A 99,225-nucleotide genomic window follows, 5' to 3' on the forward strand; every position below is an offset into this window, starting at 1 on the left:
GCGCGGCGGATCCGCTCGCGCATGTTGCCACCCATCTTGCCGAGACCGATGAGACCGAGCTGCATATCAGTTCACTTCCGATGCGTTCTTGAGCGTGCGGTAGGCGGCGACGAGGGCCTTGGTGGACGGGTCGAGACCGGGGACGTCGGCGCCCTCGGTGAGGGCGGGCTCGACGCGCTTGGCGAGGACCTTGCCCAGCTCCACGCCCCACTGGTCGAAGGAGTCGATGTTCCACACCGCGCCCTGCACGAACACCTTGTGCTCGTAGAGGGCGATCAGCTGGCCGAGCACGGACGGGGTCAGCGAGCCTGCGAGGATCGTGGTGGTGGGGTGGTCGCCGCGGAAGGTGCGGTGCGTGACCTGCTCGTCCGGCACGCCCTCCGCGCGGACCTCCTCGGCACTCTTGCCGAAGGCCAGCGCCTGGGTCTGGGCGAAGAAGTTGGCCATCAACAGATCGTGCTGGGCCTTGAGTTCACCGCTCAGCTCGTCGACCGGCCGGGCGAAGCCGATGAAGTCCGCCGGGATCAGCTTGGTGCCCTGGTGGATCAACTGGTAGTAGGCGTGCTGCCCGTTGGTGCCCGGCGTGCCCCACACCACCGGCCCGGTCTGCCACTCCACCGGCCGGCCGTCCCGCTGCACCGACTTGCCGTTGGACTCCATGTCCAGCTGCTGGAGGTAGGCGGTGAACTTCGACAGGTAGTGGCTGTACGGCAGGACGGCGTGCGACTGGGCGTCGTAGAAGTTGCCGTACCAGATGCCCAGCAGACCCAGGATCAGCGGGGCGTTGGCCTCGGCGGGTGCGGTGCGGAAGTGGTCGTCGACCAGCCGGAAGCCGTCGAGCATCTCGCGGAACCGGTCGGGTCCGATCGCGATCATCAGGGACAGGCCGATCGCCGAGTCGTACGAGTAGCGGCCGCCGACCCAGTCCCAGAACTCGAACATGTTGTCCGGGTCGATGCCGAACTCGGTCACCTTCTCGGCGTTAGTGGACAGCGCCACGAAGTGCCGGGCGACGGCCTTCTCGTCGCCGTCGAAGGCGTTCAGCAGCCAGGAGCGCGCCGAGGTGGCGTTGGTGATCGTCTCGATCGTGGTGAACGTCTTGGACGCGACGATGAACAGGGTCTCCGCCGGGTCCAGGTCGCGGGTGGCCTCGTGCAGGTCGGCGCCGTCGACGTTCGAGACGAACCGGAACGTCAACTCCCGTGCGGTGTACGGGCGCAGCACTTCGTACGCCATCGCCGGGCCGAGGTCGGAGCCGCCGATGCCGATGTTGACGACGTTCCTGATGCGCCTGCCGGTGTGGCCGGTCCACTCGCCGGAGCGGACCTTGGCGGCGAAGCCGGCCATCTTGTCGAGGACGGCGTGCACCTTCGGGACGACGTTCTCGCCGTCGACCTCGATCACCGCGTCCCGCGGGGCGCGCAGCGCGGTGTGGAGGACGGCCCGGTTCTCGGTGACGTTGATCTTCTCGCCGCGGAACATGGCGTCCCGCAGCGTGAACACACCGGTGGCGGTGGCGAGTTCCTGGAGGAGGGCCAGGGTCTCGTCGGTGATCAGGTGCTTGCTGTAGTCGATGTACAGGTCGCCGACCCGTACGACGTACCGCTCGGCGCGGCCGGGGTCCGCCGCGAACAGCTCGCGCAGGTGCGGCTGCCCCTCGGCGCGGTGGTCGGCCAGGGCCGTCCACTCGGGCCGGTTGCTGAGCTTCGGAAACTCGGACTCTGCCATCTCAGGCGTTCTCCTTGGCGGCCTCGCCCTTGAGGGCGATGGCGTACATCTCGTCGGCGTCGAGGCGGCGCAGTTCCTCGGCAATGAGTTCGGAGGTGGGGCGGACCTTCAGGGCCAGCGTGCGCGGCGGCTGGCCGGGCAGGGACAGCGTGGCGAGGGGGCCCTCGGGGCGGTCGATGCGGATCTCGCCGTTCTGGGTGCCCAGCCGTACGGCGGTGACGACCGGTCCGGCGGTGACCACGCGGTCCACGGACACCTGTAGGCGGGCCTCCAGCCAGCGGGCCAGCAGCTCGGCGCTGGGGTTGTTGGCCTCCGCCTCGACGGCCGCCGACGTGATCCGCGCGCGGGCCTGGTCCAGGGCGGCGGCCAGCATCGACCGCCACAGGGTGAGGCGGGTCCAGGCGAGGTCGGTGTCGCCGGGGGCGTAGTTGCGGGCGCGGGTGTCCAGGACCTCCATCGGCCGCTCGAACGCGTACAGGTCGGTGATCCGGCGCTGCGCGAGCGCGCCGAGCGGGTCCTCGGACGGGGCGTCGGGGGCGTCCACCGGCCACCACACGACGACGGGCGCGTCCGGCAGCAGCAGCGGCAGCACGACCGAGTCGGCGTGGTCGGACACCTCGCCGTAGGTGCGCAGCACGACCGTCTCACCGGTGCCGGCCTCGGAGCCGACCCGGACCTCGGCGTCCAGCCGCGAGTGGGTGCGGTCGCGCAGGGTGCGGACATGCCGCTTGATGACGACCAGGGTCCGCATGGGGTGCTCGTGCGAGGCGTCCTCCGCGGCCTTGATCGAGTCGTAGGCGTTCTCCTCGTCCGTGACGATGACCATCGTCAGGACCATGCCCACGGCCGGGGTGCCGATGGCGCGGCGGCCCTGCACCAGCGCCTTGTTGATCTTGCTTGCCGTGGTGTCGGTCAGGTCGATCTTCATGGCCTGCGCCAGCTCCGTCCGTCTCGTGCGAGCATCTCGTCCGCTTCCCTCGGTCCCCAGCTGCCCGACGCGTACTGCGCCGGCCGCCCGTGTGCCGCCCAGTACTCCTCGATCGGGTCGAGGATCTTCCAGGACTCTTCCACTTCCTGGTGACGGGGGAACAAATTCGCGTCGCCGAGCAGCACGTCCAGGATGAGCCGCTCGTACGCCTCCGGGCTGGACTCGGTGAACGACTCGCCGTAGGCGAAGTCCATCGACACGTCCCGGATCTCCATCGAGGTGCCCGGCACCTTGGAGCCGAACCGCACGGTCATGCCCTCGTCGGGCTGGACGCGGATGACGATGGCGTTCTGCCCGAGCTCCTCGGTGGCGGTGGAGTCGAAGGGGGAGTGCGGGGCCCGCTTGAAGACCACCGCGATCTCGGTGACCCGGCGGCCCAGCCGCTTGCCGGTGCGCAGGTAGAAGGGGACGCCCGCCCAGCGGCGGTTGTCGATGCCCAGCTTGACCGCGGCGAAGGTGTCGGTCTTCGACTGCGGGTCGATGCCCTCCTCCTCGAGGTAGCCGACGACCTTCTCGCCGCCCTGCCAGCCGCCCGCGTACTGTGCCCGCACGGTGTGCCCGCCGAGGTCGTCGGGCAGCCGCACCGACTTCAGCACCTTCAGCTTCTCGGTGAGCAGCGCCTCCGCGTCGAACGCGATCGGCTCCTCCATGGCGGTCAGCGCCATCAGCTGCAGCAGGTGGTTCTGGATGACGTCACGGGCGGCACCGATGCCGTCGTAGTAGCCGGCCCGGCCGCCGATGCCGATGTCCTCGGCCATCGTGATCTGCACGTGGTCGACGTAGCTGCGGTTCCAGATCGGCTCGTACATCTGGTTGGCGAAGCGCAGCGCCAGGATGTTCTGGACGGTCTCCTTGCCGAGGTAGTGGTCGATGCGGAACACCTGGTCCGGCTCGAACACATCGTGCACGATCGCGTTCAGCTCGCGGGCGCTGGCCAGGTCGTGGCCGAACGGCTTCTCGATGACCGCGCGCCGCCAGGAACCCTTGGTCGGGTTCGCCAGGCCGTGCTTCTTCAGCTGCTGCACGACCTTCGGGAAGAACTTCGGCGGCACCGAGAGGTAGAACGCGAAGTTGCCGCCGGTGCCGCGGGAGGCGTCCAGCTCCTCCACGGCGTCCTTCAGCTGCTTGAAGGCGGTGTCGTCGTCGAAGTCGCCGGGAATGAACCGCATGCCCTCGGCGAGCTGCTGCCACACCTCCTCGCGGAACGGGGTGCGGGCGTGCTCCTTCACGGCGTCGTGCACGAGCTGCGCGAAGTCCTGGTCCTCCCACTCCCGGCGGGCGAACCCGACGAGTGAGAAGCCCGGCGGCAGCAGACCGCGGTTGGCGAGGTCGTACACGGCCGGCATCAGCTTCTTGCGGGACAGGTCACCGGTCACCCCGAAGATGACCAGCCCGGACGGGCCGGCGATGCGGGGGAGCCGGCGGTCGCGGGGGTCCCGCAGCGGGTTCTCCCAGTCGGCGGCCGGGGCCACCGGGACCTGCACCGCCTCGGGTGCGGGCGCCTGCGCTGCTGGCGCCTCGGCGGCGGGGGCTTTCTCGGTCATCGGGCGTCAACTCCCTTGCTGTTCAGGGACGTCGCCACGGCGTCCAGCAGTTCCTGCCAGGCCGCCTCGAACTTGGCGACGCCCTCGTCCTCCAGCTGCTGGACGACCTCGTCGTAGGAGATGCCGAGCCGCTCCACGGCGGCCAGGTCGGCGTGGGCCTGTGCGTAGCCGCCGGTCACCGTGTCGCCGGTGATCTCGCCGTGGTCGGCGACGGCGTTCAAGGTGGCCTCCGGCATGGTGTTGACCGTGCCCGGCGCGACCAGCTCGTCCACGTACAGGGTGTCCTTGTAGGCGGGGTCCTTCACACCCGTGGAGGCCCACAGCGGACGCTGCCTGTTGGCCCTGTCCCCGGCGAGCGCGACCCAGCGGGCGGAGGCGAAGACCTCCTCGTACGCCTCGTAGGCCAGCCGGGCGTTGGCCAGGGCCGCGCGTCCCTTGAGGGCGAGGGCGTCGTCGGTGCCGAGGGCGGTCAGCCGCTTGTCGATCTCGGTGTCCACACGGGAGACGAAGAAGGACGCCACCGAGTGGATCGTGGCCAGCTCGATGCCGCGCTCGCGGGCCTTCTCCAGGCCGGCCAGATAGGCGGCCATGACCTCGCGGTAGCGCTCAAGGGGGAAGATCAGCGTCACGTTGACGCTGATGCCGAGCCCGATGACCTCGGTGATGGCCGGCAGGCCCGCCCTGGTCGCCGGGATCTTGATCATCACGTTGGGGCGGTCGACCAGCCAGAAGAGCTGCTTGGCCTCGGCGACGGTCGCCGCCGTGTCGTGCGCCAGGCGCGGGTCGACCTCGATGGAGACCCGGCCGTCCCGGCCGCCGGAGGCGTCGTACACGTCACGCAGGATGTCGGCGGCGTCGCGCACGTCGGCGGTCGTCATCATCCGCACCGCCTCGTCCACCGTCACACCGCGTACGGCGAGGTCGGTGAGCTGCTCCTCGTAGCCCTCGCCGGAGCCGATGGCGGCCTGGAAGATCGAGGGGTTCGTCGTGACACCGACGGCGCTGCCGCTCGCCACCAGCTCGGCGAGGCTGCCCGAGGTGATCCGCTTCCGCGACAGGTCGTCGAGCCAGATCGACACGCCCTCCTCGGCGAGGCGCTTGAGGGCTCCCGGGGTCGCGATTGCTTCGGTCACAGTGATCATTCTTCTTTCGGGTCGTATCGGGCGTCGGTGTCAGGCGCGCGCGGCGGCGAGCGACTCGCGGGCCGCCGCGGCGACGTTCTCAGGGGTGAAGCCGAACTCGGTGAACAGGGTCTTCGCGTCCGCGGAGGCGCCGAAGTGCTCGAGGGAGACGATCCGTCCCGCGTCGCCCACGTACCGGTACCAGGTCAGACCGATCCCGGCCTCCACGGCGACCCGGGCCTTGACGGCCGGCGGCAGTACCCGCTCGCGGTAGGCGCGCGGCTGCTCCTCGAACCACTCCACGGACGGCATCGACACCACGCGCGTGCCGATGCCCTCGGCCTCCAGCTGCTCACGCGCGGCCACGGCCAGCTGCACCTCGGAGCCCGTCGCGATGATGATCACCTCCGGGACCTGCGTCGAGGACTCGCGCAGCACATAGCCGCCCTTGGCCGCGTCCTCGTTCGGCGCGTACACCGGCACGCCCTGGCGGGTGAGCGCGAGCCCGTGCGGGGCGGGGTTCACGGCGTGCCTCTTCAGGATCTCGGCCCAGGCCACCGCGGTCTCGTTGGCGTCGGCCGGGCGGACGACGTTCAGGCCCGGGATGGCGCGCAGCGAGGCCAGGTGCTCGACCGGCTGGTGGGTCGGGCCGTCCTCGCCCAGGCCGATGGAGTCGTGCGTCCACACGTACGTCACCGGCAGCTGCATCAGCGCCGACATGCGTACGGCGTTGCGCATGTAGTCGGAGAACACCAGGAAGGTGCCGCCGTAGATCCGGGTGTTGCCGTGCAGGGCGATGCCGTTCATCTCCGCGGCCATGGAGAACTCGCGGATGCCGAAGTGGACGGTACGGCCGTACGGGTCGGCCTCGGGCAGCGGGTTGCCCTTCGGCAGGAAGGAGCTGGTCTTGTCGATGGTGGTGTTGTTGGAGCCGGCGAGGTCGGCGGAGCCGCCCCACAGCTCGGGGATCACCGGGCCGAGCGCCTGCAGCACCTTGCCGGAGGCGGCACGGGTGGCGACGGACTTGCCCTCCTCGAAGACCGGGATGCTCTGCTCCCAGCCGTCGGGCAGCTCGCCCTTGGCGATCCGGTCGAAGAGGGCCGCCCGCTCCGGCTGGGCCGCGCGCCACTCGGTGATCCGCTTGTCCCAGGCCGCGTGCGCCTCGGCGCCGCGGTCCAGGGCCCGCCGGGTGTGCTTCAGGACCTCGTCCTCGACCTGGAAGGTCTGCTCCGGGTCGAAGCCGAGCACGCGCTTGGTGGCGGCGATCTCCTCCTCGCCGAGCGCGGAGCCGTGGGAGGCCTCGGTGTTCTGCGCGGTCGGGGCGGGCCAGGCGATGATCGTGCGCATCGCGATGATCGAGGGCCGCTCGGTCTCGGCCTGCGCGGCCTTCAGCGCCGCGTACAGGGCGGGAACGTCGATGTCGCCGTCGGCGGTGGGCGCGACGCGCTGGGTGTGCCAGCCGTAGGCCTCGTACCGCCCCAGCACGTCCTCGGAGAAGGCGGTCGCGGTGTCGCCCTCGATGGAGATGTGGTTGTCGTCGTAGAGGAAGACCAGGTTGCCGAGCTTCTGGTGGCCGGCGAGCGAGGAGGCCTCGGCGGAGACGCCCTCCTCCAGGTCGCCGTCGGAGACGATCGCCCAGATGGTGTGGTCGAAGGGGGAGGTGCCCGCGGGGGCGTCCGCGTCGAACAGGCCGCGCTCGTAGCGGGCCGCCATCGCCATGCCGACCGCGTTGGCGACGCCCTGGCCGAGCGGGCCGGTGGTGGTCTCGACGCCGGCGGTGTGGCCGTACTCGGGGTGACCGGGGGTCTTGGAGCCGTGCGTGCGGAACGCCTTCAGGTCGTCCAGCTCCAGCTCGTACCCGGAGAGGAACAGCTGGGTGTACAGGGTCAGCGAGGTGTGCCCGGGGGACAGGACGAAACGATCCCGGCCGGTCCACTCGGGGTCAGCGGGATCGTGACGCATCACCTTCTGAAAGATCGTGTACGCGGCAGGTGCCAGGCTCATCGCCGTGCCCGGGTGCCCGTTCCCCACCTTCTGCACCGCATCGGCCGCCAGCAGACGGGCGGTGTCCACCGCACGCCGGTCGAGGTCGGTCCACTCGAAGCCGTCGGAAGTCTGCGTGGTCATCTTCAAGAAGTCCTCGTTCAGTGCGGGATTGCTGACCTGACGCGTTCAAACTTAAAAGTCTGACTTTTTCGAGGAAAGGTCGAGGTGTGTCAGCCTGTGGTGAATCTGGGACAGTGATCGCGCGACAGGGACGGCACGAAAAGGACATGGCTGACAGAAGATCCCAAGCCGACGGCGACGGCATCAGAACCTTCCCTTTCCCGGCCGAACTGGCCGTGGGCGGCGTCGGCATGCAGGTCGGCCCCATGGGCACCGACCGCACCTGGCACGCCGACGCCCCCCTGCACCGCGTCCACCGCATCGACTTCCACGTCATCATGCTGTTCACCGCCGGCCCCGTACGGCACATGATCGACTTCGCCGAGTACGAGGCCGGCGCCGGCGACCTGCTGTGGATCCGCCCCGGACAGGTCCACCGCTTCTCCCGCGACGCCGTGTACCGCGGAACCGTCCTGACCATGCAGCCCGGCTTCCTGCCGCGCGCCACCGTCGAGTCCACCGGCCTGTACCGCTACGACCTGCCGCCGCTGCTGCACCCGGACCCGGACCGGCTCGCCGCGCTCCAGGCGTCCCTCGACCAGCTGCGCCGCGAGTACGAGGACACCGCGACGCTCCCGCTGAGCCTGCACACGGCCGTCCTCCGCCACACCCTCACCGCGTTCCTGCTGCGCCTCGCGCACCTCGCGGCCAGCTCCGCCGAGGCCGACCGGCAGCACACGGACAGCACCTTCACCCGCTTCCGGGACGCCGTGGAGCAGGGCTTCGCCACCAATCACAGCGTCAGTGCCTACGCCGACGCCCTCGGCTACTCCCGCCGCACCCTGGTCCGCGCCGTCCGCGCCGCCACCGGTGAGACGCCCAAGGGCTTCATCGACAAACGCGTCGTCCTGGAGGCCAAGCGCCTCCTCGCCCACACCGACCTGCCGATCGGCCGCGTCGGGGCGGCCGTGGGCTTCCCCGACGCGGCGAACTTCACCAAGTTCTTCCATCTGCACACCGGGCAGACGCCGGTCGCGTTCCGGGCGGAACTGCGGTGACGCACGAGTCGTCCGCGAGCTGACCGCCCCCGTACATGACGAGGCGGGGGTTGACCCATGGATGCGGGCCAACCCCCTGTCGCCGACTGATCAGTGCCCGAAGTCGAACCAGTTGACGTTGACGAAGTCGGACGGCTGGCCGCTGGTGAAGGTCAGATAGACATCGTGCGTTCCGGTCACCGAGCTGATGTTGGCCGGAACCGTCCTCCACGTCTGCCAGCCCCCGGTGTTGCCGACGGCGAAGCTGCCGATGGGCGGATTGCCGCGGCTGTCCAGGCGCACCTCGACCAGTCCGCTGACGCCGTCGGCCGCGCCGCTCGCCACCCGGGCGTAGAACTGGGTGGCCGCCGTGGAGCCGAAGTTCACGCCCTTGTACAGCGCCCAGTCGCCGTTCGCGATCCAGCCGATGTCCTGGCCGCCGCCGGTGTCGGTCGTGGTCTCGGTGCTGATGCCGGACTGGCTGTCGTAGGACTCGGCCTGGACGGCGCTGTAGGCGTCGCGGTTGCCGGGCGGCGGGGGAGTGGTGCCGCCGCCGCTGCCCGAGGACTGCAGGACCTGCACGTAGTCGACGACCATCGGGTGGCCCGGCTCCGTGGCGCCGGTCGGGCCGCCGCCGAAGGCCCCGGGGAAGCCGCCGCCCATCGCCACGTTCAGGATGACGAAGAAGCCGTGGTTCGTGGCGTTGGCCCAGGTGGTCGCGTCCATCTGGTTCGCCGTGACCGTCTGGTAGTTGACGCCGTCGACGTAGAAGCGGATCGCCTCCGGGCTCACCGAGCGGTCCCACTCCATGGTGTAGGTGTGGAAGCCCGACTGGCAGGTGGTGTTGGGGCACGCCGTCGAGTTGCCGAGGCCCGTGGTCTCGTTGCAGGGGCCGCCCGGGTTGGTGCCGCAGTGCATGGTGGCCCAGGTCTTGTTCAGGCCCTGGACGTTCTCCATGACGTCCAGCTCGCCGACGCTCGGCCAGTTCTGGTAGTTGCCGCGGTAGGGCGCGCCCAGCATCCAGAAGGCGGGCCAGTAGCCGGCGGCCGCGTCCCCGGTCACATTGGGCATCTGGACGCGGGCCTCCACGCGCAGCTTGCCGCCGGCCGGGGGCTGGAAGTCGGTCCGGGTGGTCTCGATCCGGCCGGAGGTCCAGTTGCCGGAGGCGTCGCGGCGCGGGGTGATGAGCAGGTCGCCGTTGCCGTCCAGTGCCACGTTGTTCGCGCTGGAGGTCATCGTCTCGACCTCGCCGGTGCCCCAGTTCGCGGCACCGCCCGGGTACGAAGTCCCGGTGTCGTATTGCCAGTTGGCCGTGTTGACACCGGAGCCCGCCGCGCCGTTGAAGTCGTCCGCGAAGACCTGGGTCCAGCCGGAGGGCGGGCTGGGGGCGGTGGCGCCGGCGGGGGCGGTGGCGGCCGTGGCGACCGCCACCGCCAGGCCGAGCGTGGCGACGGCTGCGACCAGCGCACGCCGCAGGGGGCGGGGTCTGGGTATGCCGGAGGAATCGCTCATGGGGGGGCCTCTCGGTAGGTACGGGGAGTGTGCGAGGTGTCGTGAGAGCGCTCCCACGCTGAAGCCTGAGAGCGCTCTCAAGGTGTCGCCAATGTGCTCCCCACCCCTGCGGTCGTCAAGATGTGAAGCAAGGAAAGTCGTTGGTACGCAGGGGAGTTCAGGGGGTGAAGCCGCCCGTACCGGCTCAGACCGCGCTGATTCCCGTGAGGAGACAGGCCAGGACGACCACATCGGCAGAGCGGCGTTCTTCGAGCGCTGCTTCCCCACCGCGGACCGGTTCGCCGAGCAGCGCCTGCCGGGTCACCGCTCGCGCCGCCCCGGCCGCCAGCCCAGCGCCCGTGAGATCCCCCGGGCCGCCAGCCGTACCGCAGGAGCCAGGGCCGGCACCTGGGCGCCCGCCCGGGGCACCACCACCGACACCGCCGCCACCACCTCCCCGCCCGGCCCGCGCACCGCCGCCGCCACCGACAGCGCGTCCTCCGTCACCTGACGCTCACTCACCGCCACGCCTGAGCGGCGCACTTCGGCGAGCGTACGGCGCAGCCGCACCGGATCGTTGATCGTGTACGGCGTGAAGGCGGCCAGCGGCCCGGCGCAGTACTCCTCCTGCACGTCCGGGTCCGCGTGGGCGAGGAGGGCGAGCCCGACGCCGGTGGCGTGCAGCGGCCAGCGCGCGCCGACCCGGATGTGCACGCCCACCGCCGAACGGCCCGACAGCCACTCGATGTAGACGACCTCCGCGCCGTCCCGCACGGCCAACTGCACGTTCTCGTGCGTCGCTTCGTACAGGTCCTCCAGGTACGGCAGCGCCAGCTGCCTGAGGCCCAGGCCGCGCGGCGCGAGCGCGGCCACCTCCCACAGCCGCAGCCCCACGTGGTAGACCCCGGACGCGTCGCGCTCCAGTGCGCCCCACGCGGTCAGGGCGCCCGCCAGCCGGTGCGCGGTGGTCAGGCTGAGCCCGGCCCGGCGGCCGATGTCCGTCAGGGACAGGGCGGGGTGCTCGTGGTCGAACGCGGCGAGCACGGCCAGCAGCCGGTCGGCCGCGGACCGCTCGCTCACGGAAACCCCACCCTGTCGCCGTACGTCGTGGCCCGGATCGTAGCCGACGGGTCGGCCCAGGCGGGCAGCGGCTGCTCGGTCCCGCCGGTCACAGGTCCTCCGGCGGGGTCAGCGCGTCATGAAGGAGGTGACGGGCAGCGCCCGGGAGACGATCCGGACGTCACCGAGGCGTCCGTGCAGGATCTGGTCGATCCTGTCCGCGTACTCGTAGCCGCCGAGCAGCCAGGGGCGCCCGGACGAGGCGATGCCGATCGCCGGGGCGTGCGGGTTGCGCGCCACCGGGCAGCCCTGGACGTACATGATCGTGTGCTGACCGTCGTTGACCACGGCCAGGTGCCACCAGGTCTCCCGGGCGGTCTCGTCGCCCCAGTTGGTGGCCAGCTGCCGCTGGTTGAGCGGGTGGACCGCCCACTGCGGGCCAGGGCCGTCGGACAGGGACAGCGTGGCCAGCGGTTCGTCCGGGTCGTCCGTGACCGTGCCCACCGAGCCGTTGCGGCCGGTGCGGCTCACCAGCCCGGACCAGGCGTTGTGCGAGGCGTCCCAGTCGGCGGGCAGCCAGTAGAAGGCCTCGATCGTGTAACCGTTCTCGAAAGTGGCCGAGTTGAGCGGCGCGGAGTCGACGGTGCGCAGATACGCGCCCTTCAGCGGCGACTTGCACCCCTGGAACTCCAGGCTGCCGTGGCCGGGCTGGTCGGGGTGGTGGTCCGCCGACCAGCCCAGTGTGCCGCCGCCCACCGAGACCACGGTGAGGTCGTTGCCCCGGCCGGACAGGTCGCGGACGGTGCCGGAGACGGGCGACTCGAAGCGCCAGTAGGCGGCCGTGCCCGGTATCAGCATCCTCGACACCGGCCGGCCCGGGCGGGCCGGCACCGGGTCGAAGCCGGAGAAGCGGGCGGCGAAGTCGATCTCGACCGAGAAGCGGTCCGCGTCGCCGCTGAGCTCGATCTCCTGCCGCTCCAGCTCGTTGAGCCCCTGCTTCGCCCGGCCGAGGATCCACGGCGAGACCGTCTCCACGTCGATGACGTTGCGGTCCAGGTCGAAGTGGTAGAGGCGGATCATCGCCGCGCCGCCGAAGTAGCGGTTCTGCTAGTTGGTGAGGTGCAGATGCACCTCGTTGCCGGCCGCGTTCTTGCGGGTCGCGCGGCCCGCGGGCCAGTAGTGGCCGTTCAGGGTCAGGAAGATCTGGTCGTGGTCCTCGATCAGCTGGTCCCACAGCTGCTGCCCGTACGCCGACAACTGCTGGTCCCCGACGATCAGTTCATGCGTGGTGAGCACGACCGGCGTCCTCGGGTGCTGGGCGAGCACGTCCTTCGCCCAGGCGTATCCCTGCGCCGACAGCCGCCAGTCCAGCGCGAGCACCATCCACTCGCGGCCGGCGGCCCGGAACAGGTGGAAGGTGTTGTAGCCGTCCGGTGATTCGCCCCCGAACGTCGGCTTGTCCCGGAAGCGCTGCGGCCCGAAGGCGTCCAGGTACGGCGTGGAGCCGCGCTGGTCGTCCGTCGACGACCTGATGTCGTGGTTGCCGGCCAGCACGCTGTAGCCGACCCCCCGACGGTCGAGGACCCCGAACGCCTCCCCGATCGCGGCGAACTCGTCCGCGGCACCGTTCTGGGTCAGGTCCCCGAGGTGGCTCAGGAAGACGATGTTGTCGTCCTTGCCGTGCTCCAGGAGATAGCGCAACGAGGCTTCGAGGGGCGCCGGGTAGATGCTCGGGCCGTCGAACAGGTACTGGGTGTCGGGCATCACCGCGAGCGTGAACCGGCGGCTGTCCGAGTCCGGCCGCCAGCCGCTCCGCTCGGCCGCCTCGGCGCCGGCCGGGACGGCGACCCCGGCCGCGGCGGCGGCGCCGAGCAGCGCGGTGGCCCTGAGAAAACCACGTCTTCCGGCACCGGCCTGCACGGCCTCGCCCTGGTTGTGGTCGTGCGACGTACACATGGGTGCTCCGGGAGGGTGACGGGACGGGAGGGCAGGGGGAACGAGGGGGCGGATGAGGGGGACAGGGGTGGACGAGGGGGAGGGTCAGGTGGCCACGGAACGAAGGGCTCGCGGGGCGCCGGCCGGACCCTCCGTACGAGGACGAGCCGTCAGCACCGCCCGCAGCCGGATGCGTGGCGCGCACACCTCGGTGCCACGCGGCGCCGACGGCTCGTCCTCGGCCGCCACCACCCGCAGCGTCAGCCACGCCTCACCGCCGCCCTTCGGCAGGGTGAAGGGCAGCGGTACGGCCGCGGTCTCGCCGGGCCGTAGATCGGGCAACGGGGCCGGAGCGGTCAGGGTGGGGCCGTCGGCGGGCGCCAGTTCCCAGGTCGCCGTCAGCCCGGCAAGACCCGGGAAGCGCCGGTGGTTGGCGACGATGATCCCCTCGTGCCGGTAGCACCGGATCCGGACCGGTGCCACGAGCTCCCGACGATGGTGCGGGTCAGGCAGCGGAATGCGGTCGCCGCGGCCGGGGAAGACCACCACTTCGGCCCCTTCGGCCTCGTCCACCCCGTCCGCGGTGCCGGGGCTCTCGTGGTCGCCGCCGTACGCCCGGCGGCAGCCGGGTGGGGTGACACCGTTGTCGTAGTGGCCGGCAGCCGCGTGCCCGGCCGGTCTTCCCTCGCTCACGCGCCGAGGATTCCGTGGTCCCAGGACCCCCGGATGAAGCCGTCCTGAAGGCCCGGCGTGGACTCGGTGGCCGCCCAGTGGTCCGCGCGCCCGGAAATGATGGGATGCCGGTGGACCCGGCCACCGCCCGGTCCGCCCACCAGGGGCCGGGGCCGAGGTGGTCGTGGCGCAAGTTCGGGGAAGGACGCAGACGTGAAGCTGACGATTCTGGGCGGCGGCGGGTTCCGGGTGCCGCTCGTCCACGGTGCACTGCTGACCGACCACGCCGAGGGGCGGGTCACCGAGGTCGTCCTGCACGACCTGGACGAGCGCCGGTTGCACGCAGTACGCCGGGTACTGGACGAACAGGCCGCCGGCGTCCCCGACGCGCCCCGGGTGACCGCGACCACCGACCTCGACGAGGCGCTCGCCGGCGCGGACTTCGTCTTCTCCGCGATCCGCGTCGGCGGCCTTCAGGGCCGGGCGGACGACGAGCGGGTGGCGCTCGCCGAGGGCGTGCTCGGCCAGGAGACCGTCGGCGCGGGCGGCATCGCCTACGGCCTGCGGACCGTGCCCGTCGCCGTCGACATCGCCCGGCGCGTGGCCCGCCTCGCCCCGGACGCCTGGGTCATCAACTTCACCAATCCGGCCGGCCTGGTCACCGAGGCGATGTCCCGGTACCTCGGCGACCGTGTCATCGGCATCTGCGACTCGCCCGTCGGTCTCGGCCGCCGTATCGCCCGCGTCCTCGGCGCCGACCCGAAGGAGGCCTTCGTCGACTACGTCGGCCTCAACCACCTCGGCTGGGTGCGCGGCCTGCGCGTCGCCGGACGCGACGAACTGCCGCGCCTGCTCGCCGACCCCGCCCGGCTCGGCTCCTTCGAGGAGGGCAGGCTGTTCGGCGTCGACTGGCTGCAGTCGCTCGGCGCGATCCCCAACGAGTACCTGCACTACTACTACTTCAACCGGGAAGCCGTACGCGCCTACCAGCAGGCCGGGCAGACCCGGGGTGCCTTCCTGCGCGACCAGCAGGCCCGGTTCTACACGGAGGCACTGCACCCGGACCGGTCCGCGCTGGAGGTGTGGGACCGCACGCGCGCCGAGCGCGAGGCCACCTACATGGCCGAGAACCGGGAGAGCGCCGGCGCGGGCGAGCGCGAGGCCGAGGACCTGTCCGGCGGCTACGAGCAGGTCGCGCTCGCCCTGATGCGGGCCATCGCCCGCGATGAGCGGACCACGCTGATCCTCAACGTGCGCAACGGGAACACGCTGTCCGTGCTCGACGGCGACGCCGTGATCGAGGTTCCCTGCCAGGTCGACGCGGGCGGTGCCCATCCGGTCGCCGTCGCCCCGCTGCCCGATCACGCCACGGGACTGGTCTGCTCGGTCAAGGCCGTCGAGCGTGAGGTGCTCGCCGCCGCCGAGTCCGGCTCCCGGCAGACAGCCGTGAAGGCGTTCGCGCTGCATCCGCTGGTCGACTCCGTGAACGTGGCCCGGCGCCTGGTCGAGGGCTACACCGCAGTCCATCCCGGTCTGGCGTACCTTGGTTGATCACCAACCGGTAAGCGCTTTCCAGCCCGCTCGCCCCTCCCTCCCTGGAGGCCCCTGATGCACGACGAACGCCGCCGGATCGAGGAGCGCGCCGAGCGCGTCCACACCCAGCGCATCAAGCCCGCGATCTACGCGGCCACCGTCCCGATGGCGGTCGAGGCCTGGCAGGCGCCGGGCGAGCCGGTCTCTTTCGAAGAGGCCGCGTCCGCGCCCTACGAGCCCTTCGCGATGGACACCCCGTGGGGCCCGCCCTGGGGCACGACCTGGTTCCGGGTGAGCGGCCGGGTCCCCGCCGCGTGGGCGGGCCGGCGCGTCGAGGCGGTCATCGACCTCGGCTTCATCGGCGACTGGCCGGGCAACCAGGCCGAGGCCCTGGTCCACCTGCCCGACGGCCGCCCGCTGAAGGCGGTCAACCCGCTCAACCAGTACGTCCCGATCGCCAACCCGGCGGCCGGCGGCGAGCAGATCGACTACCTGGTCGAGGCGGCCTCCAACCCCGACATCCTCGCGGGCAACTTCGCGGCGCCGACCCCGCTGGGCGATGTCCTGACCGCCGGCCACAAGCCGCTGTACACCTTCCGGCGCGCCGACCTCGCCGTACTCGACGAGGAGGTCTGGCACCTCGACCTCGACCTCCAGGTGCTGCGCGAACTGATGGTCGAACTCGGCGAGCACGACCCGCGCCGGCACGAGATCACGCACGCGCTGGACCGCGCCCTGGACCTGCTGGACCTCGACGACATCTCCGGCTCCGCCGCCGCCGTGCGCGAGGCCCTGCGCCCGGTCCTGTCCAAGCCCGCCCACGCCAGTGCCCACGTCATCTCCGGCGTCGGCCACGCGCACATCGACTCGGCGTGGCTGTGGCCCATCCGCGAGACCAAGCGCAAGACGTCCCGGACGTTCTCGAACGTGACGTCCCTGGCCGACGAGTACGAGGAGTTCGTCTTCGCCTGCTCGCAGGCCCAGCAGTACGAGTGGGTGCGCGACAATCACCCGCACGTCTGGGCCCGCATCAAGGAGTCCGTGAAGAAGGGACAGTGGGCGCCGGTCGGCGGCATGTGGGTCGAGTCCGACGGCAACCTGCCCGGCGGGGAGGCCATCGCCCGGCAGCTCATCCACGGCAAGCGGTTCTTCATCGAGCACTTCGGCATCGAGACCAAGGGCGTCTGGCTGCCGGACTCCTTCGGCTACAACGCCGCCTACCCGCAGCTCGCCAAGCTCGCCGGCAACGAGTGGTTCCTCACTCAGAAGATCTCCTGGAACCAGACCAACACCTTCCCCCACCACACCTTCTGGTGGGAGGGCATCGACGGCACCCGCATCTTCACCCACTTCCCGCCCGTCGACACCTACAACGCCCGCTTCAGCGGCGCGGAGATGGCCCGGGCGGTCCGCAACTACGCCGAGAAGGGCGCGGCTTCGAGGTCTCTCGCTCCCTTCGGCTGGGGCGACGGCGGTGGCGGCCCCACCCGCGAGAACATGGAACGGGCGCGCAGGCTCGCCGACCTGGAGGGTTCGCCCAAGGTCGTCGTCGAACACCCCGACGCGTTCTTCGCCAAGGCCCGCGAGGAGTACCCGGACGCCCCGGTCTGGGTCGGCGAGCTCTACCTGGAGCTGCACCGCGCCACGTACACCTCCCAGGCCCGCACCAAGCAGGGCAACCGCCGCAGCGAACACAAGCTGCGCGAGGCCGAGTTGTGGGCGACGACCGCCGCGCTGCACGCGCCGGGCTACGCCTACCCGTACGAGAAGCTGGACCGGCTGTGGAAGACGGTGCTGCTGCACCAGTTCCACGACATCCTGCCGGGCTCATCCATCGCCTGGGTGCACCGCGAGGCGGAGGCCGAGTACGCCCGTGTCGCACAGGAGTTGGAGGAGCTGACGGCCGAGGCGGTGGCCGCGCTGGGCGCCGGCTCGACCCGGGTCTTCAACACCAGCCCGTTCGACCGCGCCGAGGTGATCCGCACGGCGGCGGGCGCGCCGGCGTACGTGCAGGTGCCCGCGAGCGGCAGTGCACCCCTGACGGAAGCCGAGCCCCCGCACCCGGTGACGGTCGACGAAAGGGTCCTCGACAACGGCCTGGTCCGCGTGGTGGTCGCCGAGGACGGCACCCTGTCCTCCGTGGTCGACCTGCGCGCCGACCGCGAAGTCCTCGCCGGTCAGGGCAACCTGCTGCGCCTGCACACGGACCTCCCGAACTACTGGGACGCCTGGGACGTCGACAAGCACTACAAGAACCGCTACACGGAGCTGCTGGAGGCCTCGCAGATCGAGGTCGTCGACCAGGACCCGCTGCTCGGCTCGATCCGCGTCACCCGCTCCTTCGGCAAGGGCTCGCGGATCACCCAGACGATCACCCTCCGCGCCGGCAGCCCCCGGATCGACTTCGAGACGGACATCGACTGGCACGAGACGGAGAAGTTCCTCAAGGCCGGCTTCCCGTTCGACATCCGCGCCCCGCACTCCTCCGCCGAGATCCAGTTCGGCCACATCCAGCGGCCCACGCACACCAACACCAGCTGGGAGGCGGCCCGTTTCGAGGTCTGCGGCCACCGCTGGGTGCACCTCGGCGAGCCCGGCTACGGCGTCGCGCTCATCAACGACTCGACGTACGGCCACGACGTCTCCCGCACCGTCCGCGAGGACGGCGGTACGACGACCAGGGTCAGCCTCAGCCTGGTGCGCGCCCCGCGCATCCCGGACCCGCGTGCCGACCAGGGCCGCCACCGCCTCACCTACTCGCTCCTGCCCGGCGCCAGCACCGAGGACGCCGTGGCCGAGGGGTACGCCCTCAACCTCCCCCTCCGCGTGGCCGATTCGGCGGGCGAGCCGCAGCCGGTCGTCGCGGTGGACGGCGAGGGCGTGACCGTCGAGGCCGTGAAGCTGGCCGACGACGAGAGCGGCGACGTCGTCGTCCGCCTCTACGAGTCCCGCGGCGGCCGCGCGACGGGTGTCGTACGCACCGGCTTCCCCCTCGCGGGCGCCCAGGTGACCGACCTGCTCGAACGTCCGCTGGAAGACGCGGAGTCGACGGACGGCGGAGTCTCCGTTTCCCTCCGCCCCTTCCAGATCCTGACGCTCCGGCTGCGGAGGGCCTGACCGATGGGCATGCGACCCCGACTACCTCCCGACGGGGCGGCCCGATTCCGACGGTCACTCACAGGTAGCCGTCGTCCCGGTCCTCGCTGCGCTGCTGCCGGGCCTCCCGCCGTCCTCGTACGAGTTCGGTCAGGGGAGCCCGGAGCGCGTAGACGCCGGCCAGGGCGCCCGCGATGCCCGCCGCCGTGTACAACCCGTCCTGCATCGAGGCGAATCGGTGCGACCAGGTGTCGCGCACGCTCAGGTGGACGCTGATCGGCGGGGCTAGGGTGTCCAGCGCACGATCCGAGTCACCCTGGAAGGTGGTGACGGTGAGGGCGAGGTCGTGGTCGCCCGGCTCGCCGGCGGACACACTCCACTGCCACTCCGCGAGGTCCCCGGGCTGTGCGATGACCTGCTTGACGTCGGGGGTCAGCGACACCACCCGCACGTCCGCGTCGCCGGCCGACAGAGCGGCCTCCTCCACCCCGCCCACCTGGAACGCCCGGGTCACCAGCGCGGCCTGCGCGGTGCCGTGCGAGGACTTCTCGCCCCGCGCGGTGAGGCGGACGTCGTAGGTGAGGCTGTCGCCGACGGACACCGAGACGGAGGGGTCGTAAGCGAGGGAACCGTCGAAGAGGTGCTTGCGGTCGTCGACGATCGAGGACTGTAAGTCCGCCTGACCGGGGCGCTGCCCCACGGACTCGGGACCCTTGTTGCTCTCCCCGGGCACCCCGCAGGCGGCGAGGCCGAGCGCGAGGAGGAGCAACAGACACCAGGCGGCCGCGATCCTCTTCTTCACGCCTGCGCCGCCCCCGATTTCCGTCATGCCGAACCACGGGGAGGCCCCCGCGGCGGGACAAGATTCTTCCCGCCGCGGAGGCCCGGGCGCCAGCCCTCCTTCCGGTCGCCGTCAGCCGGTGAAACCGGCCGTGATCGAGGTGAACTGCCAGTTGTTCTGGCTGATGCCGGAGCAGTTGCTCACCACCCCGCCGCCCGGGCACGGCCGGTCACGGTTGACCGACCAGAACGCGAGGCGGGCGATGTGGTGGCTGTTGGCCCAGTCCCTGATCTGGGTCCAGATCGCCGGGGTCGTGTTCTCCTGCTGGTCGGACAGGCCGTTCATGCCGGAGATGCCGATGTGGGAGTACGCGGTGGCGTCGTCCCACCCGAACGTCGACTTGAGCTTGGCCTTCAGCCCTTCCGCCGCGTTCACGGTGTTGCCGTACATGTCCGAGCCGCCGCCGAAGTCGAACGGCATGATGGTGAACACGTCGATGTTCGCGCCGAGCGACTGCGCCTGCTCGATCAGCCGGTTGCCGTAGTAGGTCGGGCCCGTGGTCGAGGTGCCGAAGGTGACGATGGTCTTCAGGCCGGGGTTGTTCGCCTTGACCGTCTTCAGCGCGGTGAGGATCTTCGCCTGCACGGCCTCGTTCTCGAACTCGTCCGTGTTCTCGATGTCCATGTCGACGGCCTTCAGGCCGTAGGCGTCGATCACCTTCTGGATGGCCCCCGCGAGCGCGGCCGCGGAGGAGCAGTTGGCGCCGAGCTTGCTGCCCTGCCAGCCGCCGAAGGACGGCACGATGTCACCGCCGGCGGACCGGACGGCGTTGATCGCGCTCTGGTCGGCGCCACCGGTGAGCGGCCGGCTGCCGTCCCAGGCCGGGGTGCAGCCGCCGGAGTCCAGCACGAACGCCATCGTGAACCACTTGATCCCGGTCGCGCTCATCACCGTCGCCGGGCTCGGCGGATCGCCCCAGCCCTCGTACAGATACGGCGCGGCCTGCGTGAACCCGGTGCCGCCGCCGCTGCCCGCGTCCGTGGTCACGGAGACGGCGTTGGAGGCGGCCGAGACGTTCCCGGCCGCGTCGTGCGCCTTGACCGTGAAGGTGTACGACGTGCTGGGCGACAGCCCGCTGACCGTGGCGGACGTGCCGGAGACGGTCAGCACCTGGTTCGGGCCACGGTAGATGTCGTAACCCGTTACGCCCACATTGTCCGTGGCGGCGTTCCACGACAGCGAAACGCTGGACGAGGTCTTGCCGGTGGAGATCAGGCCCGTCGGCGCGGTCGGCGCCTGGGTGTCCCCGCCGCCCCCGCCGCCCGGGCCGTCCAGACCGATGTCGTCGGCCCAGTAGGTGCCCTGGGCGTACCAGCCGTGGACATAGATGGTGGCGCTGGTCTGCGAGGCACCCGTGGTGAAGGAGACGCTCAACTGGCTGTACGCCGTCGGCGAGGTCGTCCAGGTCGAGGCACCGCCGTTCACGCCCAGGTACACATAGCTGCCGCGTACCCAGCCGCTGAGGGTGTACGTCGTGTTCGGCTGCACGGCGACCGTCTGGCTGCACTGCGCGTCGTCGCTGTCGGTCACCGCGCCCTGCAGCGCCTTGGAGCCGCTGTGCACGGGGGAGGAGACGACCGAGCCGAGATTGCCGGTGCAGGTCCAGGGGGACAGGCCGCCGGACTCGAAGCCGGGGTTGGTGAGGATGTTGGCCGCCTGAGCGGTGCCCGGAAGGGCGATGGCCCCGCCGACCGCGAGGGCGACGGAACCGAGGAGAGCGAGAAGCCGACGTCTGTGACGTCCGAGTGGATTGCGCACGCGATCTCCCTGTGGGGATGGGGTGTTCGGGAGTGCACGGCTGTGCGGAGGTGCGCTGAAGAATTTGGTATGGACCAATGCGGGTGTCAAGGGGCTTGGCTGGATTGGTCCATACCGGCGAGCGAAGGCGCGCCCCTGAGGGGAGCGGGGCTGTATGAGATATGCGGCTCCGCCGCGCGGGCGCGACAAGCCACGATGTACCCGCAGTCGGCATACCGCCTAAATCGGCAGGGCCTCCACCGCCGAACCCGCCTGCACAGGCAACGTCGGAAGGGGCGTCTCCGCCCCCCTCTGCTGCGGAAGCGCCGCAGGCACGGGCAGAAGCGACCGCGGCCCCGCCACCACCGTGTAGTCCTGCCCCAGGAACGGCGGCTCGATCACCCCGGGATCCTCACCCAGAGCCAACTGCACGGCGGCCCAGGGCACGTTCACCCCGCACAGCGACACCTGGTGCAGGCCCCCGGAGGGCCTCGTGTTGACATCCAGCAGCACGGGCCGGTCGCCGAACATACGGAACTGGATGTTGGACAGGTAGTGCAGCCCGAAGCCCTCCGCGATCAGCCGGGCCGGCTCCAGCCACCGCTCGTCCAGCGTGAAACCCCTGCGGCGGCCGTTCTTGGTGCGGCCCACCGCGAGCCGCAGCCGGTTGTCGGGCCCGGTCAGGCAGTCGACCGACACCTCGGGCTGCTCCAGGCGCGGCATCACCAGCCAGTCCACCGGTTCCCCGGACCGCCGCAGCGCCTCGACGACGAGGTCCAGCTGGACGTACGGGCTCGGGAACCCCTCGAGGTGGCCGAGCGAGAACGGGGCGCGGGTGATCACCCGGAAACCGACCCCGCCGGCACCCGCGGCCGGCTTGAAGCAGGGCTTGTGCCCGGCCGCCTCCAACTCCTCGACGGCCAGGAGGAGTTCGTCGGCCGTACGCACCCGCCACCACGGCGGCACCGGGACGCCCACTGAGCGGACCGCCTCGTACGCGGTCGCCTTGTCCTCGAAGACGGCCACCGCCTCGGGCGTCGGCGCCAGCAGCGCCGTACCGGCCGCGGCGAACTCCGCGCGGTGCCGCACGATCGCCGCCTGGTGCAGCCGGGGCACGAACACGTCGATGCCGCGCCGGGCGCACTGGTCGAGCGCGTACTCCACGTAACCGGCCGGGGACAGGCCCTCCGGCTCCAGGTCGGCGGTGTCGGCGGCGGCCAGGACGGGGGAGTCGGGGTCCCCGTGCGTGGCATGGATCTCCACCGCGCGATCGCTGGGATTTCTGCGCAGCTGATCCATGAAAAAGACGTTCTCCGCGTACGTGCGGTTGAGCCAGACGCGTACGCGAGAGAGCATGCAGGCCGCCTTTCACGGTTTTCGGGCAGGGCTCGGCGGCCCGTGCCCGGGCAGGAGGGAGGAAGGGACGCCAAAGGACCCCTGAGAAAAGGGAGATTGGGGTGATGGTGTCGGGGCGATCATACGGCTTTCGAGAGCCCGCGCGTGCAACGCGGATGTTACGGATTTCCGGGACTCGTCCAGTAGGCTCGCCGGAGTCCCCCAGGGCGGCGCCGACCCGCCGCCGCGCCCCGCGACACGGCCGCCGGGGCCCCTTGTCGGGGTGTCCGGGAATGTGTTCTCGTGGTCCCCGGCGGAGGAAGATCGGAAGGGGTGCAGGGTGGAGTCTGCGGCCGGGGCCGGGCAGCTGCTGGCCATCAGCGACCTGCACATCACCTATCCGGAGAACCGCGCCCTGGTCGAGGAGATGCGGCCCGCCGGCGACGAGGACTGGCTGATCGTGGCCGGTGACATCGCCGAGATGGTGGCCGACATCCGCTGGACCCTTCAGAAGCTCGCGGGCCGCTTCCGCAAGGTGCTGTGGGCCCCCGGCAACCACGAGCTGTGGACGCACCCGAAGGATCCGGTCACCCTGCGCGGCGTCGCCCGCTACGAGCACCTGGTCGCGCTGTGCCGCGAGCTGGGCGTCGTCACCCCCGAGGACCCCTATCCGGTGTGGCGCGGCCCCGGCGGCCCGGTCGTCGTCGCCCCGCTGTTCCTGCTGTACGACTACTCGTTCCTGCCGCCCGGCTGCGCCACCAAGGCCGAAGGTCTGGCCTACGCGCAGAGCACCGGCATCGTCTGCAACGACGAGTACCTGCTGCACCCCGATCCCTATCCGACCCGTGACGCCTGGTGCCGGGCACGGGTCGCCGAGACCGAGCGCAGGCTCGCCGAGCTGCCCGCGGACCTGCCGGTCGTACCGGTCAACCACTATCCGCTGCACCGGCATCCCACCGAGGTGCTGCGGTACCCCGAGTTCGCCATGTGGTGCGGCACCCTGCTGACCGCCGACTGGCACCGCCGGTTCCACGTCGCGACCATGGTCTACGGCCATCTGCACATCCCCCGCACCACCTGGCACGACGGAGTCCGCTTCGAGGAGGTCTCCGTAGGCTATCCCCGAGAATGGCGCAAGCGCTCGGAGCCGCCGGGACAGCTGCGCCGCATCCTGCCGATGGAGGTCGAAGCCGGTGATCGAGGAGCTGCTCCCGGAGTCGGTCGTGGCCGTGGAGGCACACCGTGACGACGCGGTGTGGGACGCCCCGCTCTACCCCGGGGAGGCAGCGCTCGTCGAGCGTGCCGTGGCCAAGCGCCGCCGCGAGTTCGCCGCCGTGCGCGGCTGCGCCCGGCGCGCCATGGAGAAACTCGGCGTGCCCGCCCAGCCCGTCCTCAGCGGCGAGCGGGGCGCCCCGCGCTGGCCGGACGGCCTGATCGGCAGCATGACCCACTGCGACGGCTACTGCGCCGCCGCACTGGCCCGGGCCGGCGACCTGGCCTCCCTCGGCATCGACGCCGAACCGCACGGGCCGCTCCCGGACGGCGTCGGCGCCTCCATCCTCCTGCCCGCCGAGGCCGAGCGGCTGGACCGCCTCGCCGCGCGGCGACCCGGTGTGCACTGGGACCGGATCCTGTTCAGCGCCAAGGAGTCCGTCTACAAGGCGTGGTTCCCGCTGACCCGCACCTGGCTGGACTTCTCCGAGGCCGACATCACCCTCGACCCGAGCCCAGGCGACGAGCCGCACGGCACCCTGCGTGCCGAACTCCTCGTCCCCGGGCCCCGGGTCGGCGACCGCCGGCTCCAGGTCTTCGACGGCAGGTGGGCCGTACGCGACCAAGTGGTCACCACCGCCGTGGTCGTCCCGCATCCCTGAATCCCCGGCAGCGGCTCGGAGCACCGGGCGCGGTCAGGCCGGCGGGCACCAGTCGCGCAGCAGCCGGAAGAACTGCTCCTCGTTGCCCGCGAGGCCCGCGCGCGCCAGGGCCTGTTCCGCCTCGGCCAGCACGGCGGGCGGCACCACGGCGGGCCGGCCGGCGTCCGGTGGCCCGTCGAAGGCGGCGCGCACGGTATGCAGCAGCCGCAGATAGGCCTGTACGGCGGTGCGCTCGCGGTCGGTCAGTACGGCGGTGGGCATCGATCGGCTCTCCCCGAATAGGCGTCACGGTCGCGCGCCCTGCGGCGCACCTCTCCAGCTTGCCGCCCACCACTGACAACGCCGTTCGGTCCCGTCCCGGTTCGCCCGCTCAGCCGAGGCCGAATCCTTTCGGTACGGCCTGCAGGGGTGACCGGCGTGTCGTCAGCGGCCCGACCCTGCGCCGTACGGCCGGATCAGCCCTGTGACCCCGGATAGCCCAGGGACGCCTCGATGCGCCCGGCCACGTCGTCCCGCTGCACCGGGCCCCGCAGGGCCGAACCGGCCAGCCAGGTACGGCACTTGCTGGCCAGCAGCAGACCGAAGGCCTCCGCGTCCCGCTCCTCGGCGCGGTCGAAACGGGTCCGGGCCGCGATCCGCTGCACCGTGGCCTGGAGCGCCTCCTGGTCGGTGTCGTCGTGCAGCAGCCGCGTGGCGACCCCGACGCCGTCGACGTGGTGTCCGCGGTGGTCGGCATGCATGTGCCACAGCTCGTGACCGAGAATCACCAACTGGTGGTCGGGCGCGGTGCGTTCCTCCACGACGACGAGGTCGCGGTCGGTCAGGTCCAGCCACAGCCCGCTCGCCGTGCCCGGCGGGAAGGCGGCCGCGCGGAAGTGCACCGGGCGGCCCCGGCGGCGGCTCATCGCCTCGCACAGCGCGCCGTACAGCTCCCGCGGTGGCGCCGGCGCGGGCAGCGCGAGCCCGCCCACCAGCTCGCCGCACAGCCGGCGCATGTCCCTGCCGATGCCCACAGTCCTCCCCCGGCTCACGACTCGGGCCGTTTGACGCTCTCCAGGAGCATGTCGAGCCACTCCGCGACCTTGTCCCGGTGCTGGTCGGTGGGCAACTGCGCGGCCCGCCAGGCTATTCCGCGCACCCCGTGGTCCTGCAGCAGCCGCTCCAGCGGATCCTCCTCGGCCCCGGCGGCGGCCCGCTCCCGGTCGGCGAGCTTCGTCAGCAGCTCCTGCTCGGTGCGCTGCAGGGCGCCCGCCAGCGCCTCGGGGTCCTCCGCGGTCAGGAAACCGGCGTGCACCCGGAAGAAACGCTGCAGCGCGTCGCAGTGCTCCATGGTCGGCCGCCGGTCGCCGTTGATGAGGGCGCCGGCCTGCTGCCGTGACATGCCCGCACCGTCGGCGATCTCCTGCTGGGTGTACTTGCGGCCGTTGGGTTTCAGCCGGGTGCGCCGCAGCAGGCCCAGGCGCTGCAGAAAGCGTGCCTGGACATCCGGTTCTCCGGCGGGCCGGCCGGCGAGCAGGGCCTTGACCACCGGCTCCGGCACCCCGCAGGCCACGGAGAGCCGCCCGACGTCGAAGACCTCGGCATGCGGCACGCCGAGCCGGTCGGCGAGCGCGGTGACGCGGGCGACGACGGCCGGCAGCTGGGCGGTCGCCGTGGCGCCCGGATCCTCGTAGCCATCCGTCACCGACAGAACTCCTACGTCTCTCGAGGGCTTCAGATGTGTCCGTGCTTCTGAGTCCGTGATTCTCACGAGCGATCGCCGTGAACTTCCCGGAGAGTATCGGGTGCCTCGAACTCACATCCAGGTGTCGCCACAACTGTGGCGAATTTCAGCCGTCAATGCGCGCGGAATGCCACGATAGTTGACACGGTCTTGTCGCGGGCCGCAGGATCGCAGGGCCGCGTGAAGGCCGCAGAGGCAAGAGGGGTGACCTCCCGATGGCACATCAGGCAGGAGGGCAGCGGCCGGCACCGCGGCCCGTCCCCGAGACTTGCGAGACCCAGGCGTATCTCCAGGACTACGCCGCACTGCTGGAGTCCCTCGGCTGCCCGTCCCTGGTCGTCGACCACCGCTGGGACGTGGTCATGGCCAACGGCGCGTTCGAGACACTTTTCCGGGGGGTGCGCCCGCACGCGACGGCCATGCCCGGTGACAACTTCCTGCGGTTCGTCCTGTTCCATCCGGACGCGGGAGAGGTCCTCGGCGAGCATGAGCAGGGCTGGTGCCTGCCGATGCTGGCCCACCTCAGGACCGCCCTGGAGACGTACGGTCACGACCAGGAACTCCAGGCGATCCGCCGGGACATCGCCCAGGACCCGCTGATGGAGGCCGCCTACCGGCAGGGCCTGCCGCACTGGATCCGTGCCGTCGGCGAGAGCGCGACCCGGCTCGACGGGGCCGTCCGCCTGCTGGTCCACCCCGATCCGCGGCGCGGCCGCGCCGAGTGCCGCCTTGTCGAGGAGACGCCGGAGATCCTGCGCGGTCTCGGCTACCGGCGCCTTTCGATGGTCGCGCGGGAGAACCGCCGGCCCGCGGCGCCCGTACGCCGCCCGCGCCGCCTCCGGGGCACGGCGGCCCATCTGACTGTCGTACCGGCCACCGAGAGCTGACCCGGCACCGCCGGCGTTCAGGTCGCCGGCGGCGCCGGGTCGGAAGAATCCGTCGCCCGGCAAGGAGCGCTCTGAAAGGCGCTCTGCTTCCGCCCTTACGCAAATCGCTTGCATGGCTTGCGCTAGGCTTGCGTACATGACACGACGACTTGCGGAAGTGGCGAAGAAGGTCGGCGTCAGCGAAGCGACCGTCAGCCGGGTGCTCAACGGCAAACCCGGGGTCTCCGACGCCACCCGGCAGGCGGTGCTGACGGCACTCGACGTGCTCGGTTACGAGCGCCCCACCCAGCTGCGCGGCGAACGCGCCCGGCTCGTCGGCCTGGTGCTGCCGGAGCTGCAGAACCCCATCTTCCCGGCGTTCGCCGAGGTCATCGGCGGCGCGCTCGCCCAGCTCGGACTCACCCCGGTGCTGTGCACACAGACCAAGGGCGGGGTCTCGGAGGCGGACTACGTCGAACTGCTGCTGCAGCAGCAGGTCTCCGGCGTCGTGTTCGCCGGCGGCCTGTACGCGCAGGCGGACGCCCCGCACGACCACTACCGGCTGCTCGCCGAGCGCAACATCCCCGTCGTACTGGTCAACGCGGCCATCGAACACCTCGGCTTCCCGGGCGTGTCCTGCGACGACGCGGTCGCCGTCGAGCAGGCCTGGCGGCACCTCGCCTCCCTCGGTCACGAGCGCGTCGGACTGGTCCTCGGCCCCGGCGACCATGTGCCCTCGGCCCGCAAGCTGGCCGCCGCGCGGGCGATCGCCGGCGACCTGCCGGAGGAGTTCGTCGCCCGGGCGATCTTCTCCATCGAGGGCGGTCACGCCGCCGCGTCCCGGCTGATCGACCGCGGTGTCACCGGCATCATCTGCGCCAGCGACCCGCTCGCCCTCGGCGCGATCCGGGCCGCCCGCCGCAAGGGACACGACGTCCCCGGCCGCATCTCCGTCGTCGGCTACGACGACTCGGCCTTCATGAACTGCACCGAGCCCCCGCTCACCACCGTCCGCCAGCCCATCGAGGCCATGGGCCGCGCGGCCGTCGAGCTGCTGAACGCGCAGATCGGCGGCACCGCCGTACCCGCCGAGGAGCTGCTGTTCGAACCCGAGCTGGTGGTGCGGGGGTCCACCGGGCAGGCTCCGCGCGGCTGAGATCGAGAAGATCCGACTGCTTGTCGAACAATTTCATATTCTGCGCGATATCTTGCGCCACGATGTCGGCGGTGCTTGAGTGTGCGGCGCCCACCGGTCCTGCCATGAGTGCCATCAGGGGGTCCACCGATGAGAAGCACCGGGTTCCGCCGTACCTTCGTCGCGATCGGCGTCTGTTCCTCGCTCGCCCTTGCCGCCACCGCCTGCGGCTCCGGCGGCGACGGCTCGGCCGGCGGCAAGACGCGCATCACCGTCAACTGCGAGCCGCCCAAGAGCGCCAAGGTCGACCGGAGGTTCTTCGAGGAGGACCTCGCCTCCTTCGCCAAGCAGAACCCGGACATCGACGTCGTCGCGCACGACGCCTTCCCCTGCCAGGACCCGAAGACCTTCGACGCGAAGCTCGCCGGCGGTCAGATGGAAGACGTTTTCTACACGTATTTCACCGACGCCCGGCATGTCGTGGACATCCACCAGGCGGCCGATCTCACGCCGTACCTGAAGGACCTGAAGTCCTACGGCACCATCCAGAAGCAGCTGCGGGACATCTACACCGTCGACGGAAAGGTCTACGGCATCCCGCGCACCGGATACAGCATGGGGCTGATCTACAACCGCAAGCTGTTCCAGAAGGCCGGCCTCGACCCCGACAAGCCGCCGACGACCTGGGACGAGGTCCGCGCCGACGCCAGGAAGATCGCCGACCTCGGCAACGGCACCGTCGGATACGCCGACTACAGCGCCCAGAACCAGGGCGGCTGGCACTTCACCGCCGAGCTGTACTCCCAGGGAGGGGACGTCGTCGCCGGCGACGGCAAGAAGGCCACCATCGACACCCCCGAGGGCCACGCCGTCCTGCAGAACCTGCACGACATGCGGTGGACCGACAACTCGATGGGCAGCAAGCAGCTCCTCGTCATCAACGACGTGCAGCAGATGATGGGTTCGGGCAAGCTCGGCATGTATCTCGCCGCCCCCGACAACATCCCGATCCTGGTCAAGGAGAAGGGCGCGAACTACGACGACATCGCCATCGGCCCGATGCCGGGCGGCAAGGGCACGCTCATCGGCGGCGACGGCTACATGTTCGACAAGCACGACACGCCCGCCCAGATCCGGGCCGGCCTGAAGTGGCTGGACCACATGTTCCTCACCCCGGGAACGGGCTTCCTCGGTGACTACGCCCGCGCCAGGAAGAACAACGCCCCCGTCGGCCTGCCCGAGCCGCGCCTGTTCACCGGCGCCGCCGACGCCAAGGACCAGCAGGCCAAGAAGGCCAACGCCAACGTCCCGGTGGAGAACTACCAGTCCTTCCTCGACGGCAACCAGCAGCTGCAGATGAAGATCGAGCCGCCGGACGCGCAGCAGATCTACTCCGTCCTCGACTCGACCGTCTCCGCCGTCCTCACCGAGAAGGACGCCGACATCGACCAGCTCCTCAAGGACGCCTCCGGAAAGATCGACGGCATCCTGGCCCGGAGCTGACCGCCATGACGAAGACAGCCGACCGGCGGCCCGCGACCCGGGCCGCCGTCCACCCGGTCCCGGCGCCGCCCCCGGTAGGGGGCCGGAGGCGGCGCCGCCTCCTCGACCAGGCCCGCGCCTACGCCTTCCTCCTCGGCGGCCTCGTCTGCTTCGCCCTGTTCTCCTGGTACCCGGCGATCCGCGCGGTCGTCATCGCCTTCCAGAAGTACACGCCCGGCTCGAAGCCCGAGTGGGTCGGCACCGCCAACTTCACCCGAGTGCTGCACGACCCCGAATTCGGCGCGGCATGGCGCAACACCCTGTACTTCACCCTGCTCGCCTTGCTGATCGGCTTCGCGATCCCCTTCCTCCTCGCCCTCGTCCTCAACGAGCTGCGGCACGCCAAGGCCTTCTTCCGGGTCGTGGTCTATCTGCCGGTGATGATCCCGCCGGTGGTCAGCGCCCTGCTGTGGAAGTGGTTCTACGACCCCGGAGCCGGCCTCGCCAACGAGGCGCTGCGCTTCCTCCACCTGCCGGCGTCCAACTGGTCCAACGGCAGCGACACCGCGCTCGTCTCCCTGGTGATCGTGGCGACGTGGGCCAACATGGGCGGCACCGTCCTCATCTACCTCGCCGCCCTGCAGTCCATCCCGGGCGAGCTGTACGAGGCCGCCGAACTGGACGGCGCGAACCTGCTCCAGCGCGTCCGGCACGTCACCGTCCCGCAGACCAGGTTCGTGATCCTGATGCTGATGCTCCTGCAGATCATCGCCACCATGCAGGTGTTCACCGAGCCGTTCGTCATCACCGGCGGCGGACCGGAGAACGCCACGGTGACCGTTCTCTACCTCATCTACAAGTACGCCTTCCTCTACAACGACTTCGGCGGCGCCTGCGCCCTCAGCGTCATGCTCCTGGTGCTGCTCGGCGCCTTCTCCGCCGGCTATCTGCGGCTCACCCGCACCGAGGGGGACAGCGCATGAGCACCCGCACCCTGATCTCCCCGGCCACCCTCGCCCGCCCGCGCGGCAAGGCCGTCTACTGGACCGTGTTCACGGCCGTCGTCGTCCTCTTCGCGTTGGCGTTCCTCTTCCCGGTCTACTGGATGGTGACCGGCGCGCTGAAGTCGCCGGACGAGGTGGCCCGCACACCGCCGACGCTGATCCCCGAGCACTGGCACCTCGGCGGCTACACCGACGCCTGGGACCTGATGCAGCTGCCGCGGCACCTGTGGAACACGGTGGTGCAGGCGGCCGGCGCCTGGGCGTTCCAGCTGGTGTTCTGCACGGCCGCCGCCTATGCCCTGTCCAAGCTGAAACCGGCCTTCGGCAAGGTGATCCTCGGCGGCATCCTGGCCACCCTCATGGTCCCGGCGCAGGCCCTCGTCGTACCGAAGTACCTCACGGTCGCCGACCTGCCGCTGATCCATACCAGCCTGCTCAACGACCCCCTCGCCATCTGGCTCCCGGCCGTCGCGAACGCCTTCAACCTCTACCTGCTCAAACGGTTCTTCGACCAGTTGCCCCGCGATGTGCTGGAGGCCGCCGAGATCGACGGCGCCGGCAAGACGCGCATCCTGTGGTCGGTGGTGCTGCCCATGTCCCGGCCGGTGCTCGGCGTGGTGTCGATCTTCGCGCTGGTCGCCGTCTGGCAGGACTTCCTGTGGCCGCTGATGGTCTTCTCCGACACCGACAGGCAGCCGATCAGCGTGGCCCTGGTCCAGCTGTCGCAGAACATCCAGCTCACCGTGCTCATCGCCGCCATGGTGATCGCCAGCATCCCGATGGTGGCGCTGTTCCTCGTCTTCCAGCGGCACATCATCGCCGGGATCAGCGCGGGCAGCACCAAGGGCTGACGCCGCCGCCACGTATAGAAAGGGAAGCTCCGTGGGACAGCCCACCCATGCCCGAACGGACCGCGACTGGTGGCGCTCGGCCGTCATCTACCAGGTCTACGTCCGCAGCTTCGCGGACGGCGACGGCGACGGCACCGGCGACCTCGCGGGCGTCCGCGCCAAGCTGCCGTATCTCGCCGAACTCGGCGTGCACGCACTGTGGTTCACCCCCTGGTATCTGTCACCCCTGAAGGACGGTGGCTACGACGTCGCCGACTACCGGACCATCGACCCGGCCTTTGGCACCCTCGCCGAGGCGGAGAAACTCATCGCGGAGGCCCGGGAGCTGGGCATCCGGACCATCGTCGACATCGTGCCCAACCACGTCTCCGACCAGCACCCCTGGTTCCGGGCCGCGCTCGCCGCCGGACCCGGCAGCCCGGAGCGCGAGCTCTTCCACTTCCGGCAAGGGCGCGGACCGCACGGCGAACTCCCGCCGAACGACTGGCCGTCGCAGTTCGTCGGCTCCACCGAGCCGGTGTGGACGCGGCTGCCCGACGGCGACTGGTATCTGCACCTGTTCACGCCCGAGCAGCCGGACCTCAACTGGGCCCACCCGGCCGTCCGCCAGGAGCACGAGGACATCCTGCGGTTCTGGTTCGAGCGAGGCGTCGCCGGTGTCCGCGTCGACTCCGCCGCCCTGCTCGCCAAGGACCCGGCCCTGCCCGACCTCGCCTCCCACCCCGAGCCGCACCCCTTCGTCGACCGCGACGAACTCCACGACGTCTACCGGTCCTGGCGGCGCGTCGCGGACGAGTACGACGGCGTCTTCGTCGGCGAGCTCTGGCTGCCCGACGCCGAGCGCTTCGCCCGCTATCTGCGCCCCGACGAACTCCACACCGCCTTCAACTTCTCCTTTCTCTCCTGCCCCTGGGACCCCGGCCGGCTGCGCGCCTCGATCAACACCACCCTCGCCGAGCACGCCCCCGTCGGTGCCCCGGCCACCTGGGTGCTGTGCAACCACGACGTCACCCGCACGGTCACCCGCTACGGCCGCGAGGACACCGGGTTCGACTTCGCCTCCAAGGCCTTCGGCACCCCGTCCGACCTGGCGCTCGGGACCCGGCGGGCGCGGGCCGCCGCCCTGCTGTCGCTGGCCCTGCCGGGCGCGGTGTACCTCTACCAGGGGGAGGAACTCGGGCTGCCGGAGGCCGAGATCCCCGTCGACCGCATACAGGACCCGATGTACTGTCGCTCGCGGGGAGCCGACCCGGGCCGGGACGGCTGCCGGGTGCCGCTGCCGTGGGTCGCCGGTATGCCGTACGCGGGATTCGGTGCGCGGCAGGAGCCCTGGCTGCCCCAGCCGGCCGACTGGCCGTCGTACGCCGTCGACCGTCAACAGCGGGACCCCGGCTCCATGCTCTCCCTCTACCGCCAGGCCGTCGCCACCCGCCCGGTCTTCGGCGACGGCCCCCTGACCTGGCTGCCCGCCCCCGACGGGGTACTGGCCTTCATCCGTGCCGAGGGGGCGATGTGCGTGGTCAACTTCGCGCCCACACCCGCCGACCTCCCCGCGCACTCCCGACTCCTGCTGAGCAGCGGCCCGCTGGACGACGGCCGGCTGCCCCAGGACACGGCGGCCTGGCTGCGGAGCTGAGCCGCCGACGCACCGCGCTATCCCCGCACCCCCACCTCGAAGGGATCAGCACATGCAGAGAACTGTCAGGAGCATGCCAGCCACGGTGGCTGGGACTCTCGCCGCCGGCATGCTCATCGCCGTCGCGCCCGCCGCCCACGCGGCCGCCGGCGCCGCCCTCCCCTTCACCTCCGTGGAGGCGGAGTCGGCGACCACCTCCGGCACCAGGATCGGCCCGGACTACACCCAGGGCACGCTCGCCTCCGAAGCCTCCGGACGGCAGGCCGTGCGCCTCATCTCCGGACAGCGCGTCGAGTTCACGGCGCCCCAGGCCGCCAACGCCGTCAACGTCTCCTACAGCGTGCCCGACGGCCAGACCGGCACGCTCGACGTCTACGTCAACGGGGTCAAGCTCGCGAGCACCCTGACCGTCACCTCCAAGTACTCCTACATCGACACCGGCTGGATCCCCGGCGCCAAGCAGCATCACTTCTTCGACGACGCGCGCCTGATGCTCGGCCGGAACATCCAGGCGGGCGACAAGGTCACCTTCGAGTCGGCCGGCACCCAGGTCACGGTCGACGTCGCCGACTTCGAGCAGGTCGCGGCGCCCGCCACCCAGCCCGCCGGCTCCGTGTCCGTCGTCTCCAAGGGCGCCGACCCCAGCGGCAACGGTGACTCCACCCAGGCCTTCCGGGACGCCATCGCCGCCGCCCAGGGCGGAACGGTCTGGATCCCACCGGGTGACTACAAGATCACCTCGTCCCTCAACGGCGTGCAGAACGTGACGCTCCAGGGCGCCGGCAGCTGGTACTCGGTGGTGCACACCTCCCGGTTCATCGACCAGTCCAGTTCCTCCGGGAACGTCCACATCAAGGACTTCGCGGTCATCGGGGAGGTCACCGAGCGCGTCGACTCCAGTCCCGACAACTTCGTCAACGGCTCCCTCGGCCCGAACTCCTCCGTCTCCGGCATGTGGATCCAGCACCTGAAGTGCGGCATGTGGCTGACCGGCAGCAACGACAACCTGGTCGTGGAGAACAACCGCTTCCTCGACACCACCGCCGACGGCATCAACCTCAACGGCACCGCCAGGGGCGTCGTCGTCCGCAACAACTTCCTGCGCAACCAGGGCGACGACGCCCTCGCCATGTGGTCGCTGTACTCGCCGGACACGAACTCCAGCTTCGAGAACAACACGATCACGCAGCCCAACCTCGCCAACGGCATCGCCGTCTACGGCGGTACCGACATCTCCGTGAAGAACAACCTGGTCTCCGACACCAACGCCCTCGGCAGCGGTATCGCGATCTCCAACCAGAAGTTCATGGACCCCTTCTCCCCGCTGTCGGGCACCATCACGGTCGACGGCAACACACTCGTGCGCACCGGAGCGATGAACCCCAACTGGAACCACCCGATGGGCGCGCTGCGGGTCGACTCCTACGACAGCGCGATCAACGCGACCGTGAACATCACCGACACGACGATCGCCGACAGCCCGTACAGCGCCTTCGAGTTCGTCTCCGGCGGCGGACAGGGCTACCCGGTGAAGAACGTCGACGTCACCGGAGCGACGGTCAAGAACACCGGAACGGTCGTCGTCCAGGCCGAGGCACAGGGCGCGGCCACCTTCAGGAACGTCACCGCCGCCCAGGTCGGGGCCGCCGGCATCTACAACTGCCCCTACCCGGCGAACTCCGGCTCCTTCACCCTCACCGACGGCGGCGGCAACTCCGGCTGGTCCAGCACCTGGTCGGACTGTTCCACCTGGCCCCAGCCCGGCCAGGGCAACCCCGACCCCGATCCGAACCGCAACCTCGCCAAGGGCAGGCCGGCCACCGCGACCGGCTCCCAGGACGTCTACACGCCCGGCAAGGCGGTCGACGGTGACGCGAACTCCTACTGGGAGTCCGCCAACAACGCCTTCCCGCAGTCCTGGACGGTCGACCTCGGCTCGTCCTACGCCGTGCGCCGCCTGGTGCTGAAGCTGCCGCCGTCTGCGGCCTGGGGCGCCCGCACCCAGGCCATCACCGTGCTCGGCAGCACCGACGGCGCGACCTACTCGACCGTCGTGGGCTCCCAGGGCTACCGCTTCGACCCGGCCACCGGCAACACGGCCACCGTCGCCCTGCCGAGCAGCACGAACCTGCGGTACCTCCGCCTCACCGTCAGCGCCAACACGGGCTGGCCGGCCGGGCAGTTCAGTGAGGTGGAGGCCTACCTGACGTCCTGATCCAGGACCACCCTCACAGATCCAGCACCAGACGGGCGCCCCGGCACCGGGACACACAGATCATCATCGTGTCTCCCGCCGACCGCTCCTCCTCGGTCAGGACCGAGTCCCGGTGATCCGGGGCGCCCTCCAGCACATCGGTCTCGCAGGTGCCGCACGTCCCTTCCGTGCAGGAGTAGAGCACCTGAACCCCGGCGGCGCGTACCGCGTCCAGTACGGACACCTCCGGCGGGACGGTGACGCTCCGGCCGCTGCGGGCGAGCACGACCTCGAACGCCCCGTCCATGCCCGGCTGTTGCTCCTTCGGCTGGAAGCGCTCCACACGCAGCACTCCGGCCGGGCAGCGCTCGTCGACGGCGTCCAGCAGGGGCCCCGGACCGCAGCAGTACACCAGGGTGCCCTCGGGCAGGTCGTCGAGCACCGGGCCCAGGTCCAGCAGGCCGGTCTCGTCCTGCGGGGCGAGGGTGACCCGGTCGCCGTAGCGGGCGAGCTCCGGGGTGAACGCCATGGACGAGCGGGTGCGTCCGCCGTAGAGCAACGTCCAGTCGGCGCCCGCCTGTTCGGCTGCGGCGAGCATTGGCAGGATCGGGGTGATGCCGATGCCGCCCGCGATGAACCGGTAGCGGGGCGCGGGCTCCTGCCGGAAGTGGGTGCGCGGCCCGCGCACCCGGATCTTCCCGCCCTCGCCCACCTGCTCGTGCACATGGGCCGACCCTCCCCGCCCGGCCGGTTCGCGCAGCACCGCGATCCGCCACGCCGACCGGTCCGCCGGATCCCCGCACAGCGAGTACTGCCGCTCCAGCCCCGGCCCGAGCAGCAGGTCCACATGGGCGCCGGGATCCCAGTCGGGCAGCTCACGGCCGAGCGGATCGCGCAGCGTCAGGGCCAGGACTCCCTGGGCGGCGAACTCCCTCGCGGCCACGACGAGTTCGAGTTCGGTCACCGCACGGCCTCTTCGCTGTCGTGTCCTTCGGGATGCGCCAGCATCCACTCCCACATCAGCACCGGGTCATCGGCGGTGTGCTCCGCACCGCAGTGGCAGGTGCCGTGCAGCAGGTCCGTGCCCGGCAGCCAGTCGATGCGGTAGACCTCGCCGGTACCGGGGCTCACCGGACCTCCTCGACGGGCTTGTCGCCCTCCTCGACCAGGCGGGCCAGGATGCGGCGCGCGGCCAGGCCGCCGGTGTCGATGTTGATGCTCAACTCCTGGTAGCCGGTGCGTTCGGTGCCGAGGGTGCGCTGCAGCAGATTGAGCGCGTCCACGTCCTGCATCACCACGGTGTGGTTGTTGGCCCGCAGGAACTCGGTGACCTCGGCGTCCTCGGTCGCCCAGTCCCGGGACACCGCCCAGAAGTCGTACACCTTGCCGTCCGCCGAGGGCGTGATGGCGTAGGTGATCTCGGTGTGGAAGCCGTGCGGGTCGCCGCCGTCCGGCTCCGGCACGACGCCCACCGGCGCGATCCGGCTGTGCAGCAGATACAGACAGGGTGCGTGGTACTCGATGTCCTGCCAGCGGGTGATCCGGCCCTCGATGCCGGTCGAACGGGCGTAGAACGACGGGCACTCGGCGTCGTCCATGTGCCGGCTGACCCGGACCACGCCCGCGCCCTCGTCCACCTCGGTGGTGATGGGCGTCTCGGCGACCTCGGGGGTGCCGATGTATCCGCCGTGCAGATACGTCTCGTGCGACAGGTCGAGGAGGTTGTCGACGAGCAGGCCGTAGTCGGCGTCGATCGGCTCCATGCCGCGCACGGTGGTCCAGCCGGGGGAGTCCAGGTGCCGGGCCCGCGGGATCGTCCGCGGGTCGGCGAGCGCCGGGTCGCCGATCCACACCCAGACCAGCGAGTCCTGCTCCACCACCGGGTAGGAGGCGACGCGCGCGGTGCGCGGGATGCGTTTCTGGCCCGGTACGTAGACGCAGGCGCCGGTGCGGTCGTAGGTGAAACCGTGGTAGCCGCAGACGATCCGGTCGCCGTCCAGGCCGCTGGAGGAGAGCGGGTAGCGGCGGTGGACACACCGGTCGTGCAGGGCGACCGGGCCGCCGTCCTCCTCGGCACGGTAGAGGACGAGCGGTTCCCCGAGGATCGTCCGGCCGAGCAACTCGCGTCCGACCTCCTCGCTGTAGGCGGCGACGTACCACTGATTCCGTGCGAAAGCGGTCATGTGCGGCATGGCTGCGGCTCCCGTCTGTGGGTGGTGGCCACATCGTCGGGACGTGCCGCACACGGCGCAACGCCGACTTCCGTCTGACGGAAGCCCGCGTGCGAACGATTGCCGCACCACACGGACCACCGAGTTTCACATGGGCGCCACCAGACCCTTCCCTGACGTTTGTCGCTCTTGGAACACTCGCTGCGCGCAGATTCCGTCATTTGGGCGGATCACGTACGTCAGGACGAGAGGACCCGCAGACCCATGCCCGAAGTCAATCGGCGCCGATTCCTCCAACTCGCGGGCGCCACCACGGCGTTCACCGCACTGTCCAGCAGCATCCAGCGTGCCGCCGCGCTGCCCGCGAGCCATCGCACCGGAACGGTACGGGACGTCGAGCACATCGTCGTCCTCATGCAGGAGAACCGATCCTTCGACCACTACTTCGGCACGCTCCGAGGCGTCCGCGGCTTCGGTGACCCCCGCTCCGTCACGCAGAACGGCCGCTCGGTCTGGAAGCAGTCGGACGGCACCAAGGACATCCTGCCCTTCCACCCGGACGCCGACGACCTGGGCCTCGCGTTCATCCAGGACCTGCCGCACGGCTGGCAGGACACCCACGCCGCCTTCAACGGGGGCAAGTACGACAAGTGGGTGCCGGCCAAGGGCACCACGACCATGGCGCACCTGACCCGCGAGGACATACCGTTCCACTACGCCCTCGCGGACGCCTTCACCATCTGTGACGCCTACCACTGCTCGTTCATGGGCTCGACCGACCCGAACCGCTACTACATGTGGAGCGGTTACGTCGGCAACGACGGCCAGGGCGGCGGCCCGGTCCTCGGCAACGACGAGAAGGGTTACGGCTGGACGACGTACCCCGAGCGCCTGGAGAAGGCCGGGGTCTCCTGGAAGATCTACCAGGACGTCGGCGACGGCCTCGACGCGAACGGCGGCTGGGGCTGGATCGACGACGCTTACCGCGGCAACTACGGCGACAACGCCCTGCTCTACTTCAACCAGTACCGCGACGCCAAGCCCGGCGACCCGCTGTACGACAAGGCCCGCACCGGCACCGACGCACGCAAGGGCGAGGGCTTCTTCGACCAGCTGAAGGCCGACGTCAAGGCCGGCAAGCTGCCACAGGTCTCCTGGATCGTCGCCCCTGAGGCCTTCACCGAGCACCCCAACTGGCCCGCCAACTACGGCGCCTGGTACGTCTCCCAGGTCCTGGACGCGCTCACCTCCAACCCCGAAGTCTGGGGCAGGACCGCGCTGTTCATCACCTACGACGAGAACGACGGCTTCTTCGACCACGTCATCCCGCCGTACCCGCCGGCCTCCGGCGCCCAGGGCAAGTCGACCGTGGACGCCACCCCCGACCTGTACAAGGGCGACGCGAGCCATGTCGCCGGCCCCTACGGGCTGGGCCAGCGCGTCCCGATGCTGGTCGTCTCCCCGTGGAGCAAGGGCGGCTACGTCTGCTCCGAGACCTTCGACCACACCTCGATCATCCGGTTCATCGAACGCCGCTTCGGCGTGCAGGAGCCGAACATCTCCCCGTGGCGCCGCGCCGTCGTCGGCGACCTGACGGCCGCCTTCGACTTCTCCCGCAAGGACACCAAGCCGGTCGCGCTGCCGTCCACGGCCGCGTACGAGCCGCCGGACCACAACCGGCACCCCGACTACGTGCCGAAGCCGCCCGCCCACCCCGCCCTGCCCAAGCAGGAGCGCGGCAGCCGGCCCACCCGCCCGCTGAAGTACGCCCCGGTGGTGGACGGTTCCGCGGACACCGCGGCCGGCACCCTCACCCTCACGTTCGCCTCGGGGGCGCACGCGGGCGCCGCCTTCCTGGTGACCTCTGGCAACCGCACCGACGGCCCCTGGACCTACACCACCACGGCCGGCAAGTCCCTGACCGACACCTGGAACTCGGCCTACTCCGGCGGTCTGCACGACCTCGCCGTGCACGGCCCCAACGGCTTCCTGCGCGTCTTCAAGGGCAAGGGCAAGGCCGCGGGACCGGAGGCGACCGCGCGGCACAAGGGCGACGACCTGGAACTCACCTTCACCAACAAGGGCTCCGGCACGGTGAAGCTGAAGGTCGTGAGCGGTTACGGCGGCGCCCCGGCGACGGTGACCGTACGGCCCGGCGCGACCGTCAGGCACACCGTGGACCTCACGGCGAGCAAGCGCTGGTACGACGTGACGGTGACCTGTGACGCCGACCCGGCCTTCCTGCGCGGCTTCGCCGGCCACGTCGAGAACGGCCACCCCGGCGTCAGCGACCCGGCGATCGCCTCGGAGTGAACGGGCGATGAAGACCGCTCCGTGCGGACTGGTCAGGTACCGGTCACATCAGGGTAGTGTGCCCCGGTGACCACGCAATCGAACACTCCGGCAGGCTGGTACCCGGATCCGCACGGAGCGCCCCAGACGCTCCGCTACTGGGACGGCGCGCAGTGGACCCAGCACACCAACCCGGCGGGGCAGCCCGCCGGTCAGGTTCCGCAGCAGCAGGCCGGTCCCCAGCAGTACGGCGCCCCGCAGGCGCAGGGCGTCGACGCCAAGGTGCAGCGTCAGGTGCAGCAGCAGGCCGGGGTCGCGGCCGGCGGCCCCGGCGGCGGCACCCTCTTCACCGAGCCCGTCCTGGTGGTGAACCAGAAGGCCAAGCTGATCGAGGTGACCAACGAGTACAAGGTCATGGATCAGAACGGCCGGGACATCGGCTCGGTCACCGAGGTCGGGCAGGGCGTGCTGAAGAAGATCCTGCGCTTCGTCTCCAGCCTCGACCAGTTCATGACCCACAAGCTGGAGATCCGCGACGCCTACGGCCAGCCGCAGCTGCTGCTGACCCGGCCCGCGAAGTTCTTCAAGTCCCGCGTGATCGTGTCGCGTCCGGACGGGTCGCAGGTCGGCGAGATCGTCCAGCAGAACATGATCGGGAAGATCAACTTCGCGATGAACGCGAACGGCCAGCAGGTCGGCGCGATCAAGGCGGAGAACTGGCGGGCGTGGAACTTCGCGATCGTCGACCACGCGGACAACGAGGTCGCCCGGATCACCAAGACCTGGGAGGGCCTCGCCAAGACGCTCTTCACGACCGCGGACAACTACGTCCTGCAGATCCACTACCAGTTGCCCGAGCCGCTGCTGAGCCTCGTGGTGGCGACGGCCCTGACCGTCGACACCGCGCTCAAGCAGGACTCGCGGGGCTGGAACTGAACAGTCCCCGACGGGGGAGCACGCCGACGGCGGCCGGTGCACGCGGAACGCGTGGCACCGGCCGCCGCTGCATGTCGTGACCGAGCCGCCGTGCGGCACTGAGCGGCACTCGTGGCATGCGACGCCGCTCGCCCAGGACGGCGCTTGCGCACGGCGCCGTTCGCTCAGGGCGCCGCTCGCCCAAGGGCGGCCGTACGCCTAGGCCGAGAACGCGTCGACGCCCGTCAGCTGCGCCGACAGCTCCCAGAGCCGGGCCGCCTCCTCGGGGTCGATCGCCCAGTTCTTGACGCCGGCGCGCTCCTCGCCCTCCGGTGCGAGCTCGGCGATGTCGCAGTCCTCCAGATAGACCCCACCGAGCCCGTCCAGCTGTGGCGAGGTCGCCGCCCACACCTGGGTCGCCGCACCCTGCTGCGGGGTCTTGAAGCCCTCGGGGTTGAGCACGTTGCCGTCCTCGTCGATCCAGCCGCGCTCGATCATCTCCTCCTTGGGCAGGTGCCGTTGGAGCGGGGTGATGATGCCGCCGGGGTGCAGGGCGAAGGCGCGGACGCCGGCGTCACGGCCGAGCTTGTCGAGCTGGACGGCGAACAGGACGTTGGCGGTCTTGGCCTGGCCGTACGCCTCCCACTTGTCGTAACCCCGCCGCCAGTGGACGTCGTCCCAGCGGATTCCGGAGAAGTGGTGGCCGCGGGAGGAGACGGAGACGACCCGGGCACCACCCGGTGCGATCGCGGGCCACAGACGGTTGACGAGGGCGAAGTGGCCGAGGTGGTTGGTGGCGAACTGGGCCTCCCAGCCGGGCCCCACCCTGGTCTCCGGGCACGCCATGATCCCGGCGCTGTCGATCACGATGTCGATGGTCCGCCCCGAGGCGAGGAACCGCTCGGCGAAACCGCGCACGCTCTCCAGGTCGCCGAGGTCCAGCTCGTCCAGTTCGACGCCGGGGATGTCGGCCACCGCCTGCTCGGCGGTGACCGGGCGGCGGGCGGGCACGACCACGTGGGCGCCGGCCTTCACGAGCGAGCGGGTGGTCTCCAGGCCGATGCCCGAGTAGCCGCCGGTGACGAGGGCGAGCTTTCCGGTCAGGTCGATGCCCCGCAGGACTTCGTCGGCGGTGCTGGTGGCGCCGAAACCCGATCCGATCTTGTGCTGTGCAGTGCTCATGCCGGGAACGCTACGAGTTCAAGTGCTCTCGAAGTCAAGCGCGACACCGGGCGGCAACCGGGGGCGGCACGCACGCTGACGAGGGCCGACCCTCTGGGAATCCTCAAGTCTCGTGCCAGGCGGCGGGCATGGCGGTCACGATGATCCACATGGCAGCTCTCACAGGATTCAACAGGAAGCACGACGTCGTGCCGGTCATCCGGGACGCGGACATGGTCGCGGTCGCCCTGCGCCAGGCGCTGGCCGAGGCATCGCCTCAGGAACGCCCGGGTCTGGCACGCGCCGCCGCGCTGGTCGAGGCCGCGGCGGCCGCCACCGAGTCCCAGGTGCGCGCGCGTTGGGTCCGCTCCCGGCTGGCCGCTGTCGGCTTCGCCGGGGACATCGCCTCGGTCGCGGCGGTGAAGGCACTGCGACAGGCGGAGCCCAGGCTGAGCCTGCTGGCGGCGGTGCACCTGCAGAAGGAGGCGGTGGCCCATCCGGAGTGATCCGGCCGCCCGCGGCGCGTCACAGCGCCGTGAGGTGTCCGGGCTGGTCCGGCTGCCGCGGAATCAGGGCCGGTTCGGTGGTCGCGCTGCCCGGCTCCAGAGCCAGTACCGCGGCCACGGGGTGGTCGTCGTCCTCGGGCACCGGCTCCGGCGTGACCCGGGTGAGCAGGACCACGCCCCAGGACGCCAGGCCCGCTCCGGCGAGGGCCAGCAGGACGCCGGCCGGGCCACCCCGGAGACCCTGGCCGAGCAGGCTGAGGCCGATGACCGCGGCGGCCACCGGGTTGGCGAGGGTCACCACGGCCAGCGGCGCGCCGAGGCCGCCGCGGTAGGCGGTCTGCGACAGCAGCAGCCCGCCGACGGCGAACCCGGCGACGAGCACGGGGACCACGACGACCTCGGTGCTCAGCGCCGGGCCCGTGCGGTCCGTGGCCGCCACGGTGACCGTCTGGGTCAGTGCCGAGGCGACGCCGGAGGCGAAGCCGGACGCCGTCGCGTGCCGGAGGCCGGGCCGGGCGCCGGGCCAGGACAGCATGCCGATCGCGGCGGCGGTCGTACCCGCGACCGCCAGTGCCTCGGTCAACGACAGCACCCGCGCGGGTGCCGGACCGGAGGCGGTGACGAGCAGCGCGGCGAGCCCGAGCAGCGTCAGCGCCGTACCGCGCCATTCCACCGGGCTGACCCGGCGCCCGGCCGCCCGCGCGCCGAGCGGTACGGCCGCGACCAGGGTGAGCGCGCCCAGCGGCTGGACGAGGGTGAGCGGGCCGTACTTGAGGGCGACGACGTGCAGCAGGGCGGCCGCCGCGTTCAGACCGACCGCCGACCACCAGGCGCCGGTGCCGAGCAGCCGCAGCAGGCCGGTCGCCGTGGTGCGGGCGGCGAGGCGTTCCTGGGCGACGGCGGCCAGCGCGTAGGCGATCGCGGAGACGAGGGAGAGGGCGACGGAGATCAGGGCGGCGGCGCTCATCGGGCCGCTCCCACCAGGACGGGCTCGCGTGGCGCGAGCCGGCCGGCGCCGCGTCCCGCCGTGCCGGCCGTCCGGTGCGGCCGACGGATCACGGCGAGGGTGAGCCCCAGCATGGCCGTCGCGACGATCGCGTCGAGCCAGTAGTGGTTCGCCGTGCCCACGATCACCAGCAGGGTGATCAGCGGGTGCAGCAGCCACAGCCAGCGCCACCGGGACCGGGTGGCCACGATCAGGCCGATCGCCACCATCAGCGCCCAGCCGAAGTGCAGCGACGGCATCGCCGCGAACTGGTTGGACAGATGGTCGCTGGACGGCGGTCCGTACACGGACGGGCCGTAGCGGCGGGCGGTGTCCACCAGTCCGGTGCCGGTCAGCATCCGCGGCGGCGCCAGCGGGAACGTGAACGGCAGCACCAGCGCGGCCGTGGTGACGACCGCGAGGACCCGGCGGGCCCACACGTAGTGGGCGGGCCGCCTCAGATACAGCCAGACCAGGAAGGCCAGCGTCGCCGGGAAGTGGACGGTGGCGTAGTAGGCGTTCGCCAGGTGGACGAGGGTGTCGCCGTGCAGCAGTGCGGACTGCACGGAGTTCTCGTGGGGGAGGTGCAGCGCCCGCTCCAGGTCCCACACGCGGTGGGCGTTGTGGAAGGCGTTGCCGGTGTGCCCGGTGGCCAGCTGCCGGCCCAGCTTGTAGACGAGGAAGAGCCCCGCGACCAGCAGAAGCTCACGTATCAGTGCCGGGCGCGCGGTCGCGTCCGGCGGCTCCGCTGCTGCCTCTGCAGGCTCGGTTCGGGCATTCATCCCCCGGCCCCTTCGCTGACGGTGGTGCGTGTGGTGGTGCGGGCGAGCACCGTCCCCGGGGCGGAGCTCATCGATACGTCCTCGTACCGATACGTCAGTGTACCGATACGGCTGAGTACCGGTACACTTGCGTATCGGTTGATCTGCGACACACTGGAGACAGCCTCGGGAGCCCGGCTTGAGCGGTGCTTCAGCGGGCGTGCAGGAATGACCGCAGTACACGAGTGAGGGGAAACACCGCATGACGTCGCAGGCCGCGGAGGGACCGGAGACGGTCGTCGCCTCGCGCCGCTCCAAGATCACGGCCGAGCGTGAGCGGGAGTTCTTCGACGCCGTGCTGGACCGGATCCGCGAATGCGGTTACGAGTCCGTCACCATGGAGGGCGTCGCCGCCAGCACCCGGTGCAGCAAGTCCACGCTCTACCGGCAGTGGAAGACCAAGCCCCAGTTCGTCGCCGCCGCGCTGCGTGCCAACCGCCAGGTGCGGTTCACCGGCATCGACACCGGATCGCTCGCCGAGGACCTGCGCCAGGCGGCGCGGGCCGCCGGGGACTGGTCCGGCAAGGACACCAGACTGCTGCAGGCGCTCGGGCACGCGGTCACGGCGGACCACGAACTGGCCCAGGCGCTGCGCGAGGCGCTGGTGTATCCCGAGATCGCCGCGCTGCAGGAGATGCTCGCCCGCGGCGTGGCCCGGGGCGAGGTGCGCGCGGACCATCCCGCGCTGGAGTACATCCCCGCCATGATGTTCGGCGTCCTGCGCGTCCGGCCGGTGCTCAGCGGCCAGTACGCCGACAGCGACTATCTCGTCCGGTTCGTGGAGGCCACCGTGCTGCCCGCGCTCGGACTGACGCAAGAACCGACCTGAGACCCAGGCCGCCGTTCACGGGATGACTGAACGGTGACCTGACCGCGCCGCACCGTGGGGACGGGGGCGGCGCGCACCCCCCGGCCGGGTGGGGCTCCTCTTGAGCGGAGGGGAGCCCCACCCGGCCGCATCATGTCCCAGCCGCCGTCGGTCAGACGTCCTGGCCGTTCCCGCCGCCGGACGACACCTTGATCCCCTTGAGGATGTCGTCGATGACCGAGGTCTTCTGCCCGACGTCGATGCCGAAGCGCACCACCACGATCTGCTTGGCGTCGTCGGGCGAGGGGAAGGCGACCGACTCCACATAGCCGTCGGCGCCCTTGCTGGTGACCGCCTTCCAGCGCACCATGTACCCCTTCTGCCCGGCCACCGTCACCGCCCCGGAGCCCAGCACCTGGTGTGAGGTGATGCTGCCGTAGGTGGTGCCGCCGTACGACTCCTTGGCATTGGCCGCGATGTCCGCCTCGGCGACCTTCTCGGCCGTGTCGCCCTTGATGCCCAGCGCCTGGGCCGGAGCCGAGTAGGCGCCGCCCGAGGTGCAGGTCTGGGTGGAGTTGCCCGGGCACTTGTAGGAGTCGTCGGAGGTCACCTGCGCACCGACGCTGATCGTCTGCCCGGTCCAGCCCTCGGGCACCGGCAGGCTGATGCCGTTGACCGGGTCCGGCACCGTGCCGCCGCCCTTGACCTTGGGCGCCTCGGACTGGCCCGGCGACGGCGAGGTCCCGCCGGGACCGCCGGAGCCCCCCGTGCCCCCGGAGCCGCCCTGGCCGCCGAAGCCGCCGCCCGGCCCGCCCTGTCCGCCGTCCTGTCCGCCCGCCGCGCCCTGCCGCGACCCGGCGTGGTCGGAGCTTGCGCCGCCGGGGTCCTTGGTGAGGGCCCACACGCCGACGGCGATGCTCGCCAGGACCGCGGTCGCCACCACGACGGCTATACCCGTTCGCACACCCCGCCGGGGGCCGGCCGGCGGCGCGGCGGGGTAGACCGGATACGCCGGATACGCGGTCTGAGCGCCATAGGCGGGGGGAGCCGCGGGAGCGGCCGGCTGGGGGCCGCCGGCCGGCGGCGGCTGCGTCGGGGGACCCCACGTGGCGGCCGTCCCGGCGGGGCGGGTCTGGTCCGTCCAGGCCTTGCCGTCCCACCAGCGCTCGGTGGGCGGACCGTCGTTCGTCTGCCCGGGGTCGGGGTACCACCCGGGGGGAGTCACCTGCGTCATGACCCCACCGTATGAGGCGACAGTGAAAGTGTGATGAGAGGATCCGCCGCCAATCGGCTAGACCGGACATTTCACCACCGGGATTTTTCCCACATCCCTGTTCTGACTCTCCGTCATCGACGTCCGCGCGCTCGGACGTCGAGCGTCGTGATCGCTTGCGGCGGGGGCCTGAGCAGCTCTGCCGCCGTGAAAGGGGCGTACGCCTTCGCGGTCCGCGGCCTGTCACCGTCCACGGCCTGCTGGGCACGGATCCGCGCAATGCGGGCTCCGTCGCGCCGACGGACCGCACCGCGTCCGCGACCGTCAGGGCCGTCCGGGCCGTCAGCAGGGTGAGCGTCGCCGACGCGTCCTCGGGGCGGACGCCGTCGCGGCAGCGCGAGCGGCGACCAGTGGCAACTGGCCTCGTGCCTCCCATGGTTGACGCCTCGTCCGCTGCTGACCGGCCCTTCGGGCCGGGTGTGCGTCGCCCGCCCGCGCCCGCTTTCACCCGCCGGGGCAAGAGCTGCCCCGACCGGCCACCACACCTCCCAGCGGAGGGCTACGCTCAGGTTCTGTACGTCATTCGGGCGACCTGGGGAGGTAACGGGATGACGGAGGAACGGCCGCCGACGGCCGCCTCGGCTTCCCTGTGGGAGCGGGACGCGGAGATCGCCACCGTCGCACAGGCACTCGACCTCCTGTGCGCCGACCAGTTGTCCGCGGGCAGTCTGCTGGTCTTCCGCGGCGAGGCGGGATTCGGCAAGACCGCGCTGCTGGCCGAGGCACGCCGCATCGCCGAACGCCGCGGCTGCGCCGTGTGGTCCGCGCGCGGCGCGGAGACCCTGAAGTCCGTCCCGTTCAACGTGGTACGGCAGCTCCTGCAGCCGGCCCTGCTGTCGTTACTGCCCGAGGAGGCCCGCGAGTACCTCGGCGACTGGTACGACATCGCCGGACCCGCCCTCGGCATAGCGGACCCGCAGGAGGGCAGCGCCGACCCGCAGTACGTGTGCGACGGACTCGTCGCCGCGGTGCGCCGGCTCGCCCGCCGCGAGTGGCCGCTGGTGCTGCTGATCGACGACGCGCACTGGGCCGACCAGGAGACCCTGCGCTGGCTCGCTGCGTTCTCCGAGCGCCTCGACGACATCTCCGTCCTCGTCGTGGTCGCCCGCCGCCCCGGCGAGGTCAGCGGCGACAGCGCCCGCCACCTCGACGCGGTGGCCGCCGCCGCGGCCCGCCCCGTCAACAACCTCAGCGCCCTCACGCCCGACGCGGCGGCGGGGCTCACCCGTGCCACCCTCGGCCGCCACGCGGACGACGCGTTCTGCCGCGAGGTCTGGGCCGTCACCGCGGGCAACCCCTACGAGACCACCGAACTCCTCGCCAGGGTGCAGGACAGCGAACTGCAGCCGGTCGAGGCCCGGGCCGGTGAACTCCGCGCCCTCAACCGCGCCGCCCGCGGCGGCGGACTGGTCGACCGGCTCAAGGGGCTCGGCCTGGCGGCCACCCAGTTCGCCTGGGCGGCCGCCATCCTCGGTACCGGTATCACCGTCGACATGGTCGCCCGCCTCGCCACCATGGACGAGGCCGTCGCCCGGCACTGCGCCCAACTCCTCTGCACCGCCCGCATCCTCACCGAACCCTCCCCCATGGCCGGCGCCGAACGCGAGGAGGGCGAGCTGGAGTTCGTCCACCCGCTCATCGCCAGCGCCGTCTACAACTCCATCCCGTCCGGGGTGTGCACCGCCATGCACGGCGTCGCCGCCCAGATCATCACCCAGCTGGGACGCGGCGCCGCCCAGGCCGCCCGGCACCTGCTGAAGGTGCACCCGGACGGCGACGAGGAACTCGTCGAGCAACTGCGCGAGGCCGCCCGCGAACACCTCGCCGTCGGCGCGCCCGACGCGGCCCGCACCTGCCTCGAACGCGCCCTGCGGGAGCCGCCGCTCCCCGAGGTCCACGCCCACGTCCTGTACGAACTGGGTTGCGCAAGCCTGCTCACGGCACCCGCCGTCACCATCGACCACCTCCAGTTCGCCCTCGGCCTGCCCGGCCTCGACGGCGAGCGGCGGGTCGACGCGGTGGTCCGGCTCTCCCAGGCGCTGATCCACAACGACCAGCTGGAGGAGGCCGTCCGCACGGTCGAGGCCGAGGCCGCCCGGCACGAACCCGGCCCCGTGCGGATGCGGCTGCAGGCCGTGCAGTTCATGTGGGAGGGCATCCACGGCGAGACCGTCTCCCCGGCCCGCTCCCGGCGCCTCGCGGAACTCGCGAGCACCTGCACCGGACGCGACAACGCCGAACGCGCCCTGCTCATCCTGCGCGGCTTCGACGCCATGACCCACGGCGAGAGCGCCGACGAGGTGCTCCAACTGTGCGACCGCGCCCTCGTCAACGGCCGTCTCGCCCCCGGCCTCGGCTGGACCGACCCCGAGTGGGGCATCGAGCTGCTGATGATGCTCGGCAGCGCGTACGCCTACTCCGACCGGCTCGACCGCGCCGAGAGCCTCTTCGCCGAGGCCCTGCGCGTCTACACGAGTGCCGGCTGGCGCGGCGGCCATCTCTCCCTCGCCAACGCCTTCCTTGGGCTCGCCTACCGCAGGCAGGGCCGGCTGCGCGATGCCGAGTCCACCCTGCGCGAGGCGCTGGTCCTCGCCGAGCGCGTCGGCCGCCGCTTGCCGCTGTACTGGTCGGCGACCTGCGGACTGGTCGACACCCTGCTCGCCCGCGGCCGCGTCGACGAGGCCTGGTCGATCGCCGAACAGTACGGCTTCGCGCCGCCCTACCCCTCCACGATCGTGCTGCCCGACATCCGCTGCGTGCGCGGCCGGCTGCTGCTGGCCGTCGGCCGTACCGAGGAGGGCGTCCACGAGCTGGAGGCCGCCGAGAAGATCGCCGCCTCGCGCGGCGGCCACAACCCGGTCCTCTCGCCCTGGTCCATCGACCTCGCCAAGGCCCTCGCCGACCGGAACCCGGCACGCGCCGCACAGCTCGCCGCCGACGCCCGCCGGCAGGCCGAACGCTTCGGCACGGACACCGCCATCGGCGAGGCCCTGCGCTGCGCCGCCGCCCTGGAGACCGGCGGGCGCGCGGTCCAGCTCGCCGCCCAGGCCGTCACCTACCTGGAGGCCTCGCCCTGCCAGTACGAACACGCGGCGGCCCGCGTCGAGTACGGCATCGCCGCCCGCTCCGTCGCCGAACTGGGCCGGGGCCTGGACCTCGCCCGGGCCTGCGGTGCCGATGGGCTGGCGGCCCAGGCGAGGGCGGCGCTGGCGTCGGGACAGGGGCTGCGCTAGCGCCCCGCGGCGGACCTCACATCGTGAGCAGCTGCTCCGTGACCGCCGCCAGACGCTTGCGTACCTCCGGGTCGTACGTCTCCTCGTGCGCCCGGGCCCGCCGGGTGCCGTCGAAGTAGCAGCCGCTGCCCAACTCCTCGGTGGCCAGGGCCAGTACACCGGGTGCGCCGTCGGCGACCGAGTGCCACGGGGCGATGGCGCTCTCGCGGACCATCGCCGTGTCCATGAAGGTTGCGGGGTGCAGGACGTTCACCGACACCCCGCTGTCCCCGAGTTCCTCCGCGAGCGTGAAGGTGTGCGCGGCGAGGGCGAACTTGCTGCGGCAGTACGCCGACATCCCGCTGTAGCCGCGGCTGAGTTCCGGGTCGGTGAAATCGAAGGGTTCCTGGCCGGCCGAGCCGACGTTCACGATCCGGGCCGGCGCGTTGTTCCGCAGGACCGGCAGCAGGGACCGGGTGAGGACGACCGGCGCGAGATAGTTCACGGCGAGCCGCAGCTCGTGCCCGTCGGCGCTCAGCTCCCGCCCGGAGCCGGGCGTACCGCCGCCCACCCCCGCGTTGTTGATCAGTACATCGAGGTCGGGATGCGCCTCGGCGACCCGTGCGCCCAGCTCGCGGACCTCGGCGAGGCGGGCCAGGTCGGCGACGAAGCCCTCCGCATCGCCCTCGGTGCGCAGCTCCGCGACCAGCCGCTCGGTGCGGTCCCGGTCCCGGCCGTGGGCGAGGACGACATGGCCGGACCGCACCAGTTCGAAGGCCACGTAGCGGCCGAGTCCGGAGGTGGCGCCGGTGATCAGAATGGTGGACATGCTGCCACCCTAGGCACGGCCGGGCGCCGCGAGGGGGGTGCTGTCGAAGCTACGACCGGCAGGGTCACCCTCAGCCCCCGGTGTCCCCCTCCTCCTCGGCGAGGACCCGCTGGGCGGTCGCGAACGCCGAGTTGGCGGCCGGCACCCCGCAGTAGGCGGCGGTCTGCAGCAGCACCGCGCCGATCTCCTGCGGCGTCAGCCCGTTTCGGCGCGCCGCCCGGACGTGCATGGCCAGTTCGTCGTAGTGGCCGTGGGCGACCAGCGCGGTCAGAGTGATCATGCTGCGCTCGCGCCGGGACAGCGTCGGATCGGTCCAGATCTCGCCCCAGGCGTAGCGGGAGATGAAGTCCTGGAACCGAGCGGTGAACGGGGTCTGCCGAGCCTGCGCCCGGTCCACGTGCGCGTCGCCCAGCACTTCGCGCCGCACCGCCATTCCGCTCGCCGGGAATCCGTCCAGCTGGGTGCGCAGCGCGGCCAGCACGGCCCGCGGGCACTGCGCCGGGGCCAGATGGGAGGCGCCGGGCAGCTCCACCAGCGTCGACCGGGGCACGGCGTCGGCGATCTCCCGCAGATGCGCGGGCGGCGTCGCGGGATCCTGCTTGCCCGCCACCAGCAGCGTCGGTACGACGATGCCGGCGAGCCGGTCGCGCAGGTCGAACGCGGCCAGCGCGTCGCAGCAGGCGGCGTACCCCTCCGGATCGGCTTCCCGATGGTCCCGCACCAGCCTCGGCACGGTGAACCCGGGCGTGAACCAGCGCGCGTCCGCGCTCTCCACCAGCCACTCCATGCCTTCCCGGCGCACCCGGTCCGCCCGTTCCCGCCAGGGCGCGGCGCCGCCGAAGTGGGCGGAGGAACAGATGACCGCCAGGGAGGTCAGCCGGTCGGGGTGGTGCACGGCCAGGTGGAGGCCGACGGCGCCGCCGAGGGAGACGCCCGCGCAGGCGAACCGGTCGATGCCGAGCGCGTCGGCGAGGGCCAGCACCAGCGCGGCGAGGTCGCCGACGGTCGCGCCCGGCCCGATCAGCTCCGGCGCCGACCCGCCGTGGCCGGGCAGGTCCCAGCGCACCACGCGGTGGGCCGCCGACAGCTCGGGCGCGAGCGCGTCCCACAGGGCGTACGAGGTGCCGAGCGACGGCCCGAGCAGCAGCGGGGGCGCCGAAGCGGGGCCTTCTACGAGGTGGTTGAGGAGTTTCTCGGTCAACGTCGCTCCAGGGCACGGTCGGTGAGAGTTCCGGCGAAGCCGGTGTAGTGGGCCGGGGCGCACAGGTCGTCCAGGTCGATGTCCTTCAACTCCACCTGTTCGGCCAGGAGTTCGCGTAGCGGGCGGTCCTCGGTGTGGGCGCGGCGGGCCAGTTCGGTCAGCAGCTCCTTGGCACGCGCACGACCGAGGACGGGGCTGAGGGCGGCGGACAGCCGTTCGGACACGATCAGGCCCCGGGTGAGGCCGAGGTTCCGGCGCATCGCGGCGGGGTGCACGCGCAGGGCCTCGGCCAGCTCGGCCGCGTGGGCGGCCGAGCCGCCCACCAGCCGGAGCAGCTCGCGCAGCGGCTCCCACTCGGCGTGCCAGGCGCCGGCCGGCCGCTCGTCCTCGGCGGCGACGGAGCCGTACAGCGTGGCCGCGAGCTGGGGGGCACGCCGGGCGGCGGCCAGGAGGAGCGTGGCGCGCACCGGGTTTGCCTTGTGCGGCATGGCCGACGAGCCGCCGCCGCTGCCCTCGCTCACCTCACCGATCTCGGTGCGCGACAGCGTCAGCACATCCACGGCGAGCTTGCCCAGCGCCCCCGCCGCGAAGGCCAGGCCCCCCGCCAGGTCCGCGATCGGCGTCCGCAGGGTGTGCCAGGGCAACGCCGGTGCGACAAGGCCGACTTCACGGGCGTACGCAGCCGTCAGAGCGGTGGCGTCCTGGGCGCCGTAGGCCCGGAAGGCCGCCAAGGTCCCAGCTGCGCCGCCGAGTTGGGCGGGCAGCGAGTCCCGTACCCGGTTGACGCGGTCGCGCGCGTCCAGGACCAGCGCGCGCCACCCGGCGGCCTTCAGCCCGAACGTGGTCGGTACGGCGTGCTGGGTGAGCGTACGTCCCGGCATCACCGTCTCCCGGTGCTCGGCGGCGAGTCCGGCCAGCGCCCGTTCGGTACGGCCCAGGTCGGCCAGGGCCAGGCCGAGGGTGCGCACGGCGACCAGCATGGTCGCCGTGTCCAGGATGTCCTGGCTGGTGGCGCCCCGGTGGACGTAGGCGCCGTACTCCTCGCCGACCACCTTGGTCAGGTCGGCGACGAGCGGAATGACCGGGTTGCCCCCGGCCGGGGTCCGCGCGGCGAGGTCGCGGAGGTCGAACCGGTCCAAGGCGGCCGCCTCGGTCACCGCCGTCGCGGCCTCGGCCGGGGCGAGGCCCAGCGCGGCCTGCGCCCGGGTCAGCGCGGCCTCGGCGTCCAGCAGCGCCCGCAGATACGCGTGGTCGCTCGTCTCGGACGCGGCGCCCGACCGGGCCCATTCGGGTGCGAGCAGGCCGGACTCGGAGCACGGAGGGGACACAGGTGTCACTGGAACTCCAGGAAGACCGTCTCGCCTTCGCCCTGAAGGCGGATGTCGAAACGGTAGGCGCCCGGGCCCTCCTCGGCGGCGATCAGCGTGTCGCGCCGGTCGCCCACCCGGGTGAGCAGCGGGTCGGCGGCCAGCGAGGTCTCGTCGCCCGGCAGGTAGATACGGGTGAACAGGTGGACGAGCAGGCCGCGCGCGAAGACGCAGACGCTGAGGTACGGCGCGTTGCCGCCGCGCGCGCCGGGACGCAGCGTGCGCGCGTACCAGTGGCCGTTCGCGTCGGTCTGGACGCGGCCCCAGCCGGTGAACTCCACGCCGTTGCGGCCGAGGTACCCGCCGGTGGCCGGGTCGCGCCGGATGGAGCCGTCCACCTGCGGCACCGTGCCGTCGGGGCGCGGCCCCCACAGCTCCACGAGCGCGTCCGGCAGCGGCTCGCCGGCGCCGTCCAGGACGTACCCGTGCACGGTGATCGTCTCCGGGTGGCCGAGCGGGGCGATCTCCTCGCCGCCGCGGAAGGGCAGGGCGTAGCCGTAGAAGGGGCCGACCGTGTGGGACGGGGTGGGCAGCACCTGCTCCGGGCTGCTCGTGTCGATCTTCGTCATGGCGGTCAGCGTCCTTCCTCGGTCCAGGTGGCGGCCGGGCCGTCCAGCACGATGTCCCAGTGGTAGCCGAGCGAGAACTCCGGCACCGACAGGCCGTGGTCGTAGGTGGCGACCAGTCGCTGCCGGGCCGCGTCGTCCGTCACCGACTGCAGGATCGGGTCGTACGGGAACAGCGGGTCGTTCGGGAAGTACATCTGCGTCACCAGCCGCTGGGTGAACGCCGTGCCGAACACCGAGAAGTGGATGTGTGCCGGGCGCCAGGCGTTCACGTGGTTGCGCCACGGATAGGGGCCGGGCTGGATGGTGGTGAAGTGGTAGCGGCCCTCGGCGTCGGTGAGGGTGCGGCCGAATCCGGTGAAGTTCGGGTCGAGCGGGGCGTCGTGCTGTTCGCGCTGGTGGGCGTAGCGCCCGGCCGAGTTGGCCTGCCAGATCTCGATGAGCTGGCCGCGCACCGGGCGCCCGGCGCGGTCCAGCAGCCGCCCGGAGACGGTGATCCGCTCGCCGATCGGCTCGCCGCGGTGGTGCCTGGTGAGGTCGTTGTCGATCCCGGTGATGTCGCGCTCGCCGAAGGCGGGGGAGCGCAGCTCCATCAGCTCCGGGTCCCGGGCGGTGTCGATGGCGACCAGGGGCTGCTTGGGGTGGCGCAGTACGGAGGAGCGGTAGGGCGCGTAGTCGCGGCGCGGATGGTGCTCGACGGCGGCGCCGTCGGCGACGCGCTTCTCGTACGCGGCGTGCTCGGCGGCGATTTCGAGGTCGATGCCGGCTTGGGTGAGAGTCATGGGACGTCCTAGAGGTCAGCGTTCGAGAACGAGGGCGAGGCCCTGGCCCACGCCGATGCAGAGGGTGGCCACGCCGGTGCCGGAGCCGCGGCGGGCGAGCTGGTGGGCGACGGTGCCGGCGAGCCGGGCGCCGGAGGCACCGAGCGGGTGGCCGAGCGCGATGGCGCCGCCCTGGGGGTTGAGGACCGCCGGGTCGAACTCGGGCCATTCGGCGAGGCAGCCGAGGACCTGGGCGGCGAAGGCCTCGTTCAGCTCCAGGACCGACAGATCGTCGAATCCCTTGCCCGCCTTGGCGAGAGCACGGTTGACGGCCTCGACGGGGGCGAGCCCGAAGTAGTGCGGGTCGGTCGCGGACACCCCGGTCGCGGAGATCCGGGCGAGCGGTTCGCGGCCGGTCGCCTTCAGCCCTTCCTCGTCGGTGAGGAGCAGGGCGGCGGCGCCGTCGTTCAGCGGGGAGGCGTTGCCCGCGGTCACGGTGCCGGTGTCCGTACGGAAGGACGGCTTGAGCTCGGCCATCGCGGTGAGCGAGGCGTCCGGCCGTACGCACTCGTCGGCGGCGAAGGAGACCGGCTCGCCCTTGCGCTGCGGGACCTGGACGGGCGCCAACTCGGCGCTGAACAGGCCCTGTTCCTGGGCGGCGGCCGCCTTGCGGTGCGAGGCGAGGGCGAACTCGTCCTGCTGCTCGCGGGTGATCTTGTGCTTGTCGGCGATCAGCTCCGCGCTCTCGCCGAGCGGGACGGTCCACTGCGGGTCCATCCTCGGGTTGACCATGCGCCAGCCGAGCGTCGTGGAGTACAGCTCGGCGTGTCCGGCCGGGAAGGCGCGGTCGGACTTGGGCAGCACATACGGGGCGCGGGTCATGGACTCCACGCCGCCGGCTAGGGCGATGTGCGCGTCGCCGACGGCGATGGCGCGGGCCGCCTGGACGACCGCCTCCAGACCGGAGGCGCACAACCGGTTGACGGTCACGCCGGGCACGGAGGTCGGCAGGCCCGCCAGCAGCGCGGCCATACGGGCCACGTTGCGGTTCTCCTCGCCGGCGCCGTTGGCGTTGCCGAAGTAGACGTCCTCGATCCGGGCCGGGTCCAGAGCCGGTGTGCGGGCGAGGAGTGCGCGGATCGCGTGGGCGGCGAGGTCGTCCGGGCGTACGGAGGCCAGGGCGCCGTTGTAGCGGCCGATGGGGGTGCGGACGGCGTCGACGAGGTAGACCGTGCTGACGGCGTTCACTGCAGGTTCTCCGGGATGGTGAGTGCGGCGTCGGTCCGGGCGACGACGTCGTGGGCGGTCACCCCGGGCGCGGTCTCCACCAGGGCGAGACCCCGCTCGGTGACGTCCACCACCGCAAGATCGGTGATGATGCGGTTCACACAGGCCTTGCCGGTGAGCGGCAGCGTGCATTCCTTGAGGATCTTCGGGGAGCCGTCCTTGGCGGTGTGGGTCATCACCACGATCACCCGACGGGCGCCGTGCACCAGGTCCATCGCGCCGCCGATCCCGGTGACCAGCTTGCCCGGCACGGCCCAGTTGGCCAGGTCGCCGCCGGCGGAGACCTGCATCGCGCCGAGCACGGCCACGTCGATGTGCCCGCCGCGGATCATCGCGAAGGACAGCGCCGAGTCGAAGAAGGACGCGCCCGGCAGGACCGTCACGGTCTCCTTGCCCGCGTTGATCAGATCCGGGTCGACCTGGTCCTCGGTCGGGTAGGGGCCCGTGCCCAGGATGCCGTTCTCCGACTCCAGGACGACCTCGACGCCCGGGGGGAGATGGTTAGGGATCAGCGTCGGCAGGCCGATGCCGAGGTTGACGTACTGGCCGTCGCGCAGCTCCCGTGCCGCGCGGGCGGCGATCTCCTCGCGTGTCCAGGCCATCAGCTGCTCACCGTCCTGCTCACCGTCCGCCGCTCGATCCGCTTGTCCGCCGCCTGCTCCGGGGTCAGGGCCACCACCCGCTGCACGAAGACGCCCGGCAGGTGTACGGCGTCCGGGTCGATCTCGCCGGGCTCGACCAGCTCCTCCACCTCGGCGATCGTGACCTTCCCCGCCATGGCCGCGAGGGGGTTGAAGTTGCGGGAGGACCTGGCGAAGACCAGATTTCCGTGCCGGTCGCCCTTCGTGGCCCTGACCAGCGCGAAGTCGGTGCGGATGGCGCGCTCCAGGACGTATTCCACGCCGTCGAACTCCCGCACCTCCTTCGGCGGCGAGGCCAGCGCGACGCCGCCGGAGCCGTCGTAGCGCCAGGGCAGCCCGCCCTCGGCGACCTGGGTGCCGACCCCGGCCGGGGTGTAGAAGGCGGGGATGCCGGCGCCGCCCGCGCGCAGCCGCTCGGCCAGCGTGCCCTGCGGGATCAGCTCCAGCTCCAGCTCACCGCCGAGGTACTGCCGGGCGAACTCCTTGTTGCCGCCGATGTACGAGCCGGTCACCCGGCCGATCCGCCCCGCGGCCAGCAGTACCGCGAGTCCGGACTCCATGGCTCCGCAGTTGTTGGAGACGACCGAGAGACCGCCGACCCCGCGCTCGTACAACGCCTGGATCAGCACGTTCGGCACACCGCTCAGCCCGAACCCGCCGACCGCGAGGGACGCGCCGTCCGGCACATCGGCCACCGCCTGACGGGCCGTGGCGACCACCTTGTCCATCCGTGAAGCCTCATCTCTCCGCCATTAATCAGCGCACTGAGTATTTCAGCGAGGTGCCTCACACGCTGCCACCGGGCGACGACATCCGTCAAGATACGGGCTATTCGCAGGCCTCATGGGGACAGGCTGACTGATCGGCGGGTATTGTTCAGTGCACCAACGAAATGATCAGGGAGCGCACATGGCCGCGGTGGACCTCACCACCCATCCCGGGCACCTGGCCCGGCGGCTGCAGCAGGCGCACTACCTGCTGTGGAACACGATGGTCTCCGAGGAGATCACCTCGCCGCAGTTCGCGGTCATGAACGCGCTCGTCGCCGAGCCGGGCCTCGACCAGCGGACCGTGGGCGAGCGGGTGGGCCTGGACCGCTCGACCATCGCCGAGGTCATCAGCCGGCTCGGCCGCCGGGAGCTGCTGACCAAGGCGCGCGACCCGGAGGACGGCCGGCGCTTCCTGCTCCGCCTGACCGACGAGGGTCGGCGCGTCCACCGCAAGCTGACCGTGCGCACCGCCCGGATGAACCAGGTCTTCCTCGCGCCGCTGTCCGCCGAGGAACAGACCGTGTTCTTCGATCTGATCCGCCGGGTCGCGGACGCGGCCGAGGGCCTGCGCAACCCGGCCGAACCACTGGCCGCGCGGGGCTGACCGGGCCGGTACGGGCGTTGACCGGTCCCGTGCGGCAGTTCACGGCGCCGGTGCGAACACCACCCACACCTGGCCGGCGGCGAAGTTCATCCGGCTGCCGTCCGCCGCCGTGAACGTCGTACCGTCCGTCGCGGCCGGCCGTGACCAGGAGGCGTCGAAGGACCGGCCGTCGCGCAGCACCTGGGCCTTCCCCGAGCCGACCGTCACGGTGTACGGCGTGTGGTTGCCCAGCACGTCATGGTAGCGGGAGATCCGGATCTTCACGTACTGCACGACGACCGTCGCCGGTGCCACCCGTGTGCCGTCCGTCGTCACCGTGGGCGTGCCGTCCATCGCCACCAGCCAGCGGTGCCGCTCGGCGGACCAGGTGAAGGTGAAGCGGGCGGCCGGGTAGCGGACGGTGCGCGTGGCCGTCGGGGTGCCGCCGGACGGGGCCGGGCCGTAGCTGAAGCCGGTCGTCAGCGCTGCTTTGCCCGGGGCGGACGGCAGCAGCTTGGCGGGGTGCACATACAGGTTGTGCGGGGCGGCCTTGGCGGTGCCCCGGTAGTAGGCGGCGGGGGTCTCGTCGGGGGACTCCGGCCGCAGCGGCGCCCGGTCGATCAGCGGGAGCAGCTTGTGCTGGGCGCCGGAGAAGGCGAGCGTCGGCCGGTGGAACTGGCGCAGCAGCTCCAGATCGGACTCGCGGGCGCTGCGCACCGGTCCCACGGTCTGCGGAAGCCTCGTCGCGTACACCGCCATCAGCCGGCTCAGACCGCCCTCCACCTGCTCGGCGTACACCACGTCCGCCGCGTCGAGCCCGGTCTGCGGGCGGGCCGCGGGCACGTTGTCGATCTTCACGGCGAGTGGTGAGCCCGCCGCCGCGACCGATGGCGCCGGAGTCGGCGGCGCCGTGGATGCCGGGGTGTGCCGCTGGGCGCGGCCGTCGTCCCGGCCGTGATGCGTGCAGGCCGTGAGGGAGGCGGTCAGCGAGACCGCCAGGGCCGCCGCCGTCAGCGCCCCGCGTCGCATGCGCGCTCTGTGTCTCATGCCCACCATGGCCACCCCGTTCATGTGTCCGATTGTGTGCTCATCGGGTCATCGTCGGCCATACCCGAACGCTTACGGACGTGCGCGCTTCGTGGGCGGTTCGGGGTCCGGCAGGAGGGGTTCGGTGCTGGTGGGCGCGGGTACCCGTGCGCCACCGCCAAACGCCCACGCGATCGAGGGAGCGGGACCCATGAAGGCAGTCACCTGGCAGGGGCGGCGGGACGTCCGGGTCGAGGACGTGCCCGACCCGCGGATCGAAGAGCCCACCGACGCCGTCATCCGTATCACGTCCACCGGACTGTGCGGCTCGGACCTGCATCTGTACGAGGTGCTCACCCCGTTCATGACTCCGGGCGACATCCTCGGGCACGAACCGATGGGCATCGTCGAGGAGGTCGGCCCCGGAGTGCCGGACCTCAAGGCCGGGGACCGGGTCGTGGTGCCGTTCCAGATCGCCTGCGGCAATTGCTGGATGTGTCTGACCGGGCTGCCGACCCAGTGCGAGACCACCCAGGTCACCGGCGAGGGAATGGGCGCCGCCCTGTTCGGCTACACCCGCCTGTACGGCGCCGTGGCCGGCGCCCAGGCCGAGTATCTGCGCGTCCCACAGGCTCAGTTCGGGCCGATGAAGGTGCCCGAGGGCCCGCCGGACGACCGTTTCGTCTATCTCTCCGACGTCCTGCCGACCGCCTGGCAGGCCGTCGAGTACGCCGCGGTCCCGCCCGGCGGCACCCTCGCCGTCCTCGGCCTCGGGCCCATCGGCGACATGGCCTGCCGGATCGCCAAGGCACGCGGCGCGGAGCGGGTGTTCGGCATCGACCTGGTGCCGGAACGGCTCGCGCGCGCCGGCCGGGACGGCGTGGAGACCTACGACCTGCGGGCCTTCGACGACGAGAAGGCGCTGGTCCACGCCATCCGCGACGAGACCGGCGGCCGGGGCCCGGACGCCGTGATCGACGCCGTCGGCACCGAAGCCCACGGCAGCGCCGCCGCCAAGCTCGCCCAGACGGCCACCGGGCTGCTGCCCCGCAAGATCAGCGCTCCCCTCGCGGAACGCTTCAGCATCGACCGGCTCAGCGCCCTGTACATGGCGATCGACCTGGTACGCCGCGGCGGCACCATCTCGCTGAGCGGCGTCTACGGCGGCACCGCCGACCCGATGCCGATGCTCACCCTGTTCGACAAGCAGATCCAGCTGCGCATGGGTCAGGCCAACGTCCGGCGCTGGAGCGACGAGATCATGCCCTATCTCACCGACGAGGACCCGCTCGGCGTCGACGACTTCGCCACCCACCGGCTGCCGCTCGCCGAGGCACCGCAGGCCTACGACATGTTCCAGCACAAGCAGGACGGCGCCATCAAGATCCTCATGCAGCCGTAGGACTCCGGCCCGCCGGCCCTGCCTGGCCTGGGCCCGGTCCGCCCGGCTCAGCTCCGGTTCTTCTCGCCCAGGATCTCCGCGAGGTCGTAGCGCACCGGCTCCTCCAACTGGGCGTAGGTGCAGCTCTCCGGTGTGCGGTCCGGGCGCCAGCGGCGGAAGCGGGCGGTGTGCCGGAAGCGCTGCCCGTTCTCCATGTGGTCGTACGCCACCTCGGCGACCCGCTCCGGCCGGAGCGGCACCCAGGACAGGTCCTTCTTTCCGGACCACCGGCTCGGCGCGCCGGGCAGCCGGGCCGTCTCATGGGCGGCCTCCTCCGACCAGGCCGCCCACGGGTGCCCGGTCACGTCCGCCATGCGCAGCGGCTCCAACTCCTCGACCAGTTCGGCCCGCTTCTTCATGGCGAAGGCGGCCGACACCCCCACATGCTGGAGCTGCCCCCGATCGTCGTACAGGCCGAGCAGCAGTGAGCCCACCACCGGGCCGCTCTTGTGGAACCGGTACCCGGCCACGACGACATCCGCCGTCCGCTCGTGCTTGACCTTGAACATGACCCGCTCGTCCTGCCGGTAGCGCAGATCGAGCGGTTTGGCGACGACTCCGTCGAGCCCGGCGCCCTCGTAGTGCTCGAACCACTGCTGCGCCACCTCGATGTCGGTCGTCGCGGGCGCCACATGCACCGGCGGTGTCGCGTCGGCGAGCGCCCGTTCCAGCAGGGCCCTGCGGTCGGTCAGCGGGACGTCGAGCAGGGAGTGGTCGTCCAGGGCGAGCAGGTCGAAGGCGACGAAGGACGCCGGGGTCTTCTCCGCCAGCATCCGCACCCGGGAGTCGGCCGGATGGATCCGCTCGGTCAGCGCGTCGAAGTCCAGATGGCCCTCCCGCGCGATCACGATCTCCCCGTCCAGCACGCACCGCTCGGGCACCCGCTCCTTCAGCGCCGCCACCAGCTCGGGAAAATACCTGGTCAACGGCTTACCGGTACGGCTGCCCAGCTCGACCTCGGCCCCGTCCCGGAACACGATCGAACGGAACCCGTCCCACTTCGCCTCGTAGTGCATCCCCGGCGGGATCTTCGCCACCGACTTGGCGAGCATGGGCTTGACAGGCGGCATGACGGGGAGATCCATGGATTAGATTCTGCTCGCATCCACCGCGTGCCGCCCGGTGTGCGAGCCGTGCGGGGTGCGCCTACCGTGGCCGCATGGGTGATGCGGTGGAACTGGAGGTGGACGGCCGGACCGTACGGCTGTCCAGTCCGGGCAAGGTCTTCTTCCCGGAGCGGGGCTTCACCAAGCTGGACCTCGCGCAGTACTACGTCGCCGTGGGCCCCGGCATCCTGCGCGCGCTGCGCAACCGCCCCACCACGCTGGAGCGCTACCCGGACGGCGTGGGCGGCGAGTGGTTCTTCCAGAAGCGGGCCCCCAAGGGCATGCCCGACTGGATCCCGACCGCCCACATCACCTTCCCCAGCGGCCGCAGTGCCGACGAGATGTGCCCCACCGAACAGGCCGCCGTCGTGTGGGCCGCCCAGTACGGCACGCTCACCTTCCACCCCTGGCCGGTGCGGGCCACGGACGTCGACCGCCCGGACGAACTGCGCATCGACCTCGATCCGCAGCCCGGCACCGACTATCACGACGCGGCCCGCGCCGCCCATGAACTGCGCGCCGTCCTCGACGAGTTCGGCGGGCTGCGCGGCTGGCCGAAGACCTCCGGTGGCCGGGGTCTGCACGTCTTCGTCCCGATCGAACCGCGTTGGACCTTCACCCAGGTGCGCCGCGCCGCGATCGCCGTCGGCCGGGAGATGGAACGCCGGATGCCCGACCATGTGACGATCAAGTGGTGGAAGGAGGAACGGGGCCGCCGCATCTTCCTGGACTACAACCAGACGGCTCGCGACCGCACCATCGCCTCCGCCTACTCCGTACGCCCCCGCCCGAACGCCACCGTCTCGGCACCCCTGCGCTGGGAGGAGGTCGGCGTGGCCCACCCCGCCGACTTCGACCTCGCCACCATGCCGGCCCGCTTCGCCGAACTCGGCGACGTGCACGCCGACATGGACGACCACGCCTACTCCCTGGACGCCCTGCTGGAGCTGGCCCGCCGCGAAGAACACGACCACGGCCTGGGCGATCTGCCGTACCCACCGGAGTACCCGAAGATGCCCGGCGAACCCAAACGCGTCCAGCCGAGCCGGGCCCGGCAGGAGCCGATGCCCTGAGAGCAGTGCGCGGACCATATCTTGTCCTCCCCCCATGGTCCACCGTGGCGCCCGTCCGCCACTGATCACAGCATGCACCACGGCACTGACAACGGCCCCGGACCAGGGGATCATGCCGGGATGACCCTTGTCCTGACCCGAAGTGACCTGGAGGCCGTGCTGGAGCCCGCGGCCTGTCTCGCCGCCCTCCGTGAGGGCTTCCACACGGCCGGCGCCACCGCCGTACCCGGCCAACGGGTCCGTACCGACCTGCCGTTCCCCGGCACCGCCACCGCGCTCATTCCCGGTCTGCTGCCCGGCGTCGAGGCCTACACCGTGAAGGTCAACGCCAAGTTCCCCGGCGCCCGGCCCGCCCTGCGCGGCGTGATCTGCCTGCACGGCGGCACGGACGGCGAACTGCTCGCCCTGCTGGACTCGGCGACCGTCACGGCCTGGCGGACCGGGCTGGCCGCCGCCCTCGGCACCGCGCTCCTGGCCCCGGCCGGCCACGGCGTGCTCGGCGTGATCGGCGCCGGTGCGCAGGCCGAATTGACGCTGCGCGGGCTGGCGATCGAGCGCCCGCCCGGCCGGCTCGTCGTGCACGACACCGACTCCGGCCGGGCCGCCGCCTTCGCCGCCCGGCACGGCGGACGGGTGCTGGACTCGGCCGGCGCGGTGGCCGGGGCCGCGGACACAGTCCTGCTCGCGACCTGGTCCCGGGCCCCGCTGCTCACCCTCGCGGACACCCGTGCCGGACAGCACTTCACGAGCCTCGGCACCGACGAGCCCGGCAAGCGGGAACTCGCCCCGGACCTGCTGGACGCCGCGCTCCTCGTCGTGGACGACATCGAACTCGCCGTGCGCATGGGCGCGCTGGCCGCGCCCGGACTCGCCCGGACCACCGCCGACGCCACCCTCACCGACGTCCTGAGCGGGGCGCACCCCGGCCGCACCGCGGCCCGGCAGCGCACGGTGTACGCCCCTGTCGGGCTGCCCTGGCAGGACCTCGCTCTCGCCTGGCTCGCCTGGCGGGAGGCGGAACGCCGAGGTGTGGGCGCGACGATCGACCTGCTGAAGTGAGCCGCGGCGCGGTTATCCTGACCGGCAACCGCCGATGAGGAGTCCCGAAGTGGCCGAGGCAGCGTCGCGTCCCACGCTGGAGGCCGTGGCCGCGCTCGCCGGCGTGTCCCGGGCCACCGTCTCGCGGGTGGTCAACGGCGGCGACGGGGTGCGCGAACCCTTGGCCGAGCGCGTCCGGCAGGCCGTGGCAGAGCTGGGTTACGTCCCCAACCAGGCGGCGCGCAGCCTCGTCACCAAGCGGCACGACGCCGTCGCGGTCGTCATCGCCGAGCCCGAGACCCGGGTCTTCGCCGATCCCTTCTTCGCCCTGCAGCTGCGCGGCATCAGCAAGGAACTGACCGCACACGACAACCAGTTGGTACTGCTGCTCACCGAGGGCCGCGACGATCACACGCGCGTGGCCCGGTATCTCTCCGGGGGCCATGTCGACGGCGCGCTGGTCTTCTCCCTGCATCTCGACGACCCGTTGCCCGGCCTCATCCACGACGCCGGCGTGCCCACCGTGTTCGGCGGACGGCCCGGCTGGGGAGAGGTGGACCGCGAGGCCGGCCCCACTCGCTCCACGGTGCAGGACCCGGGCGTGGTGTACGTCGACTGCGACAACCGGGGCGGGGCGCGCGCGGCCGTACGGCATCTGGTGGATCTCGGCCGCAGACGCATCGCGCATATCACCGGTGTCCTGGACCAGACGTCGGCGGTGGACCGGCTCGACGGTTACCGGGACGTCATGGCCGAGGTGCCGGGCGGCGACGATCCCCGGCTGGTGGTGGAGAGCGACTTCACCCCGGCCGGCGGCGAACGCGCCATGCGCGAACTCCTCGACCGCTGCCCGGACGTGGACGCCGTGTTCGCCGCCAACGACCTGACCGCGCTGGGCGCCCTGCGCGTGCTGCGCGCGAGCGGCCGGCGGGTGCCGGAGGACGTGGCTGTGATCGGCTTCGACGACATGCTGCCCGTCGCCGAGGAGGCCGACCCGCCGCTGACGACGGTCCGTCAGGACATCGAGGGAATGGGCCGCCTGATGGCCCGCCTGCTGCTGCGCGGTCTGTCGGACGGCCGCGACCGGTCAGACCGTCGTGATGGGTCGGACGCCCGCGACCGGTCGGACGGGCGCGACCGGTCGGACGGCCGCGACCGGTCGGACGGCCGAGACTGGTCGGACGGCCGTGATGGGGCGGACGGCCGCGACCGGATGGATGCCTGCGACCGGACGGACGGCCGTGATGGGGCGGACGGCCGCGACCGGATGGATGCCTGCGACCGGACGGACCGCCGTGATGGGACGGACGGCCGCGACCGGATGGATGCCTGCGACCGGACGGACCGCCGTGATGGGACGGACGGCCGCGACCGGTCGCACGGCCGCGACCGGACGGACCGTCGTGATGGGACGGCAGCCCGCGACCGGACGGAAACCCGCGACCGCACGCATGCCCGTGGCCGGACCGAGGGCCGCGGCCGGACCGAGGGCCGCGGCCGGACCGAGGGCCGCGGCCGGACCGAGGGCCGCGACCGGACCGAGGGCCGCGACCGGGCCGACGGCCGCGACCGGGCCGGAACCACGGCGGGTGACGGCGCGCCCGTCGGTGGCGTGATCCTCCCGACCACGCTGATACGACGGGCGTCCGCCTAGCCACGGCGCGAGGACCTGTCGCCGTGTGTGCGGCTCCGGTCCGGCCGGCCGACCGGATTCAGTCCTGCGGCGCCTGGCTCTTGATCACCGCGAAGCGGGCGCCGTACGGGTCGGCGAACTTGGCCATGCGGCCGACGCCCTCCAGGGTCGTCGCCGGCATGCGCACCTTTCCGCCGAGCCGCTGGACCTTCTCCACGACCGCGTCGGTGTCCTCGACCTCGAAGTACGGCAGCCAGTACGGGCTGCCCTGGGCCTCGGACGGGTCGTCGGCCAGGGGCACGACCCCGCCGAACATCGCGTCCTCGCCGCCGTCGGCCGGATTGACGCACGTGTACGTCCCGCCGGGGAACGGCACGGCGGAGGTTTCGTGGCCCAGCACCTGGTGGTAGAAGGCGGCGGCCGCCGCGATGTCCGGGGTGTACAGCTCGACCCAGCACAGGGAGCCCGGCTCGCTCGCCACGTCCACGCCCTTGGTCCGGCCCGGCTGCCAGATCCCGAAGGGCACACCCGCCTGGTCGGCGAGAACCGCCATGTGCCCCTCGCCCATGACGTCCATCGGCTGGAACAGCACGCTGCCGTGCGCCTGTTCGGCGGCCTTGGCGGTGGCCTGTGCGTCGGCGCTCTGGAAGTACACCGTCCAGGCCGGCGGGCCCTGCTCGGGGCCGGATTGCATGCCGCCCGTGACGGTCCTGCCGCCCAGCTGGAAGAAGCCGTAGCCTCCTGCCTCCGGCCCCGCCGACTGGAACTGCCAGCCGAAGAGACCGCCGTAGAAGGCGACGGCGCCGTCGATGTCGGGGGTGCCGATGTCGATCCAGTTCGGAGCGCCGTTGACGAAACGGGTGGTGAGCATCTCGCCCTCCTCGAAAGGGGTCCCGTCCTCTGCACTGCCGAGTCTGGCACCCCCCACTGACAATCGCTGCCGGAGCGCCGCGACGCGCCGGAGGGATCCGCCTTCGTCCTGGGCGCCCGGGTGCGTTCATCGGGTTTTCGCCGCGCCCCGCGCGCCGCCGTGCGCCCGTGCGGTTCCGGGGAGCATCATCGGGGACGGCCGGAGGCCCTGCCGTCGGCGTTGACCCGGCGTTGATCGAACGTTTTTCGCCGCGCGGCACGATCCTGGGCATGCACTTCGACACGATCACCCCGGCCGACGACGCCTGGCAGGCGCAGGCCCTGTGCGCGCAGACCGGGCCGGACTTCTTCTTCCCCGAGCCGGGCAGCTCGGTGCGCGAGGCGAAGCGCATCTGCGCCATGTGCGAGCTGCGTCCGGCCTGCCTGGACTACGCGCTGGCCAACGACGAGCGCTTCGGCGTCTGGGGCGGTCTGTCCGAGAAGGAGCGCCTCGCCCTGCGCCGCACGTCCCACTGACGTCGTCCGCCGACGCCCGCCTGCCCCCGTCCTCCCGGAAGGGCCGGCCGCGAGCGTCCGGCGCCCGCGTGCGTCAGGCTCCCGCCCGGGCCGCCATCCGGGCCTTGCGGGCGGCCAGCTTCGCGTCGAACTTGGCGGCCTCCTCGTCCAGGCCGTCCATGAACAGGCCGAGTTCCTCCTGCGCCTGGCGTCCCTCGGGGCCGAGGCCGTCGATCTCCATGACCTTCAGGAAGCGCAGTACGGGCTGCAGCACGTCGTCGTGGTGGATGCGCAGGTTGTACACCTCGCCGATGGCCATCTGCGCGGCGGCCCGCTCGAAGCCGGGGATGCCGTGACCGGGCATGCGGAAGTTGACCACGACGTCACGGACGGCCCGCATGGTCAGATCGGGGGCCAGGTCGAAAGCGGCCTTCAGCAGGTTGCGGTAGAAGACCATGTGCAGGTTCTCGTCGGTCGCGATGCGGGCCAGCATGCGGTCGCAGACCGGGTCGCCGGACTGGTGGCCGGTGTTGCGGTGCGAGATCCGGGTGGCCAGCTCCTGGAAGGCGACGTAGGCGATCGAGTGCAGCATCGAGTGCCGGTTGTCGGACTCGAAACCCTCGCTCATGTGCGCCATGCGGAACTGCTCCAGCTTGTCGGGGTCCACCGCGCGCGAGGCGAGCAGATAGTCGCGCATCACGATGCCGTGCCGGCCCTCCTCGGCCGTCCAGCGGTGCACCCAGGTGCCCCAGGCGCCGTCGCGGCCGAAGAGCGTGGCGATCTCGTGGTGGTAGCTCGGCAGGTTGTCCTCGGTGAGCAGGTTGACCACGAGGGCGGTACGGCCGATCTCGGTCACCTTGGACTGGCCCTTTTCCCAGGCCTCCCCGTCCTCGAACAGGCCGGGGAAGTTGCGGCCGTCGCTCCAGGGCACGTACTCGTGCGGCATCCAGTCCTTGGCGATCTTCAGATGCCGGTTCAGCTCCTTCTCGACCACTTCCTCCAGCGCGAACAGCAGCCGGGCGTCGGTCCATGCGGACGGGCTGCCGAGGTGAGGGGAGGTGATCGTCACGGTAACTCCAGGGGGACGCCGAACAGCGGGGGAGAGAAAGGGGCAGTCCGGCGAGCGGTGCCGGAAACCTACGAGATCGTAGGCTACGAATCCGTAGGTTACGAAGCCGTAGGTTAAGGCTGTCGTAAAGATCGCTGATCAGTACCTCCGGATGGGTCCTCCCGCCGTGTTGCCGCGCGCGTTCGCCGGCCGCTTCCGGACGTGCCGACGGCCTCCGGACCATACGGATCCCGAGGCGGTCGCAGGGACGGGACCGTCCGTCAGGCGTACAGCTCCCGCAGTCGCACTGAGAGGCACGTCACACAACCCTCCAGCTTCTCGAACTCGCTGATGTCCACCGTGACCACCTCGTGGCCGAGATCGGTCAGCAGTTCCGCGGTCTTCGGCGCGCTCGCCGCCATCAGCAGCTTGTGCCCGCCGAGCAGCACCACGTGCGAGCCGGACTCCTCCGGCACCGACAGGAACCCGGGGAACAGCGACGGCCGGTCGACCTTCGGTATGTGCCCGATCACCGTGCCGTCGGGCAGAGCGGTCACCGCGGACTTCAGGTGCAGCACCTTGCTCACGGGAACGGCCACCACGCGCGCGCCCAGCGGTTCGAAGGCGGCCCGCACCTGTTGCACACCGGCCGCGTTGGTGCGCCCGCCGCGGCCCACGTACACCGTGTCCCCGACCTTCAGGACGTCACCGCCGTCCAGCGTGCCCGGGTCCCAGATCCAGTTGACCGAGCAGCCGAGGCGGGCCACCGCCTCCTCCACGCCGACGGTCTCAAGGCGCCGGGACTCCGCGCCGGGCCGGGTGATCAACGCCACGTTCTTGTACATGACGACGGTGTCCTCGACGAACACCGAGTCCGGGCAGTCGTCCTCCGGGTCGACCTCGATCGTCTCCCAGTCGTGCGTGCGCAGGGCCTCGACATAGGCCTCCCACTGCTCGACGGCGAGCCCGACATCGACCTTCTCCCGCTCGATGTGCGTCACCAGGCCTTCGGCGAGACGGGGACTTGGGCGGCGGACGAGGGCCTTCTTGCTGGGCACGAGGGGCCTTTCGAATCGATGGTGCGGTTTTCCGGTGCCGGTGAGACGGCACCGGTCCGCCATCATGCAATCCGCCCCGGCCACGACAAAACCCCCGGTGTCAGGCTGTGGCCCTCCTGAGACGTCAGGTCCTACGCCGAGGCCTCGATGTCGTCCGGCGAGATCTCCTTCAGCACCCCCTCCTCCATCAGCAGCCAGCGGGTGATGCCGATCGACTCCAGGAACGGCAGGTCGTGACTGGCCACGAGCAGCGCGCCCTCGTACGACTCCAGGGCCGAGGTCAGCTGCCGCACGCTCGCCATGTCGAGATTGTTGGTCGGCTCGTCGAGCAGCAGCAACTGGGGTGCCGGCTCGGCGAGCATCAACGCGGCCAGGGCCGCCCGGAACCGCTCGCCGCCCGACAGCGTGGCCGCCTGCTGGTCGGCCCGCGCGCCCCGGAACAGGAAGCGGGCCAGCCGCGCCCGGATCCGGTTGTTGGTGGCGTCCGGCGCGAACCGGGCCACGTTCTCGGCGACCGTCAGCGCGTCGTCCAGCACGTCCAGCCGCTGGGGCAGGAAACGCAGCGGGACATGCACCCGCGCCTCGCCGGCCACCGGCGCCAGCTCTCCGGCGACGGTCCGCAGCAGCGTCGTCTTGCCGGCGCCGTTGCGGCCGACCAGCGCGACGCGCTGCGGGCCGCGCAGATCGAGGATGCCCTCCACGCGCGCGTGGTAGGCCATTTCCAGCTTCTCCAGGGTGAGCACCTGCCGGCCGGGCGGTACGGCCGTGTACGGCAGCTCGACGCGGATCTCGTCGTCGTCCCGTACCGCCTCCACCGCCTCGTCCAGGCGCTCCCGGGCCTCGGCGAGCCGCTCCTCGTGCATGATGCGGTGCTTGCCCGCCGACTCCTGGGCAGCGCGTTTGCGGGCACCCATGACGATCTTCGGTTCGCGCTTGGAGTCCCACATCTTCTGCCCGTACCGGTTGCGCCGGGCCAGCTTTACCTGGGCGTCGGACAGTTCGCGTCGCTGCCTGCGCACATCGGCCTCGGCGACGCGCACCATCCGCTCGGCCGCCTCCTGCTCGACGGCCACAGCCTCCTCGTACGCCGAGAAGTTGCCGCCGAACCAGGTGACCTCGCCGGAGCGCAGTTCCGCGATCCGGTCGACCAGGTCGAGCAATTCCCGGTCGTGGCTGACCACGACCAGGACGCCCGGCCACGCGGAGACGGCCTGGTACAGCCGTCGGCGCGCATACAGGTCCAGGTTGTTGGTGGGCTCGTCCAGCAGCAGCACGTCCGGGCGGCGCAGCAGCAGTGCGGCCAGCCGCAGCAGCACCGACTCGCCGCCGGAGACCTCGCCGACCGTGCGGTCCAGGCCGATATGGCCGAGACCGAGCTCGCCGAGCGTGACCAGGGCGCGCTCCTCGACGTCCCAGTCGTCGCCGAGCGTCTCGAAGTGCTCCTCGGCGGCGTCGCCCGCCTCGATGGCGTGCAGCGCGGCCCGCCGTTCGGCGATGCCGAGGACCCGGTCGACGCGGAGCGCGGTGTCCAGGGTGACGTTCTGCGGGAGGTAGCCGACCTCGCCGGAGACCTTGACGATGCCGTCGGCCGGGGTGAGTTCGCCGGCCAGCAGCTTCAACAGGGTTGACTTCCCTGATCCGTTGATACCGACGAGGCCGGTCCGGCCGGGCCCGAAGGCGATGTCGAGGCCGTCGAAGACGACGGTGTCGTCGGCCCAGGTGAAGGACAGGGACGTACAGGTGAGGGAGGATGACATGAGGGCCTCGCGAGGGGTTTCGTGCGGTCGGGTGGACGCATGTCGAGACACCGCGAGGCGGGAACCGAAAGGTCGTGGGGCACGAAGAGGCCATGAAAAGAGGGCCTGTGCCCGAGGACGGCTCGGACGCCGAGGTCGTACGCCGCGCACACACCTCAACCGGTGCGACGCGATGCCTCAGGACCTCAGACGAGCAACGTCCTTCTCCAATCGACGGCAACAGGACCGGTGTAAACCGTAGGAGGGGGCCTGGAGGCTGTCAACGCAATTAACTGCCCGGCGAGCCGCTCGTGCTACCCAACGCCGGGGGCACGCGCGTGGAGCGCTCAGCAGGCGTCCCGCATCAGTTCGGCCAGGTCGTGGTCCAGGTTGAGCTGGAGGTGTTCGAGGCCGACGGGGACGAGCTCGTTGGTGGCCTCCAGGAAGCGCCGGATCTCACCCGAGCGCACGTGCACGATCGCGGTGCCCTCGGGAGCGTGGAACTCCAGCACGGTGCGGTCGTAGCCGTACGGCCGCACCCGGACGTCCCCGTGGCCCTCGGGCTGCTGCAGCCCGGTCGTGAGCAGGTCACGGGAGAAGGTCCAGCACACCTCGACCCCTTCGAGGGTGGCCGGGGCCGGGAAGGCCATGACGACGGCGAACGGATCGCGTCGGTCGTAGCGCAGCGTGGCGGGAATGCTCGGCATGCGCGGTGCTGCGGCGACGAGACGGGCCTCTACGGGCTGCTCGATGACGGTGGACAACGCCTGGCTCCCTCGTGACGGCTGGACTACGCCCGGGTGTGCGACACCCGGCATCGGAAGAGACGACGGATCCGGCCGATCCGTGCACAGGAATCACGAGTGACCTCGGTCACCGCGTTCATGCACGGCGCGGGCGTCTCGTCTCCGCTTGCGGTGGAGGGCAGTTGGCCTCTGGACGGGGCCCGGACGGTGGGCTAGCTTCGCCCGCCATGAGGCGCTTGGGGAGCACGCGACGCAGAGGACGCAGGAGCAGGCTGGTGGCGGCGGGGGTGGCGTGCGGGGCGGCGCTGGCCGCGCTGACCGTGCCCGCCGCCGAGGCAGGACCCCTCGGGCAGGGGAGCCCGCACTGGGCGCCGAAGGACCCGGGCACCCCGCAGGTCCGCTTCCGGGGCCTCGCGGCCGTCGACCGGCACACCGCCTGGCTGGCCGGTACCGGCGGCACGGTGCTGCGCACCACCGACGGCGGAGCGAGCTGGCGGAACGTCTCTCCGCCGGGCGCGGCCGATCTGCAGTTCCGGGACGTCGAGGCGTTCGACGCGCGGCGCGCCGTGGTGCTGGCCATCGGCGAGGGCGAGGCCTCCCGCGTGTACCGCACCGACGACGGCGGGGCGACCTGGACGGAGTCCTTCCGCAACAGCGACCCGAAGGCGTTCTACGACTGCCTGGCGTTCTTCGACCGCCGGCACGGCCTCGCGATGAGCGACCCCGTGGACGGCAGGTTCCGTATCCTGTCCACGAGGGACGGCGGCCGCTCCTGGCGGATGCTGCCCTCGACGGGCATGCCGCCCGCCCTGGACGGTGAGGCGGGCTTCGCCGCGAGCGGCCAGTGCCTGGTCACCTCAGGCCCGAAGGACGTCTGGCTGGCCACCGGCGGCGGCGCCCACGCGCGCGTGCTGCACTCCGCCGACCGCGGACTGACCTGGACGGCCGCCGACACGCCGGTCCCGGCCGGCGACCCCGCCAAGGGCGTCTTCGCGCTCGCCTTCCGCGACCGCGACCACGGTCTCGCCGTCGGCGGTGACTACCGCCCCGACCAGGCCTCGCCGCAAGCCGCCGCGGTCACCGACGACGGCGGCCGCACCTGGACCCCGGCCGCCACGCCCCCGCCCGCCTACCGTTCCGGGGCCGCCTGGCTGCCGCACAGCCGCACCGCCGCGCTCGCCGTCGGCCCCACCGGCACCGACCTCACCACCGACGCCGGCCGCACCTGGCGCACGATCGACACCGGCTCGTACGACACCGTGGACTGCACGCCCGACCTCAGCTGCTGGGCGGCCGGTGAGCAGGGCAGGGTCGCGCGGCTGGAACGCTGAGGGGAGCGGCCGGAACCGGGGGGTACTCGGGTAGCACGGGAACCGAGACGAAGGGAGCCATCATGCCCGCCGGTTCCAGCTCCAAGCGCGAGCGTCAGTACGAGCACATCAAGAAGAGCGCGCAGGACCGGGGCGAGAGCACCAAGCGCGCCAAGGAGATCGCCTCGCGGACGGTCAACAAGGAACGCGCCCGCTCCGGCGAGTCCAAGACCGCGAGCCGCAGCTCGACGCAGGACATGTCGTCCAGCAGGCGTGGCGGCCAGCGGTCGGGCAACCGGGTCGGCTCCCAGGGCCCGACTCGCGACCAGCTGTACAACGAGGCCAAGCAGCGCGGCGTCGAAGGCCGTTCGAACATGAACAAGGACCAGCTGCAGCGCGCGCTGAACGCCAAGAAGGGATGAGCAGCGGCAGTCAGTCCGGCGTCTACCGGTGGCGGGCCAGCTCCGGAGCCGTCTTCGTGGCGACGAACTCGATGATGCGATACGTGCACACGCCGCCGGCGGCGAACGGGTCGCCCGCCACGATCTCCTCGATCCGGGCGCGGTCCTCGGCGACGGCGAGGATCACCCCGCCGTCCCGGGGGTTCTTGCGCCCGGAGGCCAGGAAGAAGCCCTTGTCGTACTGCTCCTCGAGCCACGCCACGTGGTCCGGCAGCAGTGCGTCGACGGCGTTGAGAGGTGCGGTGTAGGTCAGCTCCAGCACGAACATGATCGCGAGCGTACCCCCTGGCTCCGACAACCGGCCGCGGACCGTACAGTTCAGGTCACCATGACGACCGTTGGCGTACCCGCGGGCTGGCCCGCGACCGAGGAAGAGGCCCGCGCGGTGCAGGACGAGCTGCGTGGGCGCGTGGTGCTCGACGAGCGCGGTCCCGAGCCGGGCATGGGCCGGGTGACCGGGGTCGACGTCGCCTACGACGACGAACTCGACCTCGTCGCCGCGGCGGCCGTCGTGCTGGACGCCGCCACCCTGGACGTGGTGGCCGAGGCGACGGCCGTCGGTCGCGTCTCCTTCCCGTATGTGCCGGGTCTTCTCGCCTTCCGCGAGATCCCGACCGTCCGGGCCGCCCTGGACCGGCTGCCGTGCCCGCCCGGCCTGGCCGTGTGCGACGGCTACGGCCTGGCCCATCCGCGCCGCTTCGGCCTCGCGAGCCACCTCGGCGTGCTCACCGGCCTGCCGGTCATCGGCGTCGCCAAGAACCCGTTCACCTTCACCTACGACGACCCGGGGCAGGCGCGCGGCGCCTCCGCTCCGCTGCTCGCGGGGGACGAGGAGGTCGGGCGCGCCCTGCGCACCCGGGACGGCGTCAAACCGGTCTTCGTCTCCGTCGGCCACCGGGTGAGCCTGGACAACGCCGTGGCCCACACGCTGGCCCTGACCCCGCGCTACCGGCTGCCGGAGACCACGCGCCGGGCCGACGCCCTGTGCCGCCGCGCGCTGCGGGAGGCGGCACAGGGCGCCGGAGGCGGCACTCAGGAGGCGACGACGCGCCAGGCGCCGACCTCCTGATACGCCGAGTCGTGGACGGTCGAGCCGTCTCCCGGTTCGAGGGCGTAATGGTGGAGGTTCCCGCCCCAGTAGCGCAGGATGCGCCCCAGCTCACCGGCGCGGTCCTGCGCCGACGCAGCCTCGTCCACGGTCACTTCGAGCACGAACTTCATGCCTCTGACGCCTCCTTCGGCTCCGCGTCCCGGGCCTCCATCGTTTCATTGAAGACCGTTGTGAGACTTTCGCGGCGATGGCCGCAGGCAGCCAGGGGTGTCTGCGGCGAAAGTCTCAAACGGCGGAGGAGGCGCCCGGGCCCGTGGCCGCGACCCGGAAGGTGATCCCCGCGGCGCGCAGCCGCTCGGTCAGGGCGTCACCCATCGCCTGCGCCGTGGTGACCTGCCCGGCCGTCGCCGGGAGGTCGTCGAAGGCCAGGCTGAGGGCCGCTTCGGCGAACATCTTCGCCGTCTCGTCGTAGCCGGGGTCGCCGCCCGAGACCTCCGTGAACACGCGCCGCCCGCCGCCCTCGCCGACGAAGCGCACCGCGAACCGGCTCCGCGCCCGCTTCTCCGCGCTCGGCCCGTCTCCCGGCTGCAGCCGGCCCGACAGCCAGCGCCGCGCGGGCGGCAGTTGGGCGGCCGCCAGGACCGCGCCGACGGCGGCGACCCCGCCGAGGGCGACCGGCAGGTGCCGTACCGCCGCGTAGTGCCTATAGCGGAAGTCGGGGCCGTACCGGTCGAGCGCCTTCGCCGAGCGGCGCACGATCTGCGGGTCGACGGTCGGCAGCGGCAGTGCCCACGCGCCGACCTCCTTGGCGAACCGCGGCGCGCCCGTCGGCGCCGCGACCCGGCGGCCCATCAGCCGCGGCTCGTGCCGGCCCCGTTCCCGCGCCGCGGCCAGCAGCTGCCGGCCTCGGGCGAACTGGTTCAGCGCCGAGGCCAGGGTGCCGCCGGAGAAGGCCGCGTCGGCGGTCACGTATCCGTCCACGGTCAGCGGCACGCCCTCCGGCAGCTGCCGGACCGTGAAGTACACGCCGAGGTCGTGGGGTACGGAGTCGAAGCCGCACGCGTGCACCAGGCGCGCGCCCGTCTCCCGCGCGCGTGTGTCGTGCCGGACGTACATCAGGTCCACGAACTCCGGCTCGCCCGTCAGGTCCAGATAGTCGGTCCCGGTGTCCGCGCAGGCGGCGACCAGCTCCTCGCCGTAGAGCACGTACGGCCCGACGGTCGTGGCGACCACGCGCGCGTGCTCGGCGAGGGCGCGCAGGGTCGCCGGTTCGGTGACATCCGCCCGCAGGACACCGACGTCCGCCCCGCCGGGCAGGCGCTCACGCAGCCGCCGCAGCTTGCGTTCGTCGCGGCCGGCCACCGCCCAGCGCAGGCCCTCGGGCGCGTGCGCGGCGAGATACTCCGCCGTGAGGGAGCCGACGAAGCCGGTGGCTCCGAAGAGCACGAGGTCGTAGGGACGATCCGTCCTGTTCAGCCTGCTCATGACACCCCTTGGTCCCGCAGCTCGCGCCGCTGTCGGTGGCCGAGGCTAGCGTGAGGAGTGCGAGTGTCGACGACCAGCCCGGAGGCAGCGGTGGCCACAGCCAGGAATGCCCTGACGAAGCGGGAGAAAGCGCGCGGGTTCCTCGCTGTGGACGACGGCGGTCACCCACAGAGCCCCACCGTCGGGCTCCGGCGCGAGGCCGTCGGCGCAGCCACCTCTCACCCTCCCGGGTGATCCGCGTGGAGGCGGGCACTTGACTAAGCGCTTGCTCGTTAGGTCTTGTGTCCGGTGGAACGCGTTCCTAGCATCACCGGTGTTACATCAGTTGTGTCACACACGCTTGGGGGCTGCATGACGACGGCAGGGACGCCGGGCGGCGGGCCGCTCTCCGGCGTGCGCGTGGTCGAGCTGGCCGGCATCGGGCCGGGCCCGTTCGCCGCCATGCTCCTCGCGGACCTCGGCGCGGACGTGGTCCGGGTGGACCGGCCGGGCGGTCCCGGCCTCGGCATCGATCCCGGGTACGACGTCACCAACCGCAACAAGCGCTCGGTCGTGGTCGACCTGAAGGCCCCGGACGGCCCCGGGCGCGTCCTGGACCTCGCCGAGCGGGCCGACATCCTCATCGAGGGCTACCGCCCCGGCGTCGCCGAGCGCCTCGGCGTCGGCCCCGGGGAGTGCCACGCCCGCAACCCCCGCCTGGTCTACGGCCGCATGACCGGCTGGGGGCAGGACGGCCCGCTCGCCGACCGCGCGGGCCACGACGTGGCCTACATCGCGCTGACCGGCACCCTCGGCATGACCGGCCGCCCGGACGAGCCCCCGGTCTTTCCGGCCAACCTGCTCGGCGACTACGCGGGCGGCTCCTTGTACCTGGTCGTCGGCGTCCTCGCCGCCCTGCACCACGCGCGCGTGACCGGCACCGGACAGGTCGTCGACGCCGCCATCGTGGACGGCGCGGCCCACCTCTCCGCGATGATCCACGGCATGCTCGCGGCCGGCGGCTGGCAGGACCGGCGCGCCACCAACCTCCTCGACGGCGGCTGCCCCTACTACGGCACCTACGAGACCGCCGACGGCAAGTACATGGCGGTCGGCGCCCTGGAGGGGCAGTTCTACGCGGAGTTCCTGCGGCTGCTCGGCCTGGACGACCTGGCACCGGCCCACAAGGACTGGAGCCGCTGGGACGAACTGCGCGAGCGCGTCGCCGCCCGCTTCAAGTCCCGCACCCGGGACGAGTGGACGGCGCTCTTCGAGGGAACGGACGCCTGTGTGGCGCCCGTGCTGTCCCTGCGCGAGGCCCCGCACCACCCGCACCTGGCCGCCCGCGGCACCTTCACCGACCACGCCGGCATCACCCAGCCGGCCCCCGCCCCCCGCTTCTCCGCGACCCCCACGTCCGTCCGCACCGGCCCCGCCCTGCCGGGCGCCGACACGGAGGCGGTGGCGCGGGACTGGGGGATACCCGCACCCGTGAACGACGACCCGGTCACCGACGCCGACTGACCCGGCCCACCCCGCTCGGCCCACCCTCCCGAAAGGCACACCAGTGAGCACCGAAGCGTACGTGTACGACGCGATCCGCACCCCGCGCGGCCGCGGCAAGGCGAACGGCGCCCTGCACGGCACGAAGCCCATCGACCTGGTCGTCGGCCTCATCCACGAGATCCGCGACCGCTTCCCCGGCCTCGACCCGGCCGCCGTCGACGACATCGTGCTCGGTGTCGTCGGACCGGTCGGCGACCAGGGCTCCGACATCGCCCGGATCGCCGCGATCGCCGCCGGACTGCCCGACACGGTCGCCGGCGTCCAGGAGAACCGCTTCTGTGCCTCCGGCCTGGAGGCCGTCAACCTGGCCGCCGCCAAGGTGCGTTCCGGCTGGGAGGACCTGGTCCTCGCGGGCGGCGTGGAGTCGATGTCCCGGGTGCCGATGGCCTCCGACGGCGGCGCCTGGTTCAACGACCCGATGACCAACCTCGCCGTCAACTTCGTGCCGCAGGGCATCGGCGCCGACCTGATCGCCACCATCGAGGGCTTCTCCCGCCGGGACGTCGACGAGTACGCGGCCCTGTCCCAGGAGCGCGCCGCCACGGCCTGGAAGGAGGGCCGCTTCGACCGCTCGGTCGTCCCCGTCAAGGACCGCAGCGGCCTGGTCGTCCTCGACCACGACGAGCATCTGCGCCCCGGCACCACCGCCGACTCGCTCGCGAAGCTCAAGCCGTCCTTCGCGGACATCGGCGAACTCGGCGGCTTCGACGCCGTCGCGCTGCAGAAGTACCACTGGGTGGAGAAGATCGACCACGTCCACCACGCGGGCAACTCCTCCGGCATCGTGGACGGCGCCTCGCTCGTCGCGATCGGCTCCAAGGAGGTCGGCGAGCGCTACGGTCTCACCCCGCGCGCGCGGATCATCTCCGCCGCCGTCTCCGGCTCCGAGCCGACCATCATGCTCACCGGGCCCGCCCCCGCCACCCGCAAGGCCCTCGCCAAGGCCGGGCTCACCATCGACGACATCGACCTGGTCGAGATCAACGAGGCGTTCGCCGCGGTGGTCCTGCGCTTCGTCAAGGACATGGGTCTGTCGCTGGACAAGGTCAACGTCAACGGCGGCGCCATCGCCCTCGGCCACCCGCTCGGCGCGACCGGCGCGATGATCCTCGGCTCGCTCATCGACGAGCTGGAGCGCCAGGACAAGCGCCACGGCCTCGCCACCCTGTGCGTCGGCGGCGGCATGGGCATCGCCACCATCGTCGAGCGCATCTGAACTCCCCGCGGATCACCAGACTTCAACGGAGACGACTGTCATGACCGAGAGCACCACCATCCGCTGGGAGCAGGACGACACCGGTGTCGTCACCCTCGTCCTGGACGACCCCAACCAGTCCGCGAACACCATGAACCAGGCGTTCCGCGCCTCCATCACGGCGATCGCCGCGCGCGCCGAGGCCGAGAAGGACTCCATCCGCGGCATCATCTACACCTCCGCCAAGAAGACCTTCTTCGCCGGCGGCGACCTCAAGGACATGATCAAGGCCGGTCCCGAGGACGCTCAGCAGGTCTTCGACACCGCCACCGAGATCAAGAACGCGCTGCGCCGCATCGAGACCCTCGGCAAGCCGGTCGTCGCCGCCATCAACGGCGCGGCCCTCGGCGGCGGCTACGAAATCGCGCTCGCCTCCCACCACCGCATCGCCCTGGACGCCCCCGGCTCCAAGATCGGCCTGCCCGAGGTCACGCTCGGCCTGCTGCCGGCGGGCGGCGGCGTCACCCGCACCGTGCGCTTGATGGGCATCACGGACGCGCTGCTGAAGGTGCTGCTCCAGGGCACCCAGTACAACCCCCGCCGCGCCCTGGACAACGGCCTGGTCCACGAGGTGGCCGAGACTCCCGAGGAGATGCTCGCCAAGGCCCGCGCCTTCATCGACGCCCACCCCGAGTCGCACCAGCCCTGGGACGTCCCCGGCTACAGGATCCCGGGCGGCACCCCCGCGAACCCGAAGTTCGCCGCCAACCTGCCCGCGTTCCCGGCCAGTCTGCGCAAGCAGACGAACGGCGCCCCCTACCCGGCCCCGCGCAACATCATGGCCGCGGCCGTCGAGGGCTCCCAGGTCGACTTCGAGACCGCGATCACCATCGAGACCCGCTACTTCACCGAGCTGGTGACCGGGCAGACCGCCAAGAACATGATCCAGGCGTTCTTCTTCGACCTCCAGGCCGTCAACTCCGGCGCCAACCGGCCGAAGGGCATCGAGCCCGGCAAGGTGCGCAAGGTCGCCGTCCTCGGCGCCGGCATGATGGGCGCCGGCATCGCCTACTCCTGCGCCCGCGCCGGCATCGACGTCGTCCTGAAGGACGTCTCCCTGGAGGCGGCGACCAAGGGCAAGGGCTACTCCGAGAAGCTGTGCGCCAAGGCCGTCACCAAGGGCCGTACCAGCCAGGAGAAGGCCGACGCGCTGCTGGCCCGGATCACGCCCACCGCCGAGGTGGCCGATCTCGCGGGCTGCGACGCGGTGATCGAGGCCGTCTTCGAGGACACCGCGCTCAAGCACAAGGTGTTCCAGGAGATCGAGTCCGTCGTCGCGCCCGACGCGCTGCTGTGCTCCAACACCTCCACCCTGCCCATCACCACCCTCGCCGAGGGCGTGGAGCGCCAGGCCGACTTCATCGGGCTGCACTTCTTCTCGCCCGTCGACAAGATGCCGCTGGTGGAGATCATCAAGGGTGAGCGCACCGGTGACGAGGCCCTGGCCCGCGCCTTCGACCTGGTCCGGCAGATCAACAAGACGCCGATCGTCGTCAACGACTCGCGCGGCTTCTTCACCTCCCGAGTGATCGGCCACTTCATCAACGAGGGCGTCGCCATGGTCGGCGAGGGCATCGAGCCCGCCTCCGTGGAGCAGGCCGCCGCCCAGGCCGGCTACCCGGCCAAGGTCCTCTCCCTGATGGACGAGCTGACCCTCACCCTCCCGCGCAAGATCCGGGGCGAGACGAAGCGGGCCGTGGAGGAGGCGGGCGGCACCTGGACCGCGCACCCGGCCGAAGCCGTCATCGACCGCATGGTCGACGAGTTCGGCCGCCCCGGCCGCAGCGGTGGCGCCGGGTTCTACGACTACACCGAGGACGGCAAGCGGGCCGGACTCTGGCCGGGCCTGCGCGAGCACTTCACCCGGCCCGGGTACGAGATCCCGTTCCGGGACATGCAGGAGAGGATGCTCTTCTCCGAGGCGCTCGACACCGTACGCCTCCTGGAGGAGGGCGTCCTGACCTCGGTCGCCGACGCCAACATCGGCTCGATCTTCGGCATCGGCTTCCCCGGCTGGACCGGCGGCGTCCTGCAGTACATCAACGGCTACGAAGGCGGCCTGCCCGGCTTCGTGGCCCGCGCGCGGGAACTCGCCGAGACCTACGGCGAGCGCTTCACCCCGCCCGCGCTGCTCGTCGAGAAGGCGGAGCGCGGGGAGCCCTTCACCGACGGCCACTGACCCGGTCCCGACAAGGCGGCACCCTCCCCTTCGACCGAAGGTGCCGCCTTGGCGGTTTCGCCTGTCAGCCGTCCTGCTTGGGACCGAGATAGATGCCGCCGCCGGCGTCGACGGTGATGCCACGCGGACCGACCTCGTTGGCCAGGCCGTCATCGCCTGCCCCGCCGAGACCGCCCGCTTCTACCCCTGGCCCGGCCTGGCCTACCTCCCCGTCCGCGACGCCCCGCCCTTCCGCTGGGCCCTCGCCTGGCGCACCGGTGACGACAACCCCCTGCCTCCGCGCCCTCGCCGACTTCGCCACCGCGACCGGGGCCCGGCATCGGCCGACCGGACCCACAGTTCCTGCCGCACCCCGCAACCGGTGCCGCTCAGTCGAGCCACTCCCGCAGTTCCTGGTTCAAGGAGCGCTGGAACGTGGTCAGCAGGGCCTGCACCACCAGCGGGTGCATGTGGGCGGACAGGGAGCGCACTTCCTTGGTGTCCCGCTCCGTCACCGCGCCTCGCAGCAGTTGTGACAACGCGTGAGCGGCCGCGCGGGAGTGCTCGATGAGCACCTTGCGCGCCGCGAGGATCACCTCCTGCGACAGCGGTACGTCGAGCAGCTGCACCCCGAGCCGGAGCAACCCGGAGTCGACCCGGAAGGTGTCGCCCTCCGCGCCTTCCGCTGCCATGACGACGTTCATCGCCGCCAGCCGCTCCACGTCCTCGGCGGCGAGCGGCCGGCCGGCCCGCCGCTCCAGCTCCTCCCGCGACACCGTGTCGACCGCGTCCGGCGCCCAGGACGCGACCACGGCGCGGTGGATGGCGAGGTCCTGCGGGGAGAGGTCGGCGGGCAGCTGCCCGAGGTACCGCTCGATCGCCGACAGGGTCATCCCCTGCTGCTGCAACTCCTCGATCAGGGCCAGCCGCGCCAGATGGTCGGGCCCGTAGTGCCCCACCCGGCGGGGCCCGATCATCGGGGGCGGCAGCAGACCCTTGCTGCCGTAGAACCGCACGGTGCGCACGGTGACGCCCGCCCGGGCGGCCAGCTCGTCGATGGTGAGGGGCGTGTCCTCGGCATGGGTCGTCATGTGCAGCAGTATCGCTGTCTCACCAATGGTGTGAAACCCGAGGTGAACGACATGTGGACCCTGCGTTGATCGTGTGAGAAGTAACGCTGTGTGACATGGGCCATCGCGTAGAGGTGATTCTTTCTGGGAAGCTGCTGGCTTGGTCTGTGCCGCGACTCGACACCGGGGTGGTGTGGACCAAGCCCTGCACGTCCCCCGGGCCCACGAGGCCTGGGCGCACCAGGAAGTGAACCACCCGTGAGCAAGGACGCCGTGGAATCGGCACAGGCCCCCGCCCGCATCAAGGCGGCTCAGGCGGACCGGACGCCCGCGGACGCGGGCGACGCCGGTTACAGCAAGGACCTCAAGGCCCGCCACGTCAACATGATCGCCATCGGTGGCGCCATCGGCACCGGACTCCTCCTGGGCGCCGGCGGCCGCCTGCACAACGCGGGACCGGCACTCGCCCTGGCCTACCTGGTCTGCGGCGTCTTCGCCTTCTTCGTGGTCCGGGCCCTGGGCGAACTGGTCCTGTACCGCCCGTCCTCCGGGTCCTTCGTGTCCTACGCGCGTGAGTTCCTCGGCGAGAAGGGCGCCTATGTCGCCGGCTGGATGTACTTCCTGAACTGGTCGACCACCGGCATCGCCGACATCACCGCGATCGCGCTCTACACGCACTACTGGAGCATGTTCACCAGCATTCCCCAGTGGGTGCTCGCCCTGATCGCCCTCGCGGTGGTCCTGGCCGTGAACCTGATCTCGGTGAAGATCTTCGGCGAGATGGAGTTCTGGTTCGCGATCATCAAGGTCGCGACCATCGTCGGCTTCATGCTGATCAGCATTTTCCTGCTCGCCACCCAGCACAAGGTCGGCGGCCACACCCCCGGCCTGAGCGTCATCACCGACCACGGCGGGCTCTTCCCGCACGGCGCGATGCCGGTCGTCCTGGTCATGCAGGGCGTGATCTTCGCCTACGCCGCGCTGGAGCTGGTCGGTGTCGCCGCCGGCGAGACCGCCGAGCCGGAGAAGGTCGTCCCGCGCGCGGTGAACTCGATCATGTGGCGTGTGGGCCTGTTCTACGTCGGCTCGGTCGTGCTGCTCGCCCTGCTGCTGCCCGGCTCGGTGTACTCCGCCGACGAGAGCCCGTTCGTCACGGTCCTGTCGAAGATCGGCGTCCCGGCGGCCGGTGACGTGATGAACCTGGTTGTCCTGACCGCGGCCATGTCCTCGCTGAACTCCGGTCTGTACTCCACCGGCCGCATCCTCCGCTCCATGGCCATGGCGGGCTCCGCGCCGAAGTTCACCGCCCGCATGAACCGCAGCCAGGTCCCGTACGGCGGCATCCTGCTGACCTGCGCGGTCTGTGTGCTCGGCGTCGGCCTGAACTACCTGATGCCCAGCCAGGCCTTCGAGATCGTGCTGAACGTCGCCTCCCTCGGCATCATCAGCACCTGGGTGATCATCATGCTCTGCCACATGATCTTCGTCCGCCGGGCCCGCGCGGGCCTCGCGACCCGGCCGCACTTCCAGCTGAAGTTCAGCCCGGTCACCGAGATCGCCACGATCGCGTTCCTGCTGATCTGCCTCGGCATGATGTGGAACGACCCCGAGGTCGGCCGGAAGACCATCCTGCTGATTCCCGTCATCGCCGTCATGCTGGTCGCCGGCTGGTTCGGCGTGCGCCGCCGGGTCTCGAAGAACACCGACCAGGAGCTCACGGAGCTGTCGCGCTCCACGGATTAGCAGCTCGGCGCCACTGTCAGTGGCATCGCCTAAGGTGGCGTCATGTCGGAGATCATGCATGTCCGGGGTGACGCCACCGTGGCGTCGGTCAAGGGTGCCAAGGTGATCGCGGAACCGCGCGACCAGCCGAGCTCGCGCACCCCTGCGACGGACGTTCTGGTGCTGGGCGGAGCCGGCGTCGACACGATCATCCACGTCCCCGAACTGCCCCTCCCGTACGCCGACAGCTACATGATCGACTCCGGGATCCGCACCCGCGCCGGACAGACCGGCGACTTCGTCGCCCTGGGTCTTGCCGCACTCGGCCTGCGCACCCACCACCTCGACCTGCTCGGCGCCGACCCCGAGGGCGACCTCGTGCGCGTCCTGCACCGCGAGCACGGCATCGGACTGACCGCGCTCCCGCAGCCCGCCGGCACCAAACGGGCGGTCAACCTCGTCGGCCCGGACGGCCGCCGCCTGTCCCTGTACGACACCAGCCGGGCCCGCCCCGGCGACCGCTTCCCGCCGGAGCTGCTGCGCATGCTGGCCGGAGCGAGCCGGCATGTGCACGTGACCATCACCCAGCCCTGCGCCGAGACCCTGCCCGTGCTGACCGCGACCGGCGTACCCCTGTCCACGGATCTGCACGACTGGGACGGGGAGAACCCGTACCACGAGCCCTTCGCGTACGCGGCGGACATCGTCTTCCTGTCGGCCGCCGCCCTGACCGACCCCGAGCGCACCATGCGGCGCATCACCGAGCGGGGGCGTGCCGAGGTGGTCGTCGCCACCGCCGGAGCCGAGGGCGCGTATCTGCTGGCCGACGGCGACCTGACCCGCGTGCCCGCGGCATTGCCGCCCGCGCCGGTGGTGGACTCCAACGGCGCGGGCGACGCCTTCGCCGCCGCCTTCCTCTACGGCCGCCTCGCCGGCGAACCGCCCGAGACCTGCGCCCGCTACGGCGCGGTGGCGGGCGCCTACGCCTGCACCGTCCCGGCCTCCCGAGCGGAGTCGATAGACCGGGACGAACTGCTCGAACGGGCGGCGGAGCCGAGACCCTGACCGGTCCCCGGGTCAGTGTCCGTGCGCGGCGTGGATGTCGTTCGTCGCCTCGATCTTCTGCCACGACTTCGGCCGGGCCACCGCCGTGTCCGCCTTCACCAGGGACGCGGCGCGTGCGGCGGGCGCGGCCGGCTTCGCCGGCTGGAACAGCCAGGTGTCGAACAGTGCCGCGAGGGGCTTGCCAGACACCTGCTCGGCGTACTTCTGGAAGTCGGCCACCGAGGCGTTGCCGTACGCGTGCTCCTGCGGCCAGCCCTTCAGGATGCGGAAGAACGCGTCGTCACCGATCTCGTTGCGCAGTGCCTGGATCGCGAGCGCTCCGCGGTCGTAGACGGCGATGTCGAACTGGTCGTCCGGGCCCGGGTCACCCGGCTTGACCGTCCAGAACGCGTCGTCGGCCGGATGGGAGGCGTACACGTAGTCGGCGAGCTCCTGCGTGGTCCCCTCGCCCTCGTGCTCCGACCACAGCCACTGCGCGTACCGGGCGAAGCCCTCGTTGATCCAGATGTCCTTCCAGCCCTTCAGCGACACGTCGTCGCCGTACCACTGGTGGGCCAGCTCGTGCACCACCACCGAGGTGTTGGAGCCGTTCGCGAACTGCTTCGGGCTGTAGTAGACGCGGGTCTGGGTCTCCAGCGCGTACCCGGTGGTGGTGTTGGGCACGTACCCGCCCGCCGAGCTGAACGGATACGGCCCGAAGTAGCCGCTGAGCCAGTCGACGATCTCCCCGGTGCGCTCCACGCTCGACCGGGCGGCCCCGTCGTTGTCGCCGAGGTCCTTGCTGTAGGCGTTGACGACCGGCACCCCGCCGTCGGAGGTGCTGGTCGTGATGTCGAACTTCCCGATGGCGAGGGTGGCCAGATAGGTCGCCTGCGGCTTGTTCTGCCGCCAGTTGTAGCGGGTCCAGCCCAGCTTCGAACCGGTCGACTGCAGCGTGCCGTTGGAGATGGCCTGGGTGCCGTCCGGCACGGCCACCGACACGTCGTAGGTGGCCTTGTCGCTCGGGTGGTCGTTGCTCGGGAACCACCACCAGGCCGCCTCGGGCTCGTCGGCCGCGACCGCGCCGTCGGGTGTGCGGTGCCAGGTGTTGAAGCCATAGGCGCTCTTCGTCGACGGCACCCCGCTGTAGCGGACCACCACCGTGATCGGCGTGCCCTTGGCCAGCGGCGTCCCCGGCGTGATCACCAGCTCGTGCTGCCCGGAGGTGGTGAACGCGGCCTTGGCGCCGTTGACCCGCACCTCGCTCACGTCCAGCAGGAAGTCCAGGTCGAAGCTGGACAGGTCCTGGGTGGTCCGCGCCAGGATCGTCGCCGTGCCCTGCAACGCGTCCGTCTTCGGCTGGTACTGCAGCCTCAGGTCGTAGTGCGAGACGTCGTAGCCGCCGTTGCCGTAGTCGGGGTAGTAGGGGTCGCCGATGCCCGGCGCGCCGGGGGAGAAGCTCGCGGCCGATGCCGGGATCGCCAGCAGGAGGGAGGCCGCCGCGAGTGCGCCCGGCGCGATGATTCTGCGGTGCACGTCAGCTCCAAGTCGTCGGGACTTCACGTCCGTTCGGAAGGTCCTTCGGGGACAGCTGTCCGGAGCCTATTCAGTCCCTGTGGCCCCTGACCTGTCCATGGCCCCCGCTGTCACACGATCGCCATTCGGCCGTCACGTACCCGCACAGTGCCGTAAAGTCCCCTTCTGTAGCGGGAGTTCACCGGAGTACCGTCCGCGCATGCCGATACGCACCCTCATCCGCACGCGCTTCACGATCTGGAGAGCGCTCGCGACCGCGGTCGCCGCCATCCTGACGGCCGCCTTCCTCACCCCGTCCGCCGCACAGGCCGCCACCGGCGCGAGCCGGGCCCCGCGCGAGAGCCGGCCCGTCTACTCCTACACCCACGCCGTCCGCGAGTCCGTATGGGTGGACACGGGGCTCGACGAAGACGGCGACGGCAGGACCGACCGGGTCGCCGCCGACATCGTCCGGCCGGCCGAACCCGCCCGCCAGGGCCGCAAGGTGCCCGTCATCATGGACGCCAGCCCCTACTACTCCTGCTGCGGACGCGGCAACGAGAGCCAGGTCAAGACGTACGACGCACAGGGCCACGTGGTCCAGATGCCGCTCTTCTACGACAACTACTTCGTTCCCCGCGGCTACGCCTTCGTCGGCGTCGACCTCACCGGCACCAACCGCTCCGACGGCTGCGTCGACGTCGGCGGCCGCTCCGACATCCAGTCCGCGAAGGCCGTCGTCGACTGGCTGAACGGCCGCGCCAAGGCATACACGAGCCGGACCGGGACGAAGACCGTCACAGCCACCTGGACCAACGGCCGGACCGGCATGATCGGCAAGAGCTGGGACGGGACGATCGCCAACGGCGTCGCCGCCACCGGCGTCAAGGGGCTGAAAACCATCGTCCCGATCAGCGCCATCTCCTCCTGGTACGACTACTACTTCGCGCAGGGCGCCCCGCTGTACGACGGCGGCCCCGACCAACTGGCCGGTTACGTCGAGAGCGACACGGCGCACGCCCACTGCGCCGCCGTACAGAGGGAACTCGTCGACGGCAGCCCGCGCAGCGGCGACTGGACGTCGCTGTGGACCGAGCGGGACTACGTCAAGGACGCGGCCAAGGTGCGTGCCAGCGTGTTCCTGGTGCACGGCATGCAGGACCTCAACGTCCGCACCAAGCACTTCGGCCAGTGGTGGGACGCGCTGGCGAAGCACGGTGTGCACCGCAAGATCTGGCTGTCCCAGACCGGCCATGTCGACCCCTTCGACTACCGGCGCGGCGCCTGGGTCGACACCCTGCACCGCTGGTTCGACCACGAACTCCTCGGCTACGACAACGGCATCGACCACGAGCCGATGGCCGATCTCGAACGCCACCCCGACCAGTGGGTCACCTCCCGCGTCTGGCCCCCGCAGACCACCCGCACCACCGTTCTCCACCCGGCTCCCGGCACCCAGGCGGGCGTCGGCACGCTCGGCCTGCACCCGGCCACCGGCACCGAGACCTTCACCGACGACCCGAAGCTGAGCGAGACCGACTGGGCGGCCCACCTGACCACGCCCACCCCGGAGAAGACCGGCTTCCTCACCGCGCCGCTCACCCGCGACCTGCGCCTGTCCGGTTCGACCACGGTGACGGTGACCGCGACACCTTCGACCACCTCGGCCCACCTGTCGGCCGTCCTGGTCGATCTCGGTCCGGACACCATCCGCGACTACGCGGACGCCGCGGAAGGCATCACCACGCTCAGCAACCGCACCTGCTGGGGCGAGAGCACGACCGGGGACAGCGCCTGCTTCAAGGAGACGGCGGCCAAGACGGCCAAGGTCGACTACACGGTGTTCAGCCGCGGCTGGGCCGACCTCGGCCACTACGCCTCGCTCGGCAAGGGCGTCCCGCTCACCCCGGGCAGGGCTTACACGATGACTCTTCGTCTCGCGGCCACCGACCACGTCGTTCCCGAGGGGCACCGGCTGGCCCTGATCATCGCGGGCACGGACAAGGACCTCATCGACCCGCCGTCCACCAAGCCGGCCCTCACGGTGTCCCTGTCGGGTACGACGGCTGCGCTCCCGCTGGTCGGCGGGGCGCCGGCGTTCGCCCGGGCCACCAGCGGTACGCCGGCCATGGCCCCTGCCCCGGCACGGCCGACCGGCGTCCGAGCACCGCACGCCGCGCAGCACGTTCCGGCGAACTGACCTGAGCCGCAGCGCCATCGGCTGCCAGGCACCGGCACCCCGCAGGCGCGGGCAAGCACCCGCCGTCCCGACCGCCGCGCGGGTGCCCGGTCAGGCGGCTGGGAACGCCAGCCCGGCCGCCTCCCGCGCACACCCCCACGCCACCGTGATCCCGGCGCCGCCGTGCCCGTAGTTGTGCACCAGCAGGCGTCCGTCGGGCAGCGGCTGCCGTTCCAGTCGTACCGCGTCCCGGGCCGGCCGCAGCCCCACCCGGTGGTCCAGCACGCGCGCCTGCGCGATCGCCGGGTGGACCGCCGCGCACCGGGCCACGATCGCCGCGGCGGTGGCCGGGTCCGGGTCGAGTGACCAGTCGTCCTCCTCCGCCGTACCGCCGAGCAGCAGCCCGCCCGGCTGCGGGATGACGTACGTGGACGCGGCGGAGGAGTGGTCGACGGAGGTGAACCAGGTCGTGATCCCCGGGTTCTCCACGACCACCAACTGCCCGCGCACCGGACGCACCGCGGGATCCGGCACCAGCGAACGCGCGCCCAGACCCGCGCAGTTGACCACGACCCGCGCGGGCACCGCGGCGAGGTCGGTCACCTCGCGCCCCTCGACCACGCCTCCGGCCTTCGCCAGCCGCTCCCGCAGCCATGCCAGATGCACCGGCATGTCGATCACCGGCAGCCGCGCCGCGAGACCGTCGGCCACCGCCCGCAGTCCCGGCACCCGGCCCGCCCAGGCGCCCAGTTCGTCCAGCCGGATCCCCCGGTGTACGCCGTCGACCAGGCGTACGCCCGTTTCGTCCCGCCGGTCCGCCAGCTCCTCGTACACGGCGAGGGACGCGAGCGCCCACGCGCCGACCAGAGGCTCGGGTTCGATGCGGTACGGCCACCACAGGCCGCCGGCGACCGCCGAGGTCGTACGCTCGGCGGGCTCCCGCGCCCACACCCGTACCCGGCGCCCGGACTCCGCCAGGACCACGGCCGTCGTCAGCCCGGCGATCCCGCTCCCGACCACGATCACTTCGTCACTCGGCTCGCTGTTCACGCCAGGACGATAGGCCCTGTCCGGAAGACCCTGTCATGCTGCGCTCACATCCGTGCCGGTGTGGGGATACTCACAGCATGTCTGCCGCATACGCGACCTTCGGCCTGGCACCGGCGATCCGCGCCGGCGGTGTGCTCGCCGACGGCGGCTACCAGGTCCACCGCGACTTCGTGGACTTCGTCGTGGACGGCCGCCCGCTGCTGTTCCGGCTGTCCGACCTCGACGCGGTCTCCCCGCTCGCCTCGGACATACCGCCCGCCATCTTCACCGAGCAGGTGCGCGCCCTGCTCCTGGAGGCCGAACCGCCGCTCCCGGACGGCCGGTTCGTCATCTACGGCTGCCCCGACTGCGCGGATCTGGCCTGCGGGGCGGTCACCGCCGTCATCGAGCGCGACGGCGAGGACTACGTCTGGCGGGACTTCGCCTGGCAGACGAACGAGCACGCCGACCTGGAGCTGAACGGCTACCACGGCATAGGGCCGTTCCGCTTCCGGGGCGCCGAGTACCGCGCCGCACTCGGCGAGCTGATGGCGGGCTCCTGCGCGCCCCGTCGACGGGTGCTGCTGATCGGCGCCCGGGTCGCGGTCCTGGCCAAGCTGGCCGCCGCGCTGCGCTCCATCGGGATCGGCGCCGACATCACCCAGGACGCCCGGGCCGTCCCCGCCGAGGAACTGCGCGGTTACGGCGCGGTCGCCTTCGGCCGTGCGGTCGGGGTGGCCGACCGGGCCGCCGTACTGGAGGCCTTCGAGCGCGCCGGGATCGACATCGCCCGCGTGGACGGCCTGGCCCCGATCGTGCCGCTGCTGGTCGCCCAGATCGAGTACGCCCTCGACCGAAGCCCGCTGCCGCAGCGCCGGCTCGTGGGGCTGGCCGCCGCGGACGGCGCCGCGGACGTCGAGGTGACCTCGGCCTGTCGTGTACGGATCACCGCCTACCGCCTCGACCGGCTCTACCGCACCCACACCCGTGAGGTGTTCGACGGCGTCCTGGAGCCCGGCCGGCACCGCGTCGCGCTGGACCCGAAGGCGGTCAAGGGGGAGGCGTACGTCGTCGCCCGCACGACGGGAGGCGTGCTCACGGCACCGGTCGGCGGAGGGGCGCGGGGCTGAGGGGCAGGCGGCCCCACCGGGAAACAGGGCTGAGGTGTGGGTGTCCGGCCCATTAGGATCGGCGTCCTGATGACTGCCACCCTCGTCGCCAAGAACCTCGCCGCCGGGCACGGTGACCGTTCCCTCTTCTCCGGGCTGGACCTCGTCGTCGCGCCCGGCGACGTGATCGGTCTCGTCGGTGCCAACGGCGCGGGCAAGTCCACCCTGCTGAAGCTGCTCGCCGGACTCACCCCGCCCGAACAGGGTGAGCTGCGGCTGTCCCCGCCGACCGCGACCGTCGGTCATCTGCCGCAGGAGCCGGAGCGCAGGCCGGGCGAGACCGTCCGGGAGTTCCTCGCCCGTCGTACGGGAGTCGCCGAGGCCCAGCGCGTCATGGACGAGGCCACTCAGGCGCTCGTGGACGGGTCACCCGGTGCCGACGACGCCTACGCGACCGCGCTGGAGCGCTGGCTCGGCCTCGGCGGCGCCGACCTGGAGGAGCGCGCGGAGGAAGTCGCCGACTCGCTCGGTCTCGCCGTCGACCTGGACCAGCCGATGACCGCACTGTCCGGCGGCCAGGCGGCCCGCGCCGGGCTCGCCTCGCTCCTGCTGTCCCGCTACGACGTCTTCCTCCTGGACGAGCCCACCAACGACCTCGACCTCGACGGCCTGGAGCGCCTGGAGCGCTTCGTCACCGGCCTGCGCGCCGGCACGGTCGTCGTCAGCCACGACCGCGAGTTCCTCACCCGCACGGTCACCAAGGTCCTCGAACTCGACCTGGCCCAGCAGCAGATCAACCTCTACGGCGGTGGCTACGCGGCCTATCTGGAGGAGCGCGAGGTCGCCCGCCGGCACGCGCGCGAGGACTACGAGGAGTACGCCGACAAGAGGGCCGCCCTCCAGGACCGTGCGCAGATGCAGCGGGCCTGGATGGACAAGGGCGTGAAGAACGCCCGGCGCAAGGCCGGCAACGACAACGACAAGATCGGCCGCAAGTTCCGCAGCGAGGCGAGCGAGAAGCAGGCGGCCAAGGCGCGGCAGACCCAGCGGATGATCGAGCGCCTGGACGCGGTCGAGGAGCCACGCAAGGAGTGGGAACTGCGCATGGAGATCGCGTGCGCCCCGCGCTCCGGAGCGGTCGTGGCGACCCTGCGGGACGCCGAGGTCCGGCGCGGCGACTTCACCTTCGGGCCGGTGTCCCTGCAGATCGACTGGGCGGACCGGGTCGCGGTCACCGGGGCCAACGGTGCCGGCAAGTCCACCCTGCTCGGCGCGCTGCTCGGCCGTGTCCCGCTCGACTCCGGGCATGCGGCGCTCGGCTCGGGCGTCCTGGTGGGCGAGGTCGACCAGGCCCGCAAGCTCTTCCACGGCACCGAGACCCTGCTGGACGCCTTCTGCGCGGCCGTCCCCGACACCGAGCAGGTGGAGGTCCGCACCTTGCTCGCCAAGTTCGGCCTGAAGTCCGACCATGTGCTGCGCCCGGCCGGGACCCTCTCGCCGGGCGAGCGTACCCGCGCCGCCCTGGCGTTGCTCCAGGGCCGGGGAGTGAACCTCCTCGTCCTGGACGAGCCCACGAACCATCTCGACCTGCCCGCCATCGAACAGCTGGAGTCCGCCCTCGACGCCTACGACGGCACCCTGCTCCTGGTCACCCACGACCGGCGCATGCTGGACGCGGTCCGCGTGACCCGGCGGCTGGAAGTGGCGGACGGGAAGGTCACGGAGCGCTAGCGCCCCGCACCCCGGGTGGGCGGCCAGAGGGCGCAGACCTGCAGGAAAGTAGGCCGGGCATGACGATCGACGAGACGGCGGAGCGGGTCATCGGGCTGCCGCCCGAGCGGGTGGCGGCGTACGCCATGGACTGGCGCCACGACCCGGAGTGGACCCAGGGCATCCGTACGGCGGAACTGACCGGACAGGCGCCCACGGGCGGCTTCGGCGTCGGCGCCGAGGTCACCCGCACCGCCCACTTCCTCGGCAGGCGTATCGACTACGTCCTGCGCGTCGCCGCGTACGACCCGCCACGGCTGCTCGACATGGTGTCCGTGGCGGAGCCCATGCCGATGCACGTCACCTACTCCTTCGACGCGCACCCGCAGGGCACCCTGGCCCGCATCCGGGTCCGGGGCGACGCCGGCCCCCTCTACCGGCTCGCCGCCCCCGTCATGGCCAGAAAGGTCCGCTCGTCCATCGGCAAGGACCTGCGGGACCTGGAGCGCCTCCTGACCGGCCGGCCGGGAGACGCCCCCGCCTGAGGTCGCCCGGCGAGGGCGCGTGCGGGACGCCCTGGACGAAGGCACCCCCGTGAGGAGGGTGCCCTTTCAGCCGGCCGTGACGGATGCGCGGGTGGGAAGACCTGTCCCCGGGGCGGAGCCTGCGGGGATGCGGCCCAAGCCCCGCAGGGTCACCGCTTCTTCGGATCGAGCAGGCCCGCGCGGCGCAGTGCGTCGGCCATGGCGCTGTTCGCGGGCGGCGGGGCCTGGCGGCCGCCCCGGTCGCGGTCGCCACCCCGGTCGCCGCCACGGGCCTCGCGCCGGCCCTGGCCGCCGCCCTGCCGCTGCTGGGGCGGCCGGGCGCCGCCCCCGCGCTGCTGCCGGCCGCCGCCCTGTCCCTGCGGCGCGGCCTCGTCGTCCAGGCGCAGGGTCAGCGCGATCCGCTTGCGCGGGATGTCCACGTCGAGGACCTTCACCTTGACGATGTCACCCGGCTTGGCGACATCGCGCGGGTCCTTGACGAACGTCTTGGACATCGCGGAGACATGCACCAGGCCGTCCTGGTGGACGCCGACGTCCACGAACGCGCCGAACGCGGCCACGTTCGTCACCACGCCCTCCAGGATCATCCCGGCGGACAGGTCGGAGATCTTCTCCACGCCCTCCTTGAAGGTGGCCGTCTTGAACGCGGGACGCGGGTCGCGGCCCGGCTTCTCCAGCTCCTTCAGGATGTCCGTCACGGTCGGCAGACCGAACGTGTCGTCCACGAAGTCGGCGGGCCTCAGCGAGCGCAGCACACCGGTGTTGCCGATCAGGGAGGCGACCTCCTGGCCGGTGGTCTTCACCATGCGGCGGACCACCGGGTAGGCCTCGGGGTGCACGCTGGAGGCGTCCAGCGGGTCGTCGCCGCCCCGGATGCGCAGGAAGCCCGCGCACTGCTCGTACGCCTTCGGGCCGAGCCGCGCCACCTTCTTCAGCTCGGACCGGGACTTGAACGGGCCATTGGCGTCCCGGTGCGCCACGATGTTCTCGGCGAGACCGGAGGAGATGCCCGACACCCGCGACAGGAGCGGCACGGACGCGGTGTTGACGTCCACGCCGACGCCGTTCACACAGTCCTCCACGACCGCGTCCAGCGAGCGGGACAGCTTCACCTCGGACAGGTCGTGCTGGTACTGGCCGACGCCGATCGACTTCGGGTCGATCTTCACCAGCTCGGCCAGCGGGTCCTGCAGCCGACGGGCGATGGAGACCGCGCCGCGCAGCGACACGTCCATGTCCGGCAGCTCCTGCGAGGCGTACTGCGAGGCCGAGTACACCGACGCGCCCGCCTCGGACACCATCACCTTGGTGAGCTTCAACTCCGGGTGCCTGGAGATCAGTTCGGCGGCGAGCTTGTCGGTCTCGCGGGAGGCCGTGCCGTTGCCGATCGCGACCAGCTCGACCGCGTGCTCCTCGGCGAGCCTCGCGAGCTTGGCGATCGCCTCGTCCCACTTGTTGGCCGGGACGTGCGGATAGATCACGTCCGTGGCGACGACCTTGCCGGTCGCGTCGACCACGGCGACCTTCACGCCCGTACGGAAACCGGGGTCCAGGCCCAGCGTCGAGCGGGTGCCGGCCGGGGCGGCCAGCAGCAGATCGCGCAGGTTCGCCGCGAAGACGTTCACCGCCTCGTCCTCGGCGGCCGTCCGCAGCCGCAGCCGCAGATCGATGCCGAGGTGGACCAGGATGCGGGTGCGCCAGGCCCAGCGGACGGTGTCCGTCAGCCACTTGTCGGCGGGGCGGCCCCGGTCGGCGATCCCGAACCGGTTCGCGACGATGCCCTCGTACGACGACGGAACCGATGGGGACTGGGCCGGCTCCTCCGGCTCCAGGGCGAGGTCCAGGACCTCCTCCTTCTCGCCGCGCAGCATCGCCAGGATCCGGTGCGAGGGCAGCTCGGTGAACGGCTCGGCGAAGTCGAAGTAGTCGGCGAACTTCGCGCCCGCCTCCTCCTTGCCCTCGCGCACCTTCGCGGCCAGCCGCCCGCGCACCCACATGCGCTCGCGCAGCTCGCCGATCAGGTCGGCGTCCTCCGAGAACCGCTCGGTGAGGATCGCCCGCGCGCCCTCCAGCGCGGCCTGCGGGTCGGCGACGCCCTTGTCGGCGTCCACGAACGCGGCGGCGGCCGCGAGCGGCTCCACCGTCGGGTCACCCAGCAGGCCCTCCGCCAGCGGCTCCAGGCCCGCCTCGCGCGCGATCTGCGCCTTGGTGCGGCGCTTGGGCTTGTACGGGAGGTAGATGTCCTCCAGCCGCGCCTTGGTCTCGGCGCCGCGGATGCGGGACTCCAGCTCCTCGGTCAGCTTGCCCTGCTCGCGCACCGACTCCAGGATCGCCGTACGCCGCTCCTCCAGCTCCCGCAGATACCGCAGCCGCTCCTCGATCGTGCGCAGCTGCGCATCGTCGAGCATCTCGGTCGCTTCCTTGCGGTAGCGGGCGATGAAGGGCACCGTCGAACCGCCGTCGAGCAGTTCCACCGCGGCCTTCACCTGCCGCTCCCGTACGCCGAGTTCCTCGGCGATCCTGCCTTCGATGGATCCTGCTCCGATGGATCCCGGTGTCGTCACGATCCCGTACCGCCTTCTCGACTGAGGTTGCGCGGCAATTGTGGCAGGTGACACCGACAACCGGGGATCAGGGCGGCACCTCGGCGGGCCGCCGGGCCGGCGGGCCGTATTTCAGGCCCGGCTCCCGCGCGCGGTCGGACGAGGGCCCGCCGAACAGCCGGGCGAGCGCCCGGAACGGCAGCGTGACCACCGTGGTGACGGCCCCGCCGATCTGGCGCAGTACGTCTGCGAGGGCACTGAACACGCAAGTCCTCCGTTCTCACCGGATCGGGTGTTCGTCACCGGGTACCTCGGACGCCGCCCGCCCGTGCGCCGCGGACGGCGCCGGGCATGGCAGAAAAGGTGGGAAACACGTCATTGCGGCCACGCTCCCGCAGGCGAAGAATCGAGGGCATGACGCAGCCAATCGAGGAAACGGCCCACCGGCGGACCCTCCTCTTCGTCGTCTTCGACGGCGTCCAGAGCCTCGACGTCACCGGGCCGCTCGAGGTGTTCGCGGGCGCCGAGAGGCACACGCCGGGCACCTACCGGGTCCGTACGGCCTCGCTGGACGGCGGCCCGGTGCGCACCTCCAGCGGCCTGACCCTCGTACCGGACGAGGCACTCACCGCCGCCGCCGACCCGCACACCCTGCTGGTGCCCGGCGGCGAGGGCACGCGCCACCCCGACCCCCGGGTGATCGACTGGCTGCGTGCCCGCGGACCGCGGGTCCCGCGCCTGGTCTCGGTGTGCACAGGCGCCATCCTGGTCGCCGCCGCCGGACTCCTCGACGGCCGCCGGGCGACGACCCACTGGGCCTACTGCGACAAGCTCGCCCGCGACCACCCGGCGGTCGCCGTGGATCCGGAGCCGATCTATGTCCGGGACGGGCACGTCGCCACCTCGGCCGGGGTGACCTCCGGCATCGACCTGGCCCTCGCCCTGGTCGAGGAGGACCTGGACCGGGACGTCGCGCTCGCCGTCGCCCGGCACCTGGTGGTGTTCCTGCGCCGGCCCGGAAACCAGGCGCAGTTCAGCGCCCAGCTCGCCGCGCAGACCGCGCAGCGCGCACCGCTGCGGGAGGTCCAGCGCTGGATCGCCGAGCATCCGGGCGGCGACCTGACGATCGACGCGCTAGCCGCCCGCGCCCGCCTTTCACCTCGCCACTTCGCCCGAGCCTTCCGCGAGGAGACCGGTATGACCCCGGGCCGCTACGTCGACCGCGTCCGCCTGGAACACGCCCGCCGCCTGCTGGAGGACACCCCCGACAACATCGAGGAGGTCGCCCGCGCCAGCGGTTACGGCACCCCCGAGGCCATGCGCCGCGCCTTCGTCAAGGCTCTCGCCACACCCCCGGCCGAATACCGTCGCCGCTTCCGCCCGGCCGTGGCCCACTGAGCCCGGCCACCGACACCGGCGTTCTGCGCCCGGTGACGGCCCACTGGACCGGCCATCGCCGACGGACGCCCGCATCCGCCCTGGCCCGTCGAGGCCCCCCATCGCCCCTGATACTCCGCCGCGCCCGCGCAACGGCTTCAGCACGGACGTTCGCGGCCGCTCAGCCCACCTGGGCCCCATCGACCCCACGAAGGGACACGCCATGCAGATCGCCATCGTCGTCTATGACCGGTTCACCGCCCTCGACGCCGTCGGCCCCTACGAGATCCTCTCCCGCCTCCCCGGTGCCGAGACCGTGTTCGTCGCCGAGCGCACCGGTCCCGTCCGCACCGACACCCGTGCGCTCGGGGTCGTCGCCGACCGGCCGCTGGCCGAGGTCACCCGGCCGGACCTGGTGATCGTCCCGGGCGGCCCGGGGCAGAGCGACCTCATGGAGCACCGTCCGCTGCTGGACTGGCTGCGCGACGTCGACGCGGCCAGCACCTGGACCACCTCGGTGTGCACGGGCTCGCTGCTGCTGGCCGCCGCGGGCCTGCTGGACGGCCGGCGCGCGACCTCGCACTGGCTGGCGCTCGACCAGCTGAAGCGGTTCGGTGCCGAGCCGGCCGAGGAGCGGGTCGTGGCGGACGGAAAGTACGTCACCGCAGCCGGTGTCTCCGCCGGCATCGACATGGCCCTCACCCTGGCCGGCCGCATCGCCGGCGACGAACACGCCCAGGCTCTCCAGCTCGCCACGGAGTACGACCCGCGGCCGCCCTACGCCACCGGCTCCCCGGACAAGGCCCCCGCCCATCTCGTCGAGCGGTTGCGGGCGCGGAGCCGTTTCATCCTGACGTAGACACGCTCCATGTGAACCGCGGCTGCCGGCGCTCCAGGAACGCGGAGACCCCTTCCGCGGTGTCGGGATTGCCGCGCGCCGTCCGCACCCAGTGGGCGTCCCGGTCGGTACGGCCGCCCGCGAACTCCTTCGCGGCGGCCTGGGTCAGCTGCGAGCGGGAGACCAGGATCCGGGCCAACTCCGCGACCCGCTTGTCCAGTTCGCCCTCCGGCAGCACCTCGTCCACGAGCCCGGTGCCGAGCGCCCGCCCGGCGTCGATCAACTCGGCCGTGAACAACAGGTACTTGGCGGTGGCCGGGCCCACCAGCGACACCAGGCGGCGGGTCGACGAGGCCGGATAGACGATGCCGAGCCGCGCCGGAGTCACTCCGAACAGCGCGCCCTCCTCCGCCAGCCGTAGATCGCAGGCCGCGGCGAGCTGTGCCCCGCCGCCCACGCAGTGCCCGCGCACGGCGGCCAGGGTCGGCTTGGGGAACGCGGCGAGCGCCTCCTCGGCGGCCACGGCGAGTCGCTGTGCCTCCTCGGGGGAGCCCTGGAGCGTGCTGATGTCCGCGCCCGCGCAGAAGGTTCCGCCCTCACCGGTGAGCACCAGCGCCCGTACGCCCGGGTCCCGCGCCAGCTCGTCCAGCAGCGGCGGGAGGGCCCGCCACATCGCGGCGGTCATGGCGTTGCGCTTGGCCGGGTTGCCGATGACGACGGTGGCGACAGCGCCTTCGGTGCGGTGCGACAGCTGGGGCTCCATGCGCGGATCGTATCGGGGGGTCCGATGGGCACGGACAGCGCGGGTTTGGCAGGTGCGGTGCGTTACGAAACCTACCCAATGGGGACAAAGAGGGAGGGAGCGGTAAGCGGCGTGGACCGAGGAGGCGGCGATGGCCAGGGCCGGCACACGCGGAGACAGCGCGACGAAACTCCACCGCGGCTTCAGCCTGCTCACCGTGCTCGGTGTGCTCCTCGTGCTCGCCGGGATCGTCGGACTCGTCTACGCCGGGGTCGCCACGCTCACCTCGATGCTGTTGTTCGGCTGGCTGCTGCTGATCGGCGGGATCGTCGGTCTGGTGCACGCGATCCAGGCCCGTGGCACCAGCTTCTTCTGGCTCGGTGTCATCGTCGCCGCCCTGAACATCGCGGCCGGTGTCGTCGTCATCCGTCTGCCGCACGCCGCGGCGGCCGCGCTCACCATGTTCGCCGCGCTGCTGTTCCTCTCCGCGGGCCTCTTCCGGCTGGTCGGCGGCCTGGTCGTGCGCGGACCGCAGCTGGGCTGGACGCTGTTGCTCGGCGCCTTCGACCTGCTGCTGGGGATCCTGGTCCTCGCCTCCTGGCCGAGCAGCAGCCAGTACGTCATCGGCGCCTTCCTCTCGCTCGCCCTGCTCTTCGACGGCCTCGCCCTCGTGGCCACCGGTTACGGCGGGCGGCGTGTCGTCGGGCTCGTCTCCGAGTAGGGGCAGTCCCAAACCCGTACGACCCGACTAGTTCGCGAACCGGCGTCCGGGCGACAGGAACAGTCCCACACGTGACCGTGTCATACGCACTCGGTCAGAAACCGTTCGATACCCGCTGACTTGTGTTCAGTCCTAGGGGCCTGAGCGGATCGTTACCAACACTCGACGTGTGGTGACAATCGAGCGCGAGGGTGGCGACCGGACGATGGACAACCACGGGCGCGGGGACGGCCCGCGCCCAGCGGGGGGCGCCGAGCGGCTGCCCGATCCACTGCCGTACGAAGGCGTCTGGCGGTTCACTGCCGCCGCGGTGGACGCCTCGGTCCCGCAGGCCCGGCATGCCGTACGGGACCTGCTGCTGCGCCAGGGCGTGCCGGTCTCCGACGAGCTGGTGTACGGCCTGCTGCTGATCGTCTCGGAGCTGGTCACCAACGCGGTCCGGCACGCGGCGCTGCTGTCGCCGATGCTGGCCGTGGAGGTCGCCGTCGGAGCCGAGTGGGTGCGGGTGTCCGTGGAGGACAACCATCCCTACCGTCCGACCGCCCTGGAGGCCGACCACGGCCAGACCGGTGGCCGGGGCCTGCTGCTGGTCCGCGAGGTGGCGCGGGAGGCGGGCGGGACGGTCGACGTGGAGCACACCGCGAGCGGCGGCAAGGTCATCTGGGCCGCCCTACCCCTCAAGCCCGCCACGTTGCCGTAACCCGGCTTCACCCCGCGACTGCCACCCGCAGACGACGAGGTCGCCGTGCCCCCAGGCCGGCGTGGGCGTCGAACCACAGGCCGACGGACCGCCGTGGCCCGAGGCCGGCGAGGGTGTTGACCCGCGGCCGGTGAGACTGCGTGGTCCCACAGGACTGCGGTAGCGCTGCAGGCCGGCGAGACCGCAGGCTGGTGCGCGCGACGACCTCGCAGGCGGCGAGAGCACCGTGGTCCCGAGGCCGCCAAGGGTGCTCAACCGCAGGCCGGCGAGGCTGCGTGGCCCCGCAAGCCGGTGTGCGTGGGGACGCGCAGGCCGGCGAAGCTGCCGTGCCCCCGAGACGGGCGAGGCTGCCGAGCCGCAGGCCGGTGAGCGTGTGTGGCCCCGAGGCCGGTGAGGCTGTGTGGCTTCGCCGGTCGGCGGGGCTGTCGTGGCGCTGCAGGCCGGTGAGGCCGTGAGACCGCAGGCTGGTGCGCGCGACGACCTCGCAGGCGGCGAGAGCACCGTGGTCCCGAGGCCGTCAAGGGTGCTCAACCGCGGGCCGGCGAGGCTGCGTGGCACCCGCAAGCCCGTGTGCGCGGGGACGCGCAGGCCGGCGAAGCTGCCGTGCCCCCGAGACGGGCGAGGCTGCCGAGCCGCAGGCCGGTGAGCGTGCGTGGCCCCGAGGCCGGTGAGGCTGTGTGGCTTCGCCGGTCGGCGGGGCTGTCGTGGC

General features: G+C 71.7%; 82 protein-coding genes and 4 pseudogenes (1 of these 86 running past the window's edge). 39 read left to right on the plus strand and 47 right to left on the minus strand.

Annotated elements, in window-relative coordinates:
* The 6 genes in view from gnd to tkt are tightly spaced (at most 30 nt apart) and all read right to left on the minus strand, a layout consistent with a single transcriptional unit that may run on beyond the window.
* Window positions 1-65, minus strand: the 5' portion of a protein-coding gene (gene gnd / locus ACZ5NH_RS06000) for a phosphogluconate dehydrogenase (NAD(+)-dependent, decarboxylating) (protein ID WP_468773172.1). It extends 814 nt beyond the left edge of the window; only the first 65 of its 879 coding nucleotides appear in the window; it begins with the start codon at window positions 63-65; the stop codon falls past the left edge of the window.
* Window position 66: 1 nt separating this feature from the next.
* Window positions 67-1,728, minus strand: coding sequence for a glucose-6-phosphate isomerase (gene pgi, locus ACZ5NH_RS06005; protein WP_468773173.1), 1,662 nt, complete (start codon window positions 1,726-1,728; stop codon window positions 67-69).
* A 1-nt stretch (window position 1,729) separates the two neighbouring features.
* On the minus strand, window positions 1,730-2,656 hold the full coding sequence (gene opcA, locus ACZ5NH_RS06010) for a glucose-6-phosphate dehydrogenase assembly protein OpcA (protein WP_388627060.1): 927 nt from the start codon (window positions 2,654-2,656) through the stop codon (window positions 1,730-1,732).
* Window positions 2,653-4,260 carry a glucose-6-phosphate dehydrogenase gene (zwf, locus tag ACZ5NH_RS06015; protein WP_468773174.1) on the minus strand — a complete coding sequence of 536 codons (1,608 nt, stop codon included), beginning with the start codon at window positions 4,258-4,260 and terminating at the stop codon, window positions 2,653-2,655. The genes opcA and zwf overlap by 4 nt, the downstream gene beginning before the upstream one ends.
* The gene (gene tal, locus ACZ5NH_RS06020; RefSeq protein ID WP_468773175.1) at window positions 4,257-5,402 is read right to left on the minus strand and encodes a transaldolase; all 1,146 of its coding nucleotides are present in this window, start codon (window positions 5,400-5,402) and stop codon (window positions 4,257-4,259) included. The genes zwf and tal overlap by 4 nt, the downstream gene beginning before the upstream one ends.
* 30 nt (window positions 5,403-5,432) lie before the next feature.
* Complete coding sequence (gene tkt, locus ACZ5NH_RS06025; protein ID WP_468773176.1) at window positions 5,433-7,508, minus strand: transketolase; 2,076 nt, start codon at window positions 7,506-7,508, stop codon at window positions 5,433-5,435.
* Between the two features lie 146 nt (window positions 7,509-7,654).
* Here tkt and ACZ5NH_RS06030 point away from each other — a divergent pair, with 146 nt between their 5' ends.
* Entirely contained in the window at window positions 7,655-8,545 is an 891-nt protein-coding gene (locus tag ACZ5NH_RS06030; protein WP_468773177.1) for a helix-turn-helix domain-containing protein, read from the plus strand.
* 90 nt (window positions 8,546-8,635) lie between these two features.
* Here the strand turns inward: ACZ5NH_RS06030 and ACZ5NH_RS06035 are convergent, their stop codons facing one another.
* The 4 genes and pseudogenes from ACZ5NH_RS06035 to ACZ5NH_RS06050 form a co-directional block, all read right to left on the minus strand.
* Entirely contained in the window at window positions 8,636-10,036 is a 1,401-nt protein-coding gene (locus ACZ5NH_RS06035) for a glycoside hydrolase family 16 protein (RefSeq protein WP_468773178.1), read from the minus strand.
* 300 nt (window positions 10,037-10,336) lie between these two features.
* The gene (locus tag ACZ5NH_RS06040) at window positions 10,337-11,095 is read right to left on the minus strand and encodes an IclR family transcriptional regulator (protein ID WP_468773179.1); all 759 of its coding nucleotides are present in this window, start codon (window positions 11,093-11,095) and stop codon (window positions 10,337-10,339) included.
* Window positions 11,096-11,203: 108 nt separating this feature from the next.
* Window positions 11,204-13,030: pseudogene (locus ACZ5NH_RS06045) on the minus strand (LamG-like jellyroll fold domain-containing protein).
* A 159-nt stretch (window positions 13,031-13,189) separates the two neighbouring features.
* Window positions 13,190-13,788, minus strand: a pseudogene (locus tag ACZ5NH_RS06050) (DUF4981 domain-containing protein); the annotation flags it as partial.
* A 106-nt stretch (window positions 13,789-13,894) separates the two neighbouring features.
* Here ACZ5NH_RS06050 and ACZ5NH_RS06055 point away from each other — a divergent pair.
* Entirely contained in the window at window positions 13,895-15,232 is a 1,338-nt protein-coding gene (locus tag ACZ5NH_RS06055; protein ID WP_468773180.1) for a 6-phospho-beta-glucosidase, read from the plus strand.
* A 57-nt stretch (window positions 15,233-15,289) separates the two neighbouring features.
* Window positions 15,290-18,331 carry an alpha-mannosidase gene (locus tag ACZ5NH_RS06060; RefSeq protein WP_468773181.1) on the plus strand — a complete coding sequence of 1,014 codons (3,042 nt, stop codon included), beginning with the start codon at window positions 15,290-15,292 and terminating at the stop codon, window positions 18,329-18,331.
* Window positions 18,332-18,389: 58 nt separating this feature from the next.
* Here the strand turns inward: ACZ5NH_RS06060 and ACZ5NH_RS06065 are convergent, their stop codons facing one another.
* The 3 genes from ACZ5NH_RS06065 to ACZ5NH_RS06075 all read right to left on the minus strand — a co-directional run bounded on the left by ACZ5NH_RS06065 (window position 18,390) and on the right by ACZ5NH_RS06075 (window position 22,244).
* On the minus strand, window positions 18,390-19,139 hold the full coding sequence (locus tag ACZ5NH_RS06065; protein WP_468773182.1) for a hypothetical protein: 750 nt from the start codon (window positions 19,137-19,139) through the stop codon (window positions 18,390-18,392).
* Between the two features lie 84 nt (window positions 19,140-19,223).
* Window positions 19,224-20,909, minus strand: coding sequence for a carbohydrate binding domain-containing protein (locus ACZ5NH_RS06070; protein WP_468773183.1), 1,686 nt, complete (start codon window positions 20,907-20,909; stop codon window positions 19,224-19,226).
* Between the two features lie 219 nt (window positions 20,910-21,128).
* Window positions 21,129-22,244 carry an ATP-grasp domain-containing protein gene (locus ACZ5NH_RS06075; RefSeq protein ID WP_468773184.1) on the minus strand — a complete coding sequence of 372 codons (1,116 nt, stop codon included), beginning with the start codon at window positions 22,242-22,244 and terminating at the stop codon, window positions 21,129-21,131.
* 319 nt (window positions 22,245-22,563) lie between these two features.
* Between ACZ5NH_RS06075 and ACZ5NH_RS06080 the strand changes: the two genes are divergently transcribed.
* Both ACZ5NH_RS06080 and ACZ5NH_RS06085 read left to right on the plus strand, forming a co-directional pair.
* On the plus strand, window positions 22,564-23,469 hold the full coding sequence (locus ACZ5NH_RS06080) for a metallophosphoesterase family protein (protein ID WP_468773185.1): 906 nt from the start codon (window positions 22,564-22,566) through the stop codon (window positions 23,467-23,469).
* The gene (locus ACZ5NH_RS06085) at window positions 23,417-24,097 is read left to right on the plus strand and encodes a 4'-phosphopantetheinyl transferase family protein (protein ID WP_468773186.1); all 681 of its coding nucleotides are present in this window, start codon (window positions 23,417-23,419) and stop codon (window positions 24,095-24,097) included. The genes ACZ5NH_RS06080 and ACZ5NH_RS06085 overlap by 53 nt, the downstream gene beginning before the upstream one ends.
* A 33-nt stretch (window positions 24,098-24,130) precedes the next feature.
* Here ACZ5NH_RS06085 and ACZ5NH_RS06090 read toward each other — a convergent pair whose 3' ends face one another.
* From ACZ5NH_RS06090 to ACZ5NH_RS06100, 3 genes are all read right to left on the minus strand, one after another.
* On the minus strand, window positions 24,131-24,358 hold the full coding sequence (locus tag ACZ5NH_RS06090; RefSeq protein WP_388627037.1) for a hypothetical protein: 228 nt from the start codon (window positions 24,356-24,358) through the stop codon (window positions 24,131-24,133).
* Between the two features lie 194 nt (window positions 24,359-24,552).
* Window positions 24,553-25,110: a toxin-antitoxin system, toxin component gene (locus ACZ5NH_RS06095; RefSeq protein WP_388627035.1), complete on the minus strand. Its 558-nt coding sequence runs from the start codon at window positions 25,108-25,110 to the stop codon at window positions 24,553-24,555.
* Window positions 25,111-25,124: 14 nt separating this feature from the next.
* Window positions 25,125-25,781, minus strand: coding sequence for a helix-turn-helix domain-containing protein (locus ACZ5NH_RS06100; protein WP_388627033.1), 657 nt, complete (start codon window positions 25,779-25,781; stop codon window positions 25,125-25,127).
* Window positions 25,782-26,035: 254 nt separating this feature from the next.
* Between ACZ5NH_RS06100 and ACZ5NH_RS06105 the strand changes: the two genes are divergently transcribed.
* The 7 genes from ACZ5NH_RS06105 to ACZ5NH_RS06135 all read left to right on the plus strand — a co-directional run bounded on the left by ACZ5NH_RS06105 (window position 26,036) and on the right by ACZ5NH_RS06135 (window position 35,009).
* Entirely contained in the window at window positions 26,036-26,707 is a 672-nt protein-coding gene (locus tag ACZ5NH_RS06105; RefSeq protein WP_468773187.1) for an MmyB family transcriptional regulator, read from the plus strand.
* A 136-nt stretch (window positions 26,708-26,843) separates the two neighbouring features.
* The gene (locus tag ACZ5NH_RS06110) at window positions 26,844-27,842 is read left to right on the plus strand and encodes a LacI family DNA-binding transcriptional regulator (protein WP_451554106.1); all 999 of its coding nucleotides are present in this window, start codon (window positions 26,844-26,846) and stop codon (window positions 27,840-27,842) included.
* A 129-nt stretch (window positions 27,843-27,971) separates the two neighbouring features.
* Window positions 27,972-29,324 (plus strand): ABC transporter substrate-binding protein, encoded by a 1,353-nt coding sequence (locus ACZ5NH_RS06115; protein ID WP_468773188.1) that lies wholly within the window; start codon window positions 27,972-27,974, stop codon window positions 29,322-29,324.
* A gap of 5 nt (window positions 29,325-29,329) precedes the next feature.
* Entirely contained in the window at window positions 29,330-30,286 is a 957-nt protein-coding gene (locus ACZ5NH_RS06120; protein WP_468773189.1) for a carbohydrate ABC transporter permease, read from the plus strand.
* Window positions 30,283-31,158, plus strand: coding sequence for a carbohydrate ABC transporter permease (locus ACZ5NH_RS06125; RefSeq protein ID WP_388627025.1), 876 nt, complete (start codon window positions 30,283-30,285; stop codon window positions 31,156-31,158). The genes ACZ5NH_RS06120 and ACZ5NH_RS06125 overlap by 4 nt, the downstream gene beginning before the upstream one ends.
* Before the next feature lie 31 nt (window positions 31,159-31,189).
* Window positions 31,190-32,794, plus strand: coding sequence for a glycoside hydrolase family 13 protein (locus ACZ5NH_RS06130; protein ID WP_468773190.1), 1,605 nt, complete (start codon window positions 31,190-31,192; stop codon window positions 32,792-32,794).
* Window positions 32,795-32,867: 73 nt separating this feature from the next.
* Complete coding sequence (locus ACZ5NH_RS06135; RefSeq protein WP_468773191.1) at window positions 32,868-35,009, plus strand: discoidin domain-containing protein; 2,142 nt, start codon at window positions 32,868-32,870, stop codon at window positions 35,007-35,009.
* Window positions 35,010-35,022: 13 nt separating this feature from the next.
* On the opposite strand, the gene ACZ5NH_RS06140 is transcribed toward ACZ5NH_RS06135, so the two are convergent.
* The 3 genes from ACZ5NH_RS06140 to ACZ5NH_RS06150 are packed head-to-tail and all read right to left on the minus strand — an operon-like array spanning window position 35,023 to window position 37,180.
* Window positions 35,023-35,952 carry a PDR/VanB family oxidoreductase gene (locus tag ACZ5NH_RS06140; RefSeq protein WP_468773192.1) on the minus strand — a complete coding sequence of 310 codons (930 nt, stop codon included), beginning with the start codon at window positions 35,950-35,952 and terminating at the stop codon, window positions 35,023-35,025.
* Complete coding sequence (locus tag ACZ5NH_RS06145; RefSeq protein WP_388627020.1) at window positions 35,949-36,119, minus strand: hypothetical protein; 171 nt, start codon at window positions 36,117-36,119, stop codon at window positions 35,949-35,951. The genes ACZ5NH_RS06140 and ACZ5NH_RS06145 overlap by 4 nt, the downstream gene beginning before the upstream one ends.
* Window positions 36,116-37,180 carry a Rieske 2Fe-2S domain-containing protein gene (locus tag ACZ5NH_RS06150; RefSeq protein ID WP_468773193.1) on the minus strand — a complete coding sequence of 355 codons (1,065 nt, stop codon included), beginning with the start codon at window positions 37,178-37,180 and terminating at the stop codon, window positions 36,116-36,118. Before ACZ5NH_RS06150 ends, ACZ5NH_RS06145 begins: the two co-directional genes overlap by 4 nt.
* 243 nt (window positions 37,181-37,423) lie before the next feature.
* Here ACZ5NH_RS06150 and ACZ5NH_RS06155 point away from each other — a divergent pair, with 243 nt between their 5' ends.
* Window positions 37,424-39,472, plus strand: a complete 2,049-nt coding sequence (locus ACZ5NH_RS06155) for a phosphocholine-specific phospholipase C (RefSeq protein WP_468773194.1) — start codon at window positions 37,424-37,426, stop codon at window positions 39,470-39,472.
* A 66-nt stretch (window positions 39,473-39,538) separates the two neighbouring features.
* Window positions 39,539-40,387 (plus strand): LURP-one-related family protein, encoded by an 849-nt coding sequence (locus ACZ5NH_RS06160; RefSeq protein WP_468773195.1) that lies wholly within the window; start codon window positions 39,539-39,541, stop codon window positions 40,385-40,387.
* Window positions 40,388-40,585: 198 nt separating this feature from the next.
* On the opposite strand, the gene ACZ5NH_RS06165 is transcribed toward ACZ5NH_RS06160, so the two are convergent.
* Window positions 40,586-41,548 carry an SDR family NAD(P)-dependent oxidoreductase gene (locus ACZ5NH_RS06165; RefSeq protein WP_468773196.1) on the minus strand — a complete coding sequence of 321 codons (963 nt, stop codon included), beginning with the start codon at window positions 41,546-41,548 and terminating at the stop codon, window positions 40,586-40,588.
* Between the two features lie 149 nt (window positions 41,549-41,697).
* Here ACZ5NH_RS06165 and ACZ5NH_RS06170 point away from each other — a divergent pair, with 149 nt between their 5' ends.
* Entirely contained in the window at window positions 41,698-42,033 is a 336-nt protein-coding gene (locus tag ACZ5NH_RS06170) for a hypothetical protein (protein ID WP_388627011.1), read from the plus strand.
* Window positions 42,034-42,052: 19 nt separating this feature from the next.
* Here the strand turns inward: ACZ5NH_RS06170 and ACZ5NH_RS06175 are convergent, their stop codons facing one another.
* Window positions 42,053-43,000 (minus strand): DMT family protein, encoded by a 948-nt coding sequence (locus ACZ5NH_RS06175; RefSeq protein WP_468773197.1) that lies wholly within the window; start codon window positions 42,998-43,000, stop codon window positions 42,053-42,055.
* Window positions 42,997-43,800 (minus strand): phosphatase PAP2 family protein, encoded by an 804-nt coding sequence (locus tag ACZ5NH_RS06180; protein ID WP_468773198.1) that lies wholly within the window; start codon window positions 43,798-43,800, stop codon window positions 42,997-42,999. The genes ACZ5NH_RS06175 and ACZ5NH_RS06180 overlap by 4 nt, the downstream gene beginning before the upstream one ends.
* Before the next feature lie 241 nt (window positions 43,801-44,041).
* Here ACZ5NH_RS06180 and ACZ5NH_RS06185 point away from each other — a divergent pair, with 241 nt between their 5' ends.
* On the plus strand, window positions 44,042-44,668 hold the full coding sequence (locus ACZ5NH_RS06185) for a TetR-like C-terminal domain-containing protein (protein WP_468773199.1): 627 nt from the start codon (window positions 44,042-44,044) through the stop codon (window positions 44,666-44,668).
* A gap of 151 nt (window positions 44,669-44,819) precedes the next feature.
* Here ACZ5NH_RS06185 and ACZ5NH_RS06190 read toward each other — a convergent pair whose 3' ends face one another.
* The gene (locus tag ACZ5NH_RS06190) at window positions 44,820-45,881 is read right to left on the minus strand and encodes a DUF2510 domain-containing protein (RefSeq protein WP_468773200.1); all 1,062 of its coding nucleotides are present in this window, start codon (window positions 45,879-45,881) and stop codon (window positions 44,820-44,822) included.
* 587 nt (window positions 45,882-46,468) lie between these two features.
* Between ACZ5NH_RS06190 and ACZ5NH_RS06195 the strand changes: the two genes are divergently transcribed.
* Window positions 46,469-49,153, plus strand: a complete 2,685-nt coding sequence (locus tag ACZ5NH_RS06195; RefSeq protein ID WP_468773201.1) for an ATP-binding protein — start codon at window positions 46,469-46,471, stop codon at window positions 49,151-49,153.
* A gap of 16 nt (window positions 49,154-49,169) precedes the next feature.
* Here ACZ5NH_RS06195 and ACZ5NH_RS06200 read toward each other — a convergent pair whose 3' ends face one another.
* From ACZ5NH_RS06200 to ACZ5NH_RS06235, 8 genes are all read right to left on the minus strand, one after another.
* Complete coding sequence (locus tag ACZ5NH_RS06200; protein ID WP_468773202.1) at window positions 49,170-49,961, minus strand: SDR family NAD(P)-dependent oxidoreductase; 792 nt, start codon at window positions 49,959-49,961, stop codon at window positions 49,170-49,172.
* A 70-nt stretch (window positions 49,962-50,031) separates the two neighbouring features.
* Window positions 50,032-51,162, minus strand: coding sequence for a bifunctional 3-oxoadipate enol-lactonase/4-carboxymuconolactone decarboxylase PcaDC (gene pcaDC, locus ACZ5NH_RS06205; protein ID WP_468773203.1), 1,131 nt, complete (start codon window positions 51,160-51,162; stop codon window positions 50,032-50,034).
* Window positions 51,159-52,499 (minus strand): 3-carboxy-cis,cis-muconate cycloisomerase, encoded by a 1,341-nt coding sequence (gene pcaB / locus ACZ5NH_RS06210; RefSeq protein WP_468773204.1) that lies wholly within the window; start codon window positions 52,497-52,499, stop codon window positions 51,159-51,161. The genes pcaDC and pcaB overlap by 4 nt, the downstream gene beginning before the upstream one ends.
* Window positions 52,496-53,098, minus strand: a complete 603-nt coding sequence (pcaG, locus tag ACZ5NH_RS06215; protein ID WP_468773205.1) for a protocatechuate 3,4-dioxygenase subunit alpha — start codon at window positions 53,096-53,098, stop codon at window positions 52,496-52,498. Before pcaG ends, pcaB begins: the two co-directional genes overlap by 4 nt.
* Before the next feature lie 5 nt (window positions 53,099-53,103).
* On the minus strand, window positions 53,104-53,877 hold the full coding sequence (gene pcaH / locus ACZ5NH_RS06220; protein ID WP_468773206.1) for a protocatechuate 3,4-dioxygenase subunit beta: 774 nt from the start codon (window positions 53,875-53,877) through the stop codon (window positions 53,104-53,106).
* Between the two features lie 15 nt (window positions 53,878-53,892).
* Entirely contained in the window at window positions 53,893-55,104 is a 1,212-nt protein-coding gene (locus tag ACZ5NH_RS06225) for a thiolase family protein (protein ID WP_468773207.1), read from the minus strand.
* Window positions 55,101-55,745: a CoA transferase subunit B gene (locus ACZ5NH_RS06230; protein WP_388626993.1), complete on the minus strand. Its 645-nt coding sequence runs from the start codon at window positions 55,743-55,745 to the stop codon at window positions 55,101-55,103. Before ACZ5NH_RS06230 ends, ACZ5NH_RS06225 begins: the two co-directional genes overlap by 4 nt.
* The gene (locus ACZ5NH_RS06235; RefSeq protein ID WP_468773208.1) at window positions 55,745-56,512 is read right to left on the minus strand and encodes a CoA transferase subunit A; all 768 of its coding nucleotides are present in this window, start codon (window positions 56,510-56,512) and stop codon (window positions 55,745-55,747) included. The genes ACZ5NH_RS06230 and ACZ5NH_RS06235 overlap by 1 nt, the downstream gene beginning before the upstream one ends.
* Window positions 56,513-56,693: 181 nt before the next feature.
* Between ACZ5NH_RS06235 and ACZ5NH_RS06240 the strand changes: the two genes are divergently transcribed.
* The gene (locus ACZ5NH_RS06240) at window positions 56,694-57,158 is read left to right on the plus strand and encodes a MarR family winged helix-turn-helix transcriptional regulator (protein ID WP_450984557.1); all 465 of its coding nucleotides are present in this window, start codon (window positions 56,694-56,696) and stop codon (window positions 57,156-57,158) included.
* A gap of 39 nt (window positions 57,159-57,197) precedes the next feature.
* Here ACZ5NH_RS06240 and ACZ5NH_RS06245 read toward each other — a convergent pair whose 3' ends face one another.
* Window positions 57,198-58,184: a DUF3048 domain-containing protein gene (locus ACZ5NH_RS06245; protein WP_468773209.1), complete on the minus strand. Its 987-nt coding sequence runs from the start codon at window positions 58,182-58,184 to the stop codon at window positions 57,198-57,200.
* 190 nt (window positions 58,185-58,374) lie between these two features.
* Between ACZ5NH_RS06245 and ACZ5NH_RS06250 the strand changes: the two genes are divergently transcribed.
* A complete protein-coding gene (locus tag ACZ5NH_RS06250) occupies window positions 58,375-59,565 on the plus strand; it encodes a zinc-dependent alcohol dehydrogenase (protein WP_468773210.1) in 1,191 nt (396 codons plus the stop codon).
* A 47-nt stretch (window positions 59,566-59,612) separates the two neighbouring features.
* On the opposite strand, the gene ACZ5NH_RS06255 is transcribed toward ACZ5NH_RS06250, so the two are convergent.
* Window positions 59,613-60,689, minus strand: coding sequence for an ATP-dependent DNA ligase (locus ACZ5NH_RS06255; RefSeq protein ID WP_468773211.1), 1,077 nt, complete (start codon window positions 60,687-60,689; stop codon window positions 59,613-59,615).
* Window positions 60,690-60,763: 74 nt separating this feature from the next.
* Here ACZ5NH_RS06255 and ligD point away from each other — a divergent pair, with 74 nt between their 5' ends.
* The 3 genes and pseudogenes from ligD to ACZ5NH_RS06270 form a co-directional block, all read left to right on the plus strand.
* On the plus strand, window positions 60,764-61,783 hold the full coding sequence (ligD, locus tag ACZ5NH_RS06260) for a non-homologous end-joining DNA ligase (RefSeq protein ID WP_388626984.1): 1,020 nt from the start codon (window positions 60,764-60,766) through the stop codon (window positions 61,781-61,783).
* Window positions 61,784-61,903: 120 nt separating this feature from the next.
* The gene (locus ACZ5NH_RS06265; RefSeq protein WP_468773212.1) at window positions 61,904-62,842 is read left to right on the plus strand and encodes an ornithine cyclodeaminase family protein; all 939 of its coding nucleotides are present in this window, start codon (window positions 61,904-61,906) and stop codon (window positions 62,840-62,842) included.
* 49 nt (window positions 62,843-62,891) lie between these two features.
* A pseudogene (locus ACZ5NH_RS06270) lies at window positions 62,892-63,890 on the plus strand (LacI family DNA-binding transcriptional regulator); the annotation flags it as partial.
* A gap of 643 nt (window positions 63,891-64,533) precedes the next feature.
* On the opposite strand, the gene ACZ5NH_RS06275 reads toward ACZ5NH_RS06270, so the two are convergent.
* Entirely contained in the window at window positions 64,534-65,325 is a 792-nt protein-coding gene (locus tag ACZ5NH_RS06275) for a VOC family protein (RefSeq protein ID WP_468773213.1), read from the minus strand.
* A 269-nt stretch (window positions 65,326-65,594) separates the two neighbouring features.
* Here ACZ5NH_RS06275 and ACZ5NH_RS06280 point away from each other — a divergent pair, with 269 nt between their 5' ends.
* Complete coding sequence (locus ACZ5NH_RS06280; protein ID WP_388626981.1) at window positions 65,595-65,840, plus strand: WhiB family transcriptional regulator; 246 nt, start codon at window positions 65,595-65,597, stop codon at window positions 65,838-65,840.
* Between the two features lie 73 nt (window positions 65,841-65,913).
* Here ACZ5NH_RS06280 and ACZ5NH_RS06285 read toward each other — a convergent pair whose 3' ends face one another.
* The 4 genes from ACZ5NH_RS06285 to ssgD form a co-directional block, all read right to left on the minus strand.
* Window positions 65,914-66,888: an acyl-ACP desaturase gene (locus ACZ5NH_RS06285; protein WP_468773214.1), complete on the minus strand. Its 975-nt coding sequence runs from the start codon at window positions 66,886-66,888 to the stop codon at window positions 65,914-65,916.
* A 260-nt stretch (window positions 66,889-67,148) separates the two neighbouring features.
* A complete protein-coding gene (ddaH, locus tag ACZ5NH_RS06290) occupies window positions 67,149-67,925 on the minus strand; it encodes a dimethylargininase (RefSeq protein ID WP_468773215.1) in 777 nt (258 codons plus the stop codon).
* A gap of 131 nt (window positions 67,926-68,056) precedes the next feature.
* Entirely contained in the window at window positions 68,057-69,682 is a 1,626-nt protein-coding gene (locus tag ACZ5NH_RS06295) for an ABC-F family ATP-binding cassette domain-containing protein (protein WP_468773216.1), read from the minus strand.
* A 326-nt stretch (window positions 69,683-70,008) separates the two neighbouring features.
* Window positions 70,009-70,425 (minus strand): spore wall synthesis regulator SsgD, encoded by a 417-nt coding sequence (gene ssgD / locus ACZ5NH_RS06300; protein WP_388626977.1) that lies wholly within the window; start codon window positions 70,423-70,425, stop codon window positions 70,009-70,011.
* 209 nt (window positions 70,426-70,634) lie between these two features.
* On the opposite strand from ssgD, the gene ACZ5NH_RS06305 reads away from it, so the two are divergent.
* Together ACZ5NH_RS06305 and ACZ5NH_RS06310 are read left to right on the plus strand one after the other, a co-directional pair.
* On the plus strand, window positions 70,635-71,738 hold the full coding sequence (locus ACZ5NH_RS06305; RefSeq protein WP_468773217.1) for a WD40/YVTN/BNR-like repeat-containing protein: 1,104 nt from the start codon (window positions 70,635-70,637) through the stop codon (window positions 71,736-71,738).
* A gap of 62 nt (window positions 71,739-71,800) precedes the next feature.
* A complete protein-coding gene (locus ACZ5NH_RS06310; protein WP_468773218.1) occupies window positions 71,801-72,139 on the plus strand; it encodes a plasmid stabilization protein in 339 nt (112 codons plus the stop codon).
* 22 nt (window positions 72,140-72,161) lie between these two features.
* Here ACZ5NH_RS06310 and ACZ5NH_RS06315 read toward each other — a convergent pair whose 3' ends face one another.
* Entirely contained in the window at window positions 72,162-72,446 is a 285-nt protein-coding gene (locus ACZ5NH_RS06315) for a YciI family protein (protein ID WP_468773219.1), read from the minus strand.
* Window positions 72,447-72,506: 60 nt separating this feature from the next.
* On the opposite strand from ACZ5NH_RS06315, the gene ACZ5NH_RS06320 reads away from it, so the two are divergent.
* Complete coding sequence (locus ACZ5NH_RS06320; protein ID WP_468773220.1) at window positions 72,507-73,247, plus strand: endonuclease V; 741 nt, start codon at window positions 72,507-72,509, stop codon at window positions 73,245-73,247.
* On the opposite strand, the gene ACZ5NH_RS06325 is transcribed toward ACZ5NH_RS06320, so the two are convergent.
* Window positions 73,211-73,399: a hypothetical protein gene (locus tag ACZ5NH_RS06325; RefSeq protein WP_468773221.1), complete on the minus strand. Its 189-nt coding sequence runs from the start codon at window positions 73,397-73,399 to the stop codon at window positions 73,211-73,213. The genes ACZ5NH_RS06320 and ACZ5NH_RS06325 overlap by 37 nt on opposite strands.
* 115 nt (window positions 73,400-73,514) lie before the next feature.
* Window positions 73,515-74,714, minus strand: coding sequence for a saccharopine dehydrogenase family protein (locus ACZ5NH_RS06330; RefSeq protein WP_468773222.1), 1,200 nt, complete (start codon window positions 74,712-74,714; stop codon window positions 73,515-73,517).
* A 351-nt stretch (window positions 74,715-75,065) separates the two neighbouring features.
* On the opposite strand from ACZ5NH_RS06330, the gene ACZ5NH_RS06335 reads away from it, so the two are divergent.
* Genes ACZ5NH_RS06335 through ACZ5NH_RS06345 form a run of 3 tightly spaced genes read left to right on the plus strand, consistent with a single transcriptional unit; the run spans window position 75,066 to window position 79,693 of the window.
* Window positions 75,066-76,217, plus strand: a complete 1,152-nt coding sequence (locus ACZ5NH_RS06335; RefSeq protein WP_468773223.1) for a CaiB/BaiF CoA transferase family protein — start codon at window positions 75,066-75,068, stop codon at window positions 76,215-76,217.
* Window positions 76,218-76,260: 43 nt separating this feature from the next.
* Entirely contained in the window at window positions 76,261-77,475 is a 1,215-nt protein-coding gene (locus ACZ5NH_RS06340; protein ID WP_388626968.1) for an acetyl-CoA C-acetyltransferase, read from the plus strand.
* Between the two features lie 40 nt (window positions 77,476-77,515).
* Window positions 77,516-79,693, plus strand: coding sequence for a 3-hydroxyacyl-CoA dehydrogenase NAD-binding domain-containing protein (locus ACZ5NH_RS06345; RefSeq protein WP_468773224.1), 2,178 nt, complete (start codon window positions 77,516-77,518; stop codon window positions 79,691-79,693).
* A gap of 368 nt (window positions 79,694-80,061) precedes the next feature.
* Here ACZ5NH_RS06345 and ACZ5NH_RS06350 read toward each other — a convergent pair whose 3' ends face one another.
* Window positions 80,062-80,763: a MerR family transcriptional regulator gene (locus tag ACZ5NH_RS06350; protein ID WP_468773225.1), complete on the minus strand. Its 702-nt coding sequence runs from the start codon at window positions 80,761-80,763 to the stop codon at window positions 80,062-80,064.
* A 237-nt stretch (window positions 80,764-81,000) separates the two neighbouring features.
* On the opposite strand from ACZ5NH_RS06350, the gene ACZ5NH_RS06355 reads away from it, so the two are divergent.
* Both ACZ5NH_RS06355 and ACZ5NH_RS06360 read left to right on the plus strand, forming a co-directional pair.
* Window positions 81,001-82,485 (plus strand): amino acid permease, encoded by a 1,485-nt coding sequence (locus ACZ5NH_RS06355; protein WP_388626961.1) that lies wholly within the window; start codon window positions 81,001-81,003, stop codon window positions 82,483-82,485.
* Between the two features lie 42 nt (window positions 82,486-82,527).
* Window positions 82,528-83,529, plus strand: coding sequence for a PfkB family carbohydrate kinase (locus ACZ5NH_RS06360; RefSeq protein ID WP_468773226.1), 1,002 nt, complete (start codon window positions 82,528-82,530; stop codon window positions 83,527-83,529).
* Between the two features lie 12 nt (window positions 83,530-83,541).
* On the opposite strand, the gene ACZ5NH_RS06365 is transcribed toward ACZ5NH_RS06360, so the two are convergent.
* Window positions 83,542-85,044, minus strand: coding sequence for a M1 family metallopeptidase (locus ACZ5NH_RS06365; RefSeq protein ID WP_468773227.1), 1,503 nt, complete (start codon window positions 85,042-85,044; stop codon window positions 83,542-83,544).
* 199 nt (window positions 85,045-85,243) lie between these two features.
* Between ACZ5NH_RS06365 and ACZ5NH_RS06370 the strand changes: the two genes are divergently transcribed.
* The gene (locus tag ACZ5NH_RS06370; protein WP_468773228.1) at window positions 85,244-87,223 is read left to right on the plus strand and encodes a Xaa-Pro dipeptidyl-peptidase; all 1,980 of its coding nucleotides are present in this window, start codon (window positions 85,244-85,246) and stop codon (window positions 87,221-87,223) included.
* Between the two features lie 90 nt (window positions 87,224-87,313).
* Here ACZ5NH_RS06370 and ACZ5NH_RS06375 read toward each other — a convergent pair whose 3' ends face one another.
* The gene (locus tag ACZ5NH_RS06375; RefSeq protein ID WP_468773508.1) at window positions 87,314-88,228 is read right to left on the minus strand and encodes an FAD-dependent oxidoreductase; all 915 of its coding nucleotides are present in this window, start codon (window positions 88,226-88,228) and stop codon (window positions 87,314-87,316) included.
* Window positions 88,229-88,329: 101 nt separating this feature from the next.
* Here ACZ5NH_RS06375 and ACZ5NH_RS06380 point away from each other — a divergent pair, with 101 nt between their 5' ends.
* The 3 genes from ACZ5NH_RS06380 (at window position 88,330) to ACZ5NH_RS06390 (ending at window position 91,595) form a co-directional block, all read left to right on the plus strand.
* Complete coding sequence (locus ACZ5NH_RS06380; protein WP_468773229.1) at window positions 88,330-89,361, plus strand: oxidoreductase; 1,032 nt, start codon at window positions 88,330-88,332, stop codon at window positions 89,359-89,361.
* A gap of 69 nt (window positions 89,362-89,430) precedes the next feature.
* The gene (locus tag ACZ5NH_RS06385) at window positions 89,431-91,071 is read left to right on the plus strand and encodes an ABC-F family ATP-binding cassette domain-containing protein (RefSeq protein ID WP_468773230.1); all 1,641 of its coding nucleotides are present in this window, start codon (window positions 89,431-89,433) and stop codon (window positions 91,069-91,071) included.
* Window positions 91,072-91,130: 59 nt separating this feature from the next.
* Window positions 91,131-91,595 (plus strand): SRPBCC family protein, encoded by a 465-nt coding sequence (locus ACZ5NH_RS06390; RefSeq protein WP_468773231.1) that lies wholly within the window; start codon window positions 91,131-91,133, stop codon window positions 91,593-91,595.
* Window positions 91,596-91,744: 149 nt separating this feature from the next.
* Here ACZ5NH_RS06390 and ACZ5NH_RS06395 read toward each other — a convergent pair whose 3' ends face one another.
* Both ACZ5NH_RS06395 and ACZ5NH_RS06400 read right to left on the minus strand, forming a co-directional pair.
* On the minus strand, window positions 91,745-94,159 hold the full coding sequence (locus tag ACZ5NH_RS06395) for a Tex family protein (protein ID WP_468773232.1): 2,415 nt from the start codon (window positions 94,157-94,159) through the stop codon (window positions 91,745-91,747).
* Window positions 94,160-94,270: 111 nt separating this feature from the next.
* Window positions 94,271-94,403: pseudogene (locus ACZ5NH_RS06400) on the minus strand (LPFR motif small protein).
* Between the two features lie 149 nt (window positions 94,404-94,552).
* Here ACZ5NH_RS06400 and ACZ5NH_RS06405 point away from each other — a divergent pair.
* Together ACZ5NH_RS06405 and ACZ5NH_RS06410 are read left to right on the plus strand one after the other, a co-directional pair.
* Window positions 94,553-95,536 (plus strand): GlxA family transcriptional regulator, encoded by a 984-nt coding sequence (locus tag ACZ5NH_RS06405; protein ID WP_468773233.1) that lies wholly within the window; start codon window positions 94,553-94,555, stop codon window positions 95,534-95,536.
* A 202-nt stretch (window positions 95,537-95,738) separates the two neighbouring features.
* Window positions 95,739-96,374: a DJ-1/PfpI family protein gene (locus tag ACZ5NH_RS06410; RefSeq protein WP_468773234.1), complete on the plus strand. Its 636-nt coding sequence runs from the start codon at window positions 95,739-95,741 to the stop codon at window positions 96,372-96,374.
* Here ACZ5NH_RS06410 and ACZ5NH_RS06415 read toward each other — a convergent pair.
* On the minus strand, window positions 96,361-97,116 hold the full coding sequence (locus ACZ5NH_RS06415; protein WP_468773235.1) for an enoyl-CoA hydratase/isomerase family protein: 756 nt from the start codon (window positions 97,114-97,116) through the stop codon (window positions 96,361-96,363). The two genes, ACZ5NH_RS06410 and ACZ5NH_RS06415, sit on opposite strands and share 14 nt — an antisense overlap.
* Window positions 97,117-97,246: 130 nt before the next feature.
* Between ACZ5NH_RS06415 and ACZ5NH_RS06420 the strand changes: the two genes are divergently transcribed.
* Window positions 97,247-97,816 carry an HdeD family acid-resistance protein gene (locus ACZ5NH_RS06420; protein ID WP_451551712.1) on the plus strand — a complete coding sequence of 190 codons (570 nt, stop codon included), beginning with the start codon at window positions 97,247-97,249 and terminating at the stop codon, window positions 97,814-97,816.
* A gap of 205 nt (window positions 97,817-98,021) precedes the next feature.
* On the plus strand, window positions 98,022-98,516 hold the full coding sequence (locus ACZ5NH_RS06425; RefSeq protein ID WP_388627208.1) for an ATP-binding protein: 495 nt from the start codon (window positions 98,022-98,024) through the stop codon (window positions 98,514-98,516).
* Window positions 98,517-99,225 lie beyond the last annotated feature (709 nt).

This window comes from Streptomyces sp. NPDC031426 (genome assembly GCF_055581585.1).

Bases quoted from the DNA above. Each gene is read 5' to 3' on its own strand.
- ACZ5NH_RS06310 (WP_468773218.1), top strand. From the start codon at position 71,801: ATGCCCGCCGGTTCCAGCTCCAAGCGCGAGCGTCAGTACGAGCACATC.
- ACZ5NH_RS06280 (WP_388626981.1), top strand. From the start codon at position 65,595: ATGCACTTCGACACGATCACCCCGGCCGACGACGCCTGGCAGGCGCAG.
- ACZ5NH_RS06120 (WP_468773189.1), top strand. From the start codon at position 29,330: ATGACGAAGACAGCCGACCGGCGGCCCGCGACCCGGGCCGCCGTCCAC.
- ACZ5NH_RS06125 (WP_388627025.1), top strand. From the start codon at position 30,283: ATGAGCACCCGCACCCTGATCTCCCCGGCCACCCTCGCCCGCCCGCGC.
- ACZ5NH_RS06090 (WP_388627037.1), bottom strand. From the start codon at position 24,358: ATGCCCACCGCCGTACTGACCGACCGCGAGCGCACCGCCGTACAGGCC.
- ACZ5NH_RS06425 (WP_388627208.1), top strand. From the start codon at position 98,022: ATGGACAACCACGGGCGCGGGGACGGCCCGCGCCCAGCGGGGGGCGCC.
- tal (WP_468773175.1), bottom strand. From the start codon at position 5,402: ATGATCACTGTGACCGAAGCAATCGCGACCCCGGGAGCCCTCAAGCGC.
- ACZ5NH_RS06245 (WP_468773209.1), bottom strand. From the start codon at position 58,184: ATGAGACACAGAGCGCGCATGCGACGCGGGGCGCTGACGGCGGCGGCC.
- ACZ5NH_RS06035 (WP_468773178.1), bottom strand. From the start codon at position 10,036: ATGAGCGATTCCTCCGGCATACCCAGACCCCGCCCCCTGCGGCGTGCG.
- ACZ5NH_RS06420 (WP_451551712.1), top strand. From the start codon at position 97,247: ATGGCCAGGGCCGGCACACGCGGAGACAGCGCGACGAAACTCCACCGC.
- ACZ5NH_RS06155 (WP_468773194.1), top strand. From the start codon at position 37,424: ATGCCCGAAGTCAATCGGCGCCGATTCCTCCAACTCGCGGGCGCCACC.
- ACZ5NH_RS06330 (WP_468773222.1), bottom strand. From the start codon at position 74,714: ATGAGCAGGCTGAACAGGACGGATCGTCCCTACGACCTCGTGCTCTTC.
- ACZ5NH_RS06275 (WP_468773213.1), bottom strand. From the start codon at position 65,325: ATGCTCACCACCCGTTTCGTCAACGGCGCTCCGAACTGGATCGACATC.
- ACZ5NH_RS06185 (WP_468773199.1), top strand. From the start codon at position 44,042: ATGACGTCGCAGGCCGCGGAGGGACCGGAGACGGTCGTCGCCTCGCGC.
- ACZ5NH_RS06030 (WP_468773177.1), top strand. From the start codon at position 7,655: ATGGCTGACAGAAGATCCCAAGCCGACGGCGACGGCATCAGAACCTTC.
- ACZ5NH_RS06315 (WP_468773219.1), bottom strand. From the start codon at position 72,446: ATGTTCGTGCTGGAGCTGACCTACACCGCACCTCTCAACGCCGTCGAC.
- ACZ5NH_RS06265 (WP_468773212.1), top strand. From the start codon at position 61,904: ATGACCCTTGTCCTGACCCGAAGTGACCTGGAGGCCGTGCTGGAGCCC.
- ACZ5NH_RS06360 (WP_468773226.1), top strand. From the start codon at position 82,528: ATGTCGGAGATCATGCATGTCCGGGGTGACGCCACCGTGGCGTCGGTC.
- ACZ5NH_RS06110 (WP_451554106.1), top strand. From the start codon at position 26,844: ATGACACGACGACTTGCGGAAGTGGCGAAGAAGGTCGGCGTCAGCGAA.
- ACZ5NH_RS06190 (WP_468773200.1), bottom strand. From the start codon at position 45,881: ATGACGCAGGTGACTCCCCCCGGGTGGTACCCCGACCCCGGGCAGACG.
- ACZ5NH_RS06335 (WP_468773223.1), top strand. From the start codon at position 75,066: ATGACGACGGCAGGGACGCCGGGCGGCGGGCCGCTCTCCGGCGTGCGC.
- pcaG (WP_468773205.1), bottom strand. From the start codon at position 53,098: ATGACGAAGATCGACACGAGCAGCCCGGAGCAGGTGCTGCCCACCCCG.
- ACZ5NH_RS06415 (WP_468773235.1), bottom strand. From the start codon at position 97,116: ATGGAGCCCCAGCTGTCGCACCGCACCGAAGGCGCTGTCGCCACCGTC.
- ACZ5NH_RS06175 (WP_468773197.1), bottom strand. From the start codon at position 43,000: ATGAGCGCCGCCGCCCTGATCTCCGTCGCCCTCTCCCTCGTCTCCGCG.
- ACZ5NH_RS06295 (WP_468773216.1), bottom strand. From the start codon at position 69,682: ATGTCATCCTCCCTCACCTGTACGTCCCTGTCCTTCACCTGGGCCGAC.
- ACZ5NH_RS06235 (WP_468773208.1), bottom strand. From the start codon at position 56,512: ATGGACAAGGTGGTCGCCACGGCCCGTCAGGCGGTGGCCGATGTGCCG.
- pgi (WP_468773173.1), bottom strand. From the start codon at position 1,728: ATGGCAGAGTCCGAGTTTCCGAAGCTCAGCAACCGGCCCGAGTGGACG.
- ACZ5NH_RS06410 (WP_468773234.1), top strand. From the start codon at position 95,739: ATGCAGATCGCCATCGTCGTCTATGACCGGTTCACCGCCCTCGACGCC.
- ACZ5NH_RS06065 (WP_468773182.1), bottom strand. From the start codon at position 19,139: ATGACGGAAATCGGGGGCGGCGCAGGCGTGAAGAAGAGGATCGCGGCC.
- ACZ5NH_RS06345 (WP_468773224.1), top strand. From the start codon at position 77,516: ATGACCGAGAGCACCACCATCCGCTGGGAGCAGGACGACACCGGTGTC.
- ACZ5NH_RS06370 (WP_468773228.1), top strand. From the start codon at position 85,244: ATGCCGATACGCACCCTCATCCGCACGCGCTTCACGATCTGGAGAGCG.
- ACZ5NH_RS06135 (WP_468773191.1), top strand. From the start codon at position 32,868: ATGCCAGCCACGGTGGCTGGGACTCTCGCCGCCGGCATGCTCATCGCC.
- ACZ5NH_RS06405 (WP_468773233.1), top strand. From the start codon at position 94,553: ATGACGCAGCCAATCGAGGAAACGGCCCACCGGCGGACCCTCCTCTTC.
- opcA (WP_388627060.1), bottom strand. From the start codon at position 2,656: ATGAAGATCGACCTGACCGACACCACGGCAAGCAAGATCAACAAGGCG.
- ACZ5NH_RS06105 (WP_468773187.1), top strand. From the start codon at position 26,036: ATGGCACATCAGGCAGGAGGGCAGCGGCCGGCACCGCGGCCCGTCCCC.
- ACZ5NH_RS06240 (WP_450984557.1), top strand. From the start codon at position 56,694: ATGGCCGCGGTGGACCTCACCACCCATCCCGGGCACCTGGCCCGGCGG.
- zwf (WP_468773174.1), bottom strand. From the start codon at position 4,260: ATGACCGAGAAAGCCCCCGCCGCCGAGGCGCCAGCAGCGCAGGCGCCC.
- ACZ5NH_RS06250 (WP_468773210.1), top strand. From the start codon at position 58,375: ATGAAGGCAGTCACCTGGCAGGGGCGGCGGGACGTCCGGGTCGAGGAC.
- ACZ5NH_RS06305 (WP_468773217.1), top strand. From the start codon at position 70,635: ATGAGGCGCTTGGGGAGCACGCGACGCAGAGGACGCAGGAGCAGGCTG.
- tkt (WP_468773176.1), bottom strand. From the start codon at position 7,508: ATGACCACGCAGACTTCCGACGGCTTCGAGTGGACCGACCTCGACCGG.
- ACZ5NH_RS06385 (WP_468773230.1), top strand. From the start codon at position 89,431: ATGACTGCCACCCTCGTCGCCAAGAACCTCGCCGCCGGGCACGGTGAC.
- ACZ5NH_RS06195 (WP_468773201.1), top strand. From the start codon at position 46,469: ATGACGGAGGAACGGCCGCCGACGGCCGCCTCGGCTTCCCTGTGGGAG.
- ACZ5NH_RS06325 (WP_468773221.1), bottom strand. From the start codon at position 73,399: ATGAAGTTCGTGCTCGAAGTGACCGTGGACGAGGCTGCGTCGGCGCAG.
- ACZ5NH_RS06150 (WP_468773193.1), bottom strand. From the start codon at position 37,180: ATGCCGCACATGACCGCTTTCGCACGGAATCAGTGGTACGTCGCCGCC.
- ACZ5NH_RS06170 (WP_388627011.1), top strand. From the start codon at position 41,698: ATGGCAGCTCTCACAGGATTCAACAGGAAGCACGACGTCGTGCCGGTC.
- ACZ5NH_RS06255 (WP_468773211.1), bottom strand. From the start codon at position 60,689: ATGGATCTCCCCGTCATGCCGCCTGTCAAGCCCATGCTCGCCAAGTCG.
- ACZ5NH_RS06180 (WP_468773198.1), bottom strand. From the start codon at position 43,800: ATGAATGCCCGAACCGAGCCTGCAGAGGCAGCAGCGGAGCCGCCGGAC.
- ACZ5NH_RS06390 (WP_468773231.1), top strand. From the start codon at position 91,131: ATGACGATCGACGAGACGGCGGAGCGGGTCATCGGGCTGCCGCCCGAG.
- ACZ5NH_RS06060 (WP_468773181.1), top strand. From the start codon at position 15,290: ATGCACGACGAACGCCGCCGGATCGAGGAGCGCGCCGAGCGCGTCCAC.
- pcaH (WP_468773206.1), bottom strand. From the start codon at position 53,877: ATGACTCTCACCCAAGCCGGCATCGACCTCGAAATCGCCGCCGAGCAC.
- ligD (WP_388626984.1), top strand. From the start codon at position 60,764: ATGGGTGATGCGGTGGAACTGGAGGTGGACGGCCGGACCGTACGGCTG.
- ACZ5NH_RS06165 (WP_468773196.1), bottom strand. From the start codon at position 41,548: ATGAGCACTGCACAGCACAAGATCGGATCGGGTTTCGGCGCCACCAGC.
- ACZ5NH_RS06350 (WP_468773225.1), bottom strand. From the start codon at position 80,763: ATGACGACCCATGCCGAGGACACGCCCCTCACCATCGACGAGCTGGCC.
- ACZ5NH_RS06320 (WP_468773220.1), top strand. From the start codon at position 72,507: ATGACGACCGTTGGCGTACCCGCGGGCTGGCCCGCGACCGAGGAAGAG.
- ACZ5NH_RS06200 (WP_468773202.1), bottom strand. From the start codon at position 49,961: ATGTCCACCATTCTGATCACCGGCGCCACCTCCGGACTCGGCCGCTAC.
- ACZ5NH_RS06230 (WP_388626993.1), bottom strand. From the start codon at position 55,745: ATGGCCTGGACACGCGAGGAGATCGCCGCCCGCGCGGCACGGGAGCTG.
- ACZ5NH_RS06115 (WP_468773188.1), top strand. From the start codon at position 27,972: ATGAGAAGCACCGGGTTCCGCCGTACCTTCGTCGCGATCGGCGTCTGT.
- ACZ5NH_RS06380 (WP_468773229.1), top strand. From the start codon at position 88,330: ATGTCTGCCGCATACGCGACCTTCGGCCTGGCACCGGCGATCCGCGCC.
- ACZ5NH_RS06075 (WP_468773184.1), bottom strand. From the start codon at position 22,244: ATGCTCTCTCGCGTACGCGTCTGGCTCAACCGCACGTACGCGGAGAAC.